Annotated in this window: 106 protein-coding genes, 1 tRNA gene and 2 pseudogenes (2 of these 109 only partly in view); 60 read left to right on the forward strand and 49 right to left on the reverse strand. The window is 58.2% G+C overall.

Features of this window, described 5'->3' with window-relative positions; all coding sequences use genetic code 11:
- A protein-coding gene (locus tag IM313_RS07435) for an EAL domain-containing protein (protein ID WP_192971454.1) crosses the window boundary here: on the reverse strand, positions 1-610 show its 5' portion. It extends 89 nt beyond the left edge of the window; 610 of the gene's 699 nt are visible here — the first part of the coding sequence; its start codon is at positions 608-610; the stop codon falls past the left edge of the window.
- Between the two features lie 278 nt (positions 611-888).
- Here IM313_RS07435 and IM313_RS07440 point away from each other — a divergent pair.
- A tRNA-Arg gene (locus IM313_RS07440) sits at positions 889-965 on the forward strand.
- Between the two features lie 15 nt (positions 966-980).
- Here the strand turns inward: IM313_RS07440 and IM313_RS22535 are convergent.
- Positions 981-1099 (reverse strand): annotated as a pseudogene (locus IM313_RS22535) (hypothetical protein); the annotation flags it as partial.
- Positions 1100-1253: 154 nt separating this feature from the next.
- Here IM313_RS22535 and IM313_RS07445 point away from each other — a divergent pair.
- The 7 genes from IM313_RS07445 to IM313_RS07475 all read left to right on the forward strand — a co-directional run bounded on the left by IM313_RS07445 (position 1254) and on the right by IM313_RS07475 (position 11733).
- Positions 1254-3437: a TonB-dependent siderophore receptor gene (locus IM313_RS07445; protein ID WP_192971453.1), complete on the forward strand. Its 2184-nt coding sequence runs from the start codon at positions 1254-1256 to the stop codon at positions 3435-3437.
- A gap of 128 nt (positions 3438-3565) precedes the next feature.
- Positions 3566-5539: a PhoX family phosphatase gene (locus IM313_RS07450; RefSeq protein ID WP_192971452.1), complete on the forward strand. Its 1974-nt coding sequence runs from the start codon at positions 3566-3568 to the stop codon at positions 5537-5539.
- 102 nt (positions 5540-5641) lie between these two features.
- A complete protein-coding gene (gene pheP, locus IM313_RS07455) occupies positions 5642-7030 on the forward strand; it encodes a phenylalanine transporter (RefSeq protein WP_192971451.1) in 1389 nt (462 codons plus the stop codon).
- A 244-nt stretch (positions 7031-7274) separates the two neighbouring features.
- Complete coding sequence (locus tag IM313_RS07460) at positions 7275-8510, forward strand: MFS transporter (RefSeq protein WP_192971450.1); 1236 nt, start codon at positions 7275-7277, stop codon at positions 8508-8510.
- A 15-nt stretch (positions 8511-8525) separates the two neighbouring features.
- Positions 8526-9551 carry a sugar phosphate isomerase/epimerase gene (locus IM313_RS07465; protein ID WP_192971449.1) on the forward strand — a complete coding sequence of 342 codons (1026 nt, stop codon included), beginning with the start codon at positions 8526-8528 and terminating at the stop codon, positions 9549-9551.
- Positions 9544-10686 (forward strand): Gfo/Idh/MocA family protein, encoded by a 1143-nt coding sequence (locus IM313_RS07470; RefSeq protein WP_192971448.1) that lies wholly within the window; start codon positions 9544-9546, stop codon positions 10684-10686. Before IM313_RS07465 ends, IM313_RS07470 begins: the two co-directional genes overlap by 8 nt.
- Before the next feature lie 75 nt (positions 10687-10761).
- A complete protein-coding gene (locus tag IM313_RS07475; protein WP_047362669.1) occupies positions 10762-11733 on the forward strand; it encodes a LacI family DNA-binding transcriptional regulator in 972 nt (323 codons plus the stop codon).
- Here the strand turns inward: IM313_RS07475 and IM313_RS07480 are convergent, their stop codons facing one another.
- Both IM313_RS07480 and IM313_RS07485 read right to left on the reverse strand, forming a co-directional pair.
- Positions 11734-12978, reverse strand: a complete 1245-nt coding sequence (locus tag IM313_RS07480; protein ID WP_041911005.1) for a mechanosensitive ion channel family protein — start codon at positions 12976-12978, stop codon at positions 11734-11736. It lies immediately after the preceding gene.
- A gap of 65 nt (positions 12979-13043) precedes the next feature.
- On the reverse strand, positions 13044-14480 hold the full coding sequence (locus IM313_RS07485) for an MFS transporter (RefSeq protein ID WP_048998955.1): 1437 nt from the start codon (positions 14478-14480) through the stop codon (positions 13044-13046).
- Between the two features lie 107 nt (positions 14481-14587).
- On the opposite strand from IM313_RS07485, the gene IM313_RS07490 reads away from it, so the two are divergent.
- The 3 genes from IM313_RS07490 (at position 14588) to IM313_RS07500 (ending at position 16194) form a co-directional block, all read left to right on the forward strand.
- Positions 14588-15457 carry a helix-turn-helix transcriptional regulator gene (locus IM313_RS07490; protein WP_047367648.1) on the forward strand — a complete coding sequence of 290 codons (870 nt, stop codon included), beginning with the start codon at positions 14588-14590 and terminating at the stop codon, positions 15455-15457.
- Positions 15458-15596: 139 nt separating this feature from the next.
- Positions 15597-15926: a type II toxin-antitoxin system RelE/ParE family toxin gene (locus tag IM313_RS07495; protein WP_192971447.1), complete on the forward strand. Its 330-nt coding sequence runs from the start codon at positions 15597-15599 to the stop codon at positions 15924-15926.
- Positions 15907-16194: a helix-turn-helix domain-containing protein gene (locus IM313_RS07500; protein ID WP_028012247.1), complete on the forward strand. Its 288-nt coding sequence runs from the start codon at positions 15907-15909 to the stop codon at positions 16192-16194. The genes IM313_RS07495 and IM313_RS07500 overlap by 20 nt, the downstream gene beginning before the upstream one ends.
- Before the next feature lie 36 nt (positions 16195-16230).
- Here IM313_RS07500 and nfsB read toward each other — a convergent pair whose 3' ends face one another.
- The 3 genes from nfsB to IM313_RS07515 form a co-directional block, all read right to left on the reverse strand.
- On the reverse strand, positions 16231-16884 hold the full coding sequence (gene nfsB, locus IM313_RS07505) for an oxygen-insensitive NAD(P)H nitroreductase (RefSeq protein WP_041911001.1): 654 nt from the start codon (positions 16882-16884) through the stop codon (positions 16231-16233).
- 120 nt (positions 16885-17004) lie between these two features.
- Positions 17005-17373, reverse strand: a complete 369-nt coding sequence (locus IM313_RS07510; RefSeq protein WP_028012250.1) for an MmcQ/YjbR family DNA-binding protein — start codon at positions 17371-17373, stop codon at positions 17005-17007.
- Positions 17363-17953, reverse strand: coding sequence for a TetR/AcrR family transcriptional regulator (locus tag IM313_RS07515; protein WP_028012251.1), 591 nt, complete (start codon positions 17951-17953; stop codon positions 17363-17365). Before IM313_RS07515 ends, IM313_RS07510 begins: the two co-directional genes overlap by 11 nt.
- A 190-nt stretch (positions 17954-18143) precedes the next feature.
- Between IM313_RS07515 and IM313_RS07520 the strand changes: the two genes are divergently transcribed.
- Positions 18144-19247 (forward strand): RomA family MBL fold metallo-hydrolase, encoded by a 1104-nt coding sequence (locus IM313_RS07520; RefSeq protein WP_048960930.1) that lies wholly within the window; start codon positions 18144-18146, stop codon positions 19245-19247.
- Between the two features lie 32 nt (positions 19248-19279).
- Positions 19280-19621, forward strand: a complete 342-nt coding sequence (locus IM313_RS07525; protein ID WP_028012253.1) for a RamA family antibiotic efflux transcriptional regulator — start codon at positions 19280-19282, stop codon at positions 19619-19621.
- Between the two features lie 56 nt (positions 19622-19677).
- Here IM313_RS07525 and IM313_RS07530 read toward each other — a convergent pair whose 3' ends face one another.
- Positions 19678-19926 carry a DUF1158 domain-containing protein gene (locus IM313_RS07530; RefSeq protein ID WP_041910998.1) on the reverse strand — a complete coding sequence of 83 codons (249 nt, stop codon included), beginning with the start codon at positions 19924-19926 and terminating at the stop codon, positions 19678-19680.
- A gap of 488 nt (positions 19927-20414) precedes the next feature.
- Between IM313_RS07530 and IM313_RS07535 the strand changes: the two genes are divergently transcribed.
- The 3 genes from IM313_RS07535 (at position 20415) to IM313_RS07545 (ending at position 27418) form a co-directional block, all read left to right on the forward strand.
- On the forward strand, positions 20415-23123 hold the full coding sequence (locus IM313_RS07535; RefSeq protein ID WP_192971526.1) for a cation-transporting P-type ATPase: 2709 nt from the start codon (positions 20415-20417) through the stop codon (positions 23121-23123).
- An 83-nt stretch (positions 23124-23206) separates the two neighbouring features.
- Positions 23207-24271: an efflux RND transporter periplasmic adaptor subunit gene (locus IM313_RS07540; protein ID WP_192971446.1), complete on the forward strand. Its 1065-nt coding sequence runs from the start codon at positions 23207-23209 to the stop codon at positions 24269-24271.
- Between the two features lie 9 nt (positions 24272-24280).
- Positions 24281-27418: an efflux RND transporter permease subunit gene (locus IM313_RS07545; RefSeq protein WP_192971445.1), complete on the forward strand. Its 3138-nt coding sequence runs from the start codon at positions 24281-24283 to the stop codon at positions 27416-27418.
- Here IM313_RS07545 and IM313_RS07550 read toward each other — a convergent pair.
- Positions 27369-28490 (reverse strand): YbdK family carboxylate-amine ligase, encoded by a 1122-nt coding sequence (locus IM313_RS07550; RefSeq protein ID WP_192971444.1) that lies wholly within the window; start codon positions 28488-28490, stop codon positions 27369-27371. The two genes, IM313_RS07545 and IM313_RS07550, sit on opposite strands and share 50 nt — an antisense overlap.
- A gap of 105 nt (positions 28491-28595) precedes the next feature.
- Here IM313_RS07550 and IM313_RS07555 point away from each other — a divergent pair, with 105 nt between their 5' ends.
- Positions 28596-29486 (forward strand): oxidoreductase, encoded by an 891-nt coding sequence (locus IM313_RS07555; RefSeq protein WP_126300333.1) that lies wholly within the window; start codon positions 28596-28598, stop codon positions 29484-29486.
- A 53-nt stretch (positions 29487-29539) separates the two neighbouring features.
- Here IM313_RS07555 and IM313_RS07560 read toward each other — a convergent pair whose 3' ends face one another.
- Positions 29540-29974: a hypothetical protein gene (locus IM313_RS07560; RefSeq protein ID WP_192971443.1), complete on the reverse strand. Its 435-nt coding sequence runs from the start codon at positions 29972-29974 to the stop codon at positions 29540-29542.
- A gap of 278 nt (positions 29975-30252) precedes the next feature.
- Positions 30253-30716: pseudogene (locus tag IM313_RS07565) on the reverse strand (type II toxin-antitoxin system HigA family antitoxin).
- Between the two features lie 111 nt (positions 30717-30827).
- On the opposite strand from IM313_RS07565, the gene IM313_RS07570 reads away from it, so the two are divergent.
- Positions 30828-32795, forward strand: coding sequence for an SIR2 family protein (locus IM313_RS07570; RefSeq protein WP_192971442.1), 1968 nt, complete (start codon positions 30828-30830; stop codon positions 32793-32795).
- A gap of 628 nt (positions 32796-33423) precedes the next feature.
- Here the strand turns inward: IM313_RS07570 and IM313_RS07575 are convergent.
- Positions 33424-33879 (reverse strand): hypothetical protein, encoded by a 456-nt coding sequence (locus IM313_RS07575; protein ID WP_192971441.1) that lies wholly within the window; start codon positions 33877-33879, stop codon positions 33424-33426.
- Between the two features lie 192 nt (positions 33880-34071).
- Positions 34072-34953, reverse strand: a complete 882-nt coding sequence (locus tag IM313_RS07580) for a LysR family transcriptional regulator (protein WP_192971440.1) — start codon at positions 34951-34953, stop codon at positions 34072-34074.
- Between the two features lie 105 nt (positions 34954-35058).
- Between IM313_RS07580 and budA the strand changes: the two genes are divergently transcribed.
- The 4 genes from budA (at position 35059) to IM313_RS07600 (ending at position 38927) form a co-directional block, all read left to right on the forward strand.
- Entirely contained in the window at positions 35059-35838 is a 780-nt protein-coding gene (budA, locus tag IM313_RS07585; protein WP_028012263.1) for an acetolactate decarboxylase, read from the forward strand.
- Positions 35810-37531 carry an acetolactate synthase AlsS gene (gene alsS, locus IM313_RS07590; protein WP_206689309.1) on the forward strand — a complete coding sequence of 574 codons (1722 nt, stop codon included), beginning with the start codon at positions 35810-35812 and terminating at the stop codon, positions 37529-37531. The genes budA and alsS overlap by 29 nt, the downstream gene beginning before the upstream one ends.
- A 20-nt stretch (positions 37532-37551) precedes the next feature.
- Positions 37552-38322: a (S)-acetoin forming diacetyl reductase gene (locus IM313_RS07595; RefSeq protein WP_192971439.1), complete on the forward strand. Its 771-nt coding sequence runs from the start codon at positions 37552-37554 to the stop codon at positions 38320-38322.
- A 131-nt stretch (positions 38323-38453) separates the two neighbouring features.
- Positions 38454-38927 carry a cold-shock protein gene (locus IM313_RS07600; RefSeq protein WP_045260739.1) on the forward strand — a complete coding sequence of 158 codons (474 nt, stop codon included), beginning with the start codon at positions 38454-38456 and terminating at the stop codon, positions 38925-38927.
- Between the two features lie 43 nt (positions 38928-38970).
- On the opposite strand, the gene IM313_RS07605 is transcribed toward IM313_RS07600, so the two are convergent.
- From IM313_RS07605 to IM313_RS07625, 5 genes are all read right to left on the reverse strand, one after another.
- Positions 38971-39675 (reverse strand): ABC transporter ATP-binding protein, encoded by a 705-nt coding sequence (locus IM313_RS07605; protein WP_048998940.1) that lies wholly within the window; start codon positions 39673-39675, stop codon positions 38971-38973.
- Positions 39662-40498: an ABC transporter ATP-binding protein gene (locus tag IM313_RS07610; RefSeq protein ID WP_192971438.1), complete on the reverse strand. Its 837-nt coding sequence runs from the start codon at positions 40496-40498 to the stop codon at positions 39662-39664. The genes IM313_RS07605 and IM313_RS07610 overlap by 14 nt, the downstream gene beginning before the upstream one ends.
- Positions 40491-41324 carry an ABC transporter permease gene (locus IM313_RS07615; RefSeq protein ID WP_048998938.1) on the reverse strand — a complete coding sequence of 278 codons (834 nt, stop codon included), beginning with the start codon at positions 41322-41324 and terminating at the stop codon, positions 40491-40493. Before IM313_RS07615 ends, IM313_RS07610 begins: the two co-directional genes overlap by 8 nt.
- Positions 41324-42337 (reverse strand): ABC transporter permease, encoded by a 1014-nt coding sequence (locus IM313_RS07620; RefSeq protein WP_048998937.1) that lies wholly within the window; start codon positions 42335-42337, stop codon positions 41324-41326. The genes IM313_RS07615 and IM313_RS07620 overlap by 1 nt, the downstream gene beginning before the upstream one ends.
- Positions 42338-42434: 97 nt before the next feature.
- Positions 42435-44003, reverse strand: coding sequence for an ABC transporter substrate-binding protein (locus IM313_RS07625; RefSeq protein ID WP_048961394.1), 1569 nt, complete (start codon positions 44001-44003; stop codon positions 42435-42437).
- Positions 44004-44203: 200 nt separating this feature from the next.
- On the opposite strand from IM313_RS07625, the gene IM313_RS07630 reads away from it, so the two are divergent.
- On the forward strand, positions 44204-44902 hold the full coding sequence (locus IM313_RS07630) for a GNAT family N-acetyltransferase (RefSeq protein ID WP_048998934.1): 699 nt from the start codon (positions 44204-44206) through the stop codon (positions 44900-44902).
- A gap of 32 nt (positions 44903-44934) precedes the next feature.
- Here IM313_RS07630 and IM313_RS07635 read toward each other — a convergent pair whose 3' ends face one another.
- From IM313_RS07635 to betI, 8 genes are all read right to left on the reverse strand, one after another.
- A complete protein-coding gene (locus tag IM313_RS07635; RefSeq protein WP_192971437.1) occupies positions 44935-46629 on the reverse strand; it encodes a thiamine pyrophosphate-binding protein in 1695 nt (564 codons plus the stop codon).
- Positions 46630-46662: 33 nt separating this feature from the next.
- Complete coding sequence (locus tag IM313_RS07640) at positions 46663-47403, reverse strand: SDR family oxidoreductase (RefSeq protein WP_028012273.1); 741 nt, start codon at positions 47401-47403, stop codon at positions 46663-46665.
- Between the two features lie 273 nt (positions 47404-47676).
- Positions 47677-48324, reverse strand: coding sequence for an anti-sigma factor domain-containing protein (locus tag IM313_RS07645; RefSeq protein ID WP_028012274.1), 648 nt, complete (start codon positions 48322-48324; stop codon positions 47677-47679).
- Entirely contained in the window at positions 48321-48875 is a 555-nt protein-coding gene (locus IM313_RS07650; RefSeq protein WP_192971436.1) for an RNA polymerase sigma factor, read from the reverse strand. Before IM313_RS07650 ends, IM313_RS07645 begins: the two co-directional genes overlap by 4 nt.
- Positions 48876-48918: 43 nt before the next feature.
- Complete coding sequence (locus IM313_RS07655; RefSeq protein ID WP_049138747.1) at positions 48919-49482, reverse strand: fasciclin domain-containing protein; 564 nt, start codon at positions 49480-49482, stop codon at positions 48919-48921.
- A gap of 148 nt (positions 49483-49630) precedes the next feature.
- The gene (gene betA, locus IM313_RS07660) at positions 49631-51295 is read right to left on the reverse strand and encodes a choline dehydrogenase (protein WP_192971435.1); all 1665 of its coding nucleotides are present in this window, start codon (positions 51293-51295) and stop codon (positions 49631-49633) included.
- 13 nt (positions 51296-51308) lie between these two features.
- The gene (betB, locus tag IM313_RS07665) at positions 51309-52781 is read right to left on the reverse strand and encodes a betaine-aldehyde dehydrogenase (protein WP_192971434.1); all 1473 of its coding nucleotides are present in this window, start codon (positions 52779-52781) and stop codon (positions 51309-51311) included.
- A 13-nt stretch (positions 52782-52794) separates the two neighbouring features.
- A complete protein-coding gene (betI, locus tag IM313_RS07670) occupies positions 52795-53382 on the reverse strand; it encodes a transcriptional regulator BetI (RefSeq protein ID WP_023334836.1) in 588 nt (195 codons plus the stop codon).
- A gap of 128 nt (positions 53383-53510) precedes the next feature.
- Between betI and betT the strand changes: the two genes are divergently transcribed.
- The 7 genes from betT to IM313_RS07705 all read left to right on the forward strand — a co-directional run bounded on the left by betT (position 53511) and on the right by IM313_RS07705 (position 59961).
- The gene (gene betT, locus IM313_RS07675; RefSeq protein WP_049138743.1) at positions 53511-55544 is read left to right on the forward strand and encodes a choline BCCT transporter BetT; all 2034 of its coding nucleotides are present in this window, start codon (positions 53511-53513) and stop codon (positions 55542-55544) included.
- Between the two features lie 138 nt (positions 55545-55682).
- A complete protein-coding gene (locus tag IM313_RS07680; RefSeq protein WP_041912044.1) occupies positions 55683-56069 on the forward strand; it encodes a type II toxin-antitoxin system RelE/ParE family toxin in 387 nt (128 codons plus the stop codon).
- Between the two features lie 2 nt (positions 56070-56071).
- Complete coding sequence (gene nadS / locus IM313_RS07685) at positions 56072-56356, forward strand: NadS family protein (protein ID WP_041910964.1); 285 nt, start codon at positions 56072-56074, stop codon at positions 56354-56356.
- Positions 56357-56559: 203 nt separating this feature from the next.
- The gene (locus IM313_RS07690) at positions 56560-57471 is read left to right on the forward strand and encodes a metal ABC transporter substrate-binding protein (protein WP_047362700.1); all 912 of its coding nucleotides are present in this window, start codon (positions 56560-56562) and stop codon (positions 57469-57471) included.
- 2 nt (positions 57472-57473) lie between these two features.
- Complete coding sequence (gene sitB / locus IM313_RS07695; protein WP_192971433.1) at positions 57474-58280, forward strand: iron/manganese ABC transporter ATP-binding protein SitB; 807 nt, start codon at positions 57474-57476, stop codon at positions 58278-58280.
- Entirely contained in the window at positions 58277-59125 is an 849-nt protein-coding gene (gene sitC / locus IM313_RS07700) for an iron/manganese ABC transporter permease subunit SitC (RefSeq protein ID WP_048998924.1), read from the forward strand. The genes sitB and sitC overlap by 4 nt, the downstream gene beginning before the upstream one ends.
- Positions 59122-59961, forward strand: coding sequence for a metal ABC transporter permease (locus tag IM313_RS07705; protein ID WP_192971432.1), 840 nt, complete (start codon positions 59122-59124; stop codon positions 59959-59961). Before sitC ends, IM313_RS07705 begins: the two co-directional genes overlap by 4 nt.
- Here the strand turns inward: IM313_RS07705 and entD are convergent.
- Both entD and IM313_RS07715 read right to left on the reverse strand, forming a co-directional pair.
- A complete protein-coding gene (entD, locus tag IM313_RS07710) occupies positions 59897-60586 on the reverse strand; it encodes an enterobactin synthase subunit EntD (RefSeq protein ID WP_192971431.1) in 690 nt (229 codons plus the stop codon). The genes IM313_RS07705 and entD overlap by 65 nt on opposite strands.
- An 81-nt stretch (positions 60587-60667) precedes the next feature.
- Positions 60668-62908: a TonB-dependent siderophore receptor gene (locus IM313_RS07715; protein WP_060573696.1), complete on the reverse strand. Its 2241-nt coding sequence runs from the start codon at positions 62906-62908 to the stop codon at positions 60668-60670.
- 145 nt (positions 62909-63053) lie between these two features.
- Here IM313_RS07715 and fes point away from each other — a divergent pair, with 145 nt between their 5' ends.
- From fes to entF, 3 genes are read left to right on the forward strand one after another with little or no spacing between them, the layout of a single operon-like run.
- Positions 63054-64253, forward strand: a complete 1200-nt coding sequence (gene fes / locus IM313_RS07720) for an enterochelin esterase (protein ID WP_192971430.1) — start codon at positions 63054-63056, stop codon at positions 64251-64253.
- A gap of 10 nt (positions 64254-64263) precedes the next feature.
- Positions 64264-64476, forward strand: coding sequence for an MbtH family NRPS accessory protein (locus IM313_RS07725; RefSeq protein WP_192971429.1), 213 nt, complete (start codon positions 64264-64266; stop codon positions 64474-64476).
- Positions 64473-68330: an enterobactin non-ribosomal peptide synthetase EntF gene (entF, locus tag IM313_RS07730; RefSeq protein WP_192971428.1), complete on the forward strand. Its 3858-nt coding sequence runs from the start codon at positions 64473-64475 to the stop codon at positions 68328-68330. Before IM313_RS07725 ends, entF begins: the two co-directional genes overlap by 4 nt.
- 82 nt (positions 68331-68412) lie before the next feature.
- On the opposite strand, the gene fepC is transcribed toward entF, so the two are convergent.
- The 3 genes from fepC to fepD are packed head-to-tail and all read right to left on the reverse strand — an operon-like array spanning position 68413 to position 71197.
- Positions 68413-69207: an iron-enterobactin ABC transporter ATP-binding protein gene (gene fepC / locus IM313_RS07735; protein ID WP_192971427.1), complete on the reverse strand. Its 795-nt coding sequence runs from the start codon at positions 69205-69207 to the stop codon at positions 68413-68415.
- Complete coding sequence (gene fepG, locus IM313_RS07740) at positions 69204-70193, reverse strand: iron-enterobactin ABC transporter permease (RefSeq protein WP_192971525.1); 990 nt, start codon at positions 70191-70193, stop codon at positions 69204-69206. Before fepG ends, fepC begins: the two co-directional genes overlap by 4 nt.
- Positions 70193-71197: a Fe(3+)-siderophore ABC transporter permease gene (gene fepD / locus IM313_RS07745; RefSeq protein WP_047363685.1), complete on the reverse strand. Its 1005-nt coding sequence runs from the start codon at positions 71195-71197 to the stop codon at positions 70193-70195. The genes fepG and fepD overlap by 1 nt, the downstream gene beginning before the upstream one ends.
- A 108-nt stretch (positions 71198-71305) precedes the next feature.
- Between fepD and entS the strand changes: the two genes are divergently transcribed.
- Positions 71306-72553 carry an enterobactin transporter EntS gene (entS, locus tag IM313_RS07750; RefSeq protein WP_150143033.1) on the forward strand — a complete coding sequence of 416 codons (1248 nt, stop codon included), beginning with the start codon at positions 71306-71308 and terminating at the stop codon, positions 72551-72553.
- Positions 72554-72599: 46 nt separating this feature from the next.
- Here the strand turns inward: entS and fepB are convergent, their stop codons facing one another.
- Positions 72600-73559, reverse strand: a complete 960-nt coding sequence (fepB, locus tag IM313_RS07755) for a Fe2+-enterobactin ABC transporter substrate-binding protein (protein WP_150143036.1) — start codon at positions 73557-73559, stop codon at positions 72600-72602.
- A 188-nt stretch (positions 73560-73747) separates the two neighbouring features.
- Between fepB and entC the strand changes: the two genes are divergently transcribed.
- The 7 genes from entC to IM313_RS07790 all read left to right on the forward strand — a co-directional run bounded on the left by entC (position 73748) and on the right by IM313_RS07790 (position 81088).
- Positions 73748-74923: an isochorismate synthase EntC gene (gene entC / locus IM313_RS07760; RefSeq protein WP_192971426.1), complete on the forward strand. Its 1176-nt coding sequence runs from the start codon at positions 73748-73750 to the stop codon at positions 74921-74923.
- Between the two features lie 9 nt (positions 74924-74932).
- A complete protein-coding gene (gene entE / locus IM313_RS07765; protein ID WP_192971425.1) occupies positions 74933-76543 on the forward strand; it encodes a (2,3-dihydroxybenzoyl)adenylate synthase EntE in 1611 nt (536 codons plus the stop codon).
- 10 nt (positions 76544-76553) lie between these two features.
- Positions 76554-77408, forward strand: coding sequence for an isochorismatase (locus IM313_RS07770; protein WP_192971424.1), 855 nt, complete (start codon positions 76554-76556; stop codon positions 77406-77408).
- Entirely contained in the window at positions 77408-78163 is a 756-nt protein-coding gene (gene entA / locus IM313_RS07775) for a 2,3-dihydro-2,3-dihydroxybenzoate dehydrogenase EntA (RefSeq protein ID WP_045261040.1), read from the forward strand. Before IM313_RS07770 ends, entA begins: the two co-directional genes overlap by 1 nt.
- Complete coding sequence (gene entH, locus IM313_RS07780; protein WP_048999881.1) at positions 78163-78576, forward strand: proofreading thioesterase EntH; 414 nt, start codon at positions 78163-78165, stop codon at positions 78574-78576. The genes entA and entH overlap by 1 nt, the downstream gene beginning before the upstream one ends.
- Positions 78577-78725: 149 nt before the next feature.
- The gene (cstA, locus tag IM313_RS07785) at positions 78726-80831 is read left to right on the forward strand and encodes a pyruvate/proton symporter CstA (protein WP_192971423.1); all 2106 of its coding nucleotides are present in this window, start codon (positions 78726-78728) and stop codon (positions 80829-80831) included.
- A 59-nt stretch (positions 80832-80890) separates the two neighbouring features.
- On the forward strand, positions 80891-81088 hold the full coding sequence (locus IM313_RS07790; protein ID WP_006809671.1) for a YbdD/YjiX family protein: 198 nt from the start codon (positions 80891-80893) through the stop codon (positions 81086-81088).
- On the opposite strand, the gene IM313_RS07795 is transcribed toward IM313_RS07790, so the two are convergent.
- The 4 genes from IM313_RS07795 to IM313_RS07810 form a co-directional block, all read right to left on the reverse strand.
- Entirely contained in the window at positions 81085-81489 is a 405-nt protein-coding gene (locus IM313_RS07795) for a helix-turn-helix transcriptional regulator (RefSeq protein ID WP_048999879.1), read from the reverse strand. The genes IM313_RS07790 and IM313_RS07795 overlap by 4 nt on opposite strands.
- The gene (locus tag IM313_RS07800) at positions 81464-81766 is read right to left on the reverse strand and encodes a type II toxin-antitoxin system RelE/ParE family toxin (protein WP_017899060.1); all 303 of its coding nucleotides are present in this window, start codon (positions 81764-81766) and stop codon (positions 81464-81466) included. The genes IM313_RS07795 and IM313_RS07800 overlap by 26 nt, the downstream gene beginning before the upstream one ends.
- Before the next feature lie 183 nt (positions 81767-81949).
- Positions 81950-82693 (reverse strand): SDR family NAD(P)-dependent oxidoreductase, encoded by a 744-nt coding sequence (locus IM313_RS07805; RefSeq protein ID WP_028012303.1) that lies wholly within the window; start codon positions 82691-82693, stop codon positions 81950-81952.
- 57 nt (positions 82694-82750) lie between these two features.
- Positions 82751-83839, reverse strand: a complete 1089-nt coding sequence (locus IM313_RS07810; RefSeq protein WP_192971422.1) for an oxidoreductase — start codon at positions 83837-83839, stop codon at positions 82751-82753.
- A 159-nt stretch (positions 83840-83998) separates the two neighbouring features.
- On the opposite strand from IM313_RS07810, the gene IM313_RS07815 reads away from it, so the two are divergent.
- Genes IM313_RS07815 through IM313_RS07830 form a run of 4 tightly spaced genes read left to right on the forward strand, consistent with a single transcriptional unit; the run spans position 83999 to position 88815 of the window.
- Positions 83999-85501 (forward strand): sugar ABC transporter ATP-binding protein, encoded by a 1503-nt coding sequence (locus IM313_RS07815; protein WP_192971421.1) that lies wholly within the window; start codon positions 83999-84001, stop codon positions 85499-85501.
- Positions 85498-86493, forward strand: coding sequence for an ABC transporter permease (locus IM313_RS07820; RefSeq protein WP_045261034.1), 996 nt, complete (start codon positions 85498-85500; stop codon positions 86491-86493). Before IM313_RS07815 ends, IM313_RS07820 begins: the two co-directional genes overlap by 4 nt.
- Positions 86494-86512: 19 nt before the next feature.
- Positions 86513-87577, forward strand: coding sequence for a sugar ABC transporter substrate-binding protein (locus IM313_RS07825; protein WP_045261033.1), 1065 nt, complete (start codon positions 86513-86515; stop codon positions 87575-87577).
- A complete protein-coding gene (locus IM313_RS07830; protein ID WP_192971420.1) occupies positions 87574-88815 on the forward strand; it encodes an LVIVD repeat-containing protein in 1242 nt (413 codons plus the stop codon). Before IM313_RS07825 ends, IM313_RS07830 begins: the two co-directional genes overlap by 4 nt.
- A gap of 40 nt (positions 88816-88855) precedes the next feature.
- Here the strand turns inward: IM313_RS07830 and mtnK are convergent, their stop codons facing one another.
- The gene (gene mtnK, locus IM313_RS07835; RefSeq protein WP_192971419.1) at positions 88856-90055 is read right to left on the reverse strand and encodes an S-methyl-5-thioribose kinase; all 1200 of its coding nucleotides are present in this window, start codon (positions 90053-90055) and stop codon (positions 88856-88858) included.
- A 104-nt stretch (positions 90056-90159) separates the two neighbouring features.
- Between mtnK and mtnA the strand changes: the two genes are divergently transcribed.
- Both mtnA and IM313_RS07845 read left to right on the forward strand, forming a co-directional pair.
- Positions 90160-91176 (forward strand): S-methyl-5-thioribose-1-phosphate isomerase, encoded by a 1017-nt coding sequence (gene mtnA / locus IM313_RS07840; RefSeq protein WP_192971418.1) that lies wholly within the window; start codon positions 90160-90162, stop codon positions 91174-91176.
- Positions 91177-91218: 42 nt separating this feature from the next.
- Positions 91219-91689 carry an SRPBCC family protein gene (locus IM313_RS07845; protein ID WP_059357933.1) on the forward strand — a complete coding sequence of 157 codons (471 nt, stop codon included), beginning with the start codon at positions 91219-91221 and terminating at the stop codon, positions 91687-91689.
- 53 nt (positions 91690-91742) lie between these two features.
- On the opposite strand, the gene IM313_RS07850 is transcribed toward IM313_RS07845, so the two are convergent.
- The 3 genes from IM313_RS07850 to IM313_RS07860 are packed head-to-tail and all read right to left on the reverse strand — an operon-like array spanning position 91743 to position 93582.
- Positions 91743-92285, reverse strand: a complete 543-nt coding sequence (locus tag IM313_RS07850; protein WP_010428475.1) for an acireductone dioxygenase — start codon at positions 92283-92285, stop codon at positions 91743-91745.
- On the reverse strand, positions 92282-92971 hold the full coding sequence (gene mtnC, locus IM313_RS07855; RefSeq protein WP_126345046.1) for an acireductone synthase: 690 nt from the start codon (positions 92969-92971) through the stop codon (positions 92282-92284). Before mtnC ends, IM313_RS07850 begins: the two co-directional genes overlap by 4 nt.
- Positions 92968-93582, reverse strand: a complete 615-nt coding sequence (locus IM313_RS07860) for a methylthioribulose 1-phosphate dehydratase (RefSeq protein ID WP_048961266.1) — start codon at positions 93580-93582, stop codon at positions 92968-92970. The genes mtnC and IM313_RS07860 overlap by 4 nt, the downstream gene beginning before the upstream one ends.
- Positions 93583-93703: 121 nt before the next feature.
- On the opposite strand from IM313_RS07860, the gene IM313_RS07865 reads away from it, so the two are divergent.
- The gene (locus IM313_RS07865; protein ID WP_126300360.1) at positions 93704-94864 is read left to right on the forward strand and encodes a pyridoxal phosphate-dependent aminotransferase; all 1161 of its coding nucleotides are present in this window, start codon (positions 93704-93706) and stop codon (positions 94862-94864) included.
- On the opposite strand, the gene IM313_RS07870 is transcribed toward IM313_RS07865, so the two are convergent.
- From IM313_RS07870 to IM313_RS07880, 3 genes are all read right to left on the reverse strand, one after another.
- Complete coding sequence (locus tag IM313_RS07870; protein WP_028012316.1) at positions 94865-95491, reverse strand: ParB/RepB/Spo0J family partition protein; 627 nt, start codon at positions 95489-95491, stop codon at positions 94865-94867.
- Positions 95476-96699, reverse strand: coding sequence for a phosphoadenosine phosphosulfate reductase (locus IM313_RS07875; protein WP_047367717.1), 1224 nt, complete (start codon positions 96697-96699; stop codon positions 95476-95478). Before IM313_RS07875 ends, IM313_RS07870 begins: the two co-directional genes overlap by 16 nt.
- 140 nt (positions 96700-96839) lie before the next feature.
- The gene (locus tag IM313_RS07880; protein WP_048999858.1) at positions 96840-97745 is read right to left on the reverse strand and encodes a LysR substrate-binding domain-containing protein; all 906 of its coding nucleotides are present in this window, start codon (positions 97743-97745) and stop codon (positions 96840-96842) included.
- A 618-nt stretch (positions 97746-98363) separates the two neighbouring features.
- On the opposite strand from IM313_RS07880, the gene ahpC reads away from it, so the two are divergent.
- The 6 genes from ahpC to IM313_RS07910 all read left to right on the forward strand — a co-directional run bounded on the left by ahpC (position 98364) and on the right by IM313_RS07910 (position 104978).
- A complete protein-coding gene (gene ahpC, locus IM313_RS07885) occupies positions 98364-98927 on the forward strand; it encodes an alkyl hydroperoxide reductase subunit C (RefSeq protein ID WP_192971417.1) in 564 nt (187 codons plus the stop codon).
- A gap of 126 nt (positions 98928-99053) precedes the next feature.
- On the forward strand, positions 99054-100619 hold the full coding sequence (gene ahpF, locus IM313_RS07890; protein ID WP_028012318.1) for an alkyl hydroperoxide reductase subunit F: 1566 nt from the start codon (positions 99054-99056) through the stop codon (positions 100617-100619).
- Positions 100620-100877: 258 nt separating this feature from the next.
- The gene (locus IM313_RS07895; RefSeq protein ID WP_050590012.1) at positions 100878-101384 is read left to right on the forward strand and encodes a molecular chaperone; all 507 of its coding nucleotides are present in this window, start codon (positions 100878-100880) and stop codon (positions 101382-101384) included.
- Positions 101381-103657 carry a molybdopterin-dependent oxidoreductase gene (locus IM313_RS07900; RefSeq protein WP_063154718.1) on the forward strand — a complete coding sequence of 759 codons (2277 nt, stop codon included), beginning with the start codon at positions 101381-101383 and terminating at the stop codon, positions 103655-103657. The genes IM313_RS07895 and IM313_RS07900 overlap by 4 nt, the downstream gene beginning before the upstream one ends.
- Positions 103654-104211 carry a 4Fe-4S dicluster domain-containing protein gene (locus IM313_RS07905; protein ID WP_028012321.1) on the forward strand — a complete coding sequence of 186 codons (558 nt, stop codon included), beginning with the start codon at positions 103654-103656 and terminating at the stop codon, positions 104209-104211. Before IM313_RS07900 ends, IM313_RS07905 begins: the two co-directional genes overlap by 4 nt.
- A complete protein-coding gene (locus IM313_RS07910; RefSeq protein WP_041910926.1) occupies positions 104211-104978 on the forward strand; it encodes a DmsC/YnfH family molybdoenzyme membrane anchor subunit in 768 nt (255 codons plus the stop codon). The genes IM313_RS07905 and IM313_RS07910 overlap by 1 nt, the downstream gene beginning before the upstream one ends.
- 39 nt (positions 104979-105017) lie before the next feature.
- Here IM313_RS07910 and uspG read toward each other — a convergent pair whose 3' ends face one another.
- Positions 105018-105446 (reverse strand): universal stress protein UspG, encoded by a 429-nt coding sequence (uspG, locus tag IM313_RS07915; RefSeq protein WP_192971416.1) that lies wholly within the window; start codon positions 105444-105446, stop codon positions 105018-105020.
- A 181-nt stretch (positions 105447-105627) separates the two neighbouring features.
- Between uspG and IM313_RS07920 the strand changes: the two genes are divergently transcribed.
- Positions 105628-106866: a zinc-dependent alcohol dehydrogenase gene (locus IM313_RS07920; protein ID WP_028012324.1), complete on the forward strand. Its 1239-nt coding sequence runs from the start codon at positions 105628-105630 to the stop codon at positions 106864-106866.
- Between the two features lie 123 nt (positions 106867-106989).
- Here the strand turns inward: IM313_RS07920 and rnk are convergent, their stop codons facing one another.
- Positions 106990-107400, reverse strand: coding sequence for a nucleoside diphosphate kinase regulator (gene rnk, locus IM313_RS07925; RefSeq protein ID WP_045261020.1), 411 nt, complete (start codon positions 107398-107400; stop codon positions 106990-106992).
- Positions 107401-107670: 270 nt separating this feature from the next.
- Here rnk and IM313_RS07930 point away from each other — a divergent pair, with 270 nt between their 5' ends.
- Positions 107671-108291 carry a flavin reductase family protein gene (locus IM313_RS07930; RefSeq protein WP_192971415.1) on the forward strand — a complete coding sequence of 207 codons (621 nt, stop codon included), beginning with the start codon at positions 107671-107673 and terminating at the stop codon, positions 108289-108291.
- On the opposite strand, the gene rna is transcribed toward IM313_RS07930, so the two are convergent.
- Both rna and dcuC read right to left on the reverse strand, forming a co-directional pair.
- The gene (gene rna, locus IM313_RS07935) at positions 108285-109094 is read right to left on the reverse strand and encodes a ribonuclease I (protein WP_192971414.1); all 810 of its coding nucleotides are present in this window, start codon (positions 109092-109094) and stop codon (positions 108285-108287) included. The two genes, IM313_RS07930 and rna, sit on opposite strands and share 7 nt — an antisense overlap.
- 94 nt (positions 109095-109188) lie before the next feature.
- Positions 109189-110556, reverse strand: a complete 1368-nt coding sequence (gene dcuC / locus IM313_RS07940) for an anaerobic C4-dicarboxylate transporter DcuC (RefSeq protein WP_192971413.1) — start codon at positions 110554-110556, stop codon at positions 109189-109191.
- Positions 110557-110949: 393 nt separating this feature from the next.
- Here dcuC and pagP point away from each other — a divergent pair, with 393 nt between their 5' ends.
- Both pagP and cspE read left to right on the forward strand, forming a co-directional pair.
- Positions 110950-111567 (forward strand): lipid IV(A) palmitoyltransferase PagP, encoded by a 618-nt coding sequence (gene pagP, locus IM313_RS07945; protein WP_080339189.1) that lies wholly within the window; start codon positions 110950-110952, stop codon positions 111565-111567.
- A 190-nt stretch (positions 111568-111757) separates the two neighbouring features.
- Positions 111758-111967, forward strand: coding sequence for a transcription antiterminator/RNA stability regulator CspE (cspE, locus tag IM313_RS07950; protein WP_002439184.1), 210 nt, complete (start codon positions 111758-111760; stop codon positions 111965-111967).
- Between the two features lie 218 nt (positions 111968-112185).
- Here cspE and crcB read toward each other — a convergent pair whose 3' ends face one another.
- Positions 112186-112569: a fluoride efflux transporter CrcB gene (crcB, locus tag IM313_RS07955; RefSeq protein WP_041910922.1), complete on the reverse strand. Its 384-nt coding sequence runs from the start codon at positions 112567-112569 to the stop codon at positions 112186-112188.
- A gap of 67 nt (positions 112570-112636) precedes the next feature.
- Between crcB and IM313_RS07960 the strand changes: the two genes are divergently transcribed.
- A complete protein-coding gene (locus IM313_RS07960; RefSeq protein ID WP_192971412.1) occupies positions 112637-113425 on the forward strand; it encodes a deaminated glutathione amidase in 789 nt (262 codons plus the stop codon).
- Between the two features lie 125 nt (positions 113426-113550).
- On the forward strand, positions 113551-113751 hold the full coding sequence (gene tatE / locus IM313_RS07965) for a twin-arginine translocase subunit TatE (protein WP_028012332.1): 201 nt from the start codon (positions 113551-113553) through the stop codon (positions 113749-113751).
- A gap of 81 nt (positions 113752-113832) precedes the next feature.
- Here tatE and lipA read toward each other — a convergent pair whose 3' ends face one another.
- Positions 113833-114603: the 3' portion of a lipoyl synthase gene (gene lipA / locus IM313_RS07970; RefSeq protein WP_028012333.1), read on the reverse strand. The gene runs 195 nt beyond the window's last position; the window shows 771 of its 966 coding nt (coding positions 196-966); the start codon falls outside the window, past its right edge — the gene reads right to left on this strand; its stop codon occupies positions 113833-113835.

Here is a 114603-nt window from a genome sequence, read left to right on the forward strand (position 1 = left end):
TCTCAATACCTTCGATGAGCACGCTCCCGGCCAGCTGAAAGCAACGTGAAACCAGCTGCCTCAGCGCGGGTGTGGCGCGTAAACGCCAGAATGCGCCCTTATCAATTTTGATGCCGTTCAACGGTAATCGACAAAATAAAAACGGCTGAATGACCGTTTCGTCGATGTCATCCAGCCATATACTGTGCCCCTGTTCCCGGAGTTTCGACAGGTTTTGAATGACGCGCTGCTTCTGTGCGGCAGAGAACGCCAGAAAGGCAGAGAGGTCAACAATCTCGATATTCAGCGGCGTGTTTTTCAGATTGATGAGCCGCTGAAAGGACGCTGGCTCTGTCAGAACGGTTATCGGCAGATTAATAAAAAGGTTATTACCGTGCGGCGTCTTTTTTAGTGCGGCAAGCTGCGCTTCAAGCAGCGTCATTGACCAGCCTGCCGACTGATGGCGAAAAAAATCCTCGCTGAGCTGCGTTTCGGACAGAATGCTAAGCACCTCCACGCCAACCTGACGCTGAGAGGTGAGGGCGACGACAGGCTCCAGTTTGATGCCGACGATGTCCTGAGAAATAAACTGTAACCGGGGGGGCGTATCGAACGGGTTGTGCGCTGTCACTCCATTGTCCTGTTGTCTGTCAGCCTCCAGGCGGCCGGGAAACCTCGCTCTAGTGTGACGAGCCGACGAGCAGGAAAACAGCAGGCGTTACTTAAATGCAACTAAGCCTTTTCGCAGCGCTAAATTTTACGGTGAAACAGCGAGAAATGTTGAGAAAATAGCCGTATTTACAATCGGCTAGCGGTAATTGCCCCCGAAAACGGAAAAGGCATTGACTCACCTGACATTGACCGTATAATTCTTCGCGTTTCACCACCGCGAAGTTCACTCTTCTCAGTGCGCCCTTAGCTCAGTTGGATAGAGCAACGGCCTTCTAAGCCGTAGGTCGTAGGTTCGAATCCTACAGGGCGTGCCATTTAGAAACAGGCACTTACGCCAGTTTCAAACCAGCCTGATTTTCTCCCTGTGTCGTATTTGCGTCATGGTTGCCAAAATGGCCTCAATTTTCCGTGCGTGTGAGCTCAAAGGGTTCAGCGCAAGGTGAGCATCCCCTTTTATCACGCATTAATTTGAGCAGGATCCTGCAGAGATTTGCGCTTGCCAAAGCATAGATAATGCGTATAGTTCTCATTTGCATTGCAACCAATATATTCTAAGGCCCGTCCACGGGCTATTTTTGCGCGCACTTTCAAACGAGTTAACGATGAACAACACCAAAATGCACAAAACGCTGCTGGCGCTCGCCATTGGCGCGGTTACACATTCCGCCTGGGCGGCAGAGGATAAAAAAGAAGACACCATCGTTGTGCAGTCTGCACCTGCCGGCGACTTTAAACCCGGTGGCGACCAGCTGGTGCCGGCCTTCCTTGACGGGCAGGTGGCCAACGGCGGACGTATGGGGATGCTCGGTCAGCAGAACGCCATGGACGTGCCGTTCAACATCATCAGCTACACCTCGAAGCTGGTGGAAGATCAGCAGGCAAAAACCATTGCTGACGTAGTCGCGAACGACGCGGGCGTGCAGTTTGTGCAGGGTTACGGCAACAGCGCGGAAACCTTCCGCATTCGCGGCCTGAAGTTTGACGGCGACGACATGACCTTCGGCGGCCTCTCCGGCGTGCTGCCGCGTCAGGTGGTGGATGCCCAGATGGTTGACCGCATTGAGATCTTCAAAGGGGCCAACTCCCTGATGAACGGCGCGGCAAGCTCGGGCGTGGGCGGGATGATTAACCTTGAGCCAAAGCATGCCGGGGAAACGCCGCAGGCGAAAGTGGGCGTGGACTACACCTCGGATTCCCAGATTGGCACCACGCTGGATGCGGGGCGTCGCTTTGGCGATAACGACCAGTTCGGCGCGCGCGTGAACCTCGTCCATCGTGAAGGGGAAACCGGCGTACCGAACGACCGCCGCCGCACCACGCTGCTCTCCACCGGCCTGGACTACAAAGGAGATCGCTTCCGCACCTCGCTGGATCTGGGCTATCAGAAAAAAACCTTCCACGGCAGCCCGACCAGCGTCAACATCTCGGCGGTGGACTTCGTGCCTGAACCACCGAAGAACGATCGTAACTTCTCGCAGAAGTGGGCCTACAGCGATATCGAAAACGAGTTCGGGATGTGGCGCAGCGAGTACGACATCACCGACAGCTGGACGGCCTATACCGGCCTCGGCGCGCAGCACGCGCACGAAGAGGGGATCTATAGCGCGCCGAAGCTGATGGATAAAAGCGGTAATGCGGTAGCCAGTCGTCTTGATACCAACCGCATCAGCGATTCCGTCAGCGGGATGGCGGGCATTCGCGGCAACTTCAACACCGGCTTTGTCTCGCACAAGGTCAACGTGGGGTACTCCGCAATGACCAAAAATGAAAAAATCGCCTGGAAAATGTCGGCGACGAAGGATAACTCGACCACCAACATTTATCACAACACCGGCGTCGCGATGCCGGACAGCACCAACTTAAACGGCTCCGGTGGTAAATACAGCGATCCGCTGACTAGCGGGCGCACCCGCACCCAGGGCTGGCTGCTGAGCGATACCCTGGGCGTGTTTGATGACAAGCTGCTGTTCACCGCAGGCGCGCGCCATCAGAAAGTGGTCGTTCGCGGGTATAACAAAATTACCGGCGCAGAGAACGACGCGGACGGTTTCGACGGCAGCCGCTGGATGCCAACCTACGGTGTGGTTTACAAACCGTGGGAAGAAATTTCCCTCTACGCCAACCACACCGAAGCGCTGCAGCCGGGCAAAACCGCACCTAACACCGCCACCAACTACGGCCAGAGCACCGGCATCGTTCACTCTAAGCAGAATGAAGTGGGCGTGAAGGCAGACTTTGGCCGCGTGGGCGGCTCCCTGGCGCTGTTTGAGATTAAAATGCCCTCGGCGATCCTCGATGCTAACAATCACTACGGCCTGGATGCGGAGCAGCGTAACCGTGGCGTGGAGCTGAACGTCTTCGGCGAGCCGATGCTCGGGATGCGTCTGAACGCCAGCGCCACCTGGCTGCAGGCGGAGCTAACCAAAACCAAAAACGGCGTGAACCAGGGCAACGATGCGATCGGTATTCCGAACTTCTACGCCGTGCTGGGCGCGGAGTACGACATCAAGCCGGTTGACGGCCTGACAGCGACCGCGCGCGTGAACCACTCCGGCACGCAGTATGCCGACCTCGCGAACAGCAAAAAGCTGGATAGCTACACCACGCTGGATCTGGGCATGCGCTATCGCTTCGCGGTGAACCACAACGCAAACCAGATGACCGTGCGCGCGGGCATCGACAACGTGACCAATGAGAACTACTGGGCCAGCGTGGACGATTCCGGTACCTACATCACTCAGGGCGAACCGCGTACCTTTAAGGTCTCGGTTGGCTACGAGTTCTAAGCGTTCCACCTCGTTATCCGGGGCACGGATGCCCCCATCCTTCCGTCATCGTGTTATAAAATTGTAATAAAAGCTTCTTACACTGGTCGCCAACTCTTTTACCTCTTGGCCAATGACAGGAAGCCGCTATGGGCAGACCCCTCAAATCCGTTTTTAAAAAAGAACATCGCGACGACATCGCTAACCGCAGCGCAAACCCGGTATTCTCCGAGGTAGCAGAGGTGTTCCTCTCCCGCCGCCGTTTTCTCCAGATGGGGGCCGTTGCGGGGGCCGCCGTATCATTCCCGTTTCTGATCAAACCTGAGAACGCTATTGCCGCGGTATCGAAACCTTCCGCGCTGGCAAAAGCGGTTTCCCTGGGCTTTACCAGCATCGACGTCTCCACCGAAGATACGGTCAGGGTGCCGGAAGGCTATATTGCCCGCCCGTTCTATCGCTGGGGTGACCCGACGGGGATCAAAAACAACATGCCGGCCTTTAAGCCGGACGCCAGCAACACCACGGACGAACAGGCCGTGCAGGCGGGTATGCACCACGACGGCATGGCGTGGTTTAGCCTGCCGCAGGGGGAGCAAAACCCGGAGCATGGCCTGCTGGCGATGAACCATGAATACATCGACAACGGGATGCTGTTTACCGACGGTACGGCGAACTGGAGCCTCGACAAGGCCCGCAAGGGGCAGAACGCGATGGGCGTTTCGGTAGTGGAAGTGAAAAAAGCGGGCAGCGACTGGCAGGTGGTACGCCCGTCTTCATATGCCCGCCGCATCACCGTCAATACGCCGATGCAGCTTACCGGCCCGGCGCGGCATCAGGACTTAATGAAAACCGCCGCCGACCCGCAGGGGGAACGCGTGCTGGGCACCATGCAAAACTGCGCTAACGGCCACACGCCGTGGGGCACCTATCTCACCTGCGAGGAAAACTGGTCGGATATTTTTGTCAAAAAAGCCGATCTCAATCCGCTGGAAAAACGCTACGGCATCAGCGACAGCGATGAATCCTACCGCTGGAACGAGGTGGACGAGCGGTTCAGCGTCGATAAAACCCCTAACGAACCCAACCGTTTCGGCTGGGTCGTGGAGATCGATCCCTACAACCCCACCTCCACACCGCGCAAGCACACCGCCCTGGGCCGCTTCAAGCATGAGGGGGCAGCCGTCACGCTCGCCGCCGATAACCGCGTGGTGGTCTACATGGGGGACGATCAGAAGTTTGAGTACATCTATAAGTTTGTCTCGGACAAAAAATACGATCCCGCGAACCGTGAAGCCAATATGCAGCTGCTGACCTCCGGCACGCTGTACGTCGCCAGGTTCAACGAGGACGGTAGCGGCGACTGGCTGCCGCTGATCTACGGGCAAAACGGCCTGGATAAGAGTAAAGGGTTTGAAAGCCAGGGGGATCTGCTGATTAAAACCCGCCTGGCAGCCGACGCGGTGGGGGCAACCAAAATGGATCGCCCCGAATGGATAGCCGTCGATCCGCACGCCAGCGGCAGCGTCTACTGTACGCTCACCAACAACAGCGATCGCGGGAAAGAGGGGAAAGCGCCGGTGGATGCCGCCAACCCGCGCGCCAACAACGTGTTTGGGCATATCATGCACTGGCACGAAGACGGCGCGGACCCTGCTGCCGCACGTTTTAAGTGGGATATTCTGGTCATGGCCGGACGCACCGACGGCGACGATCCGAAGGCCAAAGGCTCCATGCAGGGCGCGGCATTCGGCAGTCCGGACGGACTCTCTTTCGATCATCAGGGCGTCCTGTGGATCCAGACCGACGTCTCCTCCAGCACCATCAATAAGAAAGCGTATGAGGGGATGGGCAATAACCAGATGGTGGCGACCATTCCGGGCACCAACGAGTATCGCCGTTTCCTGACCGGGCCGCGCGGGTGTGAGATCACCGGCATTGCGTTTACGCCTGACAACCGCACGCTGTTTATCAACATTCAGCACCCAGGGGAGGGCGGGGATGATATTACCGACCCGGCCAATCCTCGCGCCGTCTCTAACTGGCCGGATGCCAGTCCGAACGGACGCCCGCGATCGTCCACGGTGGTAATCGTTAAAGCGGACGGCGGAATTATCGGGTCGTGACGTTTATCCGCCGGGCGCACGCGCTGGCCCGGCGTTAAGCTTGCTACCACCAGCATGAAGTGTTAAAACGTGCCCCTTCTAAAAAAGAGACAGGGGTAGGGCGTGAAAGACACGTCATCCGCTTCAGGCCATGGTCGCGCTGAAGCCTCGTCGGATCAGAATCCGACGCTGCAACGTGGTTTGCAAAATCGACATATTCAGTTAATTGCCCTCGGCGGCGCAATCGGTACCGGGCTGTTTCTCGGCATCGGCCCCGCCATTCAGATGGCCGGCCCGGCGGTTCTGCTGGGTTACGCTATCGCCGGGATTATCGCCTTCCTGATCATGCGCCAGCTCGGCGAGATGGTCGTTGAAGAGCCGGTGTCAGGCTCCTTCGCGCACTTTGCCTATAAATACTGGGGCCCGTTCGCAGGCTTCCTCTCCGGCTGGAACTACTGGGTGATGTTCGTGCTGGTGGGGATGGCGGAGCTGACCGCCGCAGGTATCTACATGCAGTACTGGCTGCCGGACGTGCCCACGTGGATCTGGGCGGCGGCCTTCTTCATCATCATTAACGCCGTTAACCTCGTCAACGTGCGCCTGTATGGTGAAACCGAGTTCTGGTTTGCGCTGATTAAGGTGCTGGCGATTATCGGCATGATCGGCTTTGGCCTGTGGCTGCTGTTCTCCGGCCACGGCGGCGAGCGTGCCACTATCGACAACCTGTGGCAGCACGGCGGCTTCCTGGCGACCGGCTGGAAAGGGCTCATCCTCTCGTTGGCGGTGATTATGTTCTCCTTCGGCGGTCTGGAGCTGATTGGCATTACCGCGGCCGAAGCGCGCGATCCGCACAAAAGCATTCCTAAAGCGGTCAACCAGGTGGTGTACCGTATTCTGCTGTTCTATATCGGCTCGCTGGTGGTGCTGCTGGCGCTTTACCCGTGGGTGGAAGTGAAGTCCGACAGCAGCCCGTTCGTGATGATTTTCCACGATCTCAACAGCAACGTGGTCGCTTCGGCACTGAACTTTGTCATTCTGGTGGCCTCTTTGTCGGTGTACAACAGCGGGGTCTACTCCAACAGCCGTATGCTGTTTGGCCTCTCCGTACAGGGCAACGCACCGAAGTTCCTTACCCGCGTCAGCCGCCGCGGCGTGCCGGTGAATTCGCTGTTCCTTTCCGGCGCGATTACGTCTCTGGTAGTGCTAATTAACTACCTGCTGCCGAAACAGGCCTTCGGCCTGCTGATGGCGCTGGTTGTCGCCACGCTGCTGCTGAACTGGATCATGATCTGCCTGGCGCACCTGCGTTTCCGCGCGGCGATGCGCCGCAAGGGGCGCGAGACGCAGTTCAAAGCGCTGCTCTATCCGGCGGGGAACTACCTCTGTATCGCGTTCCTGGCGTTGATTCTGGTGCTGATGTGCACCATGGATGAGATGCGACTTTCAGCAATGCTGCTGCCGGTATGGGTGGTGTTCCTGTTTATCGCGTTTAAGCTCTCACGCAAAAAGTAACCCGTTTTTCTCCCTCTCCCTGTGGGAGAGGGCCGGGGTGAGGGCAACAGACCGCACCAAACCAGACCGCACCTGCCTTCACGCCCGGTGGCGCTGCGCTTACCGGGCCTACAAAACACTGCTTCATCTTTATCGTGACCCCCCTCCCAAATCTTCTACGATCCACAGGATCTTTATTTTGTAATCGATTACTTTTCATTTGAACTGTTTTGTAATCGATTACTTTTTCCGGATGAGGCTTATCATGGTGTCAACTGAAAGTAGTGAAAAGGCGATAACACAGCACCGGCTACTGGTGCCGCGGCTGTCGCTGATGATGTTTCTGCAATTTTTTATCTGGGGTAGCTGGTCGGTCACGCTTGGCCTGGTGATGACCCAGCACAACATGTCTCTGCTGATTGGCGATGCGTTCTCCGCCGGGCCCATCGCCTCCATTCTCTCGCCGTTCGTGCTCGGGATGCTGGTGGACCGCTTCTTCGCCTCGCAGAAGGTGATGGCGGTGATGCACCTCGCGGGCGCGGCGATCCTCTGGTTCGTGCCGGGGGCGCTGATTGCCGAGAACGGCGCGCTGCTGATTGGCCTGCTGTTTGGCTACACGCTCTGCTACATGCCGACGCTGGCGCTGACCAACAACATCGCGTTCCATAGCCTGGCGAACGTGGATAAAACCTTCCCGGTGGTGCGCGTGTTCGGCACCATCGGCTGGATCGTGGCGGGCATTTTCATTGGCGTCACCGGCGTGGCGTCCAGCGTTACCATCTTTCAGGTAGCGGCGGCCAGCTCCGTGCTGCTGGCGCTTTACAGCCTGACGCTGCCGCACACGCCTGCGCCCGCGAAAGGCCTGCCGGTGAAGGTGCGGGATCTCTTCTGCGCGGATGCGTTCGCGCTGCTCAAAACCCGCCACTTTTTCGTCTTCTCCGTCTGCGCGATGCTGATCTCCGTCCCGCTCGGCACCTATTACGCCTACACCGCCTCGTATCTGGCGGATGCAGGAATTGCCGACGTCAGCACCGCCATGTCCTTCGGGCAGATGTCCGAGATCTTCTTCATGCTGGTCATTCCGCTGCTGTTCCGCCGTCTGGGGGTGAAGGTCATGCTGCTGATCGGCATGCTGGCGTGGTTCGTGCGCTACGCCATGTTCGCGCTGGGCGTCAGCGAGGAGGGGCGCATTCTGCTGTATCTCGGCATTCTGCTCCACGGCGTCTGCTACGATTTCTTCTTTGTCGTCGGCTTTATCTACACCGACCGGGTGGCGGGCGAAAAGGTGAAAGGCCAGGCGCAGAGCATGATTGTGATGTTCACCTACGGCATCGGCATGCTGCTTGGCTCGCAGATTTCCGGCGCGCTCTATAACCGCCTGGTGGCAGGGCAGGCCGTGCCGCAGGCGTGGGTGACATTCTGGTGGATCCCGGCGGTAGCGGCCGCGGCGATCGCGCTGATTTTCCTTCTCACGTTTAAGTATGACGATGACAAGGCGTAACGTTCAGGAGGTGGTATGAGGACGATGAAAGGACCCGGCATTTTTCTGTCGCAGTTTATTGGCGCAGAAGCGCCGTTTAATACGCTCGACGGGCTGGCTGAATGGGCGGCAGGTAAAGGTTATAAGGCGGTGCAGATCCCCTGCAACCATCCGCACATCTTTGACGTCGAGAAAGCCGCAGAGAGCCAGGCCTACTGCGATGACATCGCCGCTACGCTGGCCGCACACGGGCTGGTTATCAGCGAACTGTCTACCCATCTGGAAGGGCAGCTCGTGGCGGTGAACCCCGCCTACAGCGAGGCGTTTGACCACTTCGCGCCCGCGTCCGTGCGCGGTAACGATGCTGCGCGTCGGGCGTGGGCAACCGAAAAATTGAAGCAGGCGGCGATAGCCTCGGCCAGATTAGGCCTGAAGGCGCACGCGACCTTCTCCGGCTCGCTGGCGTGGCCGTTTTTCTATCCGTGGCCGCCGCATAACGAGCAGCGTTTTCAGGAAGCGTTCGAGGAGCTGGCAACCCGCTGGCGGCCAATACTGGATACCTTTGGCGAGCAGGGGGTGGACGTCTGCTTTGAGCTGCATCCCGGGGAAGATCTGCACGACGGCGTGACCTTCGAGCGTTTTCTGGCGCTGGTGGATAACCATCCGCGCTGCAACATCCTCTTTGATCCGAGCCATATGCTGCTCCAGCAGATGGACTATCTGGCCTTTATCGACATCTTCCATGCGCGCATCAAGGCGTTCCACGTGAAGGATGCCGAGTTCCGCCCCAGCGGGCGCAGCGGCGTGTACGGCGGCTACCAGCCGTGGATCAACCGCGCCGGTCGCTTCCGTTCGCCCGGCGACGGGCAGATCGACTTTAAGGGCATTTTCAGCAAGCTGACCCAGTACGACTACGAGGGCTGGGCGGTGCTGGAGTGGGAGTGCTGCCTGAAGGATGGCGATACCGGCGCGCGCGAAGGCAGCGAATTTATCCGCCGCCATATCATTCCCGTTTCCGAACGGGCGTTTGACGATTTCGCCGCAGGGGGCAGCCATGATTAACGTCGGGATCGTCGGCAGCGGGTTTATTGGCCCGGCACATATCGAGGCGCTCAGGCGCCTCGGGTTTGTTCAGGTGGTCGCGCTGTGCGACGGCTCGCTCGTTAAGGCGCAGGAAAAGGCGCGCCTGCTAAACGTACCGCACGCGTACGGCAGCGTTGAGGAGCTGCTCGCGCACCCTGATTTGCACGTGGTGCACAACTGCACGCCGAACCACCTGCACGCACAGATTAACCGCCAGATCCTGCGCGCGGGCAAGCACGTGTTTTCCGAAAAGCCGCTGTGCATGACGCCTGAGGAGGCGCGCGAGCTGGTGGCGCTGGCGGAGCAGGCGGGCGTGGTGCATGGCGTGAGCTTCGTCTATCGCCAGTTTGCGATGGTGCGTCAGGCGGCGAGCATGCTGCGCGCAAGCAGCCTCGGGCGGATTTTTGCCTCACACGGCAGCTACCTCCAGGACTGGATGCTGCTGGAAACCGACTACAACTGGCGGGTGGATGCCGCGCTCGGCGGCGCATCGCGCGCGGTGGCGGATATCGGCTCCCACTGGTGCGACACGGTGCAGTTCGTCACCGGGCGGCGCATTACCGAGGTGATGGCTGATTTATCCATCGTCTGGCCGACGCGCAGGGCCAGCAAGGGCGGGAATCAAACCTTCTCCCATGACGAACAGGCGGAGTATGAAGACAAACCAGTCACGACCGAAGACTTCGGCTCGGTGCTGTTCCGCTTTGACGACGGCAGCAAGGGCTGCTTTAGCGTCTCGCAGGTGAGCGCCGGGCGTAAAAACCGCCTGACGTTTGAGATCAACGGCAGCGAGCGCTCGCTGGCGTGGGACCAGGAGGTGCCGCAACAGCTGTGGATCGGCCATCGTGCGCAGGCCAACCAGACGCTCACCGACGATCCGGGCCTGATGAACCCTGACGTTGCCGACAGCGCCCATTTCCCCGGCGGGCACATTGAAGGCTGGCCGGATGCCTTCAAAAATATGATGGCGCAGTTCTACCGCGCCGTGCAGGCGGGCACAATGCCGGAGACGCCGCAGTTTGCGACGTTTCACGATGGCGCAAACGTGATGTATATCATTGATGCCATAGTGAAAAGCCATCAGCAGCAGCGCTGGGTGCGCGTGGAATGCTGAAGCATTGCCCGGTTCGCCGGGCAACAAATTTATGGTAGCCTGCACAAAACGCTAACCGCAGGATGTATCGTCGCTATGTCAATTCAGAAAATCGCTCAGCTGGCCGGGGTTTCCGTGGCAACGGTCTCCCGCGTGCTGAATAACAGCGACACCGTGAAGGCGAAAAACCGCGAGCGCGTTCTGCAGGCGATTCAGGAGAGCAACTACCAGCCAAACCTGCTCGCCCGTCAGCTGCGCACCGCCCGCAGCTATATGATCCTGGTGATGGTGTCCAACATCGCCAACCCGTTCTGCGCCGAAGTGGTGAAGGGCATCGAAGCCGAGGCGGAGAAAAACGGCTACCGCATTCTGCTATGCAACTCCGGCTCGGACATCGAGCGCTCCCGCTCGGGCTTGAGCCTGCTCTCCGGCAAAATCGTCGACGGCATTATCACCATGGACGCCTTCTCGAAGCTGCCGGAACTTGCCGCGCTGATTGGTTCTGCACCGTGGGTGCAGTGCGCCGAATACGCCGATGCGGGCGCGGTCTCCTGCGTCGGCATCAATGATGTGGACGCTTCACAGCATGCCGTCAGCCAGCTGGCCGACGGCGGCCGCAAGCGTATCGCGATGATCAACCACGATCTCAGCTACAAGTATGCCCGCCTGCGCGAACGCGGCTACAAGAGCGTGATCCACCTGCGGGATCTGGACTATCAGGCAGTGGAGTATGCCAGCGATCTCAGCTCCGGGGCGGGCATGGCGGCGATGCAAAACCTGTTAAAAGATAATCCGCCGGATGCGGTATTTGCCGTTTCCGATACGCTGGCGGCGGGCGCGCTGCGCGCCATTCAGCAGGCAGGTCTGCGGGTGCCAGAGGATATTGCCGTGGTCGGCTTTGACGGTACGGAGCTGGCGGACATGATTTCACTTACCACCATCGAACAGCCGTCGCGGGATATAGGGCGCAAGGCGGTCAATCTTCTCTTAAACAAAATCGACAACCCGGATGCGCCCACGGAAAGGGTGATGATGGACTGGCGCTTTATTTCCCGCGCCAGCACCTGATTATCTGGCAATAACGCCTGCCAGGGAGCGAATATCGTTCCCGGTCGGCGACTGGTGAATACGCAGGCCAAACTCATCCACTACCGCGAAAATATGGTCGAAGATATCGGCCTGAATATCTTCGTATTCCGCCCAGATTACCGTATTGGTAAAGGCATATATTTCAATCGGCAGCCCGTTGGCATCCGGCGCCAGCTGGCGCACCATCAGCGTCATATCTTTACGAATACGCGGATGATTACGCAGATATTCATTCAGGTAGGCGCGGAAGGTGCCGATATTGGTCATCTTGCGCAGGTTTAATACCGATTCCCCTTCGCCGTTCTGCTGATTCCACAGGCTAATTTCCTCATGCCGCGCGGCCAGATAAGGCTTCAGCAGTTTCGCCTGAATCAGCTTCTGCTGCTCCTGCTCGTCGAGAAAATGAATGCTGGTGGTATCGATATTAAGGCTGCGCTTGATGCGTCGCCCGCCGGAGGCGGACATCCCACTCCAGTTGATAAAGGCGTCGGAGACCAGCGCCCACGTCGGAATGGTGGTGATGGTGTTATCGAAGTTGCGTACTTTAACGGTCGTCAGGCCGATGTCCGTCACCGTACCATTAGCGCCGTACTTCGGCATCTCCAGCCAGTCGCCGAGCTTGAGCATGTCGTTGGCGGAAAGCTGAATACCCGCCACAAGGCCGAGTATCGGGTCTTTAAACACCAGCATCAGGACGGCGGCCATCGCACCCAGACCGCTGATCAGAATCGCCGGGGACTGGCCGATCAGCAGGGAGATAATCAATATCCCCACCAGGATAGCGCTCACCAGCTTGATGCCCTGGAAGATCCCCTTCAGCGGCAGCTGCGAGGCGGTCGCCATCTTTTGCGATAGATTAAATATCACGTCCAGCAGCGAGAAGAAGGAGAGCAGGGCATACACCATCACCCACAGCTTCGCGCAGGTGGTGAGTATTTCCGCCGCTTCGCTGCCTTTTTGCAGCCACAGTACCGCCTGAACGTTGACGATTATCCCCTGCAGGGTAAAGGCCAGACGGTGAAATAATTTATTCTGGGTAATAATTTGCAGCCATAAATGGCTACTGGCCTGCGCGCGTTTCTCGAATGCGCGCAGCACCAGTTTGTGCAAAATAAAATGAACAATGATGGCGGTGAGAAAAATAATACCAAAGATAATCACTAAAGAGGTGGTGTGATTAATTTCAATCCCTAACTCTTCAACCTGAGCAATTAATTCCTGCATAACGTCTCCTGTATTGTTGCAGCCCCATAATGGCGGCTGCGGATCTATTATGCAAATTCACAGGGTTATTTGGCGGCCTCACAGACCTTCACTACCGGCAGGCAGAGACGATGACGCATGCGCAGCGTCGCCAGCGCCAGGATAACCATCAGGCCGGTTTCCACCGCCAGGAAAAGGGTAATCGCCTGCGCGTAATCCCCGTGGTAATGCTGCAGCCCGTGCAGCAAAATCGCCCCGAAAATGGCCGGTCCCAGACCCAGCGCGGCCTGCTGCAGCGTGCTGAGAATGGCGCTTGCGGCCCCTGCGTCGTCAGGCTGGATATCGCGCATCCCGATGCGGTAGAAGCTGTTTACAATCAGCGCCTGACCGTAGCCCACCAGCCCGGTGGCAGGGGCCAGCGTCAGCGCGGTGTTGTTTACGCCCCAAATCCGGAACGTCGCGATGAGCGCCAGCAGGCCGATTATCTGAATTGCCAGACCCGTCAGCAGAATCGTGCTGGTACTGTAGCGGGCAATCAACCGTGGCGCGAACCAGGCAGAGATAAAATAGGTCACGCCCAGGGCGATAAAGCTGTTCCCGGACTGCCACGGCGCCATCCCCAGACCGGTCTGCATGGTCAGCGCCATACAGAACATAAACCCGGACCAGACGCTGAAAAAGAGCAGCGCAATCACGATGCCAAAGCGAACGCTGCGAAGCTGAAGCAGGCGTGGCGGGATCAGCGGATGGGCATTCTCTCTCTCCTTTTTGCGCGCGTTCCGCGCCATCAGCCAGGCCAGCGGAATAATGGCAAGAAGCATAACCTTCAGCGACCACGGCCAGTGCCACTGGGGACCGAGCGCCATCGGGAACAGCAGGCAGCAAAGAATGAGGGCCAGCAGCACGGTGCCTGTCCAGTCGATGCGCGACGGTGTTTCACGACGGGTTTCCGGCACGTAGCGGCGGCTTAACGCCAGCACCACCAGACAAATCGGCACGTTGATAAAGAAGGCGTTACGCCAGCCCAGCCCGGCGATATCCGCCGACACCAGCCAGCCGCCGCCCATCTGCCCGACGATAAACGCAATCCCGCCAATGCCGCCAAACAGGCTAATGGCTTTCGCGTGGGCGCTACCTTTTAGCGTGACGTGCAGCGTGGCGAGGATCTGCGGCATGATGAGCGCTGCCCCCGCGCCCTGAACGATGCGTGCGGCCAGCAGTTGTTCAATATTTCCCGCCATCCCGCACAGCAGCGAGGCCAGCCCAAAAACTGCCACGCCCCACATAAACAGGCGACGGCGGCCAAGGTTATCCCCCAGCTTGCTGCCGAGCGCAAGGCAGACGGCAAAGGCCACGCCGTAGAGAGCGACAATGAGCTCCAGCTCGGTGGCGGTGGCATGCAGCGAGTGGGTGATGGCGTCCAGCGCCACGTTGGTGATTGAGGTATCAATCATCGGCAGCATCTGGCCGGTTAACAGCAATATCAGGCCTGCGCGACCCGGTGAAACAACTGACGTATTCATGGTAACTCCATTGCGTCATTCATCAGATGGTCGTAGCATCAACCATCTGATAAACGGGTACCAGTTCTTGCTTATACTGGTACTGGCACTACCATGCAGGGGGATTTATGGCCTTGATGTCTGAACCCGTCACCTCACTTCAGGATGACACCCGAAAACAGCTGGGGGCATTTTTACGTGCCCGGCGGGAAAGCCTCGATCCCCAGCGTCTCGGCCTGCCGCGCAGCGGTCGGCGGCGCACGCCGGGCCTGCGCCGGGAAGAGGTGGCGATGCTCGCTGACGTGGGCGTGACCTGGTACACCTGGCTTGAGCAGGGCAGAGACGTCAACCCCTCCAGCGCAGTGATGGCCGCCATCGCAAAAGCGCTGCAGTGCACCCCGACCGAGGCCCGGCATCTTTTCGTGCTCGCCGGCTTGCCGCCGGGTGAAGCCCCGCAGGCGGTCTGCTGCGAGGGCATCAGCGAAGGCACGCGCCGCCTGCTGGATACGCTGATGCCTAAACCCGCCAGCATTCAGAAGCCCAACTTCGACATCGTCGCGTGGAATGACAGCTTCGGGCACCTGATGGGCGTCGATTTCAACGCCATCCCGCCGGAAGACCGCAACTGTATTTACCTGTTCCTTACCCATCCGGCGTGGCGCGCGCGTCTCGGCAGACGCGACGACGTGCTGCCGATTTTCGTTTCCTATTTCCGCGCGGCGATGGCCGAGCACCGGGGCGACCCGCTCTGGGAAGCCAAACTGGCGCGTTTTTTTGCGGTTTCCGAGGAGTTCAAAACCCTGTGGCACCAGCGCAACGACGTGCGCGGCGTGGAGAACCAGCTCAAGCTGTTTACCCATCCAGAACTGGGAGATTTTACGCTGCAGCAGATGTACTGGTACTCCGCGCCGCGAAACGGATCGCGGCTGCTGGTGTATCTCCCGGTGGATGAGGCGGGGGAAAGGGCGATGGAATGGCTGGCGGCGCAGGGGAAGTAAGTTTTTTGCGAGGCGCTTTCAGGTAATCAAAGCGGCTCCGGTTCTTCCTGTTAAAAATGGGTAAGGTGGGACACGAAAAGCTAAATTAGCCTTTAATGCAAATTGCCTTATATGCTAATATCATCAGGGATGAAATATCGTGTTCAGACTTATCGTTCATGAGGCGGTAAGGGAAGAGATTCTCTTACTACCTGCTGGGGTGAAGGCGAAGCTGATTTGCCAGCTTGATAAATTGCGTTTAAACCCGACGGCTCTTCGGGAACCTGACAGCAAACCATTGCCGCATGGCCTGTTTGAAATAAGGACCGTTGGGCTGATCCATACCCGAGGTATCTATGTTTACCAGCGGGAAAAGACGATTTTTCTTTTGCGCGTGTTTGTTAAGAAGACGCAAAAAACGCCCTCTGCTGAACTTCGTCTGGCACTGAAGCGACAACAGGAGATGTTGGATGAGCAAGAAAATTATTGACTGGGATGAACTCAGGGCTGAACTGTTAAGCGATTCAGAGGTTCAGGCTTCCTTTGATGCAGAAGAGCGCAAGGAGCGTTTGCGGGAGATGCTGGCGCAATGGCGCAATCATGCTGGCCTGACGCGCGCCCAGGTGGCGGAGCGGATGGGCGTCAGCGCACCAACGGTTTCAAGAATGGAAGCGAATATTACCCGGGCGAGTCTCGATACATTAACGCGTTATGCGCTGGTGTGCGGGATAAAGCATCCGCAGATTACGCTTTATTGAAAACGGGCACGCCTCAAGCGGGCGTGCCCGAAACGATCAGCACTCGGTCACAATCGTGCTCAGCGGCAGACGAGACTTCGGCAGCGTGGCGTTAAAATCTTCCACGCTGTGATGCCCAACCGGCACCACCACCAGGCTGGTGAAGCCTTTCTCTTTCAGACCAAACTCTTCATCCAGAATCGCCGCGTCAAAGCCTTCAATCGGCACCGCGTCCAGGCCCATTGCGGCCACGCCCAGCAGGAAGTTACCGACGTTCAGGTAAACCTGTTTCGCCATCCACTGGTCGTCATCTTTCAGATCCACGCGGTGCATGTCGGCGAAGTAGGTGCGGCCCTTATGGTTCGCGGCTTTAGCTTCCGGCGTGTTGAAACGGCCATCGGCCTCTTCCTGGTCGACAACGCGTTCCAGCCAGGCGTCGTCCATCGCGGTTTTCGCGCAGAACACCACCACGTGAGAGGCGTCCAGCATTTTGCGTTCGTTGAACACGTAAGTGCCCGCGGCGGATTTTGCCACGCGGGCTTTTCCTTCCTCGGTGCTGGCCACAATAAAGTGCCACGGCTGGGAGTTGGTGCTGGACGGGCTGTACTGCAGAAGGGTTTTGATTTTCTCTGCTTCTTCAGCGGTCAGTTTTTTGGTTGGGTCGAACGCCTTAGTAGAGTGGCGTTTCAGGGCGACAGAAATGATATCCATGACTACTCCTGGTAATGAAATTCGCCCGTGCGCGGGCGCGAAAGGAGAGCAGATTACCGCGCGAAGCGGCAAAAGATAAGTGCGATTCGAGCGGTTATACTGTTCGGCACAGACGAACAATCAGGCAGGGCGTATCCATTTCTGGTCTTTTTTCGGCAGCTTATCGACGACCAGGTTCCACGAATCCTCGATCAGGTCGGCGACCAGTTCTGGCGTGATGTCCTCGGTGCCGTAGAGCGAAATCCAGTGTTTTTTATTGAGGTGGTAGCCCGGCTCAACGCCACGGTAAATCTGCTGATTTAACAGGGATTTTTCCGGGTCGGATTTCAGGCTAACGTGGGGGCGTCCGTGCGCGGTGGCCATCAGCATAAAAATTTTCCCGCCCACCTTAAACACGTCGTACTCGGGGCCAAACGGCCAGCAGTGTTCGGTGAAAGGCATCTCCAGCGCGACGCGTTTTGCGTGCGCCTGCAGGGATTTACTGTCCATCGTTATCCTCCTGAGCCAGCCCGCGCCACATGGCTTCGAAACCCAGCGCTTTAAAATCGGTGGCGCGGGACGGATCGCGGGTGGCAAACTCCATGGTGGTTTCCGCCAGCGATAAGAAAAGCGCATCGCCAAACGTTTTGAATTCATCGGACATAAACACCGGGCGCACCGAACGGCGGCATAGCTCGTGAAGTTCCGGGAACATCTCTTTCACCGCCTGTTCCGTTTCAGCGCTCAGCTTTTCACTCACGCCAATCTGGCGGATCGCCGCATGCGCCACGGGGTTACGAATCCCCCAGTCCACGTAGCTGTTCCAGATATTGCGGGTATGCTCTTTAGGAAGCGTGAGGGTGCGATCGAGGTTCGCCAGCATGGTCTGGCAGAGATCCTGCTTGAGGTGCAGGTAAAGGGCATTCAGCAGATCGTCTTTAGTAGCAAAGTAGCGAAACAGCGTGCCTTCAGCGACGCCCGCATTACGGGCAATTAACGCCGTTGAGGCGGCAATACCTGACTGTGCAAATGCCACCGTCGCGGCTTCCAGTAAGGCCTGTTTTTTATCTTCACTCTTCGGACGTGCCACTAAATTTTTCCCCCTTTCAATTATAAAAACCCTGATTGAAACACGTGCTTTGACACGCTGCAACGCGGAATGTCAAAGATCGAAAACGTCTTGACGACTTTATCATCATATCTATAATGAGTGCTTACTCACTCATAATCAAGTTTCCCTCGCGTAAACCATCGGATGGCGCGCGTTTTCGGGTCAGGATATGAAAAAGCCTCTCTTCATCTGCGTGGTGTTCCTCATGATTATTGCTTCAGCTGCGAGTTTACCGTTTGTTCTGAATGCCGGATTTGGCCAGCCGCCGCAGGGTGCGCAGCTCACGGAAGTGGAGGCTTCTCCGCACTATCGCGACGGGAAGTTCCACAACGCGCTCCCGACGCCTGGCTTTACCGGGCAGCAAAACATGCTGGTGGCGTGGTGGCAGTTCCTGACCCGTAAAACCGAAAACGCTCGTCCGGCGCAGCCGCTGCCGCTGGTGAAAACCGATCTGGCGAGCCTGCCTCTGGAGCAGGATACGCTGGTGTGGCTCGGCCACTCCTCGTGGTATATGCAGCTGGCGGGAAAACGCATTCTGATCGACCCGGTCCTCGGCAACTACGCCGCGCCGTTCTCGTTCCTCAATAAAGCGTTTGCGGGAGAGTATCCGTGGCGCGCGGAGAGCATGCCGGAAATCGACCTGCTGATTATCTCGCACGATCACTACGATCATCTGGACTACGCCACCATCCGGGCGCTACTGCCGAAGGTGAAGCGCGTCGTTACGCCGCTCGGCGTGGGATCCCACCTGCGCTACTGGGGAATGAAGCCTGAGATTATCGACGAACGGGACTGGAACCAGTCGGTGCACATCAGCGATGCGCTGACGGTTCATGTCCTGCCCGCGCGCCACTTCTCGGGGCGCGGCATTAAGCGTGACCAGACCCTGTGGGGCAGCTTCATGTTTGTCACGCCAGAGCAGAAGGTCTATTACAGCGGCGATTCCGGTTATGGCCCGCACTTTAAGGCCATCGGCGAGCAGTTTGGCGAAGTGGATTTAGCCATCATGGAAAACGGCCAGTACGACCAGGACTGGAAGTACATCCACATGCTGCCGGATGAAACGGCGCAGGCCTCGGCGGACCTCAATGCGAAAGCGGTGGTGCCGGGGCATAACGGACGCTTCGTGCTGGCGAAACACACCTGGAACGATCCGCTGATCCAGCTGGCGCGGGCCAGCAAGGACAAAAACTATCGGCTGCTGACGCCGGAACTCGGTGAGCCGGTCCGGGTGAGCGATAGCACGCAACAATTTCGTGAGTGGTGGGAATAATGTTGAACCAAGAAACAGAAGGGGAGAGCAGCATGACGATTTCCGCTCAGGTCATTGATACGATTGTCGAATGGATCGATGACAACCTACACCAGCCGCTACGCATCGAAGAGATCGCCCGCCACGCGGGTTACTCCAAGTGGCATTTACAGCGGCTGTTTATGCAGTACAAAGGCGAAAGCCTGGGGCGCTACATCCGCGAGCGCAAGCTGCTGCTGGCGGCGCGGGATCTGCGTGAATCTGACGAGCGCGTGTACGAAATCTGCCTGCGCTACGGCTTTGAATCGCAGCAGACGTTTACGCGCATCTTTACCCGCACCTTCCATCAGCCGCCCGGGGCTTACCGCAAAGAGAACCATAGTCGGGCGCATTGAAATTGACGAAACAAAGGCCGGGTAAGGCATCGCTGCTACCCGGCTTTTTTATTGGCCTACGACGCCAGTGAAAACCAGCGGCGCCAGACGAAACGCAGGATGAAGAATTCGATAGCGCCGAGCAGTAAAAACCACACGCAGAACAAAATGGTGTAGAGCTGGTTCAGATCGACCATATGAAAGGTTTGAACCAGCTTCTGCGCCAGCACCAGACCCAGCGACGGCGCGGGTAGCAGTAAGCAAGAGATCAGGGCCATCAATAAAATGCCCCCCGCAGTCAGCAGCGATTCCAACGGGTGTTTCATCGTAATGTTAATCGTCAGTTAAAAATGTCATTGTCCGGCATCCTTTAACGTAAAGCAATATCAACCCGTCGGCCCTTTTTTAATTAAATAATTCCTTCCCCCGAAGAATAATGCGCGGAAGGAGAATAATTTAATCCTGATGATTAAATTAATATCGCGCTATGTAAATAAATGTCTGCATCACGAAAATAATTTTACAAACATATAGGTGCTATATCCAATTAACGTCGCAATAACAATGGCTGCGACAATGTATAACGCCAGGCGCCGTCCGCGATAAATACCAAACATGGTTCCCCCTCGTTTAGGATTGGTTTAGAAATATTTTGTAAAAATCAGCTCGTCGAAATAATTTTAATCAATTTTGAATAACCCAGTGGTAAATATATTGCGGTAGATCAATTTTACCCGCAAGACTTTATAATCAATTTATTTAAGCCAGAAAGGAATTCAGGCTTCTGTTCACCGGATATTGAAGGAAAAATATGATGACCGAAAAAAAATACTCCCCAAACGTGCCGCCTTCCGGCGGGCTGGCATACCAGCAGACCGCAGAGCAGGTGCTTACCCACGTGCAGAGCCAGGCCAGCGGTCTGGATCGTGCAGAGGCGCAGGCGCGTCTGCAAAAAACAGGGCCGAACGCGCTGCCGGAGAAAAAAGGTAAACCCGCCTGGCTGCGTTTTTTGGCACATTTTAACGATGTGCTGATTTACGTTCTGCTGGCCGCCGCGGTATTAACGGCGGTAATGGGTCACTGGGTCGATACGCTGGTAATTTTGGGCGTGGCGGTCATCAATGCGCTAATTGGCCATATTCAGGAAAGCAACGCGGAAAAATCGCTGAAGAGTATTCGCAATATGCTTTCCAGTGAGGCGCGCGTTATTCGTAACGGCAACCATGAAACTATACCGACGACGGAAATAGTTCCGGGCGATATTATTGTATTGCGCGCGGGGGATCGTATTCCGGCGGATATGCGTTTAATCGAGGCGCATAATTTACGCGTGGAGGAGGCGATTCTCACCGGTGAGTCCACCGTGGTGGATAAACACACGAATCCGCTGAGCGGCGAATTACCGCTGGGCGACCGCACCAATATGGTCTTCTCAGGAACGACCGTGAGCGCGGGCGGCGGAATCGGCGTGGTCATTGCCACCGGTAAGGATACGGAGCTCGGCCACATCAACCAGATGATGGCGGGCATCGAAAAGCACCGTACCCCGCTGCTGGTGCAGATGGACAAGCTGGGTAAAGCCATCTTCGTCATTATTCTGGCGATGATGGCCGCGCTGTTCGTCTTCAGCCTGATGTTCCGCGAGATCCCGATGGGCGAGCTGCTGCTCTCCCTGATTAGCCTGGCGGTCGCCTCCGTACCGGAAGGCCTGCCGGCGATTATCTCCATCATCCTCTCCCTGGGCGTGCAGGCGATGGCGCGCAAGCGGGCGATTATCCGCAAGCTGCCGACGGTTGAAACGCTGGGCGCGATGACCGTGGTCTGCTCGGATAAAACCGGGACCCTGACCATGAACGAGATGACGGTAAAAGCCATCATCACCGCCGACGTCTGCTACCGCGTGGACGGCAACAGCTACGAGCCGGTAGGCAATATCTACCTGGAAGGCAGCGATGAGCCGGTGCAGGTCCAGCCGGGCACCGTCCTGGAGCAGTACCTGCGCACCGTTGACCTGTGCAACGACAGCCAGCTGATTCAGGACGAGCGTGGCCTGTGGGGCATCACCGGCGGGCCAACCGAGGGCGCGCTGAAGGTGCTGGCGGCCAAGGCCCACCTCGAGCCGGTCGTGACCACGCTGGTTAACAAGATTCCGTTCGATTCTCAGTACAAGTACATGAGCACCCACTACCAGATTGGCGGTGAGGAGCAGATTTTGATTACCGGCGCGCCGGACGTCATTTTCGCCCTGTGCAACCAGCAGCAGACGCGTAACGGTGCGCAAGCGTTCAACCGTGCGTACTGGGAAACGGAGATGGAGCGCTATGCGCGTCAGGGGCTGCGCATGGTCGCCGCGGCGTTTAAGCCGGCGAACGGCGAGCAGGAGCTGACGCACGACGACCTGAGCCACGGCCTGATCTTCCTCGGCATCGCCGGGATGATGGATCCGCCGCGTCCGGAAGCGATTGACGCGATTAACGCCTGCCAGCAGGCGGGGATCCGCGTCAAGATGATCACCGGCGATCACCCGCAGACGGCGATGAGCATCGGCCAGATGCTGGGGATCAGCAACAGCGAGCAGGCGGTCACCGGCTATCAGTTGGAGAAAATGGACGACGCCGAGCTGGCGGAAGCGGCGGTGAAGTATGACATTTTCGCCCGTACCAGCCCGGAGCATAAGCTGCGCCTGGTGAAAGCGTTGCAGGATAAAGGTGAAATCGTCGGCATGACCGGCGACGGCGTAAACGATGCCCCGGCGCTGCGCCAGGCAGACGTCGGCATCGCGATGGGCATTAAGGGCACGGAAGTCACCAAAGAGGCGGCGGACATGGTCCTGACGGACGATAACTTCGCCACCATCGCCAGCGCGGTGAAAGAGGGGCGTCGCGTTTACGACAACCTGAAGAAAACCATCCTGTTCATCATGCCGACCAACCTGGCGCAGGGGCTGCTGATTGTGATTGCGCTGCTGGCGGGGAACATCATTCCGCTAACGCCGGTGCTGATTCTGTGGATGAACATGGCGACCTCCGCCACGCTCTCCTTCGGCCTGGCCTTTGAGGCCGCCGAGCGCAACATCATGCGCCGCCCGCCGCGCCAGACCGGGCAGCACGTAATGGACGCCTACGCCGTGTGGCGCGTGGCCTTCGTCGGCACCATGATTGCCATCGCCGCCTTTGCGCTTGAAGCCTGGCTGGCCCCGCGCGGGCACAGCGCGGAGTTCATCCGCACCGTGCTGCTCCAGATGCTGGTCTGCGCCCAGTGGGTGTACATGATTAACTGCCGCAACACCGAAGGGTTCTCCCTGAACCGCGGCCTGCTGGCGAACAAAGGGATCTGGCTGGTGACGGGCGTACTGTTCCTGCTCCAGGCGGCCATTATCTACCTGCCGTTTATGCAGATGCTGTTCGGCACCGAAGCGCTGCCGCTGCGCTACTGGTTCGTGACGCTGGCGGTGGCTGGGGTGATGTTCTTCGTCGTCGAAATCGAGAAGCGACTGACCCGCAGGTTCCGTAAGGCTGCATAACGAAAATCTTACCCCTCACCCTAACCCTCGCCCCTTTGGGGAGAGGGCCGGGGTGAGGGGAGAAACAACGCTGAGGTACTCCCATGAAACTTCCACTCCTGTTCGCCCTTCTTGTCAGTACCCTGCAACCCGTCTTCGCCGCCGCGGTCCCCGTTCGCGTCGCCACCGTGGAGCAGACCGCCCACGCCGCCGAGCGCCAGATCCCGGGCCGCATCGAAGCCATTCACACCGTTGAGCTGCGCGCGCGTACGGAAGGCGTGATAACGAAAATCAACTTCCGCGACGGGCAGTACGTGAAAAAAGGCGACGTGCTGTTCGAGCTGGACGACGCCGAGCCGCGCGCTGCCCTGCGTCTGGCGCAGGCTGAAGTGAGAAGCGCTGAAGCCACGCTGCGTCAGGCGCAGCAGCAGCTTTCCCGCTTCGAAAGCCTGGGCAGCAGCAACGCCATCAGCCGTCACGACGTGGACAACGCCCGCATGCAGCGCGACGTGGCGAGCGCCGCGCTGGAGCAGGCGAAAGCCCGGCTCGACACCCGCAGCGTCACCCTGAACTACACCCGCATCACCTCGCCGATTGACGGTCGCGTGGGCCACAGCCAGTTCCACGTGGGCAGCCTGGTGAATCCTGCCAGCGGCGTGCTGGTGGAGGTGGTGCAGCTCGATCCCGTCCGCATCGCCTTTGCGCTGGAGGAGGGGGCGTTTGCCACCAAAGCCGGACAGCACGCGGATATCAGCGCCATGAAGCAGGCCTGGCAGGCGCTGATCGACAGCAACGGCCAGCGCGTCGGCGGGGAACTCACCTCCGTGGACAACCGCATCGATCCGCGCACCGCCAGCGTGATGCTACGCGCCGAGTTTGCTAACCCGCGCCATCAGCTGCTGCCCGGCGGCAACGTGAATGTTTATCTGCGTCCGGCGAGCGAGCAGCCGGTGCTGACGCTGCCTGCCGCTGCGGTTCAGCAGAGCGGCGACGGGTTCTTCGCCTGGGTGGTTAACGCCGACGGCAACGCCGAAAGGCGCCCGCTGAACGTGGCCGGCCAGATCGGCCAGCAGTTTCAGATTGCCTCCGGCGTGAAGCCCGGTGAGCGAGCGATTACCGACGGCGCGCAGCGCGTGCAGCCCGGCGCTGCCGTCCAGATACTCAATTAAGGAGCCATCATGCTGACGTTTTTTATCAAACGCCCGCGCTTCGCGATGGTGATTGCGCTGGTCATCACCCTGCTGGGGGCGATCGCGCTGAGGATCATTCCGGTGGAGCAGTACCCGCAGATCACCCCGCCGGTGGTGAATGTCTCTGCCAGTTGGCCGGGCGCCAGCTCGGCTGACGTGGCGGAGGCCATCGCCACGCCGCTGGAGACGCAGCTTAACGGGGTGGATCACATGCTCTATATGGAGTCCACCAGTTCGGATGAAGGTAGCTACAGCCTGAACATCACCTTTGCGGCAGGGACCGATCCGGACCTCGCCGCCATCGACGTGCAAAACCGCGTGGCGCAGGCCGTGGCGCAGCTGCCGACCGAGGCACAGCAAAACGGGGTACAGGTGCGCAAGCGCGCCACCAACCTGATGATGGGAGTAAGCCTTTACTCACCGAACAACACCCACACGCCGCTGTTTGTCAGCAACTACGCCAGCACCCAGGTGCGCGAGGCGCTGTCGCGTCTGCCGGGCGTGGGGCAGGTGCAGATGTTTGGCGCGCGGGACTACAGCATGCGCATCTGGCTGCGTCCGGACCGCATGAACGCCCTGAACGTGACCACCGATGACGTGGCGCAGGCGCTGCGCGAGCAGAACGTGCAGGGGGCGGCGGGCCAGATCGGTACGCCACCGGTATTCAACGGCCAGCAGCAGACGCTGACCATCAACGGGCTGGGGCGCTTAAGCCAGGCCGAAGACTTTGCCGACATCATTATTCGCGCCGGGGAGATGGGCCAGCTGGTGCGCATGAAGGACGTCGCCACCATCGAGCTCGGCTCGCGCAGCTACAGCTCGGGCGCCCAGCTGAACGGGCATGACTCCGCCTATCTCGGCATCTACCCAACGCCGTCCGCCAACGCCCTGCGCGTGGCCGACGCGGTGCGCGCGGAGCTGGAGCGTCTCTCGACGCGCTTCCCGGACGACCTGGTCTACGAGGTAAAATTCGACACCACCACCTTCGTTGCCGCCACCATTAAAGAGATTGGCGTCTCGCTGGCGCTGACCATGCTGGCGGTTGTGGTGGTCGTTTCCCTGTTCCTGCAAAGCTGGCGCGCGACGCTGATTGTCGCCCTCGCCATTCCGGTGTCGCTGGTGGGCACCTTTGCGGTGCTCTACGCGCTCGGCTACTCCGCCAACACGCTGAGCCTGTTCGCCATTATTCTGGCGCTGACCATGGTGGTGGATGATGCCATCGTGGTGGTTGAGAGCGTCGAAACCCTGATGGCGGAAGGGCAGAGCCGCACGGCGGCGACCGCGCTGGCGCTGCGCCAGATCGCCGGGCCGGTGATTGCCACCACGCTGGTGTTGCTGGCGGTGTTTGTGCCGGTGGCGCTCCTGCCGGGAATTGTGGGCGAGCTGTACCGCCAGTTCGCGGTGACGCTCTCCACCGCCGTCACGCTCTCAAGCCTGGTGGCGCTGACCCTGACGCCCGCGCTCTGCGCGATGCTACTGCGCCCGCGTCCGGCGAAGCCTGCCGCCATTTTCCGTGGGTTCAACCGTGGGCTGGACGCCACGCGCACGCTTTACACCCGGATAGTGAGCGTATTCAACCGGCGTCCGTGGCTGGCGCTGCTGGCCACCGCAGGCGCGGCGGCGGTGGTGGCGTTCAGCTTTATGTCGATGCCAAAGGGCTTCCTGCCCCAGGAAGATCAGGGCTACTTCTTCGCCAGCGTCCAGCTGCCGGAAGCGGCCTCGCTGGAGCGCACCGAAGCGGTGATGGCTACCGCGCGCGCGCTGATCGCTAAAAACCCGGCGGTGGAAGACGTCATTCAGGTCTCCGGGTTTAACATCCTCAATGGTACCAGCGCGTCGAACGGCGGGTTTATCTCCATCATGCTGAAGGACTGGAGCGAGCGCCCGCCGCTGGATGAGGTGATGGGCACCCTTCAGCGCCAGCTGCTGGCCCTGCCGGAAGCGACCATCATGACCTTCGCGCCGCCGACGCTGCCGGGGCTGGGCAACGCCTCTGGCTTCGACCTGCGCATTCAGGCGCAGGCGGGGCAGAGCCCGGCGGAGCTGGAGCGCGTCACGCGTGAGGTGCTGGCAAAAGCCAACCAGCATCCGCAGCTGAGCCGCGTGTTCACCACCTGGAGCAGCAACGTGCCGCAGCTAACGCTGACCGTTGACCGCGAGCGTGCGGCTCGCCTCGACGTGCCGGTGTCGCGCATCTTCAGCAGCCTGCAAACCGCCTTCGGCGGCACGCGCGCCGGGGATTTCAACGTCAACAACCGCGTCTACCACGTGGTGATGCAGAACGAGATGCAGTGGCGCGAGCGCGCGGAGCAAATCAGCGAGCTGTTCGTGCGCAGCAACAGCGGCGAGCGGGTGCGTCTGAGCAACCTCGTCACCATCACGCCGACCGTCGGCGCGCCATTTATTCAGCAGTACAACCAGTTCCCGTCGGTATCGGTAAGCGGTTCGGCAGCGGAAGGGGTAAGCAGCAGCACCGCGATGGCGGCGATGGGCGAAATTCTGGCGCAGAGCCTGCCTGCCGGGTACGACTACGCCTGGAGCGGCATGTCGTATCAGGAGCAGCAGACCGGCAACCAGGCGGTATGGATTGTGCTGGCGGCGGTGGTGATGGCGTGGCTGTTCCTCGTCGCCCAGTACGAGAGCTGGACGCTCCCGGCGAGCGTGATGCTTTCGGTGCTGTTCGCCATCGGCGGGGCGCTGGTCTGGCTGTGGCTGGCGGGCTACGCCAACGACGTGTACGTGCAGATCGGTCTGGTCTTGCTGATCGCGTTAGCGGCGAAAAACGCGATTCTTATCGTGGAGTTCGCCCGCGCGCGGCGGATGGACGGGATGGCGATTGTCGATGCCGCGCGGGAAGGGGCATCGCGCCGCTTCCGCGCGGTGATGATGACCGCCGTGTCGTTCATTATCGGCGTCCTGCCGATGATGCTGGCGACCGGGGCGGGTGCCCAGAGCCGCCGCATCATTGGCACCACGGTGTTCAGCGGCATGCTGGTGGCAACCGTGGTAGGGATTGTGTTTATCCCCGCGCTGTTCGTGCTGTTTCAGCGCCTGCGCGAGTGGGGCCACGGCCTTACTACGGACTCGTCGCCCACAGCTCGCAGTGCTTCTGAACCAGAGAAATAAGCGAGCCGCCGTCGGCGATGAAGTCCCGCATGCGCTGCGCCTCGCTCTTGCCCTGCTTTAACAGCAGGGCAATTTCATTAATTGCGCTCGTTGCGCCGAGCTTTTCGGCCGACGGCGCAACCTGCTCCAGCAGCCAGGCGATATCCTCCGCCACGGTTTTGTGCTCGCCGGTATGCACGTCCGTCAGAACCCCCTCCAGCCCGTAGCGACACGCCTGAAAACGGTTAAAGCGGTACAGCAGAAAATCCCGCTCCTGATGCTTATACGGCCGCGTGGTCAGCAGCCAGTGAGACGTCGCCTGGATCAGCCCTGCGATATTAATCGCGTGGCCGAGCGTCAGCGGGGTATCCATCACCCGTACCTCCACGGTGCCAAAGTGCGGGCTGGGGCGGATGTCCCAGTGCAGATCTTTAATGCTGTCGATCATGCTGGTAGCGCTCAGGCGGCGGAACAGCCCCTCGAACTCCTGCCAGCTGTTAACCCACGGCATCTGGCCGTTATCCGGGAACCCGGAGAAGATGTTGAGCCGCGACGAGGAGAACTTCGTGTCTGTGCCCTGCATGTACGGCGAGGCGGCCGCCAGGGCGATAAAGTGCGGCACGAAGCGCGACAGGCCGTGCAGGAGATAAATGGCGTCATCCCCGGTCCGGCAGCCGACGTGCACGTGCTGTCCGAACACCGTTGCCTGCAAAATCAGGTAGCCAAAGCGCTCCAGCGTGACGTTATAGCGTTCGTCGTCGCACACCTCCTGACGCTGCCACTTCTGGAACGGGTGCGTCCCGCCGCCGCAGATCTGGATGTGCTGCTCCGCCGCCGCGCGCAGGATGCTCTGCTGCATCACCGAGAACTGCGCCGCCGCCTGGTCAATGGTCTGGCACACGCCGGTGGCGATTTCGAGCATGCTTTCGGTGATGTCGTGTTTGACTTCACCGCCTTTGATGTCGTCTTTGACGGCGGCGATGAGGGCAGAGGAGTCCTGGCTCAGATCGTAGCCCGGCGGGTTAACCACCTGCAGTTCGAGTTCGATGCCGAGGGTGAACGGTTCAGAGGATTTGAAATCAGGTAAAGGCATGGCGCACTCCGTTGTCTGTTGTGTGTTGAGTATAGACAACGACGTGGCGCTCACTTTTCAGGGTGGTATAACTGTTAGCAGGCTTAGCGAAAAGAGGGGTTAACCATGTCTGAGAATCCAGTGATTGCGCTGATTGGTCCCGGTGCGATTGGCACCACCATTGCCGCGGTGTTGCATGACGCTGGCCGCACGCCGCTACTCTGCGGACGCACCGCGCATCCGGAATTACGCCTGCGTTACGACGAGGGGGAAACGGTTGTGCCCGGTCCGGTATTCACCGATCCGTCCGTCATTACTCGCCCCGCAGATCTTGTTTTTGTGGCGGTAAAAACGACGCAAAATTCCGACAGCGCCGGGTGGCTGCGCGCGCTGTGCGATGAAAACACCGTGGTCTGCGCGCTGCAAAACGGCGTAGAGCAGAAGGCGCAGCTTGAGCCTTTGGTCAGTGGCGCAACGGTGCTGCCGTCGGTGGTCTGGTTCCCGGCGCAGCGCGAGCCGGATGCCTCCGTCTGGCTCCGGGCGAAGCCGCGCCTGACGCTACCGGACGCGCCCCAGGCGCAGCGGGTGGTCGAAGCGCTTCGTGATACGCGCTGCGCGGTTGAGCTCTCGGAAGATTTCGCCACCGTCGCCTGGCGCAAGCTGCTGCAAAACGCGGTCGCCGGGCTTATGGTGCTGGCCAACCGCCGCGCCGGGATGTTCAGGCGAGAGGATGTCAGCGAGCTGGCGCTGGCCTACCTGCGCGAAGGGCTGACCGTCGCCCGCGCTGAAGGGGCGAAGCTGAACGATGACGTGGCGCAGGAGATTCTGGCGAACTTCCAACGCGCGCCCGTGGATTTGGGTACGTCGATTCTCGCTGACCGTCAGGCGGATCGCCCGATGGAGTGGGATATCCGCAACGGCGTCATCCAGCGCTACGGCCGCAAACACGGCATTGCGGTGCCCATCAGTGACGTGGTGGTGCCGCTGCTGGCGGCGGGGAGCGAGGGGCCGGGGTGAGCCTGGGTCTGGAGTGAAGGAAAGACCCGGCCGTTGTGCGCCGGGTAGCGTCTCTACTTAGCCTGACGGGCTTTCTCTGCTTTCAACTCTTCCATGGTTGCCTCCAGGATCCAGAGGCACTGAGCACCGTCAAACGTTTCCAGCAGCGCCTGGCGGGTACGCTGATAGAACGCGTCGATTTCTTCGGGGGATTTCTCTAAAGGCGGCGTGCAGACAATATCGCTGCCTACCATATGCGGCCACTTTCCGGCGTCAATGGCGCGGAGCGCTTTCAGCGTTGCGTTCGTGTTTGTTATGAGCGCTGCGGCTAAGGCGTCCTCCAGCTGTTGCGCCTGCTTGACGTCAGCCGTAGCAGACAGGGCAGGAGCTTGTTCAATCCAGTGTGCATCACCAGAGGCGATTCCATTAAGTGCTGATGACCAGTCAGTGCTGGCTGCAATGGCTGGGACGGTGAGCGCCGATAGCAATAGAACGATTGAGTATTTCATCGCGCTATTCCCCGCTCGCCGACATCGTTTTTGCACCATACATAAACGGTTATAGACATGTGCTTAAACTCCATTTAAGAAAATCCTGATAAATTCTTGTATTACAGCAAGTTAAAACAGGTGGGACGTTATCGTTTATAAAAAATCCCGTCAATGATGGCGCAACAGGGATATGAAATATATCAACTTCCGTTGATACAGATTATGAAAGCCGACGTATTGCAATTTGATAATGCAAACATTGGCTTGGTGATTTACCAGGATTTTTTAACTGTCAATTATTCAAATAGCTCTCGGAATGACCGCACAGAGCCTACTTTCCATCTATCTCCCACAAACGCGCTCACCGGCACGTCAAAACGCTTCGCCAGCGCTCGCATATGCTCCTGCGTTAACGTGCGCTGTCCATTCAGGATCCGACTCACCAGAGACTTCTTACCAATCTCGTTCTCGAAATCGCTCTGAGTGAGTTGGTACTGATCCATCAGCGTTCGCAATAACGCAACGCCTGACAGAATGCTGGCAATACGCGCGTTAAATTCGGCAAACTCCGGGGATTCATTTTCGTATTTATCGATTTTGGAAGTGAATATCTCTACCAGCGGGTTATCGGGGTCGTGCTCGATCAGATACTCCACCAGCGCCAGCGCATCCTCGTAGTCTTGTCGCGACGGGCTTGAACCCAGGAAGGGAGCTCGTTTGTCAGAGCGTTTGCCGCTTTGATGGCTGCTGCGTAATTCATTATCATTTGTGTCGCATAAGTCATTGTTTTATGTTGAAATTAATAATATAATCTGTTTGTAATTCAACTTTATATGGTGATGAAATCGCCACTGCTCACTGAGAACCTTGGATGAAAATTAAACCTCAAAAGCATTTAATCAACATACTAACGTCAACTAAAAACCATCATCCAAATTTCACTCTTTTTTTAGGTGCCGGCTCTAGTATAACTAGCGGTGTAAAAAGTGCGGGGGGGATGATACAAGATTGGCGTGATGCATATGATGATATGCATGGTGAAGGTGAGGTGCGTAAACAGGTTTGGTTTGACAAAGATAATGAATATTCAGAGTTATTTGAGTCATTGTATGATCAACCAACTCAGCGGAGAGAATATATTGAAAGTTGTATAACAGCCGCTAATCCATCTTGGGGGTATGTTTACTTAGTCAATTTACTCAAAGAAAAACATTTTAATACAGTATTTACAACAAACTTTGACGATCTCCTTAATGAAGCATGCTACACATTTTCTGATAGCCTAAGGCCTGTAGTATGCGCTCATGATTCGAGTATAAACAGCGTAAGGCTCACGTCTTCAAGACCGAAGATAATAAAGCTTCATGGTGATTTTCTTTTTGATAATATAAAAAATACTATTCGAGAACTTGAGTCCCTTGAGGATAATATGCGGTCTAAGTTCCGTCAGTTCGCAAATGAATTCGGTATGATAGTCATTGGCTACTCCGGTCATGATCGCTCTATAATGGATACGCTTAATACATTATTGCATAGCAAAAATTGTTTCCCTCATGGTATTTATTGGTGTACACGTGATAAGTTTGAGGACTTACCTGATGGTCTCAAAAATCTAGCTCGCTTCCCGCGCTTTCATTTAATACAAATCACAGGTTTTGATGAATTTATGGCTGAACTTCATCTCGCACTAGGGTGTAAATTACAAGATGAAGTTGTTAACCCATATTCTGCTTTATCAAAAAAATTGGATAAATATTTTACGTCCCTGCAAGACACTGATGGGGATGAATTGTCAACTCATCCATTAATTAATTCTGATATGATCAATTTGGCCGATCATGTTAGGCAGGTAAACTCAGTAAGTCAGTTTGTTAGAAAAATAAAAACCCTTCTACCATCGGAAAGAACCAGTATCGATGACGCATCTATTACACAATCACTAGAAATTATGCTTAAAGAAACACGTTTTGCTGGAGGAAGGGATAATATTTTATTTTATAACACACCTAATTTTCTTATTGCTAATTCAGCATTTCGTGCAGAAGAATATGATGAATGCATAGAATATTGTCTTAAGCATCTTGAAAATGGTCCATTCATTGAGGCTGTAATACTTATTTGTAGAGCTGCCTTGAAAAAAAGAGATTTAACTTTACTTGATGATAATATCAAACTGCTTAAATCTTACGCGAAAATAAAAGATAGTGAAGTTAGCAAGGCAGTAAATTTCTGCGTTGAGCTCATTTCGGACGAAGATTATCCTAGAGCACTTGATATCCTTGAATATATCGAGTCCCTTCCTATAAATGTAAATCATAAAGATATGATTTTAATTAATAAAGTCTTGGTTGCCAAGTTGACAGAGCAGCAAGTTTCTGATAAGCAAAAGTCCAGTCTTAGGGATATTTACAATCAGTCAATCGATAATAATTCTTATTGGGTTGCATTTGGCGCAGCTGTCTTACTCGACGATGATGAAGCTGCATTTGGTGTCGCAGATCAGCTTTCGGAAAGCTCATTCAGAAGCATTTTATGGATTGAAATGCCTATATTCACACTTGTATCAACACCATTGTATGAAAAGCTTATCGATTTGGCTCTAACTAAAGGTTTTGAAGTACCAGATGTTGAAGAAACAGAAGAACCAGTTGAAAGTGAGAGTATATCCAATAATCAAGTGGCTGATAACCAAATAAAAGTAGAAGATCTACCAACAAGTACGATGATGGATGAGAACGAGATCAGCGGCTCATTGACTCCCACGATATCAAGTGGTATTGATGAGGTAAAAGATACTGAATCCACACACACGATGCATAACTCGGGCACTGCAATCTAAAATTTGAACTAAACTGTTAACAAGTAAGTACAGATGGACACAAGGAGCCTTTTATGAAAGAAAAAAACTTAAATTCCCCAAAACTTCCAGAAGCTAATAAAGATAGACTTAAAGCATTGTTAACGAAATAAGGCAAAGGCCGCTAAAGCGGCCTTTTTCTTATTTATCAGAAGGTTAGGTTGTGTTATCTTGTTCTCTTAGCATGATGCAGCAGCTTTTCGGTAGAAGTTACAAGCCTACTTTGTTAACGATCTAAGCGTACTTTTCCAAAAAAAAGTAACCGTTACTAATATGATGGGATTTCTTCCCTGAAAGTAAATATAACTAAATCCTAGCGAGCGCATTAAACTCACTCACTTCGTTCGTGCAATGAGTTGTGTTTACCTGACATGAGTTAACAGTTACAGGGATCGACAAAGCGAATGCATACTGTCGATTGGGTTAACAATCAATAGCCTCAAGTCAAAATCGTTCAAATTCTAGTAAACATATGTATGCTTAGGTGGCTTACGATTACACAACACATTAATTATCTTTTACGGTAATGAGAACGACTTGGCGCAGTAATGATACCGTTTGAAAGTCATGGCCTACATTCTATAAAAATGCCAGTCTCCCATCGCCCGCTTCAGAGCGCCGTTATATACGGCTCCTTCACAAACTCCGCCAGCAGCCAGACCATATCATGCAACAGCCCGGTGAGTTCTTTCGCCACGTTCGCAGGCAACGTCCCGCCCATTATCGCCAGCGTTAACGCCACGGCATAATCCACCTGTAGCGCCGTTTCTTGCCAGCATTCCGGCACGCAGGAGGCGATCTTTTCTCCCGCAATGAGTCGTTCGACCAGATACGGCGGAAGTTCCGAGTCACAACTCTTGCGCAGCCGTTTCAGCGCAGCCAGCAGTCGCTCGCAAAGGGTGGCAAAGGTCACTGCGTCGTCAGTTTCCACCAGTACGCTGACATACGCGGTACAGGCATCGACCAGTTCAAAAAGATCCGCAGAATCGGAAATTGAAGCGTTGATGAGGTGATGAACAGCGCTTTCTTCAGAGAGCGCGTAAGAAAATCCTGGGGTAGTGGCCATTTAGCATCCTCTTTGTCTAAAAAACGTCATGTTATGCTAACGGGTTCCTACGCCCGGTTACGGTTGTGCCGCAACGCAGGCACTTTACGACCATAAACAAGGGATGAAAAGCGATAACCCTGAATTACATAAGGTTGCTTGCAGGTTTGCGAGGCGGCTTCCAGAACGGCATTTCCGGGCACCGCCGCACCATTAATCCTCGCTCATCATCGCCAGAAACCGCTTCACCGTCCGCGAACGTTCGAAGCGCCGCCAGCAGAGCGCGATGTCGGTATACAGCTCCGGTGAGCTCAGCGTGTGATAGGTGACATTCGGCGGAGAAATGGCCGCCATGGATTTCGGCACCAGCGCGAACCCGCCGCCGGCAGAGACCATGCTCAGGGAAGAGGAAAGCTGCGACGACTGCAGCGCGCGCTGCACGTTTATTCCGGCCCGCTCGCAGCAGCCGTGAACCCGGTCGTACAGGCCTGGCGCGACCTCCTGCGGGAACAGTACCACCGGCGTATCCCGAAGCTGCTCTAATGCCAGCGAATCGCACGTCGCCAGGGGATGATCGCGATGCAGCGCCACCACCATTGGCTCCCGGTCGAGGATTTTTAATTCGAATACCTTGCTGCTTTCGCACGGCAGGCGCACGAAGGCGATATCCAGCTCACCCTCCGCCAGCATCGTGGTCAGCGACGACATGTTGGCTTCCACCTGGTGAACCTGCACTGCCATGTTCTGCACCTGAAACTGGCGGATCAGGGCGAAGATTTTGGGATGAAAAGCATCCGAACTGGTAATGCCAATCGACAGGCTGCCGTTCAGCCCGCGCGCGATGCCCCGGGCTTTCTCCAGCGCGGCGTCGCTCAGCGCCAGGATCTTACAGGCGTCCTCATAGAAGGCTTCTCCCGCCTCGGTCAGCTCCACGCCCCGCGTCAGGCGCCTGAACAGCGGCGTGCCCACTTCCTCCTCAAGCCGTTTGATCTGCTGGCTCAGAGGAGGTTGTGAAATACCCAGCGCGTTGGCCGCCCTGGTGAAGTGTCGCTCGCGTGCTACCGCGACAAAATAGCGCAGATAACGAAGTTCCATATCAAAAACGTCTCAAACCAGCATGGATTCTATATTGGAACTCTCTGCTGAATCGGGTCAACATTTATTTAACCTTTATAAATAAAGTTGAAGAGGACGAGCATGATGATGCATTCATCTGCATGCGACTGTGAGGCGAGTTTATGCGAAACCCTGCGCGGGTTCTCGGCTCAACATCCTGACAGCGTGATCTATCAGACATCGCTAATGAGCGCCCTGCTAAGCGGCGTCTACGAAGGGGAGACCACCATCGCCGACCTGCTGGCACACGGCGATTTTGGCCTCGGCACCTTTAACGAGCTGGACGGCGAAATGATTGCCTTCAGCAGCCAGGTGTACCAGCTGCGCGCCGACGGCAGCGCCCGCGCCGCGAAGCCGGAGCAAAAAACGCCGTTCGCGGTGATGACCTGGTTCCAGCCGCAGTACCGCAAAACCTTCGACGGGCCGGTCAGCCGTCAGCAGATCCACGACGTGATCGACCAGCAAATCCCCTCCGACAACCTGTTCTGCGCGCTGCGCATCGACGGCAATTTCCGCCACGCGCACACCCGCACCGTACCGCGCCAGACGCCGCCGTACCGGGCGATGACCGACGTACTGGACGACCAGCCGGTGTTCCGCTTTAACCAGCGCGAGGGCGTGCTGGTGGGGTTCCGCACGCCGCAGCATATGCAGGGCATCAACGTGGCGGGCTATCACGAACACTTCATCACCGACGACCGACAGGGCGGCGGCCATCTGCTCGATTACCAGCTGGAGAGCGGCGTGCTCACCTTCGGTGAAATTCACAAGCTGATGATTGACCTGCCCGCCGACAGCGCGTTTTTACAGGCCAACCTGCACCCCAGCAACCTTGATGCGGCTATCCGCGCCGTCGAAAACTAACAGGAGAACTACCGTGAACAGTGAGAAACAGTCACGTCAGTGGGCGCACGGCGCCGATATGGTTGTCGGCCAGCTGGAAGCGCAGGGCGTGAAGCAGGTGTTCGGGATCCCGGGGGCAAAAATCGACAAGGTCTTTGACTCCCTGCTGGACTCCTCCATTGAGATCATTCCCGTACGCCACGAGGCCAACGCGGCGTTTATGGCGGCGGCAGTGGGGCGTCTGACCGGCAAAGCCGGGGTGGCGCTGGTCACCTCCGGACCGGGCTGTTCGAACCTGATCACCGGTATTGCCACCGCCAACAGCGAAGGCGACCCGGTGGTAGCGCTGGGTGGGGCGGTGAAGCGGGCGGATAAAGCGAAGCTGGTGCATCAGAGCATGGACACCGTCGCGATGTTCAGCCCGGTGACGAAATACGCCGTAGAAGTGAACTCCCCGGACGCGATTGCCGAGGTGGTGTCCAACGCGTTTCGCGCCGCCGAGCACGGCAGGCCGGGCGGGGCGTTTGTCAGCCTGCCGCAGGATATTGTCGACCAGCCCACCACGGGGGCGATTTTGCCCGCCAGCGGTCCCGCGCTGATGGGGCCGGCACCGGAATCCGCCATTAACGACGTGGCGAAGCTTATTGAAAAGGCCAAAAACCCGGTCATCTTACTCGGCCTGATGGCCAGCCAGCCCGCCAACAGCGCCGCGCTGCGCAAGCTGCTGGAGAAAAGCCGTATCCCGGTCACCAGCACCTACCAGGCCGCCGGGGCGGTGAATCAGGAGCACTTCACCCGCTTTGCCGGACGCGTCGGCCTGTTTAACAACCAGGCGGGCGACCGGCTGCTGCATCTGGCGGATCTGATTATCTGCATCGGCTACAGCCCGGTGGAATACGAGCCGTCCATGTGGAACAGCGGCGACGCTACGCTGGTGCACATTGACGTGCTGCCCGCCTATGAGGAGCGCAAGTATGTTCCCGATCTGGAGCTGGTGGGGGATATCGCCGCCACGCTGAATCTGCTCGCCAGCCGCATTGAGCACAAGCTTGAACTGAGCCAGCGCGCCTCGGAAATTCTGGTCGATCGCCAGCATCAGCGGGACCTCCTCGACCGCCGCGGCGCATCGCTTAACCAGTTTGCCCTGCATCCGCTGCGCATTGTGCGCGCCATGCAGGACATCGTGAATAACGACGTGACGCTTACCGTCGATATGGGCAGCTTCCACATCTGGATCGCCCGCTACCTCTACAGCTTCCGCGCGCGTCAGGTGATGATCTCCAACGGTCAGCAGACCATGGGCGTGGCGCTGCCGTGGGCGATTGGCGCGTGGCTGGTCAACCCGGGCCGCAAGGTGGTGTCGGTCTCCGGCGACGGCGGATTTTTACAGTCGAGCATGGAGCTGGAAACCGCCGTACGCCTCAACGCCAACGTGCTGCACATCATCTGGGTGGATAACGCCTACAACATGGTTGCCATTCAGGAAGAGAAAAAATACCAGCGTCTTTCCGGCGTCGAGTTCGGCCCGGTCGATTTCAAAGCCTATGCCGACGCCTTTGGCGCGAAAGGCTTTGCCGTGGAGAGCGCCGACGCGCTCGAACCGACGCTGCGTGCGGCGATGGATGTCGATGGCCCGGCCGTGGTGGCCATTCCCGTCGACTACAGCGATAACCCGCTGCTGATGGGCCAGCTCCATCTCAGCCAGATTTTGTGAATCAACATAAGGACAGAGAAATGCAAAAAGTGGCTCTCGTAACAGGCTCAGGCCAGGGGATTGGTAAAGCGATCGCGCTTCGCCTGGTGAAGGATGGGTTTGCCGTCGCCATCGCCGACTATAACGAGGAGACGGCGAAAGCGGTCGCCGATGAAATCACCCGCAGCGGCGGGAAGGCCGTTGCCGTGAAGGTGGACGTCTCTGACCGCGAGCAGGTATTTGCGGCGGTGGAGAAAGCCCGCACCGCGCTGGGCGGCTTCAACGTTATCGTCAACAACGCCGGGGTCGCGCCGTCCACGCCAATCGAATCCATCACGCCGGAGATTGTCGACAAGGTCTACAACATTAACGTGAAAGGGGTGATCTGGGGGATCCAGGCCGCGATTGACGCGTTCCGCAAAGAGGGGCACGGCGGCAAAATCATCAACGCCTGCTCCCAGGCGGGCCACACCGGCAACCCGGAGCTGGCCGTCTACAGTTCCAGTAAATTCGCGGTTCGCGGCTTAACCCAGACCGCCGCACGGGATCTTGCCCCGCTGGGGATCACCGTTAACGCCTACTGCCCGGGCATCGTTAAAACGCCGATGTGGGCGGAGATCGACCGTCAGGTTTCCGAGGCGGCGGGTAAACCGCTCGGCTACGGGACCGAGACCTTTGCCAAACGCATTACGCTTGGCCGCCTGTCCGAACCGGAAGATGTTGCCGCCTGCGTTTCATATCTTGCGGGGCCAGATTCTGACTATATGACCGGCCAGTCTCTGCTCATCGATGGTGGGATGGTGTTCAACTAAATTCTAATAAGCTCTGACATGAGTTTTCCCCTGCCTCCGAGCAGGGGCTTTTTTTTGTCTCCTCCGCCATTGTGCATTACACTGCGCGCTGCAAAACTTTAGTCATTACGATCTGACAGGCGGTAACAGCGATGAACGGTACAATCACAACGTGGTTTAAAGATAAAGGCTTCGGATTTATCAAAGATGAAAACGGCGACAACCGCTATTTTCATGTGATTAAGGTCGCGAACCCCGATCTGATTAAAAAAGACGCTGCGGTGACCTTCGAACCAACCACCAACACCAAAGGCCTTTCCGCGTATGCGGTGAAGGTGATCCCGGAGAGCAAGCATCTCTATATCGCGGGCGAGCGCGTGAAGCTCACCTCGATCAAATCCTTCGTGGTATTCAGCGAAGAAGAGCCCGTTGAGACCAAAATCGACAAAGAGAACGCGGTGCTGTCGGTGGGGCTACTGATGAACAGCATCAAACCAAAATCCGACAAGAAGCCGGGCGAAATGCGTACGGTGAAGAAGCTGGCGATCACTACCTTCCAGAACACGACGATGATCTTTACCGAAGATGAAATCGACATTGATGCCACGGTGAAGCTGCTGAAGTGATGGTTTGCCGGGTGGCGGCGATGCCTTACCCGGCCTGCAAAACTTAACCCATTCTGTGCTCGCCCCGTAACATCGCCTCACGGTCAAACACCTTCTGAATCGCCCCGTGCGCCATAAACGCTGCCCGGTCGGACATATGGGCAATCACGTCCGCGTCGTGGCTCACCAGCAGATAGGTCATCTCATGCTCGGCCTTCAGGCGGTTAAGCAGGTTCAGGATTTCCGCCTGCACCGACATATCCAGCGCCGAGGTCGGTTCATCCAGCAGCAGAAGCTGCGGGCGCAGCAGCAGCGCCCGGGCAATGGCAACGCGCTGGCGCTGGCCGCCGGAAAGCTGGTGCGGGTAGCGCCTGCCCGCCTCGGCGGAAAGCCCCACCTGCTGCAGCGCATCCGCCACCTTTTCCGCAACCTGCGTTTCACCGTGGAGGCTTAACGGCTCCGACAGGGTGCGCGCAATGGTGTGGTTTGGATGCAGCGACGCCCACGGATCCTGAAACACCATCTGCACGTTGCGGCGAAGATTGCCTTCAAAGCGGCGCCCTGGCGTTAACGTTTCTCCCAGCAGCGCAATACTGCCGCGCCACTCGCGCTGTAGCCCTGCCAGCACGCGCAGAAGGGTCGATTTGCCGCAGCCGGATTCGCCAATCAGGCTGAACGTCTCGCCTCTCTCTATGCTAAAGCTGGCGGCAGAGACCGCCGTTTTTTCCCCGAAGGTGACCTGCACCTGGTTAACCTCAACGAGCGCCATCGCTGGCCTCCTTCCACGGCTGCGAACGATCGAGCGTCGGCAGCATCTGTCCATAAGTATGGGCGTCTGGACGACAGGTCCACAGGGTGCGCGTGTACGGATGCGTCGCCTGCGGAAGCTGGCTTGCCGCCATCTCATCGACCTTTTCACCCTGATACATCACCAGCACGCGGTCGCAGTGCTCCGCCACCAGCGGCAGATCGTGGCTGATTAACAGCATCGCCATCTGGCGTTCTTCGCACTGCTGCACCAGCAGCTCGAGGATCTGGTTGCGCAGGCGGGCGTCCAGCGCGGAGGTCGGTTCGTCGGCAATCAGCACCTGCGGGTTGTTGATCAGCGCAATCGCAATCATCACCCGCTGGCCCATGCCCCCGGAAAGCTCGCCGGGATAGCGTGACAGCACGTTCTCGTTCAGCCCGACGGCGCTGATGATGTCGTGAATGCGCGCCGCACGCTCCGGGCGCGTCAGGCGCTGATGCAGCGTGAGCGCCTCATCAAGCTGGGCGGCGACGCTTTTCACGGGGTTTAGGGCGTAGCGCGGGTCCTGCAGGACCATCGCAATCCCGTTGCCGCGCAGCGCCTGCCAGCGGCGGGCGTTCAGGGTCAGCAGATCGTTGCCAAGCACGTTAAGCCGGTTCGCGCACACGATACCGGGTTTACGCACCAGACCCATCAGGGCGCGGGCGGACATCGACTTACCGGAGCCGGATTCTCCCACCAGCGCCAGCCGCTCGTTGCCAAGCCGAAAGCTCAGGTTGTTGACCACGCGCGCGGCCGGGTAGTCGATATTCAGCGCATCGACGATAACGCGGTGTTCAGTCATGCTGTGGCTCCAGTACGTCGCGCAGGCCATCGCCCAGCAGGTTAAACGCCAGGCTGGCAAACAGGATGGCGCCGCCCGGAATGGCGGCAATCCACCACTGGTCGAAAATCACCTGCATGCCGTCGGCAATCATCGCCCCCCATTCGGCCATGGGCGGACGCGCGCCAAGGCCGAGGAAGCCGAGACCGGCGGCGGCCAGAATAATCCCCGCCAGATCCAGCGCCAGCCGCACAATCGCGGACGGCAGGCACAGGGGCAGAATATGGCCGACCAGCAGGCGCAGGCCGCGGATCCCCATCATCTCCGCGGCGGCCAGATAATCGCTGTGGCGCAGACGCTGAATCTCGCTCCGCGCCTGACGCGCGTAGGCGGGCCAGGTGGTTAAGGCCAGCGCCAGCGCGCCGTTGACCAGCCCCGGGCCAAGCATCGCCACAAACGCGAATGCGAGGATCAGGCGCGGCATCGACATCACCACATCGGTAAAGCGCATCAGGATACGCTCCACCCAGCCGCCGTAGTAGCCGGACAAAATGCCCACCAGCAGCCCGGCGGGCAGGGTAATGACCGTCACCAGGGCCACCAGCCCGAGCGCCGGACGGGTGCCGTAAATCAGGCGCGAGAGCAGATCGCGCCCGTAGCTGTCGGTGCCCAGCCAGTGCTGGGCGCCAGGTGCCTCCAGGCGCGCGGCAGCGTCCTGCCAGTTCGGATCTACCGGCGCCAGCCAGGGCGCGAACAGGGCAATAAACACCAGCAGCGCGAGGCCAATCAGTCCGCAAACGGCGGCAGGGGAGCGGCGCAGGCGGCGTAAGAAGAGATAAAACGGCATCAGCGCACCCTGGGATCGGTCGCCCGCACAAGCAGGTCGGTAAGGTTATTGATCAGTACAAAGCAGACGCCAATCAGCAGCGTACCGCCCATAACCGCGGTCGTGTCTCCGGCGAACAGGGCGGTGGTGAGATAGCGTCCGATGCCCGGCCACGAGAACACGGTTTCGGTTAATACCGCACCTTCCAGCATGCTGGTATAGGCCAGGGCGATCACCGTCAGCAGGGTGCTGCGAATGTTCGGCAGCACGTGGCGCAGCAGAATGGCCATCTCCCCGGCACCCTTGGCGCGGGCAAGCAGGATGTACTCCTTGTTCATTTCGCTGAGGCAGGCCGAGCGGGTCAGGCGGGTAATGCTTGCCAGCGAGTAATAGGCCAGCAGCAGCACCGGCAGCACCAGGTGGCTGATGGCGTTGCGGAATGCCTCGCGATCGCCGGAAAGCCAGGTGTCTATCAGCGCAAAGCCGGTGCGCGGCTCGACGGTGAACTGCCAGATATCGTCCAGCCTGCCGGGGCCCACGCTCCACTGCAGCTTCGCGTAGAACAGGGCCAGCATCAGCAGGCCAAGCCAGAAAATCGGCACCGAGTTGCCGAGCAGGGTAAGCGTTCTGATCGCGACATCGAGCGGCGAACCGGCGTAGCGGGCGCACAGCACCCCGGCCGTCACGCCGAGCACGGACCCAATGATTAACGCCAGCGTCGCCAGCTCCAGCGTAGCGGGGAAGGCGTGCAGCAGATCCTGCAGCACCGGCTGCCCGGTAGCGCTGGCGGTGCCTAAATCACCGTGGGCGAGATTTTGCAGATAGTGCCAGAACTGCACGGGCAGGGGACGATCCAGCCCGAGCTGGTGGCGAACCTGATCGTACGTTGACTGGCTGGCGTGATCCCCGACGATCTGCAGCACGCGATTGACCGGGGAAAACGCCGAAAGCGCAAACGTGACGAGCAGCAGCCCGAAGAGCGTCAGCAGCAGGGTCAGCAGACCCTGAAGCACGCGGGTGGAAAGATGTGGCATGGGAAATCTCTTCATGCCGGGTGCGGCTTCGCCTTACCCGGCCTACAAAAACCGAGAACACAGGCCGGGTAAGCGCAACGCCACCCGGCAACAAGGGCTACTTCGTGACGCGATCGTACCAGACCATATCCGCGTTCAGCCCCTGCTGATACCCCTTCACGTTATCGCGCACCGCGATCTGGGTTTTGCCCTGATCGACGAACACGTACGGCGAGCTCTGCTGCAGCTGTTCCTGCATCTTCTTGTACAGATCCAGACGCTTCGCCGGATCCGGTTCGGCAACCGCCGCCAGCGTGGCCTTGTTCAGCTCCGGGATTTTCCAGCCGTTCAGACCGGCCACGGTGCTGGACTTCCCGTCGTTCCACGCGAAGGCGCTGGCGTTTGAGTGCGCATCGAAGTAGTCCGGGATCCACAGACGAATCGCCGCCTGATGCTGCTTAGCGCGCACGCGGGCATAGACCTGGCTCCCGGCGGCAGGCAGCAGATCCACCTTCACGCCACCCTGAGCAAAGCTCGCCTGCATCGACTGGGCAATAGTGATAAACGGCGGCTTGTTCTCCACGTCCAGCGTGAAGTGCGCGTCCTTAATGCCCGCTTTGGCGAGGATTGCCTTCGCTTTTGCCGGATCAAATTTAAACGGATTGTCTTCCAGCGCGCCCGGCAGGCCGACCGGCAGGAAGCTCTGGTGAACAAAATACTGGCCTTTCAGCAGGTTTTTAGTGATGCCGTCATAGTCGACCAGCCAGCGCGACGCTTCCCAGAACGCCGGGTTGTTCAGCAGCGGATTGGCGCTGTTGCCGGTGTTAAACACCAGGTAATTCTGCTCGGCGGACGGAATGCTCAGCACCTTCACGCCCGGCTTGCCGTCCAGGGCGCTAATCTGGTCTGCACCCAGATCGCGCGCCACGTCCGCATCCCCCTGCTGGATCAGCAGGCGGCGTGAAGCCGGATCGGGAACGTTCTTAATGATGATGCTTTTCAGCTTCGGCGCGCCGCCGGGGGCGGAATCGTTGGCTTCCAGCACGATGGCCTGATGCGGCTGATAGACGCGCATTTTGAACGCGCCGCTGCCCGCCGAGTGCATTTTCAGCCAGGCGTTGCCGAAATCGTTATCCTTGACGTTTGCGGCGACCTGCTTTTCATCGACGATGGAGGCTATCGGCGTGGAGAGGATATTCAGCGCCACCGAGGGGCTAACGTCCGCCGTCCAGTGAAGCTGGAGGGTATGATCGTCCACCTTTTTCAGCTGGCTGGCGATGTTGCTCGCGTCCCAGCCCAGCACGTTGAGGATAAAGGCCGGGGATTTGTTCAGCGTCACGGCGCGGGTATAAGAGAAAATCACGTCTTCCGGACGCAGCGGGTTGCCGGAGGCGAATTTTGCATCGGGTTTAAGCTTGATGGTCAGGGTTTTTGCTGCCGCATCCGCGTCCCAGCTTTCTGCCAGAACCGGCGTGATTTTTTCCGGATTATCGCGGTCCGGCTGCACCAGACGCTGGTACAGGCTCGGCACGGTCTGGATGCTGGAGAGCTCGTTGGCTTCGGCCGGGTCGAGGCTCACGATGTCATCAAGACCCTGAGCAACCACCAGCGTCGTCGGCGGCGTAGCGGCGTGGGTAGCGCCTGAGAGCGCAGCCAGCATCAGTAACGGCAACAGTTTTTTTGTCATAGCGATCCCTGAGAAGAATATATTGTGATTGTTTTATGCTCCGCTACGTTAGGTCGACTCCACATTTCTTCAAAGTCGAAATTCTGCTTTGCTTATGCCATGCGGATATATCGCATGCGGCCTGGTTATTAAACGCCTCTCTTTTCGCCGCCCTTTTAACCTGCTATAACAAAATCCTTACCTTTCAGGGAGTCACCCCCGTGCCCGAAATCAATCAATATGGTCAAACCGTTAACGATCTCGTCCCGGACTGGAAGTGCGCGCAGGTATTAACCCGCACGGCGCTGACCGGCCAGTATTGCCGTCTTGAGCCGCTGGACGCCGGGCGTCACGCGGCGGATCTCTTTGAGGCCTACGCGCTGGGCGACGACAGCGACTGGACGTGGCTTGCCAGCACCCGGCCTGAAAGCGTGGAAGCCACCGCACACTGGGTGTCCGGAAAGGTGATGGATGATGATCTGGTGCCCTTCGCCGTGATGGATTTACGCACTGAAAAGGCGGTCGGGCTGGTGAGCTATATGGCGATCGAGCGCTTTCAGGGCTCGGTGGAGATCGGCCACGTCACCTGGTCGCGCAGGATGAAAGGCACCCGCATCGGCACCGAGGCGGTGTGGCTGCTGCTGAAAAACGCCTTTGACCACAAATACCGACGGCTGGAGTGGAAGTGCGACTCGATGAATACCGCATCGCGCAGCGCCGCGGAGCGGCTTGGATTCGTCTGGGAAGGGCGCTTACGCCAGCGGCTGGTGCGGAAAGGCCGCAACCGCGACAGCGATATGCTTTCTATTATTGATGGCGAATGGCCGCAAAGAGACGCGGAGCTGCGCGCCTGGCTGGCGGCGGCGAATTTTGACGAGGAAGGACGGCAGATAAAGCGTCTTGAGGCGTTTCGGTTATAAGTTTTTATGTAGGGTACAGCCCAACCACGCGGCTAATCCGCGGAAATCGCGATTTCAATCAGGTTGGTTTTTCCGGACTGCAGGCCGCGCGTTACCGCTTCGGCGATATCCGCCGCCTCGGTCACCCGGCAGCAGTGGACGCCCATGGCGGTGGCCAGCGACTGAAAATCAATATGCGGGTTCACGAGATCCATCCCGATAAAACGGCCCAACTGCGTGGAGCTGTAGTCGGCCTGGCTCTTCATAAAGTTTTTCAGGATGTTGTACTCCCTGTTATTCATGACGATAAAGGTGACCGGCAGATTTTCGTGTGCTGCCGTCCAGAGCGCCTGCGGCGAGTACAGGGAGGCCCCGTCGCCGATCAGGCAGACCACCGGCTCCCGCCCGCGTCCCAGCGAATGCCCCACGGAGGCAGGCATCCCCCAGCCCAGTCCGCCGCCGCGCATAAAGTAGTAGCGCTGATGCTGCTGGTCAGAGATGAACCGGCGGACATGCCTGGCGGTCGCTATCGCCTCATCAACGATGGTGGTACCCGCCGGAATGGCTTTAATGACTTCAAAGGCTGCGACCATCGGCGAAATATGCGGGCGCAGCCGCTCTGCCGACAGACGTTCTTCCTGCTGCTGCCACTCTTTTTCACGTTCGCTGAGTGCCGTTTTAAGCAACTGCTGATGGATCAGTTTGCCTGCCACCAGACGTTGCTCAAGCAGCGGTAAGAGCGCCTTCAGGGAAAGTTTGATATCCCCCATCACCGAGAGCCGGGTGGCATAGGTGCGACCCAGCTCGTTCATGTCGGCGGAGAGCTGGTAGACAGCGCACGAGCCCGGAATCGCGTCCCCTTCGCTGTAGAGAATGGTGATCAGGCTTCTGCCGCCGATGATAAATACGGCATCGTAGGCATTGATGACGCTGGCGATTTCGCTGGCGGTGGTGGGCATATTGCCCCGCCAGAGCGCGTGCTGGGTGGGAAATGGCAAATTCAGCGGCCAGGAGGAGCCGTAGACGTGGGCGCCGAGCGCTTCCGCCAGCTGGACAATTTCCTGCGTCGAGCCGCTGGAGTGTACCTCATCGCCCGCCACAATCATGATCCTGCCCGGCGCGATCTCGCTGAGCGCCTCCGCCAGCTCGTCCAGCGAGCCCGCAACGGTGTGGTAGTTTACTCTCGACGCCGTCTGTATCCCGGCGTCGCTCAGCTCTTCCATCAAGTTCATCGGCAGGGAGAGCAGCACCGGGCCGCCAGGAGGATAGCTGGCAGCGTGAAACGCGCGGCGCACCAGCACCGGGAGCTGGTCGGCGCTGGTGACCTCCTGCGCCCACTTCATGACCGGAGAGCCGATGGAAACAATATCATCATACAGAAGCGGGTCGCGGACGTAGTGTCGCGTATCCTGCTGTCCAACGGTCACCACCAGCGGGGTTTTCATAATCCGCGAATTAATGAGATTCCCCATGCCGTGCCCCAGGCCGCTGGCGGTATGCAAATTGATAAAGCCCGTTTTGCCGGAGGCTTTCGCATAGCCGTCGGCAATCGCCACCACGGTGCTCTCCTGAAGCGCCAGAATATAGTGAATATTTTCATGGCGAAGCAGGGCATCAATGAGCGGAAGTTCGGTGGTGCCGGGGTTGCCAAAAATATATTCCACGCCTTCACTCTCCAGCACTTCAAGAAGAATATCGGCACCCGTTCGCATATTGAGATCTGATAAGGACGTTAATGATTTAATCATAATGACACCTCATTCAGCATTATTTAACGCAGGCTAAAATTCTTCCTGCGTTGGACGCACAACAATTTCATTAATATCAACGTCGCCAGGCTGTTCTATGGCAAATAAAACCGCGCGGGCAATTGCGTCAGCCGGAATAGCCTGCTTATAAAACTCATGGAGAAATTTTTTACTCTCTTCGTCAGAACTGCCGAATTGCAGTTCGCTTTCGACGGCACCGGGCGAAATTAGCGTCGTGCGGATAGTTTTACCTGCCTCCTGACGTAAGCCTTCGCTCAGCGCGCGGACGGCGAATTTCGTGGCGCTATACACCACGCCGCCAGGGGCCAGCACCTTGATGCCCGCAACGGAGGCAACGTTAATAAAATGCCCGCTGCCCTGACGCTGGAACACCGGGAGCGCGGCAGCGATGCCGTACAGCACGCCCTTCAGATTGGTATCAATCATCTTGTCCCATTCGTCGGTTTTCAGCTCGCTGAGGGGGGCGATAGCCATAAAGCCCGCGTTATTGATCACCACATCCACGCGCTGGTATGCGGCAACGGCAGCGTCAATCGCGCGCTGCACCTCTTCCTGACGGGTCACGTCAGCCTTTACGGCAATCGCCTTGCCGCCCTGTTGAATAATCTGATCCACCAGGGCATTAATTCTGTCCAGACGGCGCGCCACCAGCACCAGCGAAAACGCGTTATTCGCTAAATGGAGGGCAATGGCCTGACCAATACCGCTGCTGGCACCGGTGATGACAACCACCTTGTTTGCACTAATATTCATGATCTTATCTCGCTATTGAGTGATGCAAAAAATAAAAGGCAGAGAAGCGTTAATGAATAATGACAAATTCATTAATGCGGTTTTTGATATATTCTGTATCGGGAATAAAATGATGTTCGTTTAAAACTTAATGGAGTACGGAAGCGTCTGTCAATGTCGTTTTTTAATAATTAAATTAATTGCAGGCCTAATATTTAATTCTTATAGGTAACCGAGAATATTATATAAATAAAAGGGGGAAACGATAGCGGCCCTGCAAACAGGGCCTGAGGATTACAGTTTGCCACTGTAAAGCACCGGACCTGTGGGGAGGCCGGTAGGCGATCCGCCCTCTGGTTCAAGGCTTATGGCTATCGTGGCGTCAGCAGGGAGTGTTGCGTTCCTGAGGGTGACGCGTGTGGGGATGTCGTTATGCAGCAGCCCCATGGATACCGGCGCCTGCCCGCCTGGGATCAGCCAAAGCTGCAGGCTGTGTTGCGCGGCGACAGCTGTCGGTCGAAGCGGGGCAATGCTCAGGTGCTGGCGGCTGGCGTCCGCGCTGACGACCCACTGCCCGTGCTGTTGGGCATCGTTGAGTACCATCAGCGGAGCGAGTTCCGGGGCTCGGGTGGCATACCAGGCAACGACCGTCAGGGCGGCGAGTGAGGCCGCAACCATCCAGCCGAGATAAGGCCGACTTTGGCGTAAAGGCTTTTTGGGCGGCAGGTCGAGGGCGATTCTTTTCCACACCGTCTCGGGTGGAGGGACGGGCACAAGATGACTATCCAGCGTGCTGAACATGTCCTGCCAGTACGCCACGCGGGCGGCCAGAGCCGGTTCACGGAGGACCCTTTTCTGGAACTGAAGCCGCGCTCCTCCCCGCAGCGTGCCGAGGGCATACTCTGCTGCCAGCATGTCGTCGCGTTTTTCTGCGTCATTCATAACCCCACGCACTCCCGAAGATGATCCATTGCCCGACGTATCCAGCTTTTCACCGAGCCTACAGGCTGCTGGAGCCAGTCGGCAATGTCTCTGTGAGACATTCCCTGATAGTAGGCGAGCGTAATGCTCTGGCGCTGCTCGCTGCTCAAATGTTCGAGACAATGCCTGAGCCGCTCTGCCTGCGCATCGTCGTGCCAGTTATTCTGCTCATCGTTTTCGCCGGGCAAAAGCGCTTCGTTATACGGCGACTCGCGGTCGGCAGCGCGGGTTTGCCCGCTGCGCAGCCAGTCAATACAGCGATTGCGAACAATATGCGTAAGCCAGGTCATCGGGGAGCTCAGTGCAGCGTTGTAGGTTTCGGCTTTACTCCAGACGGTGATAAAACAGTCGTGAAGGATCTCTTCTGCCCACGCGCGGTCGCGCAGCATGCGCAGCGCGACGGCAAACAGGTGTGGCGATGTGAGTCGATAGAGTTGTTCAAATGCGCGGCGATCGCCGTTTGCGACCGCCTGCATTAATTTCTGCTGCTGTTCTGCCAGCGCGTTATCCATGTTTTTCCCGGAAGGTAACGTCACACTTCCGAAGTATAGACAACTACTTAGGCATCAGGACGGTATCAATCACATCGATCACGCCGTTTTTTTGATGAACGTCATAGGTGCTAATGTTCGCCACATTGCCTTTACCGTCCTTAAGCTGAATGTTGTGCGGGCCGTTGCTCATGATCCACAGCGGCTGACCGTTAACGGTCTTCAGCTCCGCGTGTCCGCCGCCCTGTTTAATTTTCTGCTCCAGCGCCTTCATATCGTAATTACCGGCGACCACGTGATAGGTGAGGATGCTGGTGAGCGTGGCTTTGTTTTCGGGTTTGACCAGGTTCTCGACCGTGCCGGCAGGCAATTTCGCAAACGCCGCATTGGTCGGCGCAAATACGGTGAAGGGCCCTTTGCTCTGAAGCGTATCCACCAGTCCAGCCGCTTTGACGGCGGCCACCAGCGTGGTGTGATCTTTCGAGTTCACGGCGTTTTCAACGATATTTTTGCTCGGGAACATTTCCGCTCCGCCTACCATCACGGAGCCTGACGTCATGGCGGCTGATGTGCCTGCACAGAAGAGTAAAGCGCTGGTGACGAGTGCAACACGGGTTAGCTTTTTCATCATCTTTCCTCGGTTTAGGGAGCAAAGGGATTGCTCACATATGCATATACGAGGGGAGGGGATGAACTGGATGCAGGAAAATAAAAATAAATTTTGGGTGGGAAGCCCTCTCCCGTATGGAAGAGGGCCAGGGGGAGGGGAAATATCCTCAGCGTCTGACCGGCGCCCCGTTGGCCACATAATACGCGGCCGTACTTTTTGCCAGCGGCTCGCGCCCGCGAATCGCATCAGCAATTTTCTCACCGATCATAATCGTGGTGGCGTTCAGGTTGCCGGTAATAATCTGCGGCATGATCGACGCATCCACCACGCGTAATCCTTCCAGCCCGTGAACGCGGCCTTCACCGTCAACCACCGCCATCTCGTCATAGCCCATTTTGCAGGTGCCGCACGGATGGAACGCGGTTTCGGCGTGGTTACGCACAAACTCGTCCAGCTGTTCGTCGGTCTGGCATTCGACGCCCGGGCTGATTTCACGACCGCGGTATTTGTCCAGCGCGGGCTGGTGCATGATCTCGCGGGTGATGCGGATCGCGTCGCGGAACTCCTGCCAGTCCTGCTCGTGGGACATATAGTTGAACAGGATCGCCGGATGCTGGTGCGGATCGCGCGACTGAATGCGCACGTGTCCACGGCTCGGGGAGCGCATGGAGCCGACGTGGCACTGGAAGCCGTGTTCCTTCACCGCGTTTGAGCCGTTGTAGTTAATCGCTACCGGCAGGAAGTGGTACTGAATGTTCGGCCACTCGAACTCCTCGCGGCTGCGGATAAATCCGCCTGCTTCGAAGTGGTTGCTCGCACCCACGCCGGTGCCGCCAAACAGCCACTCCGCGCCAATCTTCGGCTGGTTCCACCACTGCAGGGCAGGGTAGAGGGAAACCGGCTCTTTACATTCATACTGGAGGTACATCTCCAGATGATCCTGCAGGTTTTCTCCCACGCCGGGTAAATCATGCACCAGCGGGATATCGAACTGCTTCAGCAGCTCAGCATTGCCCACGCCGGAACGCTGGAGGATCTGCGGTGACGCAATGGCGCCTGCGCACAGGAGGACTTCTTTATTCGCTGTTGCTTTTGACGGAATGGTGCTTTCGCCTTCCAGCCAGTCAACGCCTACCGCGCGCTTGCCCTCAAAGAGGATTCGATCGGTCATGGCGTGGGTGCGGATAGTCAGGTTTGGGCGCGGTTTCGCCTGATCCAGATAGCCGCGCGCGGTGCTGGCGCGTCGGCCCTGCGGCGTGACCGTGCGGTCCATCGGGCCGAAGCCTTCCTGCTGGTAGCCGTTGAGATCGTCGGTGCGCGGATAGCCCGCCTGCACGCCTGCTTCCACCATTGCTTCAAACAGCGGGTTTACGCCCGGCTTAGAGGTGGTGACGCTCACCGGACCGTCGCCGCCGTGGTAGTCGTTCGGCCCCACGTCGCGGGTCTCTGCCTTGCGGTAGTAGGGCAGGCAGTTGAGGTAGCTCCAGTGCTCCAGGCCAGGCTCTTTCGCCCAGTGGTCGAGGTCCATCGCGTTACCGCGGATGTAGCACATGCCGTTGATCAATGACGAGCCGCCCAGCCCTTTGCCGCGTCCGCACTCCATGCGGCGGTTGTTCATGAAGGGTTCTGGCTCGGTTTCATACGCCCAGTTGTAGCGCTTGCCCTGGAGCGGGAAGGCCAGCGCGGCGGGCATCTGGGTGCGGAAGTCAAAGCGGTAGTCCGGCCCGCCCGCCTCAAGCAGCAGGACGGTGGTGTTCGGATCTTCAGTCAGTCGTGTAGCCAGTACGTTGCCGGCAGAGCCGGCCCCGATAATAATGTAGTCAAATTGCAAATAAACCTCCCGGTTAAAATATGGACTGGAATTTACCCATCTCAACCTGGATGGACTTCACCTGGGTGTAGCTCTGAAGCGTCATCACGCCGTTCTCGCGGCCAATGCCGGAGTGCTTGTAGCCGCCGACCGGCATCTCTGCGGCGGATTCACCCCAGGTGTTGATCCAGCAGATGCCCGCTTCAAGCTGATGAATGGCGCTGTGGGCGCGGTTCAGATCGGCGGTGACGATGCCCGCCGCCAGACCGTAGTCGGTGTCGTTGGCGCGGCGAATGGCTTCTTCATCGCTTTCATAGGTGAGGATGGACATCACCGGGCCGAAGATCTCTTCGCGCACGATGGTCATCTCGTCGGTGCAGTCGGTGAACACGGTCGGGGCCACCCACGCGCCGTTATCAAACCCGTCGCCCTTCAGCACGTCGCCCCCGCACAGCACGCGCGCGCCTTCTTCTTTGCCTTTGGCGATGTAGCGCATCACGCTGTCGCGATGCGGGAAGCTGACCATCGGGCCAAAGTTGGTGCTTTCATCGAACAGATCGCCTGCGCGGATTCGGCCCACGCGCTCAACGATTTTCTGCTCAAACGCGGCCTTAGATTTTGCAGGCACGAACACGCGGGTGCCGTTGGTGCACACCTGCCCGGAGCTGAAGAAGTTGGCCATCATGGCGATGTCTGCGGCGAGATCCAGATCCGCATCGTCAAACACAATCAGCGGAGATTTGCCGCCCAGCTCCATCGTCACTTCCTTCAGGGACGAGGCTGCGGCGTTAGCCATCACCTTTTTGCCGCTGGTGACGCCGCCGGTGAAGGAGACTTTGGCAATGCCCGGATGCTCGGTCAGGTACTGGCCGGTTTCCGCGCCCACGCCCGGCAGGACGTTAAACACGCCGTCCGGCAGGCCCGCCTCGGTGTAGATTTCCGCCAGCTTCAGGGCGGTGAGCGGGGTCACTTCGCTCGGCTTGAAGATCATCGCGTTGCCCGCCGCCAGCGCCGGGGCGGATTTCCACAGGGCGATCTGGATCGGGTAGTTCCACGCGCCGATGCCCGCCACCACGCCCAGCGGCTCGCGGCGCGTGTAGACGAATGAGGTGTCGCGCAGCGGGATCTGGCTGCCTTCCAGCGCCGGGATCAGCCCCGCGTAGTACTCCAGCACGTCCGCGCCGGTGACGATGTCGACGGTCGAGGTTTCAGAAAACGCCTTACCGGTGTCGAGGGTCTCCAGCTTCGCCAGCGCGTCGTTGCGCTCGCGCAGGATGTCGACGGCGCGACGCAGGATGCGCGAGCGCTCCATGGCGGTCATCGCCGCCCAGATTTTTTGCCCGCGCTTTGCGCTCTCTACGGCGCGGTCCACGTCTTCGCGCCCGGCGGCCTGCACGCTCGCCAGAACTTCACCGTTGGCCGGGTTGATGGTCTCGAAGGTGCGACCGCTGGTGGCGGATGTATAACCACCATTGATATAAAGCTGCTGTTCTGCCATTCGGGACATGCTTCCTCCTCGGTTATTCGGTCGGTAAATGCTGGCTGATAAAGTGGCTGGTGAGCGATTGTGCGAGGGTTTTGTCCAGCGGTTTGCCGCTGAGTGCGGCGCGCAGCCACAGCCCGTCAATCAGCGCGGCGAGCCCGTAGCCTGCCTCTTCAGCCTGTTCACGCGGCAGCTCGCGGCGGAACTCGTACACCAGATTTGAGAGCAACCGGCGGCTGCTGACCTGCTGCAAACGGTAGAGCATCGGTTGATGCATGCTGCTCGCCCAGAAGGCCAGCCAGGCCTTCATCGCCGCGCCGCTGACCTGGGTTTCATCAAAATTGCCGCCGACAATCGCCTGCAAACGCTGCTCCGCGCTGCCGTTCGGCAGGGCGCGTAAGCGGCTTAACACCGCATCGCGCAGCTGGCCGGTGATGTCGCGCATAGTCGCTTCCAGCAGGCCGTTTTTATCTTTGAAATAGTGGCTGATGATCCCCGTGGACACGCCCGCCCGACGGGCGATCTGCGCAATGGTTGCGTCATGCATGCCCACTTCATTAATTGCTTCCAGCGTGGCGTCGATAAGCTGCCTGCGCCGGATCGGCTGCATCCCCACTTTGGGCATTTTTGCCACTCCATTCATCAGCGTTGGTAATCTATTAAAGCGGTTTTTGATTGGACGTTCAATATAAAATGTGTCTTAATTGTTGCGATTTTGGATTTCAATAGTTACAAAAACAGTGGGGATACTGGATGACAGACCTTTCACAAGACAGAGAAAAAGACAAAATCAACCCGGTCGTTTTTTATACGTCCGCCGGGCTGATTTTGTTGTTTTCCCTGACGACCATTTTCTTTAACGATTTTTCTGCCGAGTGGATTGGCCGCACCCTGAACTGGGTGTCGAAGACCTTCGGCTGGTACTACCTGCTGGCGGCGACGCTCTATATCGTCTTCGTGGTCTGCATTGCCTGCTCGCGCTTCGGCTCGGTGAAGCTCGGGCCAGAGCAGTCCAAGCCCGAGTTCAGCCTGCTGAGCTGGGCGGCGATGCTGTTTGCCGCGGGCATCGGCATCGATCTGATGTTCTTCTCGGTAGCCGAGCCGGTCACGCAGTATATGCAGCCGCCGGAAGGGGCAGGGCAGACGATGGAGGCCGCGCGTCAGGCGATGGTCTGGACGCTGTTCCACTACGGCCTGACGGGCTGGTCGATGTATGCCCTGATGGGGATGGCGCTCGGATACTTTAGCTATCGTTATAATTTGCCCCTCACCATCCGCTCCGCGCTCTACCCGATTTTCGGGAAAAGAATTAACGGCCCGATTGGCCACAGCGTCGATATCGCGGCGGTAATTGGCACCATCTTCGGCATCGCGACGACGCTCGGCATTGGCGTGGTCCAGCTCAACTACGGGCTGAGCGTGCTGTTTGATATCCCGGATTCGATGGCGGCGAAAGCGGCGCTGATTGCGCTCTCGGTGATTATCGCCACCATTTCGGTGACCTCCGGCGTGGATAAGGGCATCCGCGTGCTCTCTGAGCTGAACGTGGCGCTGGCGCTGGGCCTGATCCTGTTCGTGCTGTTTATGGGCGACACGTCGTTCCTGCTCAACGCCCTGGTGCTGAACGTGGGCGACTACGTGAACCGCTTCATGGGCATGACGCTGAACAGCTTCGCCTTTGACCGCCCGGTGGAGTGGATGAACAACTGGACCCTGTTCTTCTGGGCGTGGTGGGTCGCATGGTCGCCATTTGTTGGCCTGTTCCTGGCGCGTATTTCGCGCGGGCGCACTATTCGTCAGTTTGTGATGGGCACCCTGATCATCCCGTTCACCTTTACCCTGCTGTGGCTGTCGATTTTCGGCAACAGCGCGCTGCACGAGATCATCCACGGCAACGCAACCTTTGCCCAGGAAGCGATGGCGCACCCGGAGCGCGGATTCTACAGCCTGCTGGCGCAGTATCCGGCGTTTACCTTTAGCGCCTCCGTGGCGACCATCACCGGCCTGCTGTTTTACGTCACCTCGGCGGATTCCGGCGCGCTGGTGCTGGGGAACTTCACCTCGAAGCTGAAGGACATCAACAGCGATGCGCCGAACTGGCTGCGCATCTTCTGGTCGGTCGCCATCGGCCTGCTGACGCTCGGCATGCTGATGACCAACGGCATTTCGGCGTTGCAGAACACCACGGTGATTATGGGGCTGCCGTTCAGCTTTGTGATCTTCTTCGTGATGGCCGGGCTGTATAAATCGCTCAAGGTGGAAGACTATCGACGCGTCAGCGCCAGCCGCGACACCGCGCCGCGTCCAATGGGGGCCCAGGACAGGCTGAGCTGGAAGAAACGCCTGTCGCGCCTGATGAACTACCCGGGCACGCGCTACACCAAACAGATGATGGAGACGGTCTGCTTCCCGGCGATGGAAGAGGTGGCGCAGGAGCTGAAGCTGCGCGGTGCGTACGTGGAGCTGAAAAACCTGCCGCCGGAGGAGGGCGAAACCCTGGGGCACCTGGATCTGCTGGTGCACATGGGCGACGAGCAGAACTTTGTCTATCAGATCTGGCCGCAGCAGTACTCGGTGCCCGGCTTTACCTACCGGGCGCGCAGCGGGAAATCAACCTACTACCGGCTGGAAACCTTCTTACTGGAAGGTAGCCAGGGGAATGACCTGATGGATTACAGCAAGGAGCAGGTGATTACGGACATTCTGGACCAGTATGAACGGCACCTGAACTTTATCCATCTGCACAGGGAAGCGCCGGGGAATAGCGTGATGTTTCCGGATGTCTAAACGGATTCTTAAAATACCTTTGGGCTGTATATAAATACAGTTATTTGGCGCAGCATTACTCAAGGAAGAGTAACCATGCAGCATGAGCCTGGTGTTGAAGCATTCGGGCTTTTGCTGCGTTTAGGGAAGGAACTATGGATGAGTCATGCGATAGAGTTTATCGAAACATCACTCTTTACCCGACAGATTAAAAGCATTGCTACGGATGATGAATTAAAGGATCTGCAAAAGGAACTTATTGCGTGGCCTGATAAAGGTGACCTGATCCAGCAGACGGGTGGTTTACGTAAAATAAGGATGGCGGCAGCCTCAAAGGGAAAGAGAGGGGGTATCAGAGTGATTTACTTTCTGGCCACGGAGGAGGTGATCTATTTCATTATGGCCTATCCAAAATGCATAAAGGACAGCCTGACAGAGGCAGAGAAAGCAGAACTTAAAAAGCTGACTTCCATTCTGAAAAATACTGCTTCCAGTGCCGTAAATGAGAGGTGTACTATGTACCCCAATCAGGCAGGTGGAGGCTGATAATGAGTATTTTTAATGAATTAAAATCTTCGCTTGAAGAGGCCGTTGAGATCCATAACGGAAGAAAAGCCGCTTCCCGAGTAACCCGCTATGAAGTTGCTGATGTGCGTGCCATCAGAGAGCAGCTCAATATCACGCAAAGCGAAATGGCGAAGGCGCTTGGCACGAGCGTCGATACGATAAAGAGCTGGGAGTCCAAACGCCGCAATCCAACCGGGCTGGCGGCGAAGGTACTTAATGTGATTAGGGAGAATCCTGCATTTTACAAGGCACTTGCCGGGCTGTGAGTCGCCCTTATGCCGGGTGGCGCTGCGCTTACCCGGCCTTCAAAACTGCTTTTCCGTAGACCTGATAAGCGAAGCGCCGTCAGGCCCGCCCTTCATTGACATAACTTTAATGATAACCATTTTCATTTAAATATAGCCTGTGCTATACCTTATAGCACGGGCTAATTTTGCTTTGAATTTCACCACCTCAGGAGACTTCTGCGATGCACCCACTGCAAGGATTAAAGCGTCTGTTGCTCGGCGCGCTGCTCACGGCTACGACCAGCACGGGCGCGCTGGCGGCTGAAAAGTTCCAGGTCATCACCACCTTTACCGTCATCGCGGATATGGCGAAAAACGTGGCGGGGGATGCCGCGGAAGTCACCTCCATCACCAAACCGGGCGCTGAAATCCACGAGTACCAGCCCACGCCGGGGGATATCAAGCGCGCGCAAAAGGCGCAGCTGATCCTGGCGAACGGCATGAACCTGGAGCTGTGGTTCCAGCGTTTTTATCAGCACCTGAACGGCGTGCCGGAGGTGATTGTCACCCAGGGCATCACCCCGATGGGCATCAGCGAGGGGCCGTACGATGGCAAGCCTAACCCGCACGCGTGGATGTCGCCGGACAACGCGCTGATTTACGTTGATAACATCCGCGACGCGCTGGTGAAGTACGACCCGGCCAACGCGCAGGTCTACCAACGCAACGCTGAGGCCTACAAGCAGAAGATCGTCGCGACCCTCGAACCGCTGCGCAAGCAGGTGGCGGAGATCCCGGAAGACAAACGCTGGATGGTGACCAGCGAGGGCGCCTTCTCCTATCTTGCGCGGGATCTGGGCATGAAGGAACTTTACCTGTGGCCGATCAACGCCGATCGGCAGGGCACGCCGCAGCAGGTGCGCAAGGTGATCGATCTGGTGAAGAAACATCGCATCCCGGCGGTATTCAGCGAAAGCACGGTCTCCGATAAGCCGGCGCGTCAGGTGGCGCGGGAAACCGGCGCCCACTACGGCGGTGTGCTGTATGTTGACTCCCTGAGTGCGGAAAACGGCCCCGTGCCGACCTATATCGACCTGCTGAACGTCACCACCCGCACGCTGGTGCAGGGCATTCGCGACGGCATGAAGGAGTGACCATGCAGAAGGGGATTGTCGTCACGGACGTGACCGTGACCTACCGCAACGGCCACACGGCGCTACGCAATGCGTCGTTCAGCGTGCCCGGCGGATCGATTGCCGCGCTGGTGGGGGTGAACGGCTCCGGCAAGTCCACGCTGTTTAAGGCGGTGATGGGCTTTGTGCGGGCGGCGAGCGGCACTATCACCCTCAATGGGCTGCCGCCTCATCGGGCGCTGCGCCAGAACCTGGTCGCCTACGTGCCGCAGTCGGAAGAGGTCGACTGGTCGTTTCCGGTGCTGGTCGAGGACGTGGTGATGATGGGGCGCTACGGGCATATGGGATTTCTGCGGCGGCCTAAAGTGCAAGATCGGCAGATCGTGACCGACGCCCTGATGCGCGTGGATATGCTCGAGCTGCGCCACCGGCAGATTGGCGAGCTCTCCGGCGGACAAAAGAAGCGCGTCTTTCTGGCGCGGGCGATTGCCCAGCAGGGCGAGGTGATCCTGCTCGACGAGCCGTTTACCGGCGTGGACGTTAAAACCGAAGCCAGAATCATCAGCCTGCTGCGCGAGTTGCGCGACGAGGGCAAAACCATGCTGGTCTCGACCCACAATTTAGGCTCGGTCACGGAGTTTTGCGATTACACGGTGATGGTCAAAGGCACCGTGCTGGCGAGCGGCCCGACGGAAACCACCTTCACCGCCGAAAACCTTGAGCGCGCCTTCAGCGGCGTGCTGCGCCACGTGGTGCTCAGCGGTTCTGAAGAGCGCATTATCACCGACGACGAGCGACCCTTCGTGACGCACCGGCAGGAGGCAAAATGAACGCGCTTCTCGAACCCTTCAGCTATGAGTACATGCTTAACGCGATGTGGGTCTCGGCGATGGTGGGTGGGCTCTGCGCGTTTCTCTCCTGCTACCTGATGCTCAAAGGCTGGTCGCTGATCGGCGATGCGCTCTCTCACTCCATCGTGCCGGGCGTGGCGGGGGCTTACATGCTCGGGCTGCCTTTCTCGCTGGGGGCGTTTTTATCGGGCGGGCTGGCGGCGGGTAGTATGCTGTTTCTCAACCAGCGCAGCCGCCTGAAGGAGGACGCCATTATCGGGCTGATCTTCTCCTCCTTTTTCGGGCTGGGGCTGTTTATGGTCTCGCTCAACCCGACCTCGGTAAATATTCAGACCATCGTGCTCGGCAATATTCTGGCTATCGCGCCGGAGGATATCGTCCAGCTGGCGATTATCGGCGTGGTGTCGATGGTTATCCTGCTGTTCAAATGGAAAGATCTGATGGTGACCTTTTTTGATGAGAACCACGCCCGCGCCATCGGCCTGCGCCCTGAGCGCCTGAAGATCCTGTTCTTCACGCTGCTGGCGGTCTCTACCGTGGCGGCGCTGCAAACCGTCGGCGCGTTTCTGGTGATTTGCCTGGTGGTTACGCCCGGCGCAACCGCGTGGCTGCTGACCGACCGCTTCCCGCGTCTGCTGATGATTGCCGTCGCCATTGGCAGCCTCACCAGCTTCCTCGGCGCGTGGGCCAGCTATTACCTGGACGGCGCCACCGGCGGCATTATTGTGGTCGCCCAGACGCTGCTGTTCCTGCTGGCGTTCGTCTTTGCGCCGAAGCACGGGCTGCTCGCCAGCCGTCGTCGCGCGAAGGAGGCACACCCATGATGGCGCTGCTCCTTGAACCCTTCCAGTTTGCGTTCATGAACAACGCGCTGCTGATTTCACTTCTGGTAGCCGTGCCCTGCGCGCTGCTGTCGGTTTTTTTGGTGCTGAAAGGCTGGGCGCTGATGGGCGACGCCATGAGCCACGCGGTGTTTCCCGGCGTGGTGCTGGCGTGGGTGATGGGCCTGCCGCTGGCGCTGGGCGCGTTCGTTGCCGGTCTGTTTTGCGCGGTCGCCACCGGCTACCTCAAGGACAACAGCCGGATCAAGCAGGATACGGTGATGGGGATTGTCTTTTCCGGGATGTTCGGCGCGGGGCTGATCCTTTATATCGCCGTTAAACCTGAGGTGCATCTCGACCACATTCTGTTCGGCGATATGCTGGGCATTAACGGGATGGACATTCTGCAAAGCGGTTTCGTCGCGGGGCTGATTGCGCTGGTGATTGGCCTGAAATGGCGTGATTTCCTGCTGTTCTGCTTTGACTATCAGCAGGCGCAGGCGAGCGGCCTGCGCGCCCGCTGGCTGCACTATGGCTTACTGTGCATGGTGTCGCTGACCATCGTGGCGACGCTGAAGGCGGTGGGGATTATTTTGTCGATTTCGCTGCTGATTGCCCCCGGCGCGGTGGCGGTGCTGATCGCCCGACGCTTTCACATGGCGCTGCTGGTGGCTGTGGCGGTATCAGTACTGGTGTCGGTCATCGGCGTGTATGCCTCGTTTTATCTCGACAGCGCGCCCGCGCCGACCATAGTGGTCCTGTTCGCGGTGGTGTTTATCGTGACGTTTGTGGTGACCAGCGTGAAGGCGCGTCGGCAGGAACGTGTGACAGCAGGGTGATCGCCTGCTCGCCGCGCAGTTGCCAGTGCAGGGTGAAGGCGGTGCCTTCGTTAAAGCCTGACAGTTGACGGGTCAATGCCAGCGTAAGCGTGTTATCGTCGAGCAGGGTGACGCGCGCGCTGTCAAACCCCATGTAAGCCTGCACCTGCGGAAAGAGAGCCTTAAACAGGCTCTCTTTGGCGCTGAAAACCAGCGTCAGGGCGAGGGCGAACGGGTAACCCGAGCGGGAAAGCACACGCTCTTCATGGGCATCTATAATGCCATCTTTGATTTCCCTTGCTTCATTTTCGGCGAGGATCGCTTCACTATCGATACCGATAAGCGCAGGGTAAGGCGCGACGACAGCCATCGCCTCCGTGCCGCTGTGGGTGATGCTGCCGTAAATTCCGTTCGGCCAGAGCGGTTCCCCGCTGGGGCCGATGGCGGGAACGGTGTGGTCAGGCAAGGCGTGCGCGGCGGCGATGCGTCCTGCCAGATGGTCGGCCTTGCGTTTACGTCCGGCGTCAGCGAGCTGGGCGTGATGGGGGAGCCAGAGGAGATCGGCGTCGGTGAAGGTGGTGGGGTCGAAGATGATGCGGTGGAGGGTGAGGCCGGCGAGAGAAAATGTGCTGTGGGTGGTGTGCATGGTTTTTCCCTCTGAATTGTGCGGACTGATGCCCTCACCCCAACCCTCTCCCACAGGGAGAGGGGGAAGTCACTGCCTTTATCAGAATCTTGTGTTTACGCTCATGTACCAGGTGCGACCCGGTTCATTATACGTATACGCACCCGCACCGTACATATACGCGCCGGTTGTCGCGTTCCCCGTGGTCTGGGCATTACCCGCGCGCCACTGGCGCTTGTCGAAGACGTTGTCCACGCCGCCGGTCAGGCTGACGTTTTTCGTCACGTCCCAGGTGGCGCTCAGGCCAACGATGCTGTACGGGCTGACCTCGTCTTTTTCAGACCCGGTCACCGGCTGACCTTTGTAGTTGTACTTCTTCGGCTGCTGCTTGCCGTACCAGGTGAAGGTCGACTGCAATGACACATCCTGGTGCACCTGCCAGCTCAGGGTTGAGTTCAGCGTGTACTCAGGAATGATCGACAGACGGTCGCCGGTCTCCTTGTTCTTGCTCTGGAGCATATAGGTAATGTTGTTGGTCCAGTTGATGGTGTCGCTGACCGGCACGTTCAGGGAGCCTTCCAGACCTTCCACCACTGCCTTCGGCACGTTTTCCCACTGGTAGATATCGGTGGTGACTTTACCGGTGGAGGTCTGGCCAATCGGCGCGTAGCCCGCTTCAATCTTGTTGCGGTAATCGTTGCGGAACCAGGTCACGCCCGCCAGCCAGCCGTCGCGTTTCCACTCGAGGCCAATCTCTTTGTTGATGCTGGTTTCCGCTTTCAGATCGTCGTTACCCATCATATAGCAGCCCACGCCGTCGGAACTGGCGTAGCAGCCCTGGCCTTTACTGTACAACAGGTAGTTCGGATTAGTCTGGTACAGGCTTGGCGCTTTGTAGGCGCGCGCGATCCCCATTTTCAGGGTGAAGTCATCCCCCAGACCTTGCGACAGGTTCAGGGACGGGCTCCAGTTATTGCCCACGATGGTGTGGTGGTCGAAGCGCAGGGCAGGGGTCAGCATGGTGCTGTCGGTCAGCTCCATGTTGTTCTCAGCGAACAGGGAGAAGATCTCCGCTGACGTGTACGGGCTACGGTCTTCGCTCATGCCCGGGATGGTGCCACCCTGCTGGGTTTGCGAGAAGGAGGTCGAATCCTTCATCCGCTGCTGGTTCCACTCGGTGCCGAGCGTCAGGTTCTGGTTCACAATGAAATCAATCGGCAGGTTAATTTCGCTGTGCAGCATCACGTCGGCCAGATCGGTGTCGGTGAATTTATTGCTGTTGAACAGACCTTCCAGACCGCCCGCCAGCCCTTCGCCCAGACGGGAGTTGCGGGTGTGTTCGTACTGCGCCCAGTTGCTGGTGGTAATGCCGTTGTCCCAGCCGCCGTTCCAGGTCACGGCGAAGTTCTGGCGATAAATACGGTTCGTCTCTTTGCCGTAGTTCTTCTTCACCAACGCGTTGTCGTTGTTGGTGTTTTGCGTGTCACCCGCATAGAGGTTGTTCTGGCGGCTGTAGCCCGCTTCAAACTCCAGCGACTGCATCGGCGCGAAGTCCCAGCGCACCACGCCGTTGATGTCTTTGTTCTCTACACCCTCGCGGCCCGCGGGCAGGGTGTTGGCGTAGGCTCCGGTACGCTCAGACTGGTGGCCCTGGTTGATGTCCCACGCGTCGGCCTGAGTCTTATCCAGGTTACCAAACATGCGGAAGCTGAAGTCGCCGCCCAGCGGGCCGCTCAGGCTGAAGTTGGTGCGCTTGGTAGAACCTTCATCCTTGTGTTCAGGCGCGTTCAGGTAGGTGTTCCAGGAGCCGTGCCACTGGTCGTCGAACTTTTTGGTGATGATATTCACCACGCCGCCCGCCGCGCCGTTGCCGTAGCGCGCGGCGGCCGGGCCTCGAATGACCTCGATGCGCTCGATCATCTCCGGCGGTACCCAGCCGGTATCGCCGCGGGTGTCACGCTCGCCGCGCCAGCCCAGGCGGATGGAGTTGCGGCTGGTGACGGGTTTGCCGTCGATCAGGATCAGGGTGTTTTCCGGGCCCATGCCGCGAATGTCGATCTGACGGTTGTTCCCGCGCTGGCCGCTGGTGGAATTCCCGGTCAGGTTAACGCCCGGCATGGTGCGGATGATTTCCGCCACGTCCCGCGCGGGCGGGTTTTTGCGGATCTCATCGGCGGTGATGGTCGACACGCCAGGCGCCTGCAAATTCTGCTCGGCGGCGGTGATCACCATGGTGTCTTCGTGCTGCGCAGAGGCGGCGTTGTCGTCTGCCATGGCGGGCAGCGCGACGCCATAAATCCCTAAATTGACCAGCAAGGCCAGAGAGTGAATCTTCTTATTCATTGTACGTCCCGCTTTTATGGTTATTTATGAACGCGCTTCCCACAGCGCGGGCAATACGCTATTGCAAATGCAAATAGTTATCAATAATATTATCAATAAAATTTGCTCTGAAACAAAAAATATTGCTAAACATGGGGTTATAAGGGTGACGGCGTTAACAACCGGAAGTGAAGCGTGGTGGCAGTCGAAAAACGGGCCGGAATGGCAACGTCATGAGGAAAACTATCGCGTCACGTTCTGGTGGCGTGACCCGGCAGGAACGCAAGCAACGTCACCGATCAAACGCGTCTGGCTCTACGTCACCGGCGTGACCGATCACCATCAAAATGCCCGCCCGCAGTCCCTCGAACGCATTCCCGATACCGACGTCTGGCAGTGGCAGGGCGAGTTCAGCCCCGAGTGGCGCGGCAGTTACTGTTTTATCCCTTCCGTGAATGAAAACGATTTTGCCAGCGTCGTGTTTGAAGGCGAGCAGCCGGAACGCATGGCGCTGCGTGAAGGCTGGCGCAAGCTGCTGCCTCACGCGGTTTCAGACCCGCTGAATCCGCAGAGCTGGCGCGGCGGGCGCGGCCATGCCGTCTCCGCGCTGGAGATGCCGGAAGCGCCGGTTCAGCCGGGCTGGAATCATCCCGATACGCCCTTCAACGCGCCCATTTGCATTGAGTGGGAAAGCGCGCGCCTGAAAAATCGCCGTCGCGTCTGGATTTTCACCACCGGCGGGGACGACCGGGAACGCCCGCTGGCGGTGCTGCTCGACGGGCAGTTCTGGGCCGAAAGCATGCCCGTCTGGCCTGCGCTGGCGTCGCTCACCGCCGGGCGCAACCTGCCGCCTGCGGTCTACGTCTTAATCGATGTTATCGATATGGAGCATCGCAACCGCGAGCTGCCGTGCAATCCCGACTTCTGGCTGGCGATGCAGGAAGAACTTCTCCCCCTTGTCCAGCAACGCGCGCCGTTTAGCGACCGCGCCGACCGTACGGTGGTCGCAGGGCAAAGCTTTGGCGGTCTCTCCTCCCTTTATGCCGCACTGCACTGGCCGCAGCGTTTTGGCTGCGTGCTCAGCCAGTCCGGATCCTACTGGTGGCCGCACCGCGGCGGGCAGAAGGACGGGCTGTTAATCGAACAACTTAAAACCGGCGAAATATCCCCTCGCGGGCTACGCATCCTTCTTGAAGCCGGGCGCAACGAGCCGCTTATCTTGCGCGCAAACCAGGCGATCCTCGCCGAACTACACACTCAGCAACCGGTTATCTGGCGTCAGGTTGACGGCGGACACGATGCGCTTTGCTGGCGCGGTGGGCTGACGCAGGGGCTGATGACCCTCTGGCAGCCGCTCATTCAATAACGGAGTCTGTATGGAATTCAGCAATCCTTTCGATAATCCGCAGGGACAGTTCGCCATTTTGCAAAATGACCAGGGGCAGTACAGCCTGTGGCCGCAGCAGTGCGAGTTGCCCGCGGGCTGGCGCGTGGTGTGCGAACCGCACTTTCAGGAGGCGTGCCAGCAGTGGCTGGCGCAACGCTGGCAGACGCTTGAGCCGTACTCTTTTGCGGGGGAGCGCGCATGAACCGTCTTCCTCTCGTCGCCGCCCAGCCGGGTATCTGGATGGCAGAGCAGCTTTCCTCGCTGCCAAACGCCTGGAGCGTGGCGCACTACACCGAGCTGAAAGGAAATATCGACGCGCCGCTGTTGGCTAAAGCCATCGCTGAGGGCATGATGCAGGCCGATACTCTGCGCACGCGTTTCGCTGAAGATAACGGCGAGGTCTGGCAGTGGGTCGATGAGGCTCTGATCCTGCCGGGGCCGTCCATCGTTCGCGTTGATTCTCACGACGCCGCCGTGGCGCTGATGGAAGCCGATCTCAGCCAGGATCTGCGCGTGGACAGCGGTCAGCCGCTCGCTTTTCATCAGCTGATTCAGGTCGGTGACAACCGCTGGTACTGGTATCAGCGCTATCACCATCTGGTGGTGGATGGCTTCAGTTTCCCGGCAATTACCCGCCAGATCGCCGCGATTTACGCCGCCTGGAAGAAAGGTGAACCTACCCCAGCCTCACCGTTTACCCCGTTCGCTGATGTCGTTGACGAGTATCAGCGCTACCGAGACAGCGAGGCGTATCAGCGCGACGGTGCCTTCTGGGAGGAGCAGCGCAAACAGCTTCCTCCTCCGGTCTCGCTCTCCTCCGCGCCGCTACCGGGACGCGCCGCCACTACCGACATTCTGCGTCTGAAAATGGCAATGGACGCTCGCGCCTTTAGCCAGCTGGCGCAGGCAGCCGGGCAGGCACAGCGTACCGATCTGGCGCTTGCGCTGGTGGCGCTGTGGCTGGGCCGCCTCACCGGACGGCTGGACTACGCCGCCGGGTTTATCTTTATGCGCCGCATGGGGTCCGCCGCGCTGACCGCAACCGGCCCGGTGCTTAACGTCCTGCCGCTGGCGGTGAATATTAATCCGCTTGAGAGCCTGCCGGAGCTGGCGCTGCGCCTGGCGAACCAGCTGAAAAAGATGCGCCGACATCAGCGCTACGACGCCGAGCAGATCGTGCGCGACAGCGGGAGGGCCGCAGGGGACGAACCCTTGTTTGGGCCGGTGCTGAACGTGAAGGTATTTGATTATCAGCTGGATATTGACGGCGTGGAGGCCATCACCCACACGCTGGCGACCGGCCCGGTGAACGATCTGGAGCTGGCGCTGTTCCCGGACGAGCAGGGCGGATTAAGCATTGAGATCCTCGCCAACAGGCAGCGTTACGACGACGCGACGCTGAAGCGCCACGTTTCGCGCCTGAACGCGATGCTGGCGCAGTTTGCCGCGAACCCGGACCTGCGCTGTGGCGACGTGGAAACCGTATCAGAGCAGGAATACGCCCGTCTGGCGCGCATCAACGATACCGGTCTGGCGCTGCCCTCCACCACGCTGGCGGATCTGGTGGCGGAGCAGGCGAGCAAAACGCCGGACGCTCCCGCGCTGGCGGATGCCCATATTGAGCTGAACTACCGCCAGATGCGCGAGCAGGTGGTCGCGCTGGCAAACCTGCTGCGCGCGCGCGGCGTGAAGCCGGGCGACAGCGTGGCGGTGGCGCTTCCGCGTTCGGTGTTCCTGACCCTGGCGCTGCACGGGATTGTTGAAGCCGGCGCCGCCTGGCTGCCGCTGGATACCGGCTACCCGGACGATCGTCTGCGGATGATGCTGGAGGACGCGAAACCGTCGCTCCTCATTACCACCGACGCGCAGCTTCCGCGCTTTAACGATCTGCCGATACCTTCGCTTAGTTACAACATGCTATTGCCGACCGCAGGCGCTGAACCTCTGCGTCTGGCGAAGCCGGAGCAGACCGCGTACATCATCTTTACCTCAGGTTCAACGGGACGCCCGAAAGGGGTGATGGTGGGGCATACCGCCATCGTTAACCGCCTGAAGTGGATGCAGGATCATTATCCACTTCAGGCGCATGACGTCGTGGCGCAGAAAACGCCGTGCAGCTTTGACGTGTCGGTGTGGGAGTTCTGGTGGCCGTTTATCGCCGGGGCAAAGCTGGTGATGGCCGAGCCGGACGCGCACCGCGATCCGCAGGCGATGCAGAGCTTCTTCGCAGAATATGGCGTAACCACCACCCACTTCGTGCCCTCAATGCTTGCGGCATTTGTTGCCTCGCTGACGCCGGAAAACGTCGACTGTTGCAGGACGCTGAAGCAGGTGTTCTGTAGCGGCGAGGCGCTGCCAACGGCGCTGTGCCGCGAATGGGAGCAGCTCACTCATGTACCGCTGCATAACCTCTACGGCCCAACCGAAGCGGCGGTGGACGTGAGCTGGTATCCGGCGTACGGCCCGGAGCTGGCGGCAGTGGAGGGCAACAGCGTGCCGATCGGCTTCCCGGTGTGGAATACGGCGCTGCGCATTCTGGACGCGATGATGCGCCCGGTGCCGTTCGGCGTGGCGGGCGATCTGTATCTCACCGGCATTCAGCTGGCACAGGGGTATCTGGGACGGCCCGACCTCACCGCCAGCCGCTTTATTGCCGATCCGTTTGCCCCAGGCGAGCGGATGTATCGCACCGGAGACGTCGCCCGCTGGCTGGACAACGGGGCGGTGGAATATCTGGGCCGCAGCGATGACCAGCTGAAAATCCGCGGTCAGCGCATTGAGCTGGGCGAAATCGACCGGGCGATGCTGTCATTGCCTGACGTGGCCCAGGCCGTGGCGCATGCGTGCGTGTTTAATCAGGCTGCGGCAACGGGCGGCGATGCCCGCCAGCTGGTGGGGTATGTGGTCTCGGAATCCGGTTTACCGCTGGATCGCGACGCGCTGCTGGACTCGCTCAGGGCACAGCTGCCGCCGCATATGGTGCCGGTGGTGCTGCTGCAAATCAGCGCGCTGCCGCTGAGCGCCAACGGCAAGCTGGATCGCAAGGCGCTGCCGCTGCCGGAGCTGACCAGCAAAACCTCCGGTCGCGCACCCGAGACGCAAACCGAAGCCGCCGTGGCGCAGGCGTTTTCTGCGCTGCTGGGCTGCGAAGTGAACGATATCGATGCCGACTTCTTTGCCCTTGGCGGCCACTCGCTGCTGGCGATGCGCCTCGCGGCTCAGCTCGGCCGTGCGTTCAGCCGCAAGGTCACGCCGGGGCAGATTATGGTCGCCTCGACGGTCGGCAAGCTCAGCGCGCTGCTGGACTCGCAACTGAGCGACGAACAGGCGCAGCGTCTGGGGTATGAAACCCTTTTGCCGCTGCGTGAAAGCAACGGCCCGACGCTGTTCTGCTTCCATCCGGCGTCCGGCTTTGCCTGGCAGTTTAGCGTCCTGGCGCGCTACCTCAGCCCGCGCTGGTCCATCGTCGGCATTCAGTCGCCGCGGCCAAACGGCCCGATGCAGCAGTGCGCGGATCTCGATGGGGTGATCGAACATCACCTGAAAACGTTGCGTAAGCAGCAGCCGCACGGGCCTTATTACCTGTTCGGTTATTCCCTCGGCGGCACGCTGGCGCAGGGCATTGCGGCCCGCCTGCGCGAGCAGGGTGAAGCGGTGGCGTTCCTCGGCCTGCTGGATACCTGGCCGCCGGAAACCCAGAACTGGGCGGAGAAAGAGGCAAACGGCCTTGACCCGGAAGTGCTGGCGGAGATCGAGCGCGAGCGTCAGGCGTTTATCGCCGCTCAGCAGGGCCAGGGCTCCAGCGAATTGTTTAACACCATTGAAGGCAACTACGCGGACGCGGTGCGGTTGCTCACCACCGCGCACAGTTCACGCTTTGACGGTAAAGCGACGCTGTTTGTTGCCGAACGCACGCGAACGATGGATCCGCATACGGCCTGGGCGTCGTGGGTGGGCGAGCTGGAGGTCTACAGCCAGGACTGCGCCCACGTGGATATCATTTCACCGCAGGCGTTTGAAAAGATTGGGCCGGTACTGAAGGAAATTTTAGGATAGTGCAAATGCCCGGTGGCGCTGTGCTTACCGGGCCTACGGGAGCTGAATGTAGGCCGGGTAAGGCGTAGCCGCCACCCGGCAATTACCGCCGACCTAACGGCACCACCAGCGGCGTACCCGCCACCGGATCGTCAATAATCATGCAGCGCATGCCGTAGATCCGCGCGATCAGCTCTGGCGTCACAATCTCCTTCGGCGCGCCCTGCGCCACAATTTCGCCGTCACGCAAGGCAATCAGATGCGTGGCGTAGCGGCACGCCTGATTTAAATCATGCAGCACCGCCGCCAGGGTATATCCCTGCGTGCGGTTCAGCTCGCTCAGCAGCTCCAGCAGGTCAATCTGATGGCTGATGTCCAGCCAGGTCGTCGGCTCGTCCAGCAGCATAATGGCGGTTTCCTGCGCCAGCACCATCGCGATCCACGCCCGCTGTCGCTGTCCGCCGGAAAGGGTATCCACGCTTTGCTGAGCCAGATCGGTGATGCCCGTTGCCTCCATCGCGCGCTTCACGGCCTCGTCGTCCTCTTTGCGCCAGCGGGTAAACAGCGGCTGGTGTGGGTAGCGCCCGCGCGAGACCAGCTCCTGCACGGTAATATCTCCCGGCGTGGTGGCGTTTTGCGCCAGCAGCCCGATGCGCCTGGCCACCTCTTTGCTGGCGAAGCGCTGGATCTGCTCTCCGTCGAGGAATACGCTGCCCACTGTCGGCGACATCAGGCGGCTCAGGGTGCGCAGCAGGGTTGATTTGCCGCAGCCGTTCGGACCGATAATCGCGGTGAAGTGGCCGTCCGGAATGGCGACGGTTAAATCACGGGCAATGATTTTTTTGCCATAGCCGAGGGTCAAGTTTTCGCCGCGCAAGCGGGTTGTTGAATCTGTCATTTCTTGCGTGACTCCTGAACGAGCAAGACGATGAGGTAAATCCCGCCGAGGCTGACGGTCACCACGCCCACCGGCAATTGATAAGGCATAAACAGCCGCTGGGCGCAAAGATCGGCTGCCAGCAGCAGCATCGCACCGCACAGGGCAGCCTGGGTCAAGCCCCAGCGCGCGGTGCCGCTAAGACGCCGCGCGATATGCGGCGCGACAAGCGCAATAAACGAGATCGGCCCGGCAATCGCGGTGGACGCAGCGGTCAGCAATACCGCCACCAGCATCAGCATCAGGCGCGAACGCTCAACGCTCACGCCCAGCGCGCAGGCGCTGTCGTCGCCCATCTCCAGCAGCCGCATCCGGCGTACCAGCAGCAGGGCGCCGATAAACATCAGCAAAATCAGCGGCGCGGCGGGCCAGGTTTTGCCCCACGTCAGGCCGTTGAGGGAGCCGGCGTACCACAGCCCGGCGGAGAGCGCGGTTTCCAGAGACGCCTGCAACAAAAGCCAGGTGTTAAAGGCCATCAGCATCGCGCGGATGCCGATCCCGATAATGATCAGCCGGAAGGTGTCAATGCCGTTGCGCCAGGCCAGGGCCCAGATAAGCAGCGAGGTCAGAATGCCGCCCGCCATCGCCGTAAAGGTAATGGCCGTCAGATGCTGCCCGAACAGCACCATCGCCACCAGCACGCCGCTCCACGCGCCGGTATTCAGGCCCATCACGTCCGGGCTGCCGAGGGGGTTACGCATCAGCGACTGGAAAATCGCGCCGCTGACGCCGAGCGCCGCGCCCACCAGGATCGCCATCGCCACGCGCGGCAGTCGCCATTCGGTGACCACCATGGTGATGTTACGCGGCGCGCTGCCGGTGAGGGCGTGAAAGACCTGCGCGAAATCAAGCGTTACGGCACCGCTTTGCAGGCTCCAGACCGCCAGCAGAGTAATGGCGATAGCCAGCAGTAAGACGCTGGTGAGTAAACGACGGGAAGGAGCCATCATGCGCCACCTCCGCGTCTGCGACGTACCAGGAAGATCAGCACCGGCGCGCCGATAAACGCGCTCACCACCGAGACGCGCAGCTCGCCGGGCACCAGCAGGCGGCCCAGCACGTCGGCAAACAGCAGCAGGGCAGGAGTGGCCAGCAGCGTGACCGGCAGCGACCAGCGGTGGTCCGACCCCACCAGCCAGCGCGCCATGTGCGGCATCATCAGGCCGATAAAGGCGATCGGACCGACCACGGCGGTTGCGCTACCGCTCAGCACGGTGATAGCGAGCAGGCCAGTCAGCTGCGTGCGCGCGACGCGGTTGCCGAGGGCGGTCGCGGTGTCGCTGCCGAGGCTCAGGCTGTTCAGCGACCGGCTTAAACACAGCGCCACGACGGCGGCGATAATGACCGGGATCGCCACCACGTTTAAGGTTTCAAGGGTGCGGATATCCAGCGAGCCGGCCTGCCAGAAGCGCAGCTGGTCATACACGTCCGGGTTGAGCAGGGCTATGCCGCTGGACAAGCCTTCCAGCACCGCCGCGAGCGCTACGCCCGCAAGCGTCAGGCGAACCGGGCTCAGTTGCCCGCCGCCCTGGCTGCCGGTAAACGCGACCACCAGCGAGGCGGCCAGCGCGCCGCAGAAAGCCATCGCCAGCTGTTCAGAGGGTGACGTCAACCCGAACAGCGCTGCGCCGAGCACGATGGCAAAGCTGGCGCCGGAGTTGACGCCGAGAATGCCGGGGTCCGCCAGCGGGTTACGGGTAAGGGTTTGCATCAGGGCACCCGCAAGGCCAAGCGCGCCACCGGCCAGCAGTCCGGCAAGAGTGCGGGGCAGGCGGGCGTCGAGCACGATGGTGCAGTCGGCGCTCTGACAGGTGCCGGAGAGCGCATCAACGATAACGTAGGCGGGTAGCGGCTTCGCGCCGACCAGCAGGCTGAGTGCAATCGCAAGGATTAGCAGTAGCAATAATACGGGCACGGCAATGGCGCGCGCCGCAGAAGAGGAAAACGACATAGCAACATCCATGATTTGATAATGATAGTGATTATCGTTATCTATCTTATTTGGCTATGTTAGCATGTGCGCCCATGGAATGGGTAGAAATAGACTCAAGGCTTTGTCATGAATCAAAAATCCTGGCTGCTTAACCTCAGCCTGTTGAAAACGCACCCGGCGTATCGCGCCGTTTTTATCGCTCGCTTTATCTCCATTTTGTCCCTCGGCCTGCTCGGCGTCGCCGTGCCGGTACAGATCCAGACCATGACGCACTCCAGTTGGCTGGTGGGGCTATCCGTCACCTTAACCGGCGGGGCGATGTTTATCGGGCTGATGGTCGGCGGCGTGCTGGCGGATCGCTACGAGCGTAAGAAGCTGATCCTGCTGGCGCGCGGCACCTGCGGGGTGGGCTTTATCGGGCTGTGTCTGAACGCGATGCTGCCGGAGCCGTCGCTGTTGGCGATTTATGCCCTTGGTTTGTGGGACGGTTTTTTCGCCTCGCTCGGCGTGACGGCGCTGCTGGCGGCGACGCCCGCGCTGGTGGGGCGCGAGAACCTGATGCAGGCGGGGGCGATCACCATGCTCACGGTACGCCTCGGCTCGGTGATTTCGCCGATGGTGGGCGGCCTGCTGCTGGCAACGGGCAACGTGGCCTGGAACTACGGCCTTGCCGCGGCGGGCACCTTTATCACCACCCTGACGCTGCTGCGTCTGCCGCTCCTGCCCCCGCCACCGCAGCCGCGCGAACACCCGCTTAAATCGCTGATGGCCGCGATTCGTTTTCTGTTCAGTAACCCGCTGATTGGCGGCATTGCGCTGCTCGGCGGCCTGCTGACGATGGCGAGCGCCGTGCGCGTGCTTTACCCGGCGCTGGCGGGCGAGTGGCAGATGAGCGCCTCAGAGATTGGCGTGCTGTACGCCGCCATTCCGCTCGGTGCGGCCTGCGGGGCGCTGACCAGCGGTAACCTGGCCCAAAGCGCGCGTCCGGGCTTGATTATGCTGGTGGCGACGCTGGCCTCGTTTATCGCCATCGGCTTCTTCAGCCTGATGCCGGTCTGGGCGCTGGGGGTGATGTGTCTGGTGATTTTCGGCTGGCTGAGTGCGGTCAGCTCACTTTTACAGTACACCCTGATCCAGACCCAGACGCCGGAAGGGATGCTGGGGCGTATCAACGGCCTGTGGACCGCGCAGAACGTGACGGGCGATGCAATTGGCGCGGCGATCCTCGGCGGGCTGGGGGCGATAATGACCCCGGTGGCGTCGGCGAGCAGCAGCGGGTTTGTGTTAGCGATGGTTGGCGCGATCTTACTGGTGGCGCTGGTGGAATTGCGGCGGTTCAGGCAGGAGGTCGTGTTGAACGACGGTGCGGCCTGATGCCCTCACCCCGGCCCTCTCCCACGGGGAGAGGGAGGGAAAATGCCTACTTAAACAACGCATTCAATCTGTCTAACACCAGCATCGCGCTGTAATAATCCAGGCGGAACGTCTCCGTTCCCAGCGCCCAGACGCGTTTGTTTTTCACCGACGGTAAATGCGCCAGCAGCGGGTTGGCGTAAATCGCATTCACGTCTTTCTCGTCGCCGGCAAACACGAACAGCCCTTCGCCGTTCAGCCCCGTCGCCAGATTTTCTCCACCCAGCTGAATAATGTCGTGACGCTTGCCCTGGCTTTTTGAGGTGTGCAGCCCATCGGGTAACGCCGCCAGCGTAAAGCCCAACTGGTGTAACAGCTTGCCCTGCGCCGATTCTGTCGTCCACAGGTTCGCCGTGTGCGCGGCGGCGGTGTAGACGATGGCATTCACCGGCTGCGGCGGCAGTTTCATCTGCTGCTTCACCTGTGCGAGCTGTTTATCGAACGCGGCGATGCGTTCAGCGGCCTGTTTCTCTTGCCCGGTCATCGTGCCCAGCTGGGTCAGCAGTTCCTGCCAGCTTTTGTCGTCGTAATTGATGATAAGCGTCGGGGCGATGGCGGAGAGCTGATCGTACAGCGCCAGCGCGGAATCCCCGCCGGTGGCGCTGATCAAAATCAGATCCGGCATCTGGGCGGCCACCGCTTCGGCGCTCGGCTCGCCGATGTACAGCCGTGCAACCTTACGCTGTTTTGCAATATCCCCCCACTGGCGCAGGAAACCCTGCGCGTCCGCCACGCGGTTGTTCGGCGTGGTTGCGCCGCTGGCAATGACCGGCGCGTCAATCGCCAGCAGGGAGCCGGTTAAGGTCACGCTGGTAGAAACAATGCGCGTCGGTTTGCTCTCAAGCGTATGCACGCCGCGGCTGTCGTTGACCTGGCGCGGCCAGTCGGCGGCGGCGGCTGAGGTTAGTCCTAAAACAAAAAGTCCTGTCAGAAGAAGGGCATTGCGGCAAACGGCAGCGATTTTCACAGAGCGGCATCCTGTTTTTATTGAAGATAATGCTTCTCATTTTCATGGTTGCCGGGAAGGGATGCAAGCGTTTGTCGCAGAAGTTAATGGCCCGACGGTTGACAGCGGGGCGCTGTGGGATTAGGTTAGCCGACGAAAATATAAATGATAATCATTATTGCTTCTTTTATCATTTTGAGGAGGATGATATGGACACGTCCCTGGCTGAGGAAGTTCAGCACACCGCGACCACGCTGCAATCAGACAGCTTTTTCTTTATGTCGCCTTACCGCAGTTTTACCACTTCAGGCTGTTTTGCCCGATTCTCTGAACCTGCCGTCGGCGGCGACGATCCGGCGGGGCAGTTCCAGCAGAAATTAGCCCAGGCTTTCCGGGATGCGAAAGCCAGCGGCATCGCCCATCCCGTCATGGTAGGGGCCATCCCGTTCGATACCCGCAAGCCGTCTTCGCTGTTTATTCCGCAACGCTGGGAAACGTTTTCCCGTCCCGCTCGTCAGCAGTCCGCACGCTATTTCTCCGGCGCGCAGGCGCTGAAGGTGGAACAGCGCACCGAGATCCCCGCTCAGTCCGTTTTTGAAGAGATGGTCGCGCGCGCCGCGTCGCTCACCGCCACGCCGCAGGTGAATAAGGTAGTGCTGTCGCGCCTGATTGATATCGCAACCGACAAAAAAATGGACAGCGGCGCGCTGATGGAGCGTCTGATCGCTCAGAACCCGGCGAGTTTTAACTTCCACGTGCCGCTGGAAGACGGCGGCGTGCTGCTCGGCGCCAGCCCGGAACTGCTGCTGCGCAAAGAGGGCAGGCACTTTAGCTCGCTGCCGCTGGCAGGCTCCGCGCGCCGCCAGCCGGACGACGTGCTGGATCGCGAGGCGGGCAATAAGCTGCTGGCCTCCGAAAAGGACCGCCACGAACACGACCTGGTGACCCAGGCGATGAAGGCCATTCTGGAACCGCGCAGCCATCACCTGAGCATGCCGTCTTCCCCGCAGCTCATCACCACGCCGACGCTGTGGCATCTGGCGACGCCGGTTGAAGGTGACGCGCGCGAGAACGAAAACGCCCTGACGCTGGCCTGCCTGCTGCACCCGACCCCGGCCCTGAGCGGCTTTCCGCATCAGGCGGCTAAAGAACTGATTGCCGAGCTGGAGCCGTTCGACCGCGAGCTGTTCGGCGGCATCGTCGGCTGGTGCGACAGCGAAGGCAACGGCGAGTGGGTGGTGACCATCCGCTGCGCGCGTCTTTACGAAAATACCGTTCGCCTGTTTGCCGGCGCGGGCATTGTGCCTGCCTCCTCCCCGGTGGGCGAGTGGCGCGAGACGGGCGTGAAGCTCTCCACCATGCTTAACGTGTTTGGCCTGCACTAAGGAACGTTTATGACTATTCCATTTACCCGCTGGCCTGAGGATTTTGCCCGCCGCTACCGTGAAAAAGGCTACTGGCAGGATCTGCCGCTGACCCACATCCTGACGGACCATGCGCAAAGCGATGCGGTGGCGATTATCGACGGCGAACGGCACATCACCTACCGCGCGTTTAATGAGGCGGTGACGAATCTGGCGTCCGCCCTCCAGGCGCAGGGGCTGCACCGCGGCGAGACCGCGCTGGTGCAGCTCGGCAACGTGGCCGAGTTTTACATCACCTTTTTCGCGCTGCTGCAGATCGGCGTCGCGCCGGTTAACGCGCTCTTTAGCCATCAGCGCAGCGAGCTGAACGCCTACGCCGCCCAGATCAAACCCGCCGTGCTGATCGCTGATCGCCAACATGCCCTGTTCGCGGGGGATGATTTTCTCAATACCTTTGTGGATGAACACCGCTCGGTTCGCGCCGTGCTGCTGCGCGGCGATAAGGGTGAACATGCGCTGGAAGCGGCGATTGTGCGCCCGGCGGACAACTTCATCCCGAACCCGACGCCCGCAGACGAGGTGGCGTTCTTCCAGCTCTCCGGCGGCAGCACAGGCACGCCGAAGCTGATCCCGCGTACGCACAACGACTACGACTACAGCATCCGCCGCAGCAATGAAATCTGCGGCATCACTGCGCACACCCGCTATCTGAACGCGCTTCCCGCGGCGCATAACTACGCCATGAGCTCGCCGGGATCGTTAGGCGTGTTCACGGCGGGCGGCTGCGTGGTGCTGGCGAACGATCCGAGCGCCACGCTCTGCTTCCCGCTGATTGAGCAGCATCAGATCAACGTGACGTCGCTGGTCCCTCCGGCGGTGAGCCTCTGGCTGCAGGCGATTGCCGACGGCGCGGGGAACGCGCAGCTGAAATCCCTCAAGCTGCTCCAGGTGGGCGGCGCACGCCTCTCCGCCACGCTCGCGGCGCGTATTCCGGCGGAAATCGGCTGCCAGCTGCAACAGGTATTCGGCATGGCGGAAGGGCTGGTGAACTACACCGCCCTCGACGACGCACCGGAACGCATCATCAACACCCAGGGCCGCCCAATGTGTCCGGACGACGAGGTGTGGGTGGCGGACGAGGACGGCAACCCGCTCCCGCGCGGGGAAGTCGGACGTTTGATGACGCGCGGCCCATACACCTTCCGCGGCTATTTCAACAGCCCGGAGCACAACGCCAGCGCCTTTGATGCCAACGGTTTCTACTGCTCCGGCGATCTGATCGCCATCGATGAGCAGGGCTACATCACCGTGCAGGGGCGCGAGAAAGATCAGATCAACCGCGGTGGCGAAAAGATTGCCGCCGAAGAGATCGAAAACCTGCTGCTGCGCCACGAAGCGGTGATCCACGCCGCGCTGGTGAGCATGGAGGACACCCTGCTGGGCGAAAAAAGCTGTGCGTATCTGGTGGTGAAACAGCCCCTGCGTGCGGTTGAGGTGCGTCGCTTCCTGCGCGAGCAGGGCGTTGCCGAATTTAAGCTGCCGGACCGCGTGGAGAGCGTGGATGCACTTCCGCTCACGCCGGTCGGCAAAGTTGATAAGAAACAGTTGCGCCTGTGGCTTGCTGAACGCGCCCGGGGCTGAGGAACAGAGAATGGCCATTCCAAAATTAACCGCTTACGCGCTGCCAACCGCTGCAGAGCTGCCGACCAACAAGGTGAACTGGGCGTTTGAGCCGGAGCGCGCCGCGCTGCTGATCCACGATATGCAGGAGTATTTCCTGAACTTCTGGGGCGAAAATAGCGACATGATGCAGCAGGTGGTGGCGAACATCGTTAAACTTCGCGCTTACTGCAAAGAACACAATATCCCGGTGTACTACACCGCGCAGCCGAAAGAGCAGAGCGATGAAGACCGTGCCCTGCTGAACGACATGTGGGGGCCGGGCCTGACCCGCTCGCCGGAGCAGCAGCGTATCGTGGCTGAACTGACGCCGGACGAAGCGGACACCGTGCTGGTGAAGTGGCGCTACAGCGCGTTTCACCGCTCACCGCTGGAGCAGATGCTGAAAGAGACCGGCCGCAACCAGCTGCTGATTACCGGCGTTTATGCCCACATCGGCTGCATGACCACCGCCACCGACGCCTTTATGCGCGACATCAAGCCGTTCTTTATCGCCGACGCGCTGGCGGACTTCACCCGCGACGAGCACCTGATGTCGCTGAAATACGTGGCAGGACGTTCTGGCCGCGTGGTGATGACCGACGAGCTGCTGCCGTCCGTTCCGGCAACGAAAGCCGCGCTGCGCGCGCTGATCCTGCCGCTGCTGGACGAGTCCGACGAGCCGATGGATGACGAAAACCTGATCGACTTCGGTCTGGACTCGGTGCGCATGATGGCGCTGGCCGCCCGCTGGCGGAAGGTGCACGGCGACATCGACTTCGTGATGCTGGCGAAAAATCCGACCCTTGACGCCTGGTGGGCGCTGCTCTCCCGTGAGGTGAAGTGATGGCGGGGTTTGATTTTACCGGTAAAACGGTTTGGGTAACGGGCGCGGGTAAAGGTATCGGCTATGCGACCGCGCTGGCCTTTGTGGAGGCGGGCGCGCGGGTGACCGGGTTCGATCTGGCCTTCCCGCAGGACGATTATCCCTTTTCTACCGAAACGCTGGACGTGGCGGACGCGGCGCAGGTGGGCGACGTCTGCGGGCGCTTACTTGGCACCCTTGAGCGCCTCGACGTGCTGGTTAACGCGGCGGGCATTCTGCGCATGGGCGCGACGGACGAGCTTTCGCAGGAGGACTGGCAGCAGACCTTTGCGGTTAACGTCGGCGGCGCGTTTAACCTGTTTCAGCAGACGATGGGCCAGTTCCGCCGTCAGCAGGGCGGGGCGATAGTGACCGTGGCCTCCGACGCGGCGCACACCCCGCGCATCGGCATGAGCGCCTACGGCGCGTCGAAGGCGGCGCTGAAAAGCCTGGCGCTGACCGTCGGGCTGGAGCTGGCGGGCAGCGGCGTGCGCTGTAACCTGGTGTCGCCCGGCTCTACGGACACCGACATGCAGCGCACCCTGTGGAAAAGCGACGATGCGGAGCAGCAGCGCATTCGCGGCTTTGGCGAGCAGTTCAAGCTCGGCATTCCGCTCGGCAAAATCGCCCGCCCGCGGGAAATTGCCGCCACCGTGCTGTTCCTTGCGTCCGATGCCGCCAGCCATATTACCTTGCAGGATATCGTGGTGGACGGCGGCTCCACGCTGGGGGCGTAATGATCTGGAAACGTCATTTATCGCTTGAAGAACTGAACGCCACCAGCGTGAACACCCTGGTGGCGCACCTGGGCATTGTCTATACCCGCCTCGGAGACGACACGCTGGAAGCGGAGATGCCGGTGGATGCCCGTACCCATCAGCCGTTTGGCCTGCTGCACGGCGGGGCGTCGGCGGCGCTGGCGGAAACGCTGGGCTCAATGGCCGGTTTTCTGATGACCCGCGACGGGCAGAACGTGGTGGGCACAGAGCTGAACGCCACGCACCACCGCGCGGTGTCGCAGGGCAAGGTGCGCGGCGTGTGTCAGCCGCTGCATCTGGGGCGTTCCAGCCAGAGCTGGGAGATCGTGGTATTCGACGAGCAGGGGCGGCGGTGCTGCACCTGTCGGTTGAGCACGATGGTGCTGGGGTAAGTCATTCAGCTGAAAGTGATCGGCTTAACACTGTAGTGTAAATCTCTGGTTTGACCACGCATTATTGCGTTTCAAAGTTGTTAAATTTTATCCGTTGTTCTAGAAACAAAATGTAACATCTCACTGTTTCACAACAACGGATAACAGCTATGAACAACTCAGGGAAATACCTTACGTGGGCGGTGCTCTCCGTTGTGGGAGCCTTTGCCCTGGGCTATATCGCCCTCAACCGGGGGGAGCAGATCAATGCGCTCTGGATCGTCGTCGCCTCCGTCTGCATTTATCTCATTGCGTACCGTTTTTATGGCCGCTATATCGCAAAGACGGTACTGGGCGTAGACGGCACGCGCATGACGCCTGCCGTGCGCCACAACGACGGGCTGGACTACGTGCCGACTGATAAAAAAGTGCTGTTCGGTCACCATTTCGCGGCGATTGCCGGTGCAGGCCCGCTGGTGGGGCCGGTGCTGGCGGCGCAGATGGGCTACCTGCCGGGGATGATCTGGATCCTCGCGGGGGTGGTGCTGGCAGGCGCGGTGCAGGACTTTATGGTGCTGTTCGTCTCCACCCGTCGCGACGGCCGTTCTCTGGGTGAGCTGGTGAAAGAGGAGATGGGGGCAACCGCCGGGGTGATTGCGCTGGTGGCGACCTTTATGATCATGGTGATCATCCTCGCGGTGCTGGCGATGATCGTGGTGAAAGCGCTGACCCACAGCCCGTGGGGAACCTACACGGTCGCCTTTACCATTCCGCTGGCGCTGTTTATGGGGATTTACATTCGCTACCTGCGCCCCGGGCGCATTGGTGAAGTCTCTGTCATTGGCCTGGTGTTCCTGGTATTTGCGATTATCTCCGGCGGCTGGGTGGCGGAAAGCCCGACCTGGGCACCATTCTTCTACTTTACCGGCGTGCAGCTGACCTGGATGCTGGTGGGCTACGGCTTTGTGGCGGCGGTGCTGCCGGTGTGGCTGCTGCTGGCCCCGCGCGATTATCTCTCAACCTTCCTGAAAATCGGCACCATCGTCGGGCTGGCCATCGGCATTCTGATTATGCGCCCGACCCTGACCATGCCTGCGCTGACCAAATTCATCGACGGTACCGGCCCGGTCTGGACTGGTAACCTGTTCCCGTTCCTGTTTATTACCATCGCCTGCGGTGCGGTGTCGGGCTTCCACGCGCTGATTGCCTCCGGGACCACGCCGAAGATGCTGGCCAACGAGAATCAGGCCTGCCTGATTGGCTACGGCGGCATGCTGATGGAGTCCTTCGTGGCGATTATGGCGCTGGTCTCCGCCTGCATTATCGATCCGGGCGTTTACTTTGCGATGAACAGCCCGATGGCGGTACTGGCCCCGGCCGGCACCGTTGACGTGGTAGCGTCCGCCGCGCAGGTGGTGAGCGGCTGGGGCTTTGCCATTACCCCGGAAACGCTGACGCATATCGCTAATGAGGTGGGCGAGCAGTCAATTATCTCCCGCGCGGGCGGGGCACCGACGCTGGCGGTGGGCATGGCCTACATCCTGCACGGCGCGCTGGGCGGGCTGATGGACGTCTCGTTCTGGTATCACTTCGCCATTCTGTTCGAGGCGCTGTTTATTTTGACGGCGGTGGATGCGGGAACCCGTGCGGCGCGCTTTATGCTCCAGGATCTGCTGGGGGTGATCTCCCCGAACCTGAAGCGGACCGATTCGCTCCCGGCTAACCTGCTGGCGACGGCGCTGTGCGTGCTGGCGTGGGGCTACTTCCTGCATCAGGGCGTGGTCGATCCGCTGGGTGGGATCAACACCCTGTGGCCGCTGTTCGGTATCGCCAACCAGATGCTGGCGGGCATGGCGCTGATGCTCTGCGCGGTGGTGCTGTTCAAGATGAAGCGCCAGCGTTACGCGTGGGTGGCGCTGGTGCCAACCGCCTGGCTGCTAATCTGTACCCTGACGGCGGGCTGGCAAAAAGCCTTCAGCCCGGACAATAAGGTGGGCTTCCTGGCGATCGCCAACAAGTTCCAGGCGATGATCGACAGCGGCAAGATCCCGGCGCAGTACACCGAGTCACAGCTGTCGCAGCTGGTGTTCAACAACCGTCTGGATGCCGGGCTGACCATCTTCTTTATGGTGGTAGTTGTGGTGCTGGCGTTGTATTCTCTGAAAACCGCGCTGGCGGCGCTGAAGGTCGACACGCCGACGGCGAAAGAGACGCCGTACGAGCCGATGCCTGAAAACCTGGACGAGATTGTGACCCAGGCGAAAGGGGCGCATTAACCTGTGTGCCGGGTGGCGCTAGCGCTTACCCGGCCTACATTTCCAGTGAGACCAGAATGATGTTCGACACCCTCTCTAAAGCAGGTAAGTACCTGGGCCAGGCCGCCAAAATGATGATTGGCGTGCCGGATTACGATAACTACGTCGAGCATATGCGCGTCAACCACCCGGACCAGACGCCGATGACCTACGAAGAGTTTTTCCGCGACCGCCAGGACGCCCGCTACGGCGGAAAGGGCGGGGCGAAGTGCTGTTAACCCTCTTTCGGTAAATAGAGGCTGATTTGCTCCTGCTTGCAGCCATAAATTGCCGCCAGCTTTTCGCGGGTGCGCTTTTGCGGACGGGAGTCCAGCGCTTCCAGCTGTGATACGGCGGACTGGCTGATGCCGAGTTTTTCCGCCACCTCCTGCTGGGATAGCCCGCGCAGGATACGCCACGCGGCCTGCAGGCTGACGTTCTCGCTATGCATGATGTCGCACACTTCACCCGGTAAACCTACGTTATCGTAGATATCTGATTCGTAAGGGATGTCTTCCCAGTCGTTTTCATCATCGTCATCATACTCAAGTATGGCTAAACGCATGCGAAAATATTCATCGTAGGGAATGACAACATACTGTTTTTTTCCTTCTTCATCCTTGATGAACTGAATAGTCATATTCCGTATGCTCCTCATGAAGGTAGGTGGTGGTTGTCCGGCGTTTTACCGCCACTACGTAACAGGTATCACCCGGCGGGTCTCCGAAGGTGTAAATGACCCTGTAATCACCTAATCGCAACCTGTAGTGGTTTTCGGGAGAAGATAATTTCTTGATATCCGCGACAGGTGATGTTTTATCATCCATCTTCTCCAGCCTGAATTTAATGCGGTTCTGATATCGCGTATCGATTTTAGAAAATTGCTTCTCTGCTGTTTTTGACCACACGATCTTCATCCGTACCTCCACTGTACGCCCACACAAATTATAAGGAAATAATAAGACTATTAGATAAATTCCGAATTTCTTATGGGGTACTGTAGAGCGGAAAAAAAGCGCAGGTAAGAGGCAAAACGCAAACCGTCGAGGCGGCTCGACAAGGCCTCTGCCGGGCGACAGAGGCTTGCAGGAATATTGCGATCAGGCGTTCAAACCGCCGTCCACGTCCAGACCGGTGCCTGAGATCTGCCCGGCTGCCGGGCTGGCAAGGAAGGTGACCGCCGCCGCGACGTCTTCCGGCTGGCCGTAATGGCCCAGGGCAATAAGCTGACGCTGTGAGTCAGCCTGTTCACCGTCCTCCGGGTTCATATCGCTGTTGGTCGGGCCGGGGTGCACCAGGTTAACGGTAATGCCGCGCGGGCCAAGATCGCGGGCCAGACCGCGGGTGAGGGAGTTCAGTGCAGATTTGGTCATTGAGTAGACGGCAATCCCCGGTTGTGCCACGCGGTTCGCCAGACAACTGCCGATGTTGATAATGCGCCCGCCGTCAGACATATGCACCAGCGCTTCCTGAATAGCGATCACCACGCCGCGGATGTTGACGTTGATGAGGGCGTCGATGTCCGCCAGCGTCATGGACTCCAGCGGGCCGCCGCGCGCGATACCGGCGTTATTGACCAGGATGTCCAGTCCGCCGAGAGAGCGTGCCGCATGGGTGACGGCATCCTGAATCGCCTGCGCGCTGGCACTGTCGGCCTGAATGGCCTCGCCGTGCCGTCCCAGCGCCTTAATTTCATCGGCGACCGCCTGGGCTTTATCGGCGGATTTTTCATAGGTGATGACCACATCGGCACCGGCGCGCGCCAGCGACAGGGCAATCGCACGACCCAGCCCGCGGCTGGCGCCGGTAACCAGCGCCTTTTTACCTGTTAAATCGATCTGCATGATGACCTCGTTACGAGAGTGGTGAGAACCATCATTAGGTATAGCCCGTCGGCGCAATTAACGGCGGAAGGATTCCACTTTCTCAAACGCGGCGCGCAGAACCTCAGACGTTAACGTCACCGGCAGATAGTGAATCGACTCCACCGGGCGCAGCGTGTGGGCGATGACCTTGTCGAGATCGTCGCGGTTATTGATGTCGACGTCCAGCTCGCGAAGCGTGGTCGGCAGGTTAAAGCGCCGGTATGCCGCCACCAGCTGCGCCAGCACGTCGTCCTGGCCGAGCAGGGCGCTCTGCACCAGAATGCCGTAGGCCACCTTGGTGCCGTGCAGGTATTTTTCCGTCTGCGGCAGCACGGTTAAGCCGTTGTGCACCGCGTGCGCCGCCGCCACGCGGGTGTAGCGCTCCCCCAGACCGCCCACCATCCCGCCGCCGGCAATAATGGCGTCCACCACGTCCCGAAACGCCTGCGTTAGCTCGCCGCGCTGCTGGTCTTCTAGCGCCTCTTCGCTGCGCTCCAGCAGCACGTCGCGGATCGCCAGCGCGCCGTTAAGGCCAAGGCGCACGGTCAGCGGCAGGATTTCCGGCTGTGGGGCGAGAACCGCCGCTTCGTACCACTTCGCCAGCGTATCGCCGATGCCCGCCAGCAAATATTCCGCCGGGGCGTTCAGAACGATCCGCGGCTCCACCAGCACCAGAAAGTTAGCGTCGTTAAAAATCTCAAACTGCAGCGCCTGACCGGCATCGTTGTACCAGACGGAGAGCGGCGTCCACGCTGCGCAGGTGGCGGCGATGGTGGGAATGCCCACGAACGGAACGCCTAAGCGGCGCGCCACGGCCTTGACGGTGTCCATCACCGCGCCGCCGCCAACGCCAATCACCACGCTGGCGTCGCTGCCGGATTCGTTCACCAGATGGGTGACGTCGCGCTCGCTGCAGTGGCCTTTAAACAGCAGGTGCTTCGCCCCCGGCGCGTTAAAACTCTCCGGCAGGAACGGGCGCGCGCCCTCTATTGCGCGCTCGCCGTAAATCCACACCGCGCGGGAAAGCTGTTCCGGGGTAAAGAAGTCATTCAGATGCGTAAGGCTTCCGGAATGGGAGAAGTAGTTCGCCGGCCCGGGCACGACGCGGATGTCGGTGTTGCTCATGGTGTTGTCCTTTTTTCGCAAGCGCTAACCCGATGTTATGTCTGGACATCCGGATGGCTAATAATATTTCGCTTTATCTTATGCCTTTTCCGTCGTTGTCAGTCAACCGGAGCTGTGAAAAATTCGATAAATCAGAAGAGTTATGAAGGATTTACGCGGATGGTTTCCAGTCGTCTTGAAATGCGCGGTATCAGCCTGGCCTTTTCCGGCTTTCAGGCACTGACGCGCGTGGACTTCACGCTGAACGGCGGGTCGGTGCATGCGCTGACGGGTGCCAACGGTGCGGGGAAATCAACGCTGATGGCGGTGCTGTGCGGGACGCACGACCACTATGAAGGCGAAATCAGCATTAACAACCAGCCGGTAAGCATCCGCGAGCCGCTGGACGCCAAACGGCTGGGCATCCACCTCGTGCAGCAGGAGGTGGACGTGGCGCTGATCCCCGGGCTGAGCATTGCGGAGAACATCATGCTCGACCAGCTGGCGCAGCCGGGGCACCGCTACCGCTGGCGCACCGTTCGTCAGCAGGCGCGGCAGGCGCTGGCGCAGCTCGACGTTACGCTGGACGTTCGCCGCTCCATCGACGGCTGTTCGCTGGCCGAAAAGCAGCAGATTTTGCTGGCACGCGCTTTGTCCCACCACTGCCGTTTTTTGATTCTTGACGAGCCCACCGCGCCGCTGGACGCGCACGAGAGCGAGCGTCTGTTTGCGGTGGTAAGACGTCTGCAACAGCAGGGCATCGGCGTGGTGTTTATCTCCCACCGCATTCACGAGCTAAAAGCTATCTGCGACACCCTGACGGTGCTGCGCGACGGCAAGCTGATTGAGTCCGGCCCGATGGCCGATCTCAGCGGTGAAGAGATTGTTGAGAAGATGCTCGGCCACGTGCTGAGCGATATCTACCCGCCCGCGCGACCGCCGCACGGCGACGAAACGCTGCTGCGAGTGGAAGGCCTGCACGACGACGCGCTGCTGAAGGATATCTCCCTGCACCTGCGCAAAGGCGAAATTCTCGGCATTGCCGGGCTGGCGGGGGCGGGGAAAACCGAACTCTGTAAGGCGCTGTTTGGCGCCACCAAAAGCCGCGTGGCGCGCGGTGAGCTGAATCAACAGCCCTGGCAGCCGCGCGATCCGGCAGACTCGGTGCTGCGCGGCCTGGCGCTGGTGCCGGAGGAGCGGCGCAAGGAGGGCATTTTTATCGACGAGCCGGTGAGCATGAACCTTGCCGTGTGCGCCGATAACAGCTTCTCGCGCTGGAGCCTGTTCGGCCATCGCCAGGCGTGGCGCTGGGCGGAGGAGGTGATCGCCCGCGTTGGCGTTCGCGCCCGCGGTCCCGGGCAGGTTTTGCGACGTCTCTCCGGCGGCAACCAGCAGAAGGTGGCCATCGGCAAGTGGCTGCGTAACGATGCGAGCGTGCTGATTTTCGACGAGCCGACCAAAGGCGTGGACGTGAAGGCCAAAACCGATCTGTTCCATCTGATTGACGGCCTGGCGCGCGAGGGCAAAGGGGTGATTTACGCCTCCGGCGAGTTCGCCGAGCTGGTGGGACTGTGCGACCGCATCTGCGTCCTGTGGGACGGGCGCATCGTGGCAGAAATCGCCGGGGCCGAGGCCCGTGAAGAGACACTACTTTATTATTCAACCGGAGGAACGGCGTCGTGAGCAAGGCCCTTTCAGTGACCGCGGCGGCGTCTGGCCGTCAGCAACTTTTTGATTTTCTCTATAAATGGGGCATGCTGCTCACCGTCGTCGCGCTGGTGGCCGTCTTTGGCCTGGCGTCGGACAGCTTCCTCGACCCGAACAACATCATCAATATTCTGCGCTCGATTGCCATCGTGACGGTGATTGCCGTTGGCGTGTCGATTTCGCTGACCGTCGGCGGGTTCGATCTCTCCGTGGGCTCCACGGCGTCGCTGGCGAACGCGCTGGTCATTTCGCTTTTTGTCTGGCACGGCTTCGGCACCACCGAGTCGATTGTAATCACTCTCGCGCTCTGTACGCTGGTCGGCCTGTTTAACGCTTTCCTGATCGTCATCCTGCGTATTCCGGACATGCTCGCGACGCTCGCCAGCCTGTTTGTCATTCAGGGCGTGGCGATGACCTACAGCTACGGCGGGTCGATTACCGAGAACATGGTGCTGCCGAGCGGCGACATGGCGGAAGGGACCATTCCGGCGGCGTTCAGCCTGCTGGGGCAGGTGCCGACCATCGTCATCATCATGCTGGCGGTGACCCTTCTGGCGCAGCTGGGGCTGTCGCTGACCACTCACGGACGCCGGATGTATGCCATTGGCGGCAACCCTGAAGCGGCGCGCCTCTCGGGCATTCGCACCACGCGCTACAAGGTGGCGGCCTATGTGATTGCCTCGCTGCTGGCGGGGCTGGGCGGCATTCTGCTGGCCTCCCGCATCGGGTCGTCGCAGGTCAATGCGGGCGGCGGCTATCTGATGGATGCGGTGGCAGCGGCGTGGATTGGCTTCTCGCTGGCCGGGTCTGGCAAGCCGAACGCGCTGGGCACGCTGGTGGGGGCGGTGATCCTCGGCGTGCTGTCGAACGGGCTGGTCATGCTCTCCGTGCCGTATTACGCCATGGACATAATAAAAGGGCTGGTGCTCGCGGTGGCACTGGCGATTACCTACATACAAAAACGCTGACAACACAACGGGATAAAAAATGAAAAAGATTGCGCTCTCTTTGGTGGCACTGGGGTTACTCACTTCTCTGCCTGGATTCGCGGCCACGCCCGCGCCGGTTCCGGCCGCCATTGCGAACCACGACGGACCGATCCGCATCGCGGTGATCCGTAACCTCGGCTCGGACGACAACACCACGCAGTTTGTTGCCGGGGCCATTCAGGAAGGGAAAAAGCTCGGCTTTAAGGTCAGCACCTTTTTGAGCAACGGGGATGACGCTAAATTCCAGGACTTCGTTAACCAGGCCATCAGCCAGAAATATGACGGGATCATCCTGTCGCAGGGCCGCGATCCGTACTCCACCGCGCTGGTGAAGAAGGCGGTGGATGCCGGGATCAAGGTCGCCGTATTTGATACCGCCGTAAACGGCGAGATCCCGGGCGTGACCGTCACCCAGCAGGACGACGCCTCCCTGACGAATCTCTCCTTCGGCCAACTGGCGAAAGATTTCAACGGCAAGGCCAACATCGTCAAGCTGTGGGTGGCGGGCTTCCCGCCGATGGAGCGCCGTCAGGCAGCCTATAAAGAATTGCAAAAGCAGTACCCGGAGATTAAAGAGCTGGAGTCCATCGGCGCGGTCTCTTCTGACGTGCAGGGCGACACCGCCAACAAGGTGGGCGCGATCCTGGCGAAATACCCGAAAGGCAAAATCGACGCCATCTGGGGGACCTGGGACGCCTTCAGCCAGGGGGCGTATAAAGCGCTGAAGGAGAATGGACGCACCGAGATTAAACTCTACAGCATCGACATCTCCAACCAGGATCTGCAGCTGATGCGCGAGCCGGGCAGCCCGTGGAAGGTGAGCGTGGCGGTGGATCCGAAGCTGATTGGTGCGACTAACGTGCGCCTGATCGCCAACAAGATTGCCGGGGAAGCCACGCCTGCCACTTACGACTTCAAAGCCGCTGCGATCCCGCAGGCGCTGCTGACCGCGCAGCCGGGGGCGGTGAACGTAGCGTCGCTGGGCAAAATCATTCCGGGCTGGGGCCAGACGGAAGATTTTATTGCGCCGTGGTTTGCGACGCTGGAAGCGAAAAATAAATGAGCATCCTCCCCACGCCAGAATACAGCCGCAATATGCGGCTGATCGGCCATAGCGATCAGGGCGGTCGCCCGGACGGCGTGCAGCTGATGGTGCACCGCGGTTTTGCCTATATCGGCCATATGGTGTCGCAGGGCTTTTCGATAGTAGACGTGCGCGACCCGAAAAACCCGAAACCCGCGGGCTATGTGCCTGCGCCGCCGGGCACCTGGAACGTGCACCTCCAGGCGCATGACGACCTGCTGCTGGTGATCAACGCCCGGGATCTGTTTGCCGATGCCCGCTTCGCCGACGAGAAGGTCTACTACACCCGTCAGGTAGGAGAGACCGTCAGCGACGTTCAGGACAGGGGCTGGAGCGCCGGGCTTCGCGTTTTTGATATCTCCACGCCGGACGCGCCGCGCGAAATTGGCTTTCTCTCGCTGAGCGGCATCGGCATTCACCGCATCTGGTACGTCGGTGGCCGCTGGGCGTACGTGTCGGCGCTGATCGACGGTTTTACCGACTACATCTTTCTGACGATCGACCTGGCCGACCCGCGTAAGCCTGAGGTGGCAGGGCGCTGGTGGCTGCCGGGCATGAACCAGGCCGAAGGCGAACAGCCGAACTGGCCGGAAGGGAAACGCTACGCGCTCCACCACGCGATTATTGCCGGCGATACGGCGTACGGCAGCTGGCGCGACGGCGGCTTAACGCTGCTGGACGTGAAGGATCGTACCCAGCCTAAGCTTATTAGCCACCGTAACTGGAGCCCGCCGTTTGGCGGCGGGACGCACACCGCGCTGCCGCTGCCGGACCGGGATCTGCTGGTGGTGCTGGACGAAGCGGTGCTGGATAACCAGCAGGACGGCGAGAAGCTGATCTGGCTGTTTGATATTCGCGAGCCGTCGAACCCGGTGAGCATCTCGACCTTCCCGCAGCCGAATGAAACCGACTACGTGGCAAAAGGGGCGCATTTCGGCCCGCACAACCTGCACGAGAACCGGCCCGGAAGCTTTGTCAGCTCAACGCTGATTTTTGCTACCTATCAGAATGCGGGCGTGCGCGCGTATGACATTTCTAATCCGTATCGCCCGGTGGAGACGGGCGCGCTGGTGCCCGCGGCACCGGAGAGGATGATGGACACGCGGCCGAATCGCCCGCAGGTGATCCAGTCTTGTGACGTATTTGTGGACGCGCAGGGGATTATTTACAGCACGGACTATAACGGCGGGCTGTCGGTGATTGAGTATCTGGGGTAAGTGCGGTTTGATGCCCTCTCCCACAGGGAGAGGGAGAAAATCAACTGTACTGCCGCACCCGCGCCACCAGATCTTCCGCGCTGTCGATACGGTCGGCAATCACAATGAGCGCCTTGCCGAGCGTTATCGCGTGGCGCAGGCACTCGTGGCGCATGGCCTCGTCCTGAATGGTGTCGATATCCGCGACGTGGGAAAGCCCGACGCTGCGGCGAATGAGTTCGGTGCCGCAGAACCCGATGGCATCATGCCAGACTTTTTTCAGGAACGCGGAGGCATAGCCCGGTGCGCTGAGCGCGGTGTCGCGCGTTTTCTCGTGTGCCAGCGCCTGGAAGCGTTCCGCGAAGGTGTTCCACAGCTCATGAATATCGGTCAGGCGCTGCTCGCGCGCGGCGGCGGCATCGCGAATGCCCAGATGGCCCGGTAGGCCGCAGAAGTTGAGCAGCAGGTTGCCGATGGCGGTGCCGACGTCAAAGCCAATCGGCCCGAAATAGCCGAACTCGGCGTCGATGGCCTTCAGGCTGCCGTCGGCCACAAAAATCGAGCCGCTGTGAATATCCCCGTGCAGCAGCGCTTCGGCATGCGAGAAGAAGCGGTGCTTCAGGGAGGCCACGGCAATTTTTAGCGGGGCGTCGTCACGCAGGGCGGCGACGACATTTTCCAGCTCGGCAGGGTAGTTATTGCGCTCATGAACCTGGTACGGATCGTTGAAGAACAGATCTTCGGTGATCTCACACATCTCCGGGTTGATGAATTTCGCCACCTGCGCTTTTTTCTCGTGCGGGTGCAGGTAGAAATCGCTGGTGTGAAACAGCGCGTGCGCGAGATATTCGCCCAGCTGGAGCGCCGCCTGCGGGTAGTAAATGTTGTTGATCAGCTCGCCGCGCCAGATGCGATGGCTGGAGAGATCTTCCATCACCATCACCGCCAGTTCCGGGTCAAAGTGGTGGATTTTCACGGTGTGCTGCGGGCTGTGCTGGTAATGCTCGACCAGGGTTTGCGCCTCGAGGCGAGCGCGATCCAGCGTCAGCGGCCATGACTCGCCGACGCAGCGCACGTAGGGCAGTGCCTGTTTGACGATAATGCGGCTGACGCCCGCGCTGTCGTAAATTTTAAAAACCAGATTGAGGTTGCCGTCGCCCACTTCCTGCGCCTCTACCAGCGATGACGGATCGTCAAGCCCACCAAACTGCCTGGCATACTCCACGGCGTCCTGAGCGGTAAAGGTACGGTATTGCGACATGGCCTGTTCCTCATGAGTTAACTAATTAAGACATGTAGACGTCTATACATCTGGATTTCATCCTGACACAATGTGCTACAACAACGCAACAGGGAATTAACGACATGCAGACATTACAGACGACCAGCCTGCGGGTGGCGGATAATCAGCTCTTTATTCTCGACCAGCAGGCGCTTCCGCAGGAGAAACGCTGGCTGGATGCCTCAACGGTGGAGGCGCTGGTGGGGCATATCCACGCTCTGCGCGTGCGTGGCGCGCCGTTGATTGGTCTCTCTGCAAGCCTGCTGCTGGCGCTGCTGGCGGAAAACGGCAAAAGCCGCGATGAGCTGGCGGTGGCGCTGGAAACGCTTCGCGCATCCCGCCCGACGGCGGTAAACCTGATGAACAACCTCGACCGCATGAAGCTTGCGCTGGGGGAAGAGGATTTCGTTCCGGCGCTGGTGGCGGAGGCGCTGCGCCTGATTGACGAAGACAAACGGCTTTGCGACGCGATTGCAAAAGCGGGCAGCGCGCTGGTGAAGCCCGGCAGCCGTCTGCTGACCCACTGCAACACCGGCGGGCTGGCAACCGCGGGCGTCGGTACGGCGCTGGGCGTGATTGCCCGCGCGCATCAGGAGGGTAACGTCAGCAGCGTCTGGGTGGATGAAACCCGTCCGCTGTTGCAGGGCGGCAGGCTGACCGCATGGGAGCTGGGCGAGCTGGGGGTGCCGTATCAGCTGATTACCGACTCCATGGCCGCCAGCCTGATGGCGAAAGGGCAGGTGGACGCCGTGTGGGTGGGGGCCGATCGCATCGCCGCTAACGGTGATGTGGCGAACAAGATCGGCACTTATTCGCTGGCGGTGCTGGCGAAATTCCACGGTATTCCATTTTACGTCGCCGCCCCACAAACGACGCTCGACCCGGCCTGCCCGAACGGGGATGCGATCCCCATCGAGCAGCGCGACGCCAGAGAGGTGACGGGCGTTGCCGGAAGCTTTGGCGCGGTGCAGTGGGCGCCGAAAGACGCGCAGGTCTATAACCCGGCGTTTGACGTCACGCCTGCCTCGCTGATTAGCGGCTGGGTGCTGGATACGGGTGTGGTCACGCCGGATGAGGTGGCGGAAGGGAAATTTGCCTGAGTCCGGCTATCCTTTAAGGGGGGTCCCTGAGAGGACAACATTGTGACGCTCGATCCTGAAACAGACTTAAAACTGGAGCGCGTGGTGGACGCACCGCGCGACCTGCTCTGGCTCTGCTGGACCACGCCGGACCACATCAAAAACTTCTTCATTCCTGCTCCGCACAAGGTGACCGAATGCGACCTCGACCTGCGCGTGGGCGGGCGGTTCAACACCGTGTTTGAGGTGGACGGGCAGCGGATGGATAACCGGGGTGTCTTCCTGGAAATCGACCCGGGGAAAAAGCTGGTGTTTACCGACGGCTATACCGAAGGCTGGAAACCGGCCGAGAAGCCGTTTATGACGGCAATTTTGTTGCTGGAAGACGTCGGGGAGGGGAAAACCCGCTATACGGCGATTGCGCGCCATCCGACGAAGGAAATCCGCGAGCAGCATGAACAGATGGGCTTCCACGAAGGGTGGGGGATAGTGCTGGATCAGCTGGTGAAGTATGTGAAAGGGCTTAACGCTTAGTGCGCGCTGGTGCCCTCACCCCGACCCTCTCCCACAGGGAGAGGGAGAAAAGATCAGGCCAGGCGTGGATAGGCATCCGCGATTGCATCGCCCGTAAACTGCGCCACCCAGCCTTCCGGATTGTCGAAAATACGAATGGCCGTAAAGTTCGGCTCTGAACCCATATCAAACCAGTGCGGCGTGCCCGCCGGCACGGAAATCAGGTCGTTTTTCTCGCATAGCACCTGATAAACCTCATCGCCAATGTGCAGGCAGAACAGCCCGGCACCTTCCACGAAAAAGCGTACTTCGTCCTCGCCGTGGGTGTGTTCGTTCAGGAACTTCGCGCGCAGCGCCTCTTTCTGCGGATTGTCGGCGCGCAGGCTGATGACATCCCAGCTCTGATAGCCTTTCTCTGCCACCAGCTTGTCGATCGCGTGTTGATACGCTTCGATCACGGCTTCGGGCGCAGGATCCTGCCCTAAATCACGGTCTGCCGCCCAGCGCTCAAAGCGCACGCCTTTAGCGTTCAGCTGTTGAGCGATCTCGGCGGCGTCGGTGCTGTGCCACTGGTGCTGGCTGGCGTCTTTATCGGAATAAATGGTCAATGCGCTCATGAAGGGATCTGCTCCGGATTAATCTCGTCAAACTGGTGGATTTGATGGTGATGGCTCGCGCCGTCATCTTCACCGCGAATCAGTTGCAGGGTGCGAAAACCCGCCTGTTCAGCCGCGTCCAGCTCCTGATGAATATCCGACAGGAACAGGATCTGCGACGGGGCGATGCCCGTGTGTGCCGCAATGTTCTGGTAAGACTGCACCTCGCGCTTGGCGCCGATGTGGGTGTCAAAATAGCCGCTGAACAGATGAGTAATATCACCTTCGTCGCTGTAGCCAAATAACAGTTTCTGCGCAGCAACGGAGCCAGAGGAATAAACATAGAGATCAATCCCTTGCGCCTTCCATTTTTCCAGCGCGGGCAGAACGTCAGGGTACAGATGGCCGGTAAAGTCACCGTTGATGTAACCCTCCTGCCAGATGATGCCTTGCAGGGCTTTGAGCGCCGTCGATTTGCGGTCTTCATCCATAAAGCTAAACAGCACGTTGATGAGATCGCCGACGCCGGCATGCGGATCGCTGATTTCATCGCGCAGGTTGTCCAGAATCGATTTGACCGGCTCGGCGTACTGCTGGGCGGTCACGAAGGCCGCCAGCCGCTCACGCGCGTAGGGGAACAAAACGTCATGGACAAAACGAATATCGCTGGTGGTTCCTTCAATATCCGTCACAATCGCGCGAATCATACTCTCTCCAGTTGTCGTAAACGCATTTCGCATTCAAATAAGAATTCTAAACCTTCCAGATGACGGCGGGCTTCGGCCACGTCGCGTCCCCAGCAGGTTAAGCCATGGCCGCGCAGAAGAAAACCATAATTAAGCGGACGCTCCTGCGCGTAATGGGCGATGCGCGAGGCGAGGGCGTCGATGTCCTGGTCGTTATCAAACACCGGGATGGCGACGGTATCCAGATGGGTAGTCTGCCCGGTAAGCGATTTCTGCATCTCGAAACCGCTGATATTCAGTTCGGCTTCTTTGACCAGACGCGACAGCACCGTGGCGTTAACGGTATGAACGTGCAGGACGGCGTTAGCCTCCGGGAACAGGCGATAGATAAGGGTGTGTAGCCCGGTCTCCGCCGACGGTTTTCGACCGGACGGCGCCCGGTTGGTGGCGATCTCAACCTGTAGAAAATCGTCGGTGGTCAGGCTGCCTTTGTCCTTGCCGGATTCGCTGAGCCAGCAGAGGTGCTCGTCCTGACGCACCGACATATTACCGCCGGTGGCGGGTGCCCAGCCTTTGGCGCCTATCCAGCGGCAGGCGTCGACCAGGTGTGTGAGCAGCAGGTTGTCTGTCATTTCCTTTTACCCCTCGGCCAGGAATATTGATATGGTTTAGACGTCTAAGCGTCTTGATTGCCAAAGACTAACATCGTGTTATAGTGGCAGCAACATAAGTATTACAAGCAGGCACGACAACATGAGCAATAACGTATTGATCCCGCAGAGTAAACTTCCTAATCTCGGTACCACCATCTTTACGCAGATGAGCGCCCTGGCGCAGCAGCACAATGCCATTAACCTCTCGCAGGGGTTCCCCGATTTCGATGGTCCGAAATATTTGCAGGAACGTCTGGCGCACCACGTGGCGCAGGGTGCGAATCAGTATGCGCCGATGACCGGCGTGCAGGCGCTGCGGGAAGCCATTGCAGACAAAACGGCGGCGCTGTATGGCTATCACCCCGATGCGAACAGCGATATCACGGTGACGGCAGGGGCGACCGAAGCGCTGTATGCGGCCATCACCGCGCTGGTGCGCGCGGGGGATGAAGTCATCTGCTTTGACCCAAGCTACGACAGCTATGCGCCTGCGGTTGAACTCTCCGGTGGCGTGGTGAAGCGCGTGGCGCTCCAGCCGCCGCATTTCCGCCCGGACTGGCAGGCGTTCGCCGCGCTGCTGAGCGATAAAACCCGTCTGGTGATCCTGAATACCCCGCACAACCCGTCGGCGACGGTGTGGCAAAAGGCCGATTTTGCCGCGCTGTGGCAGGCTATCGCCGAGCGGGAAATTTACGTCCTGAGCGATGAAGTCTACGAGCACATCTGCTTTGCGGAGGAAGGGCACGCCAGCGTGCTGGCCCATCCGCAGCTTCGCGAGCGCGCGGTAGCGGTGTCGTCATTTGGCAAGACCTACCATATGACCGGCTGGAAGGTAGGGTACTGCGTGGCCCCGGCGGCCATCAGCGCGGAGCTGCGCAAGGTGCACCAGTACCTGACCTTTGCGGTCAACACGCCTGCCCAGCTGGCGCTGGCGGACATGCTGCGCAGCGAACCGCAACACTATCGCGAGCTGCCGGATTTTTACCGCGCGCGTCGGGATCTGTTTGTAAATGCGCTGAGCAAAAGCCGTCTGGAAATTCTGCCGTGTGAAGGGACCTACTTCCTGCTGGCGGACTACAGCGCGATTTCCGATCTGGACGACGTCAGCTTTTGCCGATGGCTGACGACGGAGGTGGGCGTGGCGGCTATTCCGCTGTCGGTGTTCTGCGCCGATCCCTTCCCGCATAAGCTGATTCGCCTGTGCTTTGCGAAGCAGGAATCGACGCTGCTGGCGGCGGCGGAGCGTCTGGCGACGCTCTGACTATTTCACCGTCCAGGCTTCGGAATAGCGACGGTCTGCAAACAGTTCCAGCAGGCCGTTGATCTGCTTCAGGCGCAGCACCTCGTCGCTGTCCATCCCCAGTTCCTTACCAATTTTCTCATCGTTCCAGCCAAGCTGGGCCAGCTCGCGGACGATGTCGGACATGGCGTTGATCTGGTGGCGTCCCCGCGCACGGTTGTGGCGGATGGTGGCGGCCATCCGGTCAAGCTTTTGCTGGCGATCTTTGCGCAGGCAGGTGACGGGCAAATAGCCCCGAAGCTGGCGCTTCAGCGCGGCCCTGCTTTTACCGATTTCGTGACGATGGAAGCCGTCGACAATTTCGTAATGCGCTGGCTCGCTTTCCGTCACCACGATGGGCTGCGTAAACCCGTCGAGCTCGAGCGATTGACTCAGCAGACGCTTTTCCGGCGGCGCCACGTTATTCGGGTTGTAGTCGTTGGCAACGATAGCGTCCTGCTTTATCCACAGCACGCAGTCGACGGGCTGGTCGCTGAACGGGCTGAGATGATGCATGGCCTGGCGAAAAGCATTGATGGCATCTATACGTTGCTCGTCGGTGAGCGTCTGCAAATAGGTTTCCAGTTCGGTAATCAGTCGTTGCTGCATAAGATCCCCCACTCATTGCGTTTTGATTTCATCCGTTCGCTATAGCGCTGATAGTGCTTTGGTTTGTTCGGGCTAAAGGAGAGGGCCCGACACCAGTAATCGTTGTTGAGCAGAACCTTGCATATTCGCCGCCAGGACGGGATATCCTTTGAGCCGATGTCACCCTCCTGCGTATCGGGAAGATCGGACATCCCGCGCTTCTGATACCAGTGCAGGTACACCGCGACTTTATTGCGATAATGTTCAGCCGTCTGTTGCGGCATGCTGTCGAGGAGCAGCATGGCGTACTCTTGCCAGCTGAGGTGGTCGGGCTTGAGGATCTTTCTGTGACCGTAGAAGTGGTTGTCGTGCCCCGCGTAAATTCCGCCGCTGCGCACACCGCTAACGCGTGCGCACATGGCGGCCCAGCGTTCAGGTTCAACGACATGATAGAGCCATAAGCCCTGTCGCTGCTCCGGGCCAAAGGGTTCACAGATGCGCATGTAGCGCGGCGGCACGCCGGCCTGGTACATCAGATTGTAGAGGGGGTTATAGGCGCAGCCCGTTTTGGCAAACCAGGTCCAGATGTCGGCGGTTTTCCAGTCGTAGAGAGGATAGATATACCAGGCATGACCGCCGGGCGCGACGGTCGTCCAGGGTTTGTCGTCGGAAAAGCGCTGCTTGCGCGCGCAGGCGATTGCCAGGAAGCGGTTATAGGATTCGTCGGCGCGGATGCCCACCATCACTGCGGCGGGGCGCCTTCGCGCATACCATTCGGCAAAGTCCCTGACGAAGGCCTCGAAGGTCATCCCCTGCTGATAAAAATCAAAATAACACGTACTGGTGATGGCATCAGGCGGAGGCTGTCTGACCCAACTTATGCCGGGTTCCCAGCACTGCCATTCCGGCTGGTACTGAGAGAGGGCATTTTGCGTGGTGATCGGCAGCGCCACCCACCAGAACTGATTGATGACGTCACGATATTGGGTCCTCATGTTCTCAATATGCTCAATGGTGCAGGAGAACTGTGCTTCCCAGTCCAGAAAGAGGACATCTATTTTTCTGTTCAGCTGCCGCGCCCGCTGCGCAGCAAGATGAAGCATCACCGTTGAATCTTTTCCGCCAGAAAAAGAGACGCACACGCGGGTAAAATTTTGCAGCGTCCAGTTTATGCGTTCTGAAGCAGCCTCCAGAACGTTTTCCTGAAGAGGGTATTTATAGATAGACATGATGAGTCGCATCCTGCGTATGGAATATCGTTAATGCTATTAAACTGCCATCATGTTATTATATGTTCTCATTCTCAACTAATTATTTTACGCCTTCACTTTATTCTTGCTGGGAATACCTTCGCGATGACGCGTCCATTCTATTGAGCCAGCTTATGCATTTTTTCAATAAAGCTGGCGAATACGCTGCTGTTTAACGACGCGCGGTTGTAGACCATATAGATGTCCACTTCAGGTAATTTAAAGGGAGTGTTAACGATTTTTAATTTTAAGGCCGCTTTATAGGTTTCAAAAATGGACACAGGAATATAACCAACTAAATCAGACATGGCGATCATGGAGAGAAGCGAACTGAGGGAGTCTGACCGAAACGCGATGTTTCTTTCCGGGAACGCCTCGTTGACTTCAGCCTGACGCTCCTTCACGCCACTGTTGGTGCTTTGATACATCGTGAACTTTTCCTGGTACAACTCCTCGACGGAGACTTCTGTACCTATTCTGGGATGGTCTTCGCGGCAGATCATGACTGTGGGAATTGTGGTGAAATGCGAGCAGACAACGGAGCGATTATTAACGGGCGCCACGGTAAAAATGAGATCGGCTTTACGGTAGGCCAGTAAATCCTCTGCTGACTCCGCAGAAACAAGCATATCACGTTGTTCTACTGAGCAATTTTCCTGATTCATCAACAACTGAATAGGGTTGAGAAGGTAGCCTGGCGTCACCATCTGAGAACAATAAATGACAAAGTTTTTATTGATATCGGTGCTATGCATCAGGTTGATGGTCTGCTCAATCTGATTGAGGTTTTGCTCAAGATGCAGGTGCAGGTTAGTCCCGACGGTCGTGGGGGAGATCCCCTTGCCGGAACGGATAAACAGCGGATCGTTAAGCTGGCCACGCAGGCGTTGCAAAGACTGACTGACGGCTGAAGGGGTAATGTAAAGCGTTTCAGCGGCCTTGCTGATGCTAAGATGTTGATAGATACACTCAAAAATGACCAGTAAATTAAGGTCGAATTTTTTAAGGTCATAAAGATTTGCCATGTGTCATCCTGTTTGCCGTGAGTCTGTTGTTAACATATTGATGATAACTATAGATTAAAGCTAACCATTTACAATCCTTGTGGTTAACTAACTTAAAGTGTTATTTAAGTTATCTTAATATATCACGCCATCGGATTATTGAAATAGAATTACATGTGAGATTAAGATAATTTTATCTTTGAATGGGCTGGGTTTAATTTAATAAATGTTGACATTTATATATTGCCGTAAATTGATTACGTAAAGTTAATTTACGAGCGTAATGTATTTCTCTCAGTCAAAACCTATCACAGCCATAGGCAGGAACGCGCTTTTGATGGATTGCTCTCGATGGGTGCTGGTGGTGTAATCAACTTGCTGTTACGACCTTGATACAAGGTATGTAGAGCGCAACGCAACGCCAGCCTCGGCTGGCACTGAATGTACCTGCGGGCATTCAGGTATCAGGGCCGCCCGTTGAGGCGGCCTTTATACTTTCTGGAGTACCGCAGCAGGTTCACCTTGCTGTCTTGTTGAAGTTGTAAGGTTTGGCTGATTGATTTGATAAAGCATACGCATTAGCCCCGATGAGCAAAGTTGGTTACCTTAGCTCTCAACGAAAACACGGAGGAAGTACAGATGTCTTTGATTAACACTAAAATTAAACCTTTCAAAAACCAGGCGTTCAAAAACGGTGAGTTCATTGAAGTAACCGAGAAAGATACCGAAGGTCGCTGGAGCGTCTTCTTCTTCTATCCGGCTGACTTCACCTTCGTTTGCCCGACCGAACTGGGCGACGTGGCTGACCATTACGACGAACTGCAGAAGCTGGGCGTAGACGTTTACTCTGTGTCTACCGATACCCACTTCACCCACAAAGCGTGGCACAGCAGCTCTGAAACCATCGCGAAAATCAAATACGCGATGATCGGCGACCCGACTGGCGCCCTGACCCGTAACTTCGACAACATGCGTGAAGATGAAGGCCTGGCCGACCGTGCAACCTTCTTGGTTGACCCGCAGGGCATTATCCAGGCTATCGAAGTTACCGCTGAAGGTATCGGCCGTGATGCTTCTGACCTGCTGCGTAAAGTGAAAGCGGCTCAGTACGTGGCTTCTCACCCAGGTGAAGTGTGCCCGGCTAAATGGAAAGAAGGCGAAGCGACCCTGGCTCCATCCCTGGACCTGGTCGGTAAAATCTAAGTTTTCACCATCCGGCAATCAATGGGCGCCCCCGCGCCCATTTCATTCCAGCACCATGATGCAAGTTGCATTCAGGCCGCCCGCAAAGGCAGCTTGCATGATGACGTCTTAAGAGAGGGAAGAACTATGCTCGACACCAATATGAAAACCCAGCTCAAGGCCTACCTTGAGAAACTGACTAAACCCGTTGAGCTGATTGCCACGCTGGACGACAGCGCGAAATCGGCAGAAATCAAAGAGCTGCTGGCAGAGATCGCTGAACTGTCTCCGAAAGTGACCTTCAAAGAAGACAATTCGCTTGCGGTTCGTAAACCCTCTTTCCTGATTACTAACCCGGGCTCGGACAAGGGACCGCGTTTTGCCGGCTCCCCGCTGGGGCATGAATTTACCTCACTGGTGCTGGCGCTGCTGTGGACCGGCGGTCATCCGTCAAAAGAAGCGCAGGCGCTGCTGGAGCAGATCCGCGATATCGACGGTGATTTTGAGTTTGAAACCTATTATTCGCTCTCCTGCCACAACTGTCCGGACGTGGTGCAGGCGCTGAACCTGATGTCGGTCCTTAACCCGCGCATCAAACACACGGCGATTGACGGCGGTACCTTCCAGAATGAAATTACCGATCGCAACGTGATGGGCGTTCCGGCGGTGTATCTGAACGGCCAGGAGTTCGGCCAGGGCCGCATGACGCTGACGGAAATCGTCGCGAAAGTGGATACCGGCGCGGAAAAACGCGCGGCGGAAGAACTGAACAAACGCGATGCGTACGATGTGCTGATTGTCGGCTCTGGCCCTGCGGGCGCGGCGGCAGCGGTTTACTCTGCACGTAAAGGTATTCGTACCGGTCTTATGGGCGAACGCTTTGGCGGACAGGTGCTGGATACCGTGGACATTGAAAACTACATTTCCGTACCAAAAACCGAAGGTCAGAAGCTGGCCGGTGCGCTGAAGGCTCATGTCAGCGATTACGAGGTAGATGTGATCGACAGCCAGAGCGCCAGCAAGCTGATTCCGGCGGCGGTGGAAGGGGGCTTACACCAGATTGAAACCGCCTCTGGCGCGGTGCTGAAAGCTCGCAGCGTGATCGTTGCCACCGGGGCAAAATGGCGCAACATGAATGTGCCGGGCGAAGATCAGTACCGTACCAAAGGCGTGACCTATTGCCCGCACTGTGATGGCCCGTTATTTAAAGGCAAACGGGTGGCGGTGATCGGCGGCGGTAACTCCGGCGTGGAAGCGGCTATCGACCTGGCGGGTATTGTTGAACACGTGACGCTGCTGGAGTTTGCGCCAGAAATGAAGGCCGACCAGGTGCTGCAGGATAAAGTTCGCAGCCTGAAAAACGTCGACATCGTGCTGAACGCGCAGACCACGGAAGTGAAGGGCGACGGCAGCAAAGTGACCGGTTTGGAGTACCGTGACCGCGTAAGCGGCGACGTTCATAGCGTTCAGCTTTCGGGGATCTTCGTACAAATTGGCCTGCTGCCGAACACCACCTGGCTGGAAGGCGCGATTGAGCGCAACCGCATGGGCGAGATTATCATCGATGCGAAATGTGAAACCAGCGTGAAGGGCGTATTTGCCGCGGGTGACTGCACCACCGTGCCGTACAAGCAGATCATCATCGCGACTGGCGAAGGTGCAAAAGCGTCCCTGAGCGCGTTTGACTACCTGATCCGCACCAAAACCGCATAATAAAAGAAAGTAAGACATACCTGCAGTAGCCACCTCTTTATGAGGTGGCTTTTTTTTTGGATTTTTTTACCCTCAATTATCCTCGTTATTAACCCCTTCATGCGTTAATTACCTGCTTCGATCAAAGAAAATAATAAGCCTGCTGATAATATCTTGTCGTTTTTATAGCGATAAATATTTATATTTAATATGAATGGCAAAGATACATCTACTTCTTCAATATATGAGACGTTAACCCCATTTGAAATAAAGGGATTGATGTTTCGTGATTTCTTTAACGCGGCGGACATGGCATCGCGATGCGCTTCGTTACATCCTTTATTCCCGGAAAGTGAAACCTGGCAGCAGGATGAGGCGTTAGAGGTTGAGTATGATTTCAACGCCCTGTTTGTCGGCCCTGCAACGCTATTGGCGCCGCCTTATGCCTCGGTGTATCTGGACGAAGAGCCTCTGCTGATGGGCGCTACAACGCTGAGCGTACGCGAATTCCTGCGCAGCATCGGGCTTTTTGTGACCGGGGAAAATAGCGTTCCCGACGATCACGTCAGCTATGAAATGGAGCTGGTGGTGATGCTCTCCGCGCATGCCAGACATTCGCCGCAATATCATGACGCACTCGCCCGCTTTGTGCAGGGGCATCTTGAATTATGGCTCCCCGCATTTATCGCAAAAATAAAGGATTGCGCGAAAACATCCGCAATTAAATGTCTCGCGTTGCAGATGACTAATTGGTTTGATGAATTAAAGACGAGAGTAATATTATGAGTATTGATAAAGGGCAGCTAAATCGGCGATCCTTTTTAAAAGGACTGATTGCGCTGGGTACCGTTGCCGCATTACCCGGCGGACTCTTATCATCCCGATGTGCCATGGCACAGCCCCCCATTCCGTTTAACCCAAAAACCTACAAAATTTTCCGTAACGCTTGCCCGCGTAACTGCTACGACACCTGCAGCTTAAAAACCTGGGTCAAAGATGATGTCATCACCTTCGTTGACGGGGCAAGCGAGTCCACGTTTACACACGGTGCCCCGTGTGTGAAAGGGCTGACCTACCCGCGCCGGGTCTACTCCCCGGACCGTATTAAATACCCGATGATCCAGGATGGGCGCGGCAGCGGTAAATGGCGTCGCATCTCCTGGGATGAGGCCATGCAGCGCATTGCCAGCAAGATGCTGGAGATTAAAAAGAAAGACGGATCGATGCTCGGTCTGGCGCTGTCGAAATACTCCGGCAACCTCGGCGTGATGAGTTATGCCGTGGAGGGGATGATGTCTTCTCTCGGTTACACCACGCGGTTCGCCGGTACGCCATGCTGGCCAGCAGGGATCGATGCCCAGCACTACGACATGGGCGACATGTGGTGTAACGACCCGGAAGATTTGGTGAAAGCCAAATACATCATTATCTGGGGCGCAAACCCGGCCTGGTGCTCCATGCATACCATGAAGTACATCTATCAGGCGCGTGAGAAAGGGGCGAAAGTGGTGGTCATTGATCCGCTGTTCTCGCAAACCGCCGCGAAAGCCGATTTGTATCTGCGCGTGCGCCCGGGATCGGACGGCGCATTGGCGCTGGGAATGGCGCGGCACCTGCTGGATATTGGCCGCGTCGACCAGGAGTTTGTGAACAACTTCGCGCACGGCTTCCCGGAATTTGAACAGTATCTGCGCAGCAATATTACCGTGGAGTGGGCATCTGAAATCTGTGGCCTGTCGGCAGAGGTGATTCGCCAGCTGGCGGAAGAGTTCACCGCGGTAAAACCTGCCACCGTCTGGATCGGCTACGGGATGCAGCGCCACGTCAACGGTGGGGCGAACGTGCGCGCCATTGACGCTTTTGTTGCCATGACAGGCAACATCGGTGTGGAAGGCGGCGGTGCCCGCTACGGCCATCTGCAGACCTGGGGCTACAACTATCATGCGATGACGCAGAAGCCACCGGTCGGATCTGTTGGCATGGTGGGAGAAAGCGGCCCGGTAGGGGAGTTCGTCAGCGACAGCGGCGAAAAGAGCCACTATTCCGACCGCGCGCTGAACCTGAACCAGACCGCGCAGAGCATTCTTGATGCCAACGATCCGCCCATTCGTATGCTGTGGGTGGCGTGCAAGAACCCGTTCGCGCAGGACTTTGACCGCAACAAAATGGAAAAAGCCTTCAGCAAGCTGGAGATGGTGGTCTGCGTCGATCAGTTCTTCAACGAGACGGTGCAGCATGCCGATATTGTGCTGCCGGTGACCACCACCTTTGAGCACTGGAACCTGTCGTCGTCTTACTGGCATTACTGGCTTTCGGTGAATGAACCGGCCATTAAACCGATGTACGAGTGCAAGAGCGATTTGGATATTGCCGTGCTGCTCTCGCGTACCATCAACAAAATGGAGCCGGGCTCCTGTACCTTCCCGCAGGACATTGACCAGAAAAAATGGCTCGACCTTGAGTTCAATGAGGGCATGGCGAAGCAGTTCGGCATCCGCTCCTGGGACGATCTGCTGGATGGGCCGGTGAAAGCCAAAATGGTCAGCTCGGCGGCCTGGCACGACCGCAAGTTTAAAACGCCATCGGGCAAGTATGAGTTCCTCTCCGAGCTGTGTGAAAAGAACGGCCATAAAGCGCTGCCGGAGTATCTGCCTGCCGCGGAGGGCAAGCTGCCGTTCCATCTGTTTACTCCGCATTTGCAGTACGGCCTCCACTCTCAGTTCGTCAACCTCGACTGGATGCAGGTCTTCTGGCCGGAGCCGTTTGTCTATATCCACCCAGCCGCCGCGCACAAGAAGGGGATTCGCGAGCTGGCGAAAGTCCGCGTGTTTAACGACGTTGGCGAAGTGGAGCTGCGGGCGAAGATTACCACCAACGTGCCGGAAGATTTCCTGGTGATGTATGAGTCCTGGTTTAACAAGCTTAAGTACAACGTGCAGAACGTCGTGAAAGATACGCCAGCCGATATGGGCAAGATGGCAACCGGCGCGCCTGGCGCGGCGATCCACAGCCAGTTTGTCGACATTGCCCTTATCGCGAATGAAGGAGCAGACGCATGAGACGCGCATTTTTAGTGAACAGTGATAAATGTATTGGCTGCCGCGGATGCGCCATGGCCTGCAAGAGCTTTAACCAGCTTGAGCCGGATCGCTTCTGGCGCTATGTCTATCCGCTGGATAAAGAAATTTATCCGCATGAGGAGCGTGCGTTTTTCTCGCTGGCCTGTAACCACTGTGAAAACCCGGCCTGTCTGGCGGCATGCCCGGTGGAAGCCTACACCAAACGTGATGACGGCGTGGTGGTCCATAACCCTGAACGCTGTATCGGCTGTAAAAACTGCATCCGTAACTGCCCGTACGGCGCGCCGCGCTTCAATGAAGAGACGCAAAAGGCGGAGAAGTGCAGCATGTGCTATGAACGTCTCGATATCGGTATGGCCCCGGCCTGCGTGAACGCGTGTCCGGTCGGTGCCCTGTCGATTATCGATCTGGATGCCGATCCGCTGCCGAACAATGCCGTGCAGTATCCGCCGGGCTTCCCGAAGATGCCTCAGCTTAATCCGGGTACGCGCTTCATTCTGGCCCGTCAGCCAAAACAGCCGGGGGATAAATAATGGAAAAGTATGAATTACCGCTCGTTATCTTTACCGTGCTAAGCCAGATGTCCGTCGGGATGACGCTGCTTCTGACCTGGCGCACGCTGCGTGGTGAAGTGCATGGCACCCGCCTTCACTGGCTAATTACTGGGCTGATTCTGGGCGTTGCCTCCATTGCCGCCGTGCTGCATCTGGCGCACCCGGAACACGCATACAACGCGTTGATTAACCTGAAACATGCCTGGCTGAGCCGCGAAATTCTGGGCGCGACCCTGTACGGCGCCATGATTGGGCTGGCCTTCCTGAGTAAGGGAAACAAAGGCGCAGCGCTGCTGGCGTCCCTGTTCGGGATCCTGCTGGTGGTGGTGCAGGGAATGACCTACGCGGCACCGGCGATGCAGGCCATTGCCAACGGCATCACCATGATGCTGTTCTTTGCGACGGTCTGGGTGATGGGCTGTGCCGCAACGCCGCTGCTCGGGCTGAAAGGATCAAACGCCGCGCTGCGCCAGGGGATTATCGCCCTGATGGCGCTGCTGATTGCCGCGCCGGTGATGTGGCTCAGCGGCGGTACCATCATGAAAATGACCGCTCACGCCTGGTTAAGCTCGCCGCTCTATCTGGGCAGCCTGCTGTGCTGCGTTGTGGGTGGCGCGTTATCGCTGAAGCGCCAGCCGATGCAGAAAGCGGTGTTTGCGCTCCTGCTGGTGGGCGTGGTGCTCAGCCGCCTGACCTTCTTCGGCGATACCGTCAGCACCATCGTCAATATTGGTCACCTGTACTGATAAACAAAACCCCGCGAAAGCGGGGTTTTTTGTTGGTATTTACCGGACCACCATCACCGGAATATGGGTGTGGCGGATCACGCTGGAGGCGTTCGACCCCAGCAGGTGAGTGGTAATGGAAGGATTACGTGAACCGATCACCACCACGTCTGCATTCAGCTCCGCGGCCAGTTCATTGACGGCATCGCGCACGCTACCGAACCGGACGTGGGTTTTGATGCGGGAAGGGTCGATGCTGAAATGCCCGACCATGGTCTGCAGCCGCGTTTCGGCTTCGTGCTGTAAGTGCTCCTCAAAGCGACGCACGTCGGCGGCAAAGCGGTGCAGGCTCAGGCTGGCAGAGCCCGGTAAGACGTGTAAAAGATCAATAATTCCGTCCTGCTGCGCGAGGAATTCCGCGTGGCGAACAGCTTTGTCGCTCAGTTCCATTTCGAAAACATCAACCGGCATAATGATTGTCTTATACATAACCGTTTCTCCTTGTTTATAAACGCTGGATACATTCAACCACAAAATATGAATGGTTTCTGTAAGCGCTTCGGCACTTTTCCTCTCTCGCCAGGATAAATCTCAAAAGGCGCGTATTTCCCGGCAGACTTTCAGGGGTAGCTACCCTTTATAAACTTACCTGAAACCTTTCGGAGGTCGCATGAAAGCACTCACGTACCACGGTCCGCACCATGTTCGCGTTGAGAATGTCCCCGATCCCATCATTGAACAGCCCGACGATATCATCCTGCGCGTCACGGCCACGGCGATTTGCGGCTCCGACCTGCATCTCTATCGTGGAAAGATCCCAAAGGTGCAGCACGGCGACATTTTTGGACATGAATTTATGGGCGAGATCGTCGAGTGCGGTCGAGAGGTGAAGGACCTGCAAAAAGGCGATCGCGTGGTGATCCCCTTTGTCATCGCCTGCGGTGACTGCTTCTTTTGCCGTCTGCAGCAGTACGCTGCCTGTGAGAATACCAATGCCGGGCAGGGCGCTGCGCTGAACAAAAAGCAAATTCCCGCGCCGGCAGCGCTGTTTGGCTATAGCCATCTCTACGGCGGCGTGCCGGGAGGGCAGGCGGAATATGTGCGCGTGCCGAAAGGCAACGTCGGACCGTTTAAGGTGCCGCAGCTGCTCTCCGATGATAAGGCCCTGTTTCTTTCTGATATTTTACCCACCGCCTGGCAGGCGGCAAAAAATGCGCAGATTGAAAAAGGCTCCAGCGTCGCCGTTTTCGGTGCCGGTCCGGTGGGGTTGTTGACGATTGCCTGCGCACGGCTGTTAGGGGCTGAGCAGATTTTTGTTATCGACCATCACCCCTATCGGCTGCGGTTTGCCGAGGCGCGCTACGGTGCTATCCCCATCAATTTTGATGATGATAACGACGCGGCGGAAAAGATAATCGAGCAAACCGCCGGGCAGCGGGGTGTCGATGCCGTCATTGATGCCGTCGGGTTCGAAGCCAAGGGCAGCACAACGGAGACGATCCTCAGCAACCTTAAAATTGAGGGCAGCAGCGGCAAAGCGCTGCGTCAGTGTATCGCTGCCGTCCGGCGCGGCGGGGTGGTCAGCGTACCCGGCGTGTATGCCGGGTTTATTCATGGCTTCCTGTTTGGGGATGCCTTCGATAAAGGGCTAACGTTTAAGATGGGCCAGACGCACGTCCACGCTTGGCTGGGCGAACTGTTACCGCTGATCGAAAAAGGGTTGCTGACGCCGGAAGAGATTGTGACGCATTATCTCCCCCTGGCGGATGCGGAACGTGCCTATAAGATTTTCGAAAAACGGGAGGAGGAGTGCCGGAAGGTGATTCTGGTGCCCGGCGCGGAAACGCCTGAGGCCGCTGAGCAAAAAGTGAAGGGCCTGGTAAATGCGTTCCCGGGCGGCGTGGTATGAGGTCACTTGTCGGTGGCGCTCAAGTTACTGTCCTGCGATGTAGCGCAATCGGGTGAAGATGTTCGGAAAGAGGATGCAGGCGCATCCTCTGTGCAACGCGGGTCGCGTTTGTTCAGAATGACATTAACGCAGGTAATCGCCCGCGGCTTCTGGCTGGTAGAGCAGCTCCAGCACTTCCAGATGGGTGGAGGCACCGCCCGGCAATTCCCAGTGGATGGTATCGCCCGTGCGCAGCCCCAGCAGTGCGGCCCCCACCGGCGCAAGAACCGAAAGTTGCGCGCTGCTGTCCGTCATCTGGGCCGGGTAAACCAGCGTGCGGGTTAGCTCTTCACCGGTGGTCAGGTTGCGGAATTTCACCTGGCTGTTCATGGTGACCACGTTATGCGGCATCGTCTCAGGCGTGCACATCTGCGCCCGGTCGAGTTCCTCATTCAGAGCATCGGCCACCGGAAGTGAGGCGAATTCTGCTTTTTCCAGCAGCCTGTCGATACGTTCTGCGTCGAGCTCGTTGATGATGATTGTAGGTCTGGACATTTTTTACTCCATGTCGTTAATGCTGCGTCTAACGCAGAAACCAATCCAAAAGAAAACCCTCGCCGTCTGGCAGCGAGGGTTTAACTCTCCCGATGATACTGGCTGAACGCGCAAGTTTGAAGTGATGAAGGTCACATTCATGTGCCATATGAATTTTCACTGAAATTTATTCAGTCTTCATTCCTGGCGGATTGCGTTACGCTGTATGTTCTGAACCCGGGCGCTGCGCGAAACATCATTCGCCGCAGCCCTTACCAACGAGAGAGCGCTATGTACTTCTACCAACCGTCTCAGGGGCATGGCCTGCCGCATGACCCGCTGAACGCCATTGTCGGCCCCCGTCCGATTGGCTGGATCTCCTCTTGCGACCAGGCCGGTCAGCTCAACCTTGCGCCGTATAGCTTCTTCAACTGCTTTAACTATCGCCCGCCGATCATTGGCTTTTCAAGCAACGGCTGGAAGGACAGCGTGCATAATATTGTTGAAACAAAGGAGTTTGTCTGGAATCTGGCAACGCGCGATCTTGCGGAAGCGATGAATCAGACCTCTGCCATGCTGCCTCACGACCAGGACGAATTTACCTTTTCCGGATTAACGCCTGCGGCAAGCCAGCTGGTGAGCGCCCCCCGCGTGGCGGAAAGCCCGGTCAACTTTGAGTGCCGCCTGTCTCAGTGCATTCAGCTTACCGGCGCCGACGGTACGCCGGTGGATACCTGGCTGGTGCTGGGAGAAGTGGTCGGGATCCATATTGCCGAAACGTTGCTGGAAGAGGGCATATACCAGACGGCGAAAGCGCAGCCCATCCTGCGCGCGGGTGGGCCGACGGCTTACTATGGCATCAGTGACGAACACCGGTTTGACATGGTGCGACCGGTGGTGGGCGATCAGTAACCGGCCTTATCAATGACAAATTGTTTTCCGCAGTTGCCTGGATGCGGCTGCGGAGCAAAGGATGTCGCAGAAAGCGGGGCGTTAATGGTGTCTGCTTTGAGTGAAATTTGCATTTCGGTCAGATACGCCGGATTACCGTTGCAGGTCAGCTTGAAGGCTTTGATATTTTCCTTGTCCCAGCTTTTGGCAACGGCGTTGTCAAAATCACTCCGGCTGACGGTTTTACCGTAATTTTCCGCAAGGAAATGACCGACGGCGCTGTTTTTCATTTCCTGATTCATTCTCACCATGGTGCCGAAATAGGCATCGGGATCAAAACCAAAGCAGACGCCATGTTTGGCATATTCGTAACGTTCCAGACAGGAGTTTCCACCCGCGCCCGGCATGACCTCGTTCAGCTTAGCCGCGCCGGAAAGCGACAGCCCGGTTTCGGCTGCTGCGCATTTGCGGCTGGCCTTCACTTCCGGCATGTTCGGGATAGGGCGCGTGGCGCAGCCAAACCGCATCCATCGACGTTCATCCACGCCGCGTGCGGCAATGGATTTCGGCAGGCCGGGCCATAGCCCGTGAACGGTCAGAAAATCGGTTTTATTGTCGCGCTCTTTTTGCAGACGACATTCATCCGGTTCATTGCGGTTACGCTCGACCATGCTTTGACAAAATCCCGTTTGCCAGGATAAAGCCAGCACATAGCGATCGAAATCGCCGTACTGCGTGGCCTTGAGGGGTTCGGCCTGTGCTGAGAAGAGACTGAGTGCAAGCGCTACTGCGCCAGACGGGATAACAATATCCTTCCTGAACATGTGATTTCCTGATTGGTTGTGCGCAATTCATTTTTGTGGGTTATTAAAGCACAAAAAGCGCCCGCAGGCGCTTTTAGGTAATCAGGAATTTCACTTAGGCGGCGCCGGGAACCAGCACTTCGGTAGCAATAATGACGATGATCAGCCCAACCAGCACCGGCACTGACGTGCGTTTCACCACTTCAAACGGCGAGATTTTGGCCATCCCGGCAACCGCCACCACCACGCCTGAGACAGGCGAGATGGTACGACCCAGGTTTGAAGCCTGGAGCATGGGAATGGAAAGATAAGCCGGGTTGATACCGGACGAGTGAGCCAGCTTAGGGATCATCTCAACGAAGGCGTAAAATGGCGCATTCCCGGAACCGGTGGTCATTGCCGCCAGCATGGTCAGTACCACCAGGACCAGCATCAGGATAATACTGGCCGAGCCAAACGAGGTGGCGATGGAGATCAGGCTCTGGATAAAGCCGATCGTGCTCAGACCCTGGGCAAAGACACCTGCTGCAACCAACAGCATCACCACGCCAGCAAACGCATCTGCCATACCGCGATACGCGACCTCAAGGCCGGAGAAGACTTTTTGGGTGTTGAAACCGCGCACGAACTCCAGCACAGCGGCTAACAGCATACAGATAACCAGGATAGTAATAATGTGCAGCTGCGGGCCCCATTTCCCGTCAAAAATGAGCACGCCGATAATCGGCGTGAACGGCAAAATGGCATAGAACGCCGGCGCTGTGGTGGTGATTTCGCTTACATCCATCATTTCATGGCTGATGTTCTCTTTCTTATCAAGATAGCGCTGCCAGAAGAAATGCGCGATACCCATTCCCACAATGGCGACAATCGAGATCGGCAGCGTGGTTTTAAAGGCGAAGTCGATAAGCGACATTTCGGCTGCTTTCGCCGCCAGCACAACGTCTCCTGACGTCGGGGAGAGAATAATGGCCGCCGGGGAGGCGCAAATTGCCGCCGCTGCCCCACGGCTGATGCCCACGTTCACCATCACCGGGAACAGCGTGGCCATTAACAGTACGCCAAGCCCGGTTGCCGATGAAACGGCCAGCGACATCAGGCAGGCGAGGAAATAGGCGGCAACCATCAACAGATACGGCGAGTTAATGTACTGCAGGGGTTTCGAGGCAAGCTTCACAACCATGTCGTTCGCGCCGATATGGGTCATATAGGCTGCAAAACCGCACAGCATCATGATCATCATACCCAGATCGCCACCGCGGCTCATGAGCAGGATTTTAATATATTCAACAATATCCGTGGCGGTGTAGCCCGTGCTGGCTGCGCTGGCAGGTAAAACCTGATGACCCATTACTGCGCTGATTATCAGCAGCGTTAAACCACCGACAAATAAAACGCCCGTGGCTGAGTATCCTTTAATGATGTAGCGAGCTACACCCACAATGACAACGACCCCAATTATGAGTTCGATAAACGTAAGCATGATTTCCCCTGTGTCTTTCTGCCCTGAGATATAAAAAATTAATATAAAAATGAAGGATGAAAATGTGCCGAATTAATGGCCCGCCCTTGCTGATTAAAATCAATAAACAGACGACTAACGAACAGCATAACAGCGTTTTTGCCATGGCTAAGGCATTTATGTCATAAGGATCTTGACCGGCAAAGACAGCGTAACATGTCTATGTAATGATAACAAAATGTTAAACTTTTGTGTGGTCTGGCCTGTTAGTACTGGAGACGGTTAACAGACATTAGGCGTACATGATGAGGGTTTATTCGGGATAAGCAGAACGCCGCTTTAAGAATATTCCCGAAAAGTGTCCTGATATTTAAGAGTAGGGGTGATGCCGTTAAGGCTTGGTTCAATTATTCTATGTTAAACTTTGCCTCGAATATCAAGAATGGTAATTGCATTGTGATTGTACGTAATACTTTTTTCTCTATTTTATTGTTTATTATTGGCCAGTTAACGTTTTCTTCTGTTGCACAGGCAGAGAACAACGCGACGGACAAAGGTTGGTTCTCTACTTTTACGGATAATGTTTCGCAGACCTGGTCAGCGCCTGAACATTATGATCTCTATGTCCCGGCAATAACGTGGCATGCGCGCTTTGCTTACGACAAAGAGAAAACGGATAAATACAACGAGCGTCCCTGGGGAGCGGGTTTTGGTCAGTCGCGCTGGGATGATAAAGGAAACTGGCATGGCATCTATCTGATGGCCTTCAAAGACTCCTTTAACAAGTGGGAACCGATTGGCGGCTACGGCTGGGAAAAAACCTGGCGCCCGCTGGCGGATGAGAACTTCCACGTTGGTCTGGGTTATACCGCCGGGGTGACCGCGCGCGACAACTGGAAGTACATTCCGATCCCCGTATTGCTGCCTCTGGCCTCTGTTGGATACGGCCCTGCAACGTTCCAGATGACCTACATTCCGGGAACCTATAACAACGGTAATGTTTACTTCGCCTGGATGCGTTTTCAGTTTTAACTGACAAAACATTACCTGGTGGTGAAAAAACGTGCAGCCGTTGATTCGTAAGCGATAAAAATCTGTCAGTGAAAATTAACGCGACTTTAGTCACTTTTTGTCAAAGATCCGCTGGACAAAAGGTCCCACAATTGATGTACTGGTAACCGACACAGCATTTGTGTCGTTTTTTAATGTAAAGGTAATTTTGATGTCTAAGATTAAAGGTAACGTTAAGTGGTTTAATGAGTCCAAAGGATTCGGTTTCATTACTCCTGAAGATGGCAGCAAAGACGTGTTCGTACACTTCTCTGCAATCCAGTCTAATGGTTTCAAAACTCTGGCTGAAGGTCAGCGTGTAGAGTTCGAAATCACTAACGGTGCCAAAGGCCCTTCTGCTGCTAACGTAATCGCTCTGTAATTCAGACGCGTCAGCAAGAATTTCAAAACCCGCTCATTGAGCGGGTTTTTTTCGTTATGAATCAGCCAAGCAGGTAAATTTTCAGGAAGCTGGCCACGATCAGTACGCTCAACAACACCATGCCTGCGCTCATCAGACTCTGTTTCATTTGTCACCCTCGTTCAGTATTGCCTTCAGAGTGACAGAGAAAAATTAAGCCAACATTAACGCTCCGGCAGTTAATGCGTGCTTACAGAGGAAAAAAGCCAAAATGCGATCCCCGTCATCGCGAAAGATCCGATCATGTTGATCGCGATATTCACCAGCGCCCAGCCGATACGACCTTCCTGAAAGAGAAAAACCGTTTCCGCGGAAAAGGTTGAAAATGTGGTCAAACCGCCGCAGAAGCCGGTGGTAATTAAGACTTTCCACATGGGATCGATGTGCGTCATCCGGTTAAACCAGGCCAGCCCCATACCAATAATAAAAGCACCAATCAGGTTGGCGGCCAGCGTTCCTAATGGAATCGCCTGGTGCAGGGGATTAAACCGCATACTCAGTAACCACCTCGCAACGCTCCCCGTGCCTCCACCAATAAAAACAGCTAAAAGGAGTTGTAACACGCTAAATACCTGCTATTTGATGTGTAAGAGTAGCGAGTTTAACGCTGTTTATAATGAGGGGACAAATATGTATGTTGCGGTAGGGCAGTTTGCGGTCACGCCTGACTGGCGGGTTAACGCAGTGCAGTGCGTTAACCTGATGATACTGGCCCGACAGAAAGGCGCGTCGCTGCTGGTGCTTCCTGAGGCGTTGCTGGCAAGGGATGATAACGACCCGGATTTGTCCGTGAAGTCCGCACAGGCCCTTGACGGCGAATTTTTACAACAGCTGCTCGCTCAGAGCGTAGGCAGTACGATGACCACCGTCTTAACCGTGCACGTTCCCTCAACGCCGGGTCGCGCAGTGAATACGCTGGTGGCTATTCGTGACGGTGCCATTGTTGCGCGCTACGCCAAGCTTCATCTCTATGATGCGTTCAGCATCCAGGAGTCGCGACGCGTTGATCCGGGAGATGTCGTCCCACCGCTCATTGATATCGACGGGTTTAAGGTGGGGTTGATGACCTGCTATGACCTGCGTTTCCCGGAGCTGGCGGTGCATCTGGCGCTGCAGGGGGCGGAGGTGCTGGTATTGCCCGCCGCATGGGTTAAGGGGCCGCTAAAAGAGCAACACTGGGCTACGCTGCTTGCGGCACGCGCGCTGGACACGACCTGTTATGTTGTTGCCGCCGGGGAGTGCGGCAATAAAAACATCGGGCAGAGCAGGGTGGTTGATCCCCTGGGAGTGACGATTGCCGCCGCAGCGGAAGCGCCGGTTCTGCTGATGGCGGAGATAATTTTAGAAAGAGTTGCGCTTGCGCGTCAGCAATTACCTGTTCTTCGCAACCGTCGCTTTGCGCCACCGCAATTATTGTGATGTTTTTTTCAACAATGCTTGATTCACCTTGTTACAGATTGCTATTGTGTGCACGCGCCAAATGACCGTTAATACGATCGGGTTTTGGCGCTGAATGCAGCCTGTTTTAAGTAAAGAAGGTATCTATGGGTGAGATTAGTATTACCAAACTGCTGGTGGTTGCCGCACTGGTCGTCCTGCTGTTTGGTACCAAGAAGTTACGCACGCTGGGTGGTGACCTGGGGGCTGCCATCAAAGGCTTCAAGAAAGCGATGAACGACGATGACGCAGCCGCGAAGAAAAGCGCTGACGACATCCCGGCAGAGAAGCTTTCCCACAAAGAGTAACGGCAATGCCTGAGGGCTTGCGAAAAAAAACCGGCTCATGAGGCCGGTTTTTTTGCATTACTGTAAATGAATATTACGGCGTTATTTGACTTCTTCGCCTTTCGCCTGCATATCCGCATGGTAAGAAGAACGAACAAATGGACCACAAGCCGCGTGGGTAAAGCCCATCGCCAGCGCTTCGGCTTTCATCTCGTCAAATTCATCCGGGCTCACGTAGCGCTGTACCGGCAGGTGGTGACGGCTTGGCTGCAGATACTGGCCGAGCGTCAACATGGTCACACCGTGGCGGCGCAGATCGCGCATGACGTCGATGATTTCGTCATTGGTTTCACCCAGACCAACCATCAGACCTGACTTGGTCGGGATATGCGGATGTGCTTCTTTAAAGCGCTCCAGCAGCTTCAGAGACCAGTTATAGTCGGCTCCCGGACGCACCTGACGGTAAAGACGCGGAACGTTCTCCAGGTTGTGGTTAAACACATCTGGCGGCGTCGCGGTCAGGATATCCAGCGCGCGGTCCATACGGCCGCGGAAGTCAGGAACCAGCGTCTCGATTTTGATGTTCGGGCTTTTTTCGCGAATGGCAGTAATGCAGTCAGCGAAGTGCTGAGCACCGCCATCACGCAGATCGTCGCGGTCAACGGAGGTGATAACCACATAACGCAGCGCCATGTCGGCGATGGTTTGCGCCAGTTTTTGCGGCTCGTTGGCATCGGGGGCCACCGGGCGGCCATGCGCTACGTCGCAGAATGGGCAGCGGCGGGTACAGATGGCACCCAGAATCATAAACGTCGCGGTGCCGTGATTGAAACATTCAGCAAGGTTCGGGCAAGAGGCTTCTTCACAAACAGA

It is taken from the genome of Enterobacter cloacae complex sp. P2B (assembly GCF_014895985.1).
In the GTDB taxonomy this organism is placed as follows: domain Bacteria; phylum Pseudomonadota; class Gammaproteobacteria; order Enterobacterales; family Enterobacteriaceae; genus Enterobacter; species Enterobacter bugandensis.

What these genes read in the sequence shown, in the direction of transcription:
- IM313_RS07445 (WP_192971453.1), top strand. Translation starts at nt 1,254, where the DNA reads ATGAACAACACCAAAATGCACAAAACGCTGCTGGCGCTCGCCATTGGC.
- IM313_RS07450 (WP_192971452.1), top strand. Translation starts at nt 3,566, where the DNA reads ATGGGCAGACCCCTCAAATCCGTTTTTAAAAAAGAACATCGCGACGAC.
- IM313_RS07460 (WP_192971450.1), top strand. Translation starts at nt 7,275, where the DNA reads ATGGTGTCAACTGAAAGTAGTGAAAAGGCGATAACACAGCACCGGCTA.
- IM313_RS07465 (WP_192971449.1), top strand. Translation starts at nt 8,526, where the DNA reads ATGAGGACGATGAAAGGACCCGGCATTTTTCTGTCGCAGTTTATTGGC.
- IM313_RS07470 (WP_192971448.1), top strand. Translation starts at nt 9,544, where the DNA reads ATGATTAACGTCGGGATCGTCGGCAGCGGGTTTATTGGCCCGGCACAT.
- IM313_RS07475 (WP_047362669.1), top strand. Translation starts at nt 10,762, where the DNA reads ATGTCAATTCAGAAAATCGCTCAGCTGGCCGGGGTTTCCGTGGCAACG.
- IM313_RS07480 (WP_041911005.1), bottom strand. Translation starts at nt 12,978, where the DNA reads ATGCAGGAATTAATTGCTCAGGTTGAAGAGTTAGGGATTGAAATTAAT.
- IM313_RS07485 (WP_048998955.1), bottom strand. Translation starts at nt 14,480, where the DNA reads ATGAATACGTCAGTTGTTTCACCGGGTCGCGCAGGCCTGATATTGCTG.
- IM313_RS07490 (WP_047367648.1), top strand. Translation starts at nt 14,588, where the DNA reads ATGGCCTTGATGTCTGAACCCGTCACCTCACTTCAGGATGACACCCGA.
- IM313_RS07500 (WP_028012247.1), top strand. Translation starts at nt 15,907, where the DNA reads ATGAGCAAGAAAATTATTGACTGGGATGAACTCAGGGCTGAACTGTTA.
- nfsB (WP_041911001.1), bottom strand. Translation starts at nt 16,884, where the DNA reads ATGGATATCATTTCTGTCGCCCTGAAACGCCACTCTACTAAGGCGTTC.
- IM313_RS07510 (WP_028012250.1), bottom strand. Translation starts at nt 17,373, where the DNA reads ATGGACAGTAAATCCCTGCAGGCGCACGCAAAACGCGTCGCGCTGGAG.
- IM313_RS07520 (WP_048960930.1), top strand. Translation starts at nt 18,144, where the DNA reads ATGAAAAAGCCTCTCTTCATCTGCGTGGTGTTCCTCATGATTATTGCT.
- IM313_RS07525 (WP_028012253.1), top strand. Translation starts at nt 19,280, where the DNA reads ATGACGATTTCCGCTCAGGTCATTGATACGATTGTCGAATGGATCGAT.
- IM313_RS07530 (WP_041910998.1), bottom strand. Translation starts at nt 19,926, where the DNA reads ATGAAACACCCGTTGGAATCGCTGCTGACTGCGGGGGGCATTTTATTG.
- IM313_RS07535 (WP_192971526.1), top strand. Translation starts at nt 20,415, where the DNA reads ATGACCGAAAAAAAATACTCCCCAAACGTGCCGCCTTCCGGCGGGCTG.
- IM313_RS07540 (WP_192971446.1), top strand. Translation starts at nt 23,207, where the DNA reads ATGAAACTTCCACTCCTGTTCGCCCTTCTTGTCAGTACCCTGCAACCC.
- IM313_RS07545 (WP_192971445.1), top strand. Translation starts at nt 24,281, where the DNA reads ATGCTGACGTTTTTTATCAAACGCCCGCGCTTCGCGATGGTGATTGCG.
- IM313_RS07550 (WP_192971444.1), bottom strand. Translation starts at nt 28,490, where the DNA reads ATGCCTTTACCTGATTTCAAATCCTCTGAACCGTTCACCCTCGGCATC.
- IM313_RS07555 (WP_126300333.1), top strand. Translation starts at nt 28,596, where the DNA reads ATGTCTGAGAATCCAGTGATTGCGCTGATTGGTCCCGGTGCGATTGGC.
- IM313_RS07560 (WP_192971443.1), bottom strand. Translation starts at nt 29,974, where the DNA reads ATGAAATACTCAATCGTTCTATTGCTATCGGCGCTCACCGTCCCAGCC.
- IM313_RS07570 (WP_192971442.1), top strand. Translation starts at nt 30,828, where the DNA reads ATGAAAATTAAACCTCAAAAGCATTTAATCAACATACTAACGTCAACT.
- IM313_RS07575 (WP_192971441.1), bottom strand. Translation starts at nt 33,879, where the DNA reads ATGGCCACTACCCCAGGATTTTCTTACGCGCTCTCTGAAGAAAGCGCT.
- IM313_RS07580 (WP_192971440.1), bottom strand. Translation starts at nt 34,953, where the DNA reads ATGGAACTTCGTTATCTGCGCTATTTTGTCGCGGTAGCACGCGAGCGA.
- budA (WP_028012263.1), top strand. Translation starts at nt 35,059, where the DNA reads ATGATGCATTCATCTGCATGCGACTGTGAGGCGAGTTTATGCGAAACC.
- alsS (WP_206689309.1), top strand. Translation starts at nt 35,810, where the DNA reads ATGCGGCTATCCGCGCCGTCGAAAACTAACAGGAGAACTACCGTGAAC.
- IM313_RS07595 (WP_192971439.1), top strand. Translation starts at nt 37,552, where the DNA reads ATGCAAAAAGTGGCTCTCGTAACAGGCTCAGGCCAGGGGATTGGTAAA.
- IM313_RS07600 (WP_045260739.1), top strand. Translation starts at nt 38,454, where the DNA reads ATGAACGGTACAATCACAACGTGGTTTAAAGATAAAGGCTTCGGATTT.
- IM313_RS07605 (WP_048998940.1), bottom strand. Translation starts at nt 39,675, where the DNA reads ATGGCGCTCGTTGAGGTTAACCAGGTGCAGGTCACCTTCGGGGAAAAA.
- IM313_RS07610 (WP_192971438.1), bottom strand. Translation starts at nt 40,498, where the DNA reads ATGACTGAACACCGCGTTATCGTCGATGCGCTGAATATCGACTACCCG.
- IM313_RS07615 (WP_048998938.1), bottom strand. Translation starts at nt 41,324, where the DNA reads ATGCCGTTTTATCTCTTCTTACGCCGCCTGCGCCGCTCCCCTGCCGCC.
- IM313_RS07620 (WP_048998937.1), bottom strand. Translation starts at nt 42,337, where the DNA reads ATGCCACATCTTTCCACCCGCGTGCTTCAGGGTCTGCTGACCCTGCTG.
- IM313_RS07625 (WP_048961394.1), bottom strand. Translation starts at nt 44,003, where the DNA reads ATGACAAAAAAACTGTTGCCGTTACTGATGCTGGCTGCGCTCTCAGGC.
- IM313_RS07635 (WP_192971437.1), bottom strand. Translation starts at nt 46,629, where the DNA reads ATGATTAAATCATTAACGTCCTTATCAGATCTCAATATGCGAACGGGT.
- IM313_RS07640 (WP_028012273.1), bottom strand. Translation starts at nt 47,403, where the DNA reads ATGAATATTAGTGCAAACAAGGTGGTTGTCATCACCGGTGCCAGCAGC.
- IM313_RS07645 (WP_028012274.1), bottom strand. Translation starts at nt 48,324, where the DNA reads ATGAATGACGCAGAAAAACGCGACGACATGCTGGCAGCAGAGTATGCC.
- IM313_RS07650 (WP_192971436.1), bottom strand. Translation starts at nt 48,875, where the DNA reads ATGGATAACGCGCTGGCAGAACAGCAGCAGAAATTAATGCAGGCGGTC.
- IM313_RS07655 (WP_049138747.1), bottom strand. Translation starts at nt 49,482, where the DNA reads ATGAAAAAGCTAACCCGTGTTGCACTCGTCACCAGCGCTTTACTCTTC.
- betB (WP_192971434.1), bottom strand. Translation starts at nt 52,781, where the DNA reads ATGTCCCGAATGGCAGAACAGCAGCTTTATATCAATGGTGGTTATACA.
- betI (WP_023334836.1), bottom strand. Translation starts at nt 53,382, where the DNA reads ATGCCCAAAGTGGGGATGCAGCCGATCCGGCGCAGGCAGCTTATCGAC.
- betT (WP_049138743.1), top strand. Translation starts at nt 53,511, where the DNA reads ATGACAGACCTTTCACAAGACAGAGAAAAAGACAAAATCAACCCGGTC.
- IM313_RS07680 (WP_041912044.1), top strand. Translation starts at nt 55,683, where the DNA reads ATGAGTCATGCGATAGAGTTTATCGAAACATCACTCTTTACCCGACAG.
- nadS (WP_041910964.1), top strand. Translation starts at nt 56,072, where the DNA reads ATGAGTATTTTTAATGAATTAAAATCTTCGCTTGAAGAGGCCGTTGAG.
- IM313_RS07690 (WP_047362700.1), top strand. Translation starts at nt 56,560, where the DNA reads ATGCACCCACTGCAAGGATTAAAGCGTCTGTTGCTCGGCGCGCTGCTC.
- sitB (WP_192971433.1), top strand. Translation starts at nt 57,474, where the DNA reads ATGCAGAAGGGGATTGTCGTCACGGACGTGACCGTGACCTACCGCAAC.
- sitC (WP_048998924.1), top strand. Translation starts at nt 58,277, where the DNA reads ATGAACGCGCTTCTCGAACCCTTCAGCTATGAGTACATGCTTAACGCG.
- IM313_RS07705 (WP_192971432.1), top strand. Translation starts at nt 59,122, where the DNA reads ATGATGGCGCTGCTCCTTGAACCCTTCCAGTTTGCGTTCATGAACAAC.
- entD (WP_192971431.1), bottom strand. Translation starts at nt 60,586, where the DNA reads ATGCACACCACCCACAGCACATTTTCTCTCGCCGGCCTCACCCTCCAC.
- IM313_RS07715 (WP_060573696.1), bottom strand. Translation starts at nt 62,908, where the DNA reads ATGAATAAGAAGATTCACTCTCTGGCCTTGCTGGTCAATTTAGGGATT.
- IM313_RS07725 (WP_192971429.1), top strand. Translation starts at nt 64,264, where the DNA reads ATGGAATTCAGCAATCCTTTCGATAATCCGCAGGGACAGTTCGCCATT.
- entF (WP_192971428.1), top strand. Translation starts at nt 64,473, where the DNA reads ATGAACCGTCTTCCTCTCGTCGCCGCCCAGCCGGGTATCTGGATGGCA.
- fepC (WP_192971427.1), bottom strand. Translation starts at nt 69,207, where the DNA reads ATGACAGATTCAACAACCCGCTTGCGCGGCGAAAACTTGACCCTCGGC.
- fepG (WP_192971525.1), bottom strand. Translation starts at nt 70,193, where the DNA reads ATGGCTCCTTCCCGTCGTTTACTCACCAGCGTCTTACTGCTGGCTATC.
- fepD (WP_047363685.1), bottom strand. Translation starts at nt 71,197, where the DNA reads ATGTCGTTTTCCTCTTCTGCGGCGCGCGCCATTGCCGTGCCCGTATTA.
- entS (WP_150143033.1), top strand. Translation starts at nt 71,306, where the DNA reads ATGAATCAAAAATCCTGGCTGCTTAACCTCAGCCTGTTGAAAACGCAC.
- entC (WP_192971426.1), top strand. Translation starts at nt 73,748, where the DNA reads ATGGACACGTCCCTGGCTGAGGAAGTTCAGCACACCGCGACCACGCTG.
- entE (WP_192971425.1), top strand. Translation starts at nt 74,933, where the DNA reads ATGACTATTCCATTTACCCGCTGGCCTGAGGATTTTGCCCGCCGCTAC.
- IM313_RS07770 (WP_192971424.1), top strand. Translation starts at nt 76,554, where the DNA reads ATGGCCATTCCAAAATTAACCGCTTACGCGCTGCCAACCGCTGCAGAG.
- entA (WP_045261040.1), top strand. Translation starts at nt 77,408, where the DNA reads ATGGCGGGGTTTGATTTTACCGGTAAAACGGTTTGGGTAACGGGCGCG.
- entH (WP_048999881.1), top strand. Translation starts at nt 78,163, where the DNA reads ATGATCTGGAAACGTCATTTATCGCTTGAAGAACTGAACGCCACCAGC.
- cstA (WP_192971423.1), top strand. Translation starts at nt 78,726, where the DNA reads ATGAACAACTCAGGGAAATACCTTACGTGGGCGGTGCTCTCCGTTGTG.
- IM313_RS07790 (WP_006809671.1), top strand. Translation starts at nt 80,891, where the DNA reads ATGTTCGACACCCTCTCTAAAGCAGGTAAGTACCTGGGCCAGGCCGCC.
- IM313_RS07795 (WP_048999879.1), bottom strand. Translation starts at nt 81,489, where the DNA reads ATGACTATTCAGTTCATCAAGGATGAAGAAGGAAAAAAACAGTATGTT.
- IM313_RS07800 (WP_017899060.1), bottom strand. Translation starts at nt 81,766, where the DNA reads ATGAAGATCGTGTGGTCAAAAACAGCAGAGAAGCAATTTTCTAAAATC.
- IM313_RS07805 (WP_028012303.1), bottom strand. Translation starts at nt 82,693, where the DNA reads ATGCAGATCGATTTAACAGGTAAAAAGGCGCTGGTTACCGGCGCCAGC.
- IM313_RS07810 (WP_192971422.1), bottom strand. Translation starts at nt 83,839, where the DNA reads ATGAGCAACACCGACATCCGCGTCGTGCCCGGGCCGGCGAACTACTTC.
- IM313_RS07815 (WP_192971421.1), top strand. Translation starts at nt 83,999, where the DNA reads ATGGTTTCCAGTCGTCTTGAAATGCGCGGTATCAGCCTGGCCTTTTCC.
- IM313_RS07825 (WP_045261033.1), top strand. Translation starts at nt 86,513, where the DNA reads ATGAAAAAGATTGCGCTCTCTTTGGTGGCACTGGGGTTACTCACTTCT.
- IM313_RS07830 (WP_192971420.1), top strand. Translation starts at nt 87,574, where the DNA reads ATGAGCATCCTCCCCACGCCAGAATACAGCCGCAATATGCGGCTGATC.
- mtnK (WP_192971419.1), bottom strand. Translation starts at nt 90,055, where the DNA reads ATGTCGCAATACCGTACCTTTACCGCTCAGGACGCCGTGGAGTATGCC.
- mtnA (WP_192971418.1), top strand. Translation starts at nt 90,160, where the DNA reads ATGCAGACATTACAGACGACCAGCCTGCGGGTGGCGGATAATCAGCTC.
- IM313_RS07850 (WP_010428475.1), bottom strand. Translation starts at nt 92,285, where the DNA reads ATGAGCGCATTGACCATTTATTCCGATAAAGACGCCAGCCAGCACCAG.
- mtnC (WP_126345046.1), bottom strand. Translation starts at nt 92,971, where the DNA reads ATGATTCGCGCGATTGTGACGGATATTGAAGGAACCACCAGCGATATT.
- IM313_RS07860 (WP_048961266.1), bottom strand. Translation starts at nt 93,582, where the DNA reads ATGACAGACAACCTGCTGCTCACACACCTGGTCGACGCCTGCCGCTGG.
- IM313_RS07865 (WP_126300360.1), top strand. Translation starts at nt 93,704, where the DNA reads ATGAGCAATAACGTATTGATCCCGCAGAGTAAACTTCCTAATCTCGGT.
- IM313_RS07870 (WP_028012316.1), bottom strand. Translation starts at nt 95,491, where the DNA reads ATGCAGCAACGACTGATTACCGAACTGGAAACCTATTTGCAGACGCTC.
- IM313_RS07875 (WP_047367717.1), bottom strand. Translation starts at nt 96,699, where the DNA reads ATGTCTATCTATAAATACCCTCTTCAGGAAAACGTTCTGGAGGCTGCT.
- IM313_RS07880 (WP_048999858.1), bottom strand. Translation starts at nt 97,745, where the DNA reads ATGGCAAATCTTTATGACCTTAAAAAATTCGACCTTAATTTACTGGTC.
- ahpC (WP_192971417.1), top strand. Translation starts at nt 98,364, where the DNA reads ATGTCTTTGATTAACACTAAAATTAAACCTTTCAAAAACCAGGCGTTC.
- ahpF (WP_028012318.1), top strand. Translation starts at nt 99,054, where the DNA reads ATGCTCGACACCAATATGAAAACCCAGCTCAAGGCCTACCTTGAGAAA.
- IM313_RS07895 (WP_050590012.1), top strand. Translation starts at nt 100,878, where the DNA reads ATGTTTCGTGATTTCTTTAACGCGGCGGACATGGCATCGCGATGCGCT.
- IM313_RS07900 (WP_063154718.1), top strand. Translation starts at nt 101,381, where the DNA reads ATGAGTATTGATAAAGGGCAGCTAAATCGGCGATCCTTTTTAAAAGGA.
- IM313_RS07905 (WP_028012321.1), top strand. Translation starts at nt 103,654, where the DNA reads ATGAGACGCGCATTTTTAGTGAACAGTGATAAATGTATTGGCTGCCGC.
- IM313_RS07910 (WP_041910926.1), top strand. Translation starts at nt 104,211, where the DNA reads ATGGAAAAGTATGAATTACCGCTCGTTATCTTTACCGTGCTAAGCCAG.
- uspG (WP_192971416.1), bottom strand. Translation starts at nt 105,446, where the DNA reads ATGTATAAGACAATCATTATGCCGGTTGATGTTTTCGAAATGGAACTG.
- IM313_RS07920 (WP_028012324.1), top strand. Translation starts at nt 105,628, where the DNA reads ATGAAAGCACTCACGTACCACGGTCCGCACCATGTTCGCGTTGAGAAT.
- rnk (WP_045261020.1), bottom strand. Translation starts at nt 107,400, where the DNA reads ATGTCCAGACCTACAATCATCATCAACGAGCTCGACGCAGAACGTATC.
- IM313_RS07930 (WP_192971415.1), top strand. Translation starts at nt 107,671, where the DNA reads ATGTACTTCTACCAACCGTCTCAGGGGCATGGCCTGCCGCATGACCCG.
- rna (WP_192971414.1), bottom strand. Translation starts at nt 109,094, where the DNA reads ATGTTCAGGAAGGATATTGTTATCCCGTCTGGCGCAGTAGCGCTTGCA.
- dcuC (WP_192971413.1), bottom strand. Translation starts at nt 110,556, where the DNA reads ATGCTTACGTTTATCGAACTCATAATTGGGGTCGTTGTCATTGTGGGT.
- pagP (WP_080339189.1), top strand. Translation starts at nt 110,950, where the DNA reads ATGTTAAACTTTGCCTCGAATATCAAGAATGGTAATTGCATTGTGATT.
- cspE (WP_002439184.1), top strand. Translation starts at nt 111,758, where the DNA reads ATGTCTAAGATTAAAGGTAACGTTAAGTGGTTTAATGAGTCCAAAGGA.
- IM313_RS07960 (WP_192971412.1), top strand. Translation starts at nt 112,637, where the DNA reads ATGTATGTTGCGGTAGGGCAGTTTGCGGTCACGCCTGACTGGCGGGTT.
- tatE (WP_028012332.1), top strand. Translation starts at nt 113,551, where the DNA reads ATGGGTGAGATTAGTATTACCAAACTGCTGGTGGTTGCCGCACTGGTC.